The organism is Bradyrhizobium sp. LTSPM299 (assembly GCF_000938235.1).
Classification (GTDB): Bacteria; Pseudomonadota; Alphaproteobacteria; order Rhizobiales; family Xanthobacteraceae; genus Bradyrhizobium.
On sequence record NZ_JYMU01000023.1, the window covers coordinates 108122 to 222745 of the forward strand.

Here is a 114624-nt window from a genome sequence, read left to right on the forward strand (position 1 = left end):
TACGTCAATCTGATCGCGGTTCGCACCGCCGACAAGGATAAGCCGTGGGTCAAGATCCTGGTCGACAGCTATCACAGTCCGGAGATCAAGGACTTCGTCCTGACCAAGTTCAAGGGCGCCGTGCTGCCGAGCTGGTAGTTGCGGGCGGAACCAAGCATCTACAGACGTTGGAGACATTTGTGCGTATCTTGACTGCTATTGCCCTTGCCGTGCTGCTGGCCGGCGGCACCAGGGCCGAGACGATCCGGGTCGGGGTCACGGGTGGGCCGCACGCCGAGATTCTTGACGTCGTGAAGAAAGTGGCGGCCGGCCGCGGGCTCGACATCAAGGTCGTGGAATTCACCGATTACGTGGTTCCGAACCAGGCGCTCGCGTTGAGGGACCTCGAGGCCAATTCGTTCCAGCACGAGCCTTACCTGAAGAACCAGATCTCCAAGTCCGGTTGGAAGATCGTCAAGGTCGCCACGACGATTGCCTCGCCGCAAGGCGTCTATTCGTTGAAATACAAGACACTCGCCGACCTGCCTGAGGGGGCACGGGTGGCGATCGCCAACGATCCGTCGAACGGTGCACGCGGTCTGATGATCCTCGCGCTGCATGGCTTGATCAAGCTGAAGGACCCCAGCAACGTCGCCTCGACGATCGCCGATATCACCGACAATCCGAAGAAGCTCCGCTTCATCGAACTCGATGCCGCACAACTGCCGCGCTCGCTGCAGGATGTCGACCTGGTCTCGATCAACAACAACTATGCGGTGCAGGCCGGGCTCAATCCCGCCGTTGACGCCATCGCCCACGAGTCCGCCGATGGACCCTGGGTCAACATCCTTGCCGTACGCGAGGAGGACAAGGACAAGCCCTGGGTCAAGCAACTGATCGACGCCTATCACTCCGACGAGGTCAAGGCGTTCCTCGACCGACGCTTCAAGGGGACTTACATCCCGACCTGGTGAGCATCGAAAGAAACGATCACAGGCGGGGCGCAGTAGCGCGGATCGCGGCGGCCAGCGTCTTCAGCGAATGCCTGGCCTCGCGATCCCTGCGCGACAGATGAAGCACGACGGCGCGCGAAGGCAGTGCCGGGAGATCGAGCCGGCCGCCGACATCGATCGTTCCCGCCGGGGCAACCCGGCGGCCCAGGGCAGCAACGGCGAGGCCAGCCGAGACGGCGGCTCCGATCGTTGCAACGCCCCCGCCGACGAACACTTCGGTCCACGTGATGCCGGCACCATCCAGCGCTTCGATCGCCATGCTGCGGACGCTGCAGGGATCGGCCTGGGTCGCCAGACGCAGCGGCTCGCCGCGGTGATGTTCGAAATCGGATGACGCCATCCAGCCGAAGGCCTCCTGGATGATGACCTCTCCGCTGCGCCGACGGCTGTCTTGGCGCAGAACGATCGCCGCGTCGATGACGCCCCGATCGAACTGATCGAGGACATCGCGTGACGCTGCAACGCGGATCTCCAGCACAAGTCCCGGCTCGGCGTCGCGCATCCGTCGCAGCAAACGCGGCAGCTCGGAGCCGACGATATGATGGCTGACACCGACGATGAGCCGGCGCGGCGGAACGCCGAAGCAGCCGAGCGCGCTGTGATGTGCGGCGATGAAGGCACGCGCCGGCTGCAGGAACGCGTTGCCGTCAACCGAAAGCCGGACCAGCCGCGGCGTGCGCTCCAATAATCTGCGGCCCAGCGCGTCCTCGAGCCGCTTGATCTTCAGACTGACCGCGGACTGCGAGCTGTCCATCGCCTCGGCTGCGCGGGTGAAACTCTTCAGGTCGGCGGTGAGAACAAATGCCTGCACGGCTTCCGGATCAAGCACCTTCATGGTTCAATCATCTCATATTGAAATCATTGAAACACTATTTCATGCGGTTTTCGAATGATCAATACCGGCTTAGTTTCTGCGTAGTCACTCTACGCAAAGGGAATAGCCCGATGATCACCGCAAACTACGCTCACCGTCTGCCTGCAGATTACGACATTGCGCTTATTCGCGAGCGCGCGAAGAGGCGCGGAGTGATTTGGGATGCGGTGCCCGATCTCTTCTTCAAGGCCTTCCTGCTGCGCGAGCGCGGCCGTTACGGCGCCATCGCCAGCAGTTATTCCTCGCTCTATCTGTGGCGGCACGACGAGGCGTTCCGCGACTTCCTTGTCAGTGGCCGGTACAAGGTCGTGACCGACGGCTTCGGTCGCGCGGAGATTCAGACCGGCTTTGCCCTGGATGCCCGCAGAGGCCGCGGACAGGTCGCCCGCTTTGCCTACAAGGATGAACGAAAGATCGCGCCGGATGCCGACCTGACGGCGACCTTTGCCGCCGAGATCGAGCGCAATCACAAGGAATCCGAAAAGGCCGGCGCGGTCGCCGCCATCATCGCCATCGACGCGAAGAACTGGACCCTGACACGGCTTCTGTTGTCCGAACACGAGCCTGACGGCGAGCAGCGCGGCGAAGCCTACGAAATTCTGCATCTGGCCAGGCCGCTGCTCGACACGCTGCCGCGTGCAGACCAGTGACCGCGCCCGCATCGGTGCCGCTGTGCTACTCAGCGGCGTCGGAGCGGACCGTGCCGGAGCCGGGCGAGGGCGCCCGGCGGAAGCCCGCACCCGGATGCGTGGCGTGGAGCAGCGGTCCGCGTCCGGGGAACAGCTTTTCGCGTAACGTGCCTTCGCGATAGGCCGTCTTGTAGACACCGCGCGACTGCAATTCCAGCACCACGAGGTCGACAAATGCGGTGAGCGATTCGGGTGCAACGAGCCGGAACAGGTTGAAGCCGTCGACGTCGGTTTCATCGGCCCAGGCGATCAACTCGTCCGCCACATCCTGCGGCGAGCCGACCACAAAGGGCGATCGCGCGCCGACGCGGCTGAGCGTCGCGAGATCGCCGACCTTGACTGGGCGATCGCTGCGCAGCGTAAAGTTCTCGACCATCGACTGGATGGCGTTGCTCTCGACATATTGCACCGCCTGGTCGGGGCGGTAGGTCGAGAAATCGATGCCGGTCCAGCCCGAGAGCAAAGCGAGCTGGCCGGTCTGATCGACATGCGCGGCGTAGTCCTCGAGCAGATCGTTGGCTTCCGCGCGGGTTGGTGCGACGATCACGGTCGCCCCGGCAAACAGGCGGATATCATAGGGATCGCGGCCGAACTCCTTTGCGGCGTCCCTGATATCGCGAACGATGCGTGCGAGAATCGGTTTGGTCTGGCCATTGAGGAAGATCGCTTCGGCATGCCTTGCCGCGAAGGCGCGGCCGCGGTTCGAGGTTCCGGCTTGATACAACAGCGGCGTTCGCTGCGGCGAGGGCTCGGCGAGGTGGATGCCATCGACCTTGTAATGACGTCCCTCGTGACGAACCGGATGGATCTTGGCCGGATCGGTGAAGATGCTGGACGCACGGTCGCGGCGGACCGCGCCATCCTCCCAACTGCCTTCCCACAATTTGTAGGTCGCGGCGAGGAACTCCTCGGCCGCCTCGTAACGCTCGTCATGCGCACGATTGGCATCAAGCCCCATCCCGCGTGCGCCGCTGTCGAGATAGCCGGTGACGATGTTCCAGCCGATCCGTCCGTTGGTGAGGTGGTCGAGCGTCGAGAAACGGCGGGCGAATTGGTAGGGGTGCTCGTAGGTGAGGTTGGACGTAATGCCGAAGCCGAGATGTTTTGTGACCAGCGCCATGGCAGAAACGAGCAGCGTCGGCTCGGCATTCGGCAACTGCACGGCGTGGGTCAGCGCGGTCTCCGAACTGCTGCCATAGACGTCATAGGTGCCGAACACGTCGGCCAGGAAGATGCCGTCGAGCAGCCCGCGCTCGGCCGTCCTGGCATAGTCGACCCAATAGTCCAGCGAATTGTAGTTGAGCGAGGTGTCGCGCGGGTGCGACCACAGGCCGGCCCAATTGTGGCTCGGCGCCATCATGTTGAACGCGTTGAAACGAAGTTCTCTGGATTGGGCCATCGATTTGTTCCGGCAATATGGGTGCTGGGAAGGTTTATCATTTCACCGGGGTGGCTTTGTTTTCTATTCGGCTGGCCGGCATCAAAATCGTGCTCCGCTTCAATTCCTGCTCAGCAGAGTTTCGCTCTTTCTCTTCTGCGTCACGGATCGAGGCGGGAAATGCTGCAGCACAATTCGCTCCCATTTGCAGAATTGCGCTGCGGGAGTTCGTCGTGTCGCGCGTCAGTCGCGGCGCGGATGCGGCGAAATAAAAGCTACGCGATCGGTGCATCGCCTGAAAGATTCTCGGCGCAATGCCGTGAGGAGCCGGCACGCTCATCGCTATTTTCCTAGACGTCTCGACAGAGGCAAAGGCGCCGCGCATCATTTCAGAACGCGTGGCGCTTGGTTCACGGATCTCAGGAGATTTCGAAATGCCGGTCGAAACAAAGAATGCCGAAACTCTCGCCTTGCATGGGGGGTCCTATCGGGCCGATCCAGCGACCGGAGCGGTCGCCGTTCCAATCTACCAGACGACCTCGTTTCAGTTCGAGAACACCGATCGTGCCTCGAGGCTGTTCGCGCTGGAAGCGATCGGGCAAATCTACACCCGGATCAAGAACCCGACCACCGATGCCTTCGAGGAGCGATTGGCGGCGCTGGAGGGAGGTGTCGGCGCGCTGGCCGTGGCGTCGGGCCAGTCGGCGACGGCCTACGCGATCTTCAACATCGCCCAGGCCGGCGACAATATCGTTTCATCGACCGATCTCTATGGTGGCACCTGGACGCTGCTGTCGCAGACGTTGAAGCAATTTGGCATCGAGGTCCGCTTCGTCGATCCGGCAGACCCCGAGAATTTTCGCCGGGTTACCGACGCGAAGACCCGCGCTTACTTCGCTGAAACCCTTCCGAACCCGAAGCTCAATGTGTTCCCGATCCGGGAAGTCGCGGATACCGGACGTTCGCTGGGCGTGCCGCTCATTCTCGACAACACGGCCGTGCCGCTCATTGCGCGCCCCTTCGACCACGGCGCCGCGATCGTGGTCTACTCGACGACGAAATATATCGGTGGCCACGGCACGTCGATCGGCGGCGCGATCATCGATGGCGGCAATTTCGACTGGGCGGCGCATGCCGAGCGTTTCCCGTTGCTGAATCAGCCGGACGACGCCTATCACGGCGCGATCTGGACCGAGGCGGCCAAGCCGTTCGGCCCGATCGCGTACATCCTGCGTGCGCGCGTCAAGGTGCTGCGCGATCTCGGCGCCGCGCTTGCGCCGCAGAACGCCTTTCAGTTCATCCAGGGGCTCGAGACGCTGCCGCTGCGGCTGCGTCAGCATAACGAGAATGCAGTCAAGGTCGCCAACTTCCTCGCAAGGCAGCCCACAGTCTCGCATGTGATCTTCCCCGGCCTGCAGAGCGGGGAGAACCGGCGCCGCGCTGACACTTATCTCAAGGGCGGCTTTGGTGGATTGGTCGGATTCGAATTGAAGGGCGGTATCGAAGCCGGCCGCCGTTTCATCGATGCGCTGAAGTTGTTCTATCACGTCGCCAATATCGGCGATGCCCGCTCGCTGGCGATCCATCCCGCCTCGACCACCCACCAGCAACTTACCGGGGCGGAGCAGCTCTCGGCCGGCGTGACGCCTGGCTATGTGCGCCTTTCGGTCGGGATCGAGCATCCTGACGATATCCTCGCCGATCTCACCCAGGCCCTCGCTCAAGCCGAAATTGGCGACAGCGCCCGCAAGGCGGCCTGATCGACAACCCAACAAGAAACGGATCTGAGACAATGAAGAAACTCTTGCGCCTGGCGCAGGCCGTTGGCCTGTCGCTTGCTTTGACCGGCGCCGCCTTGGCTGACGAACCTCTGAAGATTGCCACCAGTGCCGGCCCGGTCGGCCAATTGGCTGCCTTTGCCGCCAAGCTCGCCAAGGAGAAGGGCCAGGATGTCAAGATCGTCGAGCTGTCGGATTGGGTCGCGCTGAACGAGGTCGTCAACAGCGGCGACGTCGACGCCAATCTGTTTCAGCACGGCACCTATCTCGCGATCCAGAACAAGCAGCGCGGCTTCAATCTGGTTCAGGTCGACAAGGTCGGCGTGATCGCGCCCGTTGGGCTGTTCTCGAAGAAGATCAAGTCGCTCGACGAGATCAAGCCCGGCGACAGCGTTGCAATCCCGAATGAACCGCTCAACGGCGCACGCGGACTGATCCTGCTCGAGCGCGCCGGACTGATCAAGCTGGCGCCGGGCAAGGGCTTTTCCGTCAGCCGGTTCGACATCATCGAGAACCTGAAGAACCTGAAGATTGTCGAGCTCGATCCGGCGCAGACCTATCGTTCGCTCGATGACGTGACGCTCGCGCTCGTCAACATTACCTACCTGATACCGGCCGGCGGCGACCCGAAATCGGCGCTGCTGATCGATCGCACGGTTGACGATGGTCTGGTGCTGCGCTTCACGGCACGGCCGGACAGGAAGGACGATCCGCGCCTGAAGGCGTTCATCCAGATCTTTAATTCGCCCGAGGTCAGGCAGTTCATCGAACAGAAGCTGCCGGCCTTCATTCCGGCCGGCTTCAGCAGCTAAGCGCCGGCGCTCGCGGCTTGCGTTCGAGCTGTGGCTCGAGCGCCGAGCGGGACAGCAGGGTTGCGAGCCCGCTGCATTGGTTGCGGATGTCTGGGATTGCGATGATCTCCCAGAACGCCGCACGGGTCAGCGGACCGACCGCGAACAGGCGCCGCGACGGAATGCCGTCACGGTCGACGACCGCGCAATTACCATCGGTCTCGATGCCGATCGAGAGCGGATCGACGCGCGCCAGACCCTGGTCGAATAGGCTGCGCACCGCCGGGTTGGCGGTGGCGCGCGGATCCTTGACGATACCGGTACAATCGACGACTGCGCCCACTTGCATGCTGTGAACCCTTGTGTCGCCGCGCCGGCGGTAGGTGATCTCGGCACCAGCGTCGTTCGGCTCGATCCTGGTCGCCTTTGCCGCCATCATGGTAACCTTTCCGGCATAGAGCGCTTCGATGATGCGCGCCTCGACTTCCGGCGCCATCCGATGCCGATGCACGTCCCACCAGGCACGCGCATGCTCGAGGAAACGGCGTTTTGACCGAGGGGGGAGCTCGCGCCACAGCCTCTGTGTATAGGGACGAAGACCGTCGATGACGCTGCGCCAGTCACCGCCGTGGGCGACATGCGTATCAATGCGACCGCGAAGCCAGTGCAGCAGTCTGACGACACTGGCGCCGAAGGGAATTTCGGCTTCCTCGATCTTCACCGCATCGACCCGGCGATGGGGCTTGGCGAGAAGACCGCGGCGCGACATCGCGACGATTGGCCCCCGATGCCCGTCACGCAGGAGCGACAGCACGTAGTCGATCATCGTGAGCCCGGTGCCGAGGATCAGCACGGCTGCATCCGCATCAATAGGAACGGCGGACGGCGGCGCCCAGGGATCGGCATGGCCGCGGTGCGGAGCTCTCGTGTCGTGTCCGGTCGCGAGAACCACGAAGTCACCGTTAAGGCGACGACCGTCGCTCAGCATGACCGCCACCTCAGCCGGTCCCTCGCTGATTTCGATGCACGTGCCGTGCACGATCGACAGAGCCTGCGCATCGGTTGTTCGTTGTTCGAGCAGGCTCGCGATATAGTCGCCATAAATGCGCCGCGGCACGAAACAATAGGGATCGGGACACAGCGGCACATCGACCTCACGCGAGACCAGCCAGCGCCAGAAGTGATCCGGCTGGTCCGGCAGCGCGCTCATGTTCGCAACCCGTACATTGAGCAGATGGTCGGGATTGCCGGTGTGATAGGCGATGCCGCGGCCGATATCGGGGCGCTGCTCGATAAGCGTGACACGAAGCCTACAGCTTGGCTGATGTAACAGCTGGTAGGCAAGCAGGACGCCACTGGCGCCACCACCGACGATGATCACGTGCCGCGCACCATAGCCCGTCATGCTGCCTCTGCCGATCAGCCGGCCGTACTGTATGTACGGCGCGAGGGAATCAACTGCTAGAAAGCAACGCGATCAATTACGCCAGCGACGGCTCCAGCCGCTGATGTGTCGAGGCAGTCAAGACGTCTGCTTTGGACCCTCGGGACGGAAGCGAGGGGAACTAGCCGTGCGGTCCAAACAGGAAGATCTCGTGGAAGTTATCTGTTCCGTTCGCGTTCGCTGAGCGCGCAAGCCGTCGACGCCATCTTTTAAGCCGTCGGGCTGTGCGGCCAAGAACGTAAAGCCAAGAAGATGCCTGCAAGATAGAAGCTCCTTCGCATTCCACGTCGCACGAAAGCTAACACGCCTTTGTTCTGGCCGCTCGTGGAAGTCGAGCGCGCGATTGATTTTGAAATCGAACGCATGCGCGGATGGGCTTTGCGAGAAGAGTTATTCCGTCGTCTGGAGTGAAGCGGAAAAATCATTCCGGCGACATCTCGGTGAAAGCCTGCTGGGGCTCGCTTTGCTCCGGTTCCCGTTTGCCGGTGCAGTTGTTTGCGCACGCCGGAATCAGTATTGGCCAGGAGATCGCCGTCTCTGCAATAGGCACCGCATATGACTGTGCTCATTTCTCCGCCTGCCGCGAACGAGGTCTCGCGCCGATCCCGCAACTTTGGATACCCATTTCATTGACCATCGTGCTGTTCCGCTCGATATTCGTGGTTAGCAGGTTGTGCTGCTCAGGGTCGCCGCAATGAGAACGAGAGACGAAAGCTTGATGCGCGACATGCAAAGCCGCATGGCCCATCGCTGCGTCTCGGCGGCGACCGGCGTCTGTTGTTGTTGTTGTTGATCGCTTCGACACATTCAAAGCCAACAACAATCCGGCAGGAGCGCCGATATCAGGCGATTGAGCACGCATGTCCCAAGCCCACGTCTCTCAAGCCCACGTCTCTCAAGCCTATGTCATCGAGGTATCAAACCGAACCGCGGGTATCGTTGTCAGCGATAACAGTGGCTTCTGCTTCTTCTCCTCCGAACACGCCTTTGACAGCCTCGACGGTGGTTATTTCAGTTCCGCGCGTGCCGCGGAACGCGCGGCGAGGGCGCTGGTCGAGCGGCGCCGGCAAGCCCGGAATCAACCGGCATCCCCCTCTGCCATCTGATCGATATCTGAAAGGACAGACATGACCACGAGACGTAGTATTCTTGCGGCCGCCCTGGTGCTCTCAGCACTTGCAATCGCGCCAGCACGGGCGGAGGACAAACCAACCGAAATCCGCATCGGGACGCAGAAGGGCGGCCTGTTTCCTGCCGTCCGCCAGCGCCACACTGTGGAGGACGCATTCAAGCCGCTCGGCATCGAGGTCAGGTGGATCGACTTCCAGTTCGGACCGCCGCTGCTCGAAGCCATCAATGTCGGCAGTGTCGATTTCGGCTTCGTTGGCGATGCGCCGCCGATCTTCGCACAGGCCGGTGCCGCAAAGATTCGTTATGTGGCTACGGTGACGTCGGACGGCAACAACCAGGCGATCATCGTGCCGGCGGGCTCCCCGATCAAGACGCTGGCCGACCTCAAGGGCAAGCGAATTGCATTCGGCAGGGGGTCCAGCGCCCACAATCTGCTTGTCGCGGCGCTCGAGAAAGCGGGACTTTCCTGGAGCGACATCACGCCAGCGCCGCTGGCGCCGGCGGACGCAACCGTTGCTTTCTCCAGTGGTGTCGTCGACGCCTGGTCGATCTGGGATCCTTATCTTGCGCTGGCGGAGCTCAAGGACAAGGTGCGCGTCATCGCCTTCGACAAGGACGTTCACAAGCCGAACGCGTTCTACATCGCCGGATCCGACTTTGTTGATAAGTTCCCATCCGTTGTTGCAAAGCTCAACACCATCTTCGCGGCTGAAGGGGCATGGGCCGCTGGCCACCGCGAGGAGGTGGCTCGTGCCCAGGCCGATGCCACCGGCGCGGACATCGAGGCGATCAGGCGTTTCGTCGACCGGTCGAACTATCAGGTGGTGCCTGTCGATGCTGATATCATCAAAAGCCAGCAGGCCGTTGCTGACCGCTTCGCCCGGATCGGGCTCATTCCGAAGCCGATCAATGTTTCGGATATCGTGTGGAACTGGACGCCGGGGTCGTGACCCGCTGCCAAAACATCGAAAACAACCCCATGCAAAGTAGCTGACGGCTGCCTGCATTCGACAAGCGACTTGACATGTCGGGCAACTCAGCGGCACACTTCCATTATTCCGAAATGGCGCAGACGCTTCTCGTCCCGCCCAGGCACGTCGGGGGAGCGGATTACATCGGTTTAACTTGGACTGATACCATCGGCTGCTATCGTGTCGTGGACGCTTGTTCACCCGGAGGTCCGCGATGAAATCCGCGCCGCTCGCAGTCAGCACGCTACTGGCCTTGCTTGCCGTACAACCGGCCGAGGCGCAGACCGCCGCCTCGCCACCAGAGGCGACGGTACCACCCGCAGCCACGCCGCCAGCGGCCGAACCACCACCAGCCGCACCACCACCAGTGACTGCGACGCCGGCAGCAGCCGCGGTGCCGCCGGCTCCCGCGGCAACTTCTCCGGCAACCCCACCAACGACGACGCCATCAGCGAGCTCCGGGCGACCTTCGACCGTCTACACCACCGTCAACCTTCGGGAAGGACCGGGAACGACGTATGGCGTTATTACCAAAATCCCCGCCGGCAGCCGCATCAACGTCGGCAATTGCAGCGGACAATTCTGCCAGGCGTCCTGGCAGGGGAAGGATGGCTACGTCATTGCGACGAGTCTTGCGCGGCGCCGTCCAAACTACGGACCGCCGGGCCCGCCGCCCGGCTACGTTGAACCGCCCGTATATGCCGGGCCGCCGATCTACTATCGCCCGCGTCCCTACACCTACGGCTATTACGGGCCCGGCCCCTATTGGGGCTACCGCCGTTGGCGATATTGGTAGAACGGAAAAGGCTTGTATCTGGATCGGCCGACATCCGATGAGCGCTGGTGGCCAGCGGGCCGGATTACGGTGATAGCACACTTAGTTGGTCGCTTGTTTGTGACCGCCTCTCGGCGGCGTGTCTATTGAGTGCACTGTCACCGGTCAAACTCGACCTTCAGTAGAGCTGCCTCATAGGCCAACGCCGCCGCGATCCCCGCAATAAAAGCCGCCAGCAACGTCTGGAACCTTTGCACGAAGTTGGCGACTTGCGCGGAAGCTGCACTCGCGGCGAGCAGCACCCCTCCGATGGACAAAGCAATGCAAATACCGCGCTTTCATTGGCTGCTCCTGGTGTGACAAAATCATTTTGCTGGAGGCTTGCCGCCAGCCGCCAGTTTCGCGTTCAGTGCAGCCTTCTTCGCCGCCGCTAAAGCTGGTCCAACATAAAAAAGATCAAATAACTCCTCGATGACCTCGAGGCACCACTCGGCTTCGTGCGGGTCAACATCGATAACTTGCAAGGTCGTCTTGTCATCAATCGGATGGGCGGAAAAATTGCCAAAGTTGCGGATTGCGTCGATCGTTTCTCGGAGCCGCTGCGTGAGCGCTTTCTTAGGGTCCGGTTCGGCCAAAAGCATATCTATTTCCCGAGCTAAATCTTTGTTCTTGTAGCCAGCTGCCCGGAGCATATTTTGCAAGCACCGCCGCGAGAGCGCTGCCGACGCCTTGGGACTGATCGGAAGTACGTTGCAAGCTTCGACGTAGTCATTCGCGATGGGCTCTGGGACTTGAGCAGGTACCGGACCGCGATTTGCGCCGATCGGAAAAATCTGACGCCAGTCGTTGAGTGCTTCCTTGTGGCCATTGGAGATCGCGACTTCAATCGTCGCCATTTTGCAGCCTGGACAAATAGAGTTTCGATAGATCTAGTGGCCTTTGATCGCCTCTGAGCCGCCCTCGGGCGTTACGTAACCCGACAGGGTAGCGCTGCCTCTTCGGATATAATCGCCATCCCAATTGTCGTGATTGTGGATGCTGCAGTGCGGGCATTTCATAGATTCTGTCGCCTCTAGCTAAAAGCCGAGCTTGGCGCGGATGTAATCGGCGACGATGCCGAAGATCCCGACCTTCTTGCCGATGCGCAGCAGCGCAGGCCACACCGCGCTCAGGACCTGGCGCCAGTACTTCCACCTCGCGGCGCGTTCGCCGTGCAATTCGATGTCCTTGCTGAACATCTCCTGCAGGTCGCCGAGCTGCCGTCGACGGTGGCTTCAGATGCCAAAAACAAGAATGCTGTTTCGGCCAAGGCCGGCGGACGTGCCCGCGATCGCTCCTGAAGCTTCGCCGCATTAAGCAGCAAGCGGGCGGTGCGGCTCGTTAGGGTATCGATGCTTTCGCGTAGGCTTGCTTCTGCTTCTGCCTTTGCAGTGACCTTTTGCAGGTGAATGGCGAAATACTCGCTGAGGAGATTTCGCTTCTGCTCAGACGTCAGGTGTTCCGGCATAGCAAACACGTGAGGTTCTTTCTCGCCCTCGATTTTGATCAGCATCACACTGTTATTTTCGCGGATGATCTCGATCTTGATCTCTTTCTCGTTCACGCCATCGCTCCTGCGACTTTAATGCCCCGCAGGCGGTCGAGAGCGTTGAGTGAGGCATTCAAGGCCGCCTGACCTTTGCCGGTGATATTGAAGTACATCTTGGCGCGGCCGCCGCGTTCTGCGGTCGTTTCGCCTTGCCGAGATTTCACGAAGCCCTTGGTCTGGAGCTTCTCCAGTGTCGCGTAGATCGTCGCCATCGGCACCTCGCTGCCGAGGCGCTTCGCCAGTTCCTCGTGGATGGAGACGCCATACGCGTTGGGCTGCTTTCGCATGATTGCGAGCATTACGACTTGCTCCGCCTGCTTGAGGTTCGTGTCCATGAGCCATGTATCCTTGGAGATCTGATTTTGATTTGCTGATTGTCAGTTTCGAGTCGGGGTCATGCTGGGTAGTATTTTCCATAATATAGAACAAATGAGAGAGCGCCAATATTCCAGAATTTGGAAGATATCATGCGCCTAGCGAAGGGGCGCACGATGCGGCTCGACCGCGCCTACAAGCGCGAGCGCTCCGATCATTGGATCAAGTCAAAAAATCGCGATCATCCTGTGTTCCGTCGGGTCAACGATCGCTTCTAATCGGCTTGTCCCTGCAGGTTCATAGCCGCGTAGGCCTCGGCCAGGCGTTCTGGCGAGTGCTTCGCCTTGAAGGCCGAGCAGGCCGTTTTGAATTCCGCCTTAGCTATCTCGATATCCGGCGAGCTGCCGACCAGCAGGTCGCCAGGAATGTGGACCTGGGCGTGCCACAGCCAGATTCGGGGCGTGCGCTCTTTCGCGTCGCGGATGCGGCCGACGCGCTGGAAATTACGGTGCGGTGCACTTAATCGATGCTTGCGAGGAGCGATTAATCAGGCCCGACCTTTCGCGACCCTGGCGATCCCGGCAGGATTCGAACCTGCAACCCTCAGAGTAGAAATCTGATGCTCTATCCAGTTGAGCTACGGGACCGTTGGCCGTCTTCTAGCACTGCCAATATGAAAAATCCGCTGTCGCGCCAAGCCTGTCCCGGCCGATTTTTCGTGATTGTGGATGAGAGAGGCCCGGGGGCACTCGCCGGGTGCGGCATTTTCGCAGCCCATGGGCATCTGTGAACGAACCCACAGCTCGCGCTTGGCGTGCGTGGTATTTCTGAACATGTCCAGCGTGTGATGGCCTCCGCTGGCTGAAGTGACGCGAGACTGCCGGCAAGCTGCGGTTCAAAACCCCATCAATGGAGATCGAACATGTCCTACCTTACGCGTACAGCATTACCCCTGCTGTGCTTCGCCCTGACGGCTTCGGCCACCCAGGCGTTCGCACAACAGGCTCCGTCCATCCAGGTCGGATCGGATACAAGAGCGAAATCGGAAGCTGAGTGCTTGAAGGATGCGAAGTTCGCGATCACCGAGACCGGCTTCGGTGTTACCTTTACGTCCGGTCCTCATATCGGCGGCGCCGGGGCCCTGAACGGGGTGGGTGCTGCCGTTATCGTCACCTGCCTGTCGCAGGGCGCAAGGACCTTCATCGAAGTGGTCGGCACCAGCCTCGACGGCGGCGTGGCCGGCGAAGCCCGCAACCGGGTTCGGACCATTACGATGGGGCCGCCGAGCTGAGATTGTCCCGCCGAGAACAGCCTGGCGTTCGCCAGGTGGTGCGCCGAGCTTGTGCTGGGCTCCAAAGCCCAGCGCAACGGTCACTCGACCGCGGCATTGCGGTGAGGGTGGCGAATGTCGCAATTGCAGGCTGGAACGAACGAGCGCGCTAGAGCTTCGGTTCTGATTGAATCAGAACCGAAGCTCTAGATTCTTGTTTTGACGCGTTTTCTTCACGCGAACCGGTATCCACGGAGCCTGTCATCGGGCGCGCATTCGCGCGACCCGTTGGCTCGAAAACGCTCTAACGGACGCGGTCATTGCTTTGCGCCGGTGGCAGCTTGATCGGGACGTGCGGCGAGGTGTTGACGACTCTGACGCTGCCGTCGTGGGCGTGGCTTCGAATCGTTTCCAGAATCAGAAAGAACTTTTCCGCGAGCATGGCGAACCTCCGCTGGCGGGTGAATCTGACGCGCATGTTACGGCCGAGTTCGCCTCGGGAACTATGACACATCTCACATTTGGCCGCCTTCAGCGCCGATGACGGCGGCGGTCCGTATCCAAGGTAAATAATCCACTTCCAGCCAGGCTTGCTCCGAACCGATCGTGGGCGCTGCGCGACAAAGGCTGGCGGTGGCTCGCGCGCTGTGGGTCCGCCGTCACCGCCGCGCCGGTATTCGCCGCCAGCCGCCGGTTAGGGATTCGTCCGACCATGCTGTATGCGACTTTTGATCCTGTTCATGTCAGCGCCATGAGTCCGTCACCTTTTCGCGCACTTTTGATTTCCACGCGGCTGTCGTCCGCGGGGCCTTTGGGAGCTCCACCATGATCGGTTTGGTTCGTGCCGCTGCAATCTGTGCCGCGCTGCTGCTTGGTTTTGGCCTTGGCGTGGCCGGCGCCGCCGACAAGGCCTTCAAGCGCGACGACCTCGCCGATTCCGCGATCAAGCTGGAGGCCCAGATCAAGAGCGAGGCGGGGGCCGTCAACAAGGGCGCCGCAACGCTCAAGACCGACGCCGATGCCGCATTCAGGCGCAACGATTTCCGCTCCGGCCTGCAGATCCTCGGCCAGATCGCCGCTGCTACGCCGGAGGACGGCGCCAACTGGCTGCGGCTGGCAAAGACCATCTTCCAGATCCGCTCGGCCAGCTCCAGCGAACAGACTTTCCTGATGGAGCGCGCCTCGACGGCCGCCTACATCGCCTATCAGCGCGCCGGCAATCCGGGCGAGGAGGCCGATGCGCTGGCCGTGCTCGGCAAGGCATTGTCGGAGCGCAAGCTGTGGCGCCCGGCGCTGGATGCGCTGCGGCTGTCGCTCGACCAGCGCGAGGTCGCGGACGTCCGCGGCCAGTATGAGAAGATGCGTGACGAGCACGGCTTCCGGCTGCTGGATTACAGCGTCGATTCCGATTCGGTTTCGCCGCGCGCCTGCTTCCAGTTCTCGGAAGATCTCGCCAAGCGCGTCGACTTCGCGCCATTCCTCGCGCTGGCCGGCACCGACAAGCCGGCGCTGTCGGCCGAGGACAAGCAGCTCTGCGTCGACGGGCTGAAGCACGGCGAGCGCTACAACATCAATCTGCGCGCCGGACTGCCGTCGACGGTCAAAGAGGGGCTGCCGAAATCGGCCGAGTTCAACATCTATGTCCGCGACCGCAAGCCCTTCGTGCGGTTTACCGGGCGGGCCTATGTGCTGCCGCGGACCGGCCAGCGCGGTATTCCGGTGGTCAGCGTCAACACGCCGGCGGTCAAGATCGACGTGTTCCGGATCGGTGATCGCAATCTGATCAACACGGTGATCGATAGTGACTTCCAGAGCGCGCTGAGCCGCTACCAGCTCTCCGATCTCGGCGACCAGCGTGGCGTCAAGGTCTGGTCCGGCGAGCTTGCGACGGCCACGACGCTGAACCAGGACGTCGTCACCGCGTTCCCGGTCGACCAGGCGCTCGGCGATCTGCAGCCGGGCGTCTATGTCATGACCGCCGCACCCAAGAGCCCGGGCAACGACGAAGACAGCTCGCTGGCGACACAATGGTTCATCGTCTCCGACATGGGCCTGTCGGCATTTTCAGGCAATGACGGGATCCACGTCTTCGTCAACTCGCTGCTCTCGACCGAGCCGGTCGCGAACGCCGAGGTGAAGCTGGTCGCCCGCAACAACGAGATTCTGGCAACCCGGAAGTCCGACGCGGCCGGCCACGTGCTGTTCGAGTCCGGGCTGGCGCGGGGCGAGGGTGGGCTGTCGCCGGCGCTGCTGACGGTCACGAGCGACAAGGCCGACTACGCCTTCCTCAGCCTGAAGACCACCGCCTTCGACCTCAGCGACCGTGGCGTCGCCGGCCGTGCCATTCCGGCCGGCGCCGACGCCTTCGTCTATGCGGAGCGCGGCGTCTACCGCTCCAACGAGACCGTCTATCTGACCGCGCTGCTGCGCGACGGGCAGGGCAATGCCCTGACCGGGACGCCGCTGACCATGGTGATCGAGCGGCCTGACGGCGTCGAGTTCCGCCGCGCCGTGCTGCCGGACCAGGGCGCCGGCGGTCGGAGCCTGTCGGTGGCGCTGAACTCGGCGGTGCCGTCAGGCACCTGGCGGGCTCGTGTGTTCACCGATCCCAAGGGCAATTCGGTCGGCGAAACCACCTTCATGGTCGAGGATTACATCCCCGAGCGGATCGAATTCGACCTATCGGCCAAGGACAAGCTGATCAAGGCTGAAGTTCCGGTTGAACTCGGGGTCAGCGGGCATTTCCTTTACGGCGCGCCGGCTTCTGGCCTGCAGCTCGAAGGCGATATGCTGGTGGCGCCAGCGGCCAATGGCCGGCCTGGCTATCCCGGCTACCAGTTCGGCGTCGACGACGAGAAGACCGCGAGCAACGAGCGGACCCCGATCGAGAACCTGCCGGAGGCCGACGCCAATGGCGCAGCGACCTTCCCGGTGAAGCTGGAGAAGGCACCCGGCTCGACCCGACCGCAGGAGGCCCAGATATTCATCCGCATGGCGGAGACCGGCGGCCGCTCGGTCGAACGCAAGATCGTGCTGCCGGTAGCGCCGGCAACCTCCCTGATCGGCGTCAAACCTGCCTTCGGCGACAAGAGCGTCGCCGAGGGCGACAAGGCCGATTTCGACGTCGTGTTCGTCGCCCCCGACGGCAAGCAACTGCCGCGGGACGGGCTGCGCTATGAGCTGTTGAAGATGGAGTCGCGTTACCAATGGTACCGGCAGAACTCGTCCTGGGATTACGAGCCGGTCAAGTCGACCAAGCGCGTCGCTGATGGCGACGTGAACCTTGCGGCGGACAAGCCGACGCGGCTGACGTTCCAGCCGCAGCCCGGCCGCTACCGGCTCGACGTCAAATCGACCGATGCCGACGGGCCGCTGACCTCGGTGCAGTTCGACGTCGGCTGGTATTCGGACGGCAGCGCCGACACGCCCGATTTGCTGGAGACCTCGATCGACCGGCCGGAATATGCCTCCGGCGACACTATGACGGTGTCAGTGAACGCGCGCACCGCCGGCAAGCTCTCGGTCTATGTGCTCGGTGACCGCCTGCTGACGACCCAAAGCGTCGACGTCAAGGAAGGCACCCAGCAGGTCAAGCTTCCGGTCGGCAAGGATTGGGGCACCGGCGCCTATGTGATGACGACGCTGCGCCGGCCGCTCGATGCCGCCGCCGGCCGCATGCCGGGCCGCGCGATTGGGCTGAAATGGTTCGGCATCGACAAGAAGACCCGCACGCTTGCGGTCGAACTGTCGCCACCTGCTTTGGTGCGGCCGGGCTCGACACAGAAGATCCCCGTAAAACTCGGCGGGCTCAATCCCGGCGAGGACGCCAAGGTGGTGCTGGCCGCGGTCGACGTCGGCATCCTCAATTTGACCAACTACAAGCCGCCGGCGCCTGACGATTACTATCTCGGTCAGCGCCGCCTCACCGCCGAGATCCGCGACCTCTATGGGCAATTGATCGACGGCATGCAGGGCACGCGGGGCCAGATCAGGACCGGCGGCGACGCGGGTGGCGCCGAGCTGCAGGGCTCGCCGCCGACGCAAAAGCCGCTGGCGCTGTATTCCGGCATCGTCACCGTCGGCCCTGACGGCACCGCCGAAGTGAGCTTCGAGATCCCCGAATTTGCCGGCACCGCGCGGGTGATGGCGGTGGCGTGGAGTGCGACCAAGCTCGGCCGCGCAACTGTTGATGTGACGGTGCGCGATCCCGTGGTGCTGACCGCGACATTGCCGCGCTTCCTGCTCACGGGTGACAAGGGCACCATGAGTATGGACATCGACAATGTCGAAGGTGCAGCCGGCGACTACGCCGTCAGTGTCAAGACGAGCGGTCCGGTCAAGGTCTCGGGCAATCCGACCACGACGGTGAAGCTTGCCGCCAAGCAGCGCTCTTCGCTGGCGCTCGGCCTCGAGGCCGCTGGCTCCGGACGCGCCGAGTTCGATGTCGACATATCAGGACCGAACGGGCTGACCCTGGCGCGGCACTATGCGCTCGACGTCAAGCCGGCAACCCAGGTGCTGGCGCGCCGCTCGGTTCGCACATTGGCGAAGGGCGAGAGCCTGACGCTGACCTCGGACATGTTCTCCGACCTCGTCCCGGGCACCGGCAGCGTGTCGATCTCGGCGAGCCTCTCGACCGCGCTCGATGCCGCGAGCATCCTGAAAGCGCTCGACCGCTATCCCTATGGCTGCTCCGAGCAGATCACCAGCCGCGCGCTGCCGCTGCTCTATGTCAACGATCTCGCGGCCGGCGCGCATCTGGCGATGGATACCGCGGTCGACCAGCGCATCCGCGATGCGATTGATCGGCTGCTGGCACGGCAGGGGTCCAACGGCTCGTTCGGCCTGTGGTCGGCGGGCGGCGAGGATGCCTGGCTCGATGCTTACGTGACCGACTTCCTGACCCGCGCCCGCGAAAAGGGTTTTGCGGTGCCGGACGTGCTGTTCAAGACCGCACTCGACCGCGTCAGGAACTCGGTGGTCAACGCCAACGAGCCGGAGAAGGACGGCGGCCGCGATCTGGCCTACGGGCTTTACGTGCTCGCGAGAAATGGCGCAGCGCCGATTGGCGACCTGCGCTATCTCGCGGATACAAAACTGAACAATCTGGCGACGCCGATTTCCAAGGCGCAGCTCGCCGCGGCGTTGGCGTTGGTCGGCGACAAAGCGAGGGCCGAGCGGGTCTATGCCAACGCGCTCGACGCGCTGAACCCGAAACCGGTGCTCGAGTTCGGCCGGGTCGATTACGGCTCGGCGCTGCGCGATGCGGCCGCGTTGGTCTCGCTCGCCGGCGAAGGCAACGCGCCACGCGCGACGCTGACGCAGGCCGTGCTGCGGGTCGAAGCGGCGCGCGGGCTGTCGCCCTATACCTCGACGCAGGAGAATGCGTGGATGGTGCTGGCGGCGCGCGCGCTCGCCAAGGAGACGCTGGCGCTCGACATCAACGGCCAGAGCGTCAAGACCGCGGTCTATCGCAGCTACAAGGCCGAGGAGATGGCGAGCCAGCCGCTCAAGCTCACCAACACCGGCGATGCACCGGTGCAGACGGTGATCTCGGTGTCGGGCTCGCCGGTGACCCCGGAGCCCGCGGTCGCCAACGGCTTCAAGATCGAGCGCGCGTACTACACGCTCGACGGCAAGCCGGCTGACGTGTCGAAGGCGAAGCAGAACGATCGCTTCGCGGTCGTCCTGAAGGTCACCGAGGCGAAGCCGGAATTCGGGCACATCATGGTGGCCGACTATCTGCCGGCCGGGCTCGAGATCGACAACCCGCGTCTGGTGTCATCAGGGGATTCCGGCACGCTGGACTGGATCGAGGACGGCGTCGAACCCAAGGACACCCAGTTCCGCGATGACCGCTTCACCGCGGCGATCGACCGTGCCGCCAACGACAAGTCGGTGTTCACGGTCGCCTACGTCGTGCGCGCGGTGTCGCCGGGCAAATACGTGCTGCCGCAGGCCTATGTCGAGGACATGTACAATCCCTCGCGCTACGGCCGCAGCGGCACCGGTGCGGTCGAGGTGCAGAAGGCGAAATGAGCGAGGTGACCCACCAGCAACAGTCGTCATGCCCGGGCTTGTCCCGGGCATCCACGTCTGTTTCTGCCACCAAGGAAGACGTGGATGGCCGGGACAAGCCCGGCCATGACGGGCGGATGAAGCGGCGCATCCTGCGCATCACCGCGTGTGCGGCTGTCCTGCTGATACTCGTGACCGGCGCCTTCGCGAGTTGGGTCGCCTTGCTTGGACCGCTGCCACTGGCCGAGGCAGAGCAGGTCTCGACCACGGTCGTCGACCGCAACGGCAAACTGTTGCGTGCTTATGCGATGGCGGACGGGCGCTGGCGGTTGCCGGTCGATGCGAAGGCCGCAGTCGATCCGACCTATCTGAAGCTGCTGTTCGCCTATGAGGACAAGCGCTTCTACGAGCATCACGGCATCGATCCGCTGGCGCTGTCGCGTGCCGCGTTCCAGCTGCTCACAAGTGGCCACATTGTCTCCGGCGGCTCGACCATCACGATGCAGCTGGCACGGCTGATGGAGCCGCGGCAGCAGCGCTCGGTTTACGCAAAACTGCGGCAGATGGTGCGTGCGGTCGAGCTGGAGCGGCAGCTCTCGAAGGACCAGATCCTCGATCTCTACCTCGCGCTGGCGCCGTTCGGCGGCAATCTCGAAGGCGTGCGTGCCGCTTCGATCGCCTATTTCGGCAAGGAGCCGAAGCGGCTGTCGCTCGCGGAGGCCGCGCTGCTGGTGGCGCTGCCGCAATCGCCCGAGCGGCGGCGGCTCGACCGCTATCCGCAAACTGCCCACATCGCGCGCGACCGCGTGCTCGACCGCATGGTCGAGGAGGGCACGGTATCGACGGACGACGCGGCGCAAGCCAGGGCCGTGCCGGTGCCGAAGATGCGCAACCAGATTCCGATCCTGGCGCCGCATTCCGCCGATCAGGCGGTCGCGACGATCAAGAATCAACCCGTCATCAAGTTGACGCTCGACGCCACGCTGCAGAAGAACCTCGAGGCGCTGGCGCGCGACCGCGCGATCGCGCAGGGACCGGACGTCTCGGTTGCGATCATCGCGGTCGACAATGCGACCGGCGACGTGCTCGCCCGCGTCGGCTCGGCCGATTACTTCGACGAAGGGCGGGCCGGCCAGGTCGACATGACCCGCGCGGTGCGCTCGCCGGGCTCGACGTTGAAACCGTTCATCTATGGCCTCGCCTTCGAGGATGGTTTTGTCCATCCCGACAGCCTGATCGAGGATCGTCCGATCCGCTTCGGCACCTATGCGCCGGAAAATTTCGACATGACGTTCCAGGGCACGGTGCCCGTGCGCAAGGCGTTGCAATTTTCCCTGAACGTGCCGGCGATCGAACTGCTCGACCGCGTCGGTGCGAGCCGGCTGTCGTCGCGACTGAAGCAAGCCGGTGCTAACCTCGTGCTCCCCAAGGATGAAGTGCCAGGCTTGGCGATGGGTCTCGGCGGCGTCGGTGTGACGCTGCAGGATCTCGCGCAGCTCTATGCCGGACTGGCACGGCTCGGCGCCACCACGCCGCTGCGCGAGATCGTGCGGGCCAATGACATCAGAGAAACCATGCGGCTGATGGATCAGGCGGCGGCCTGGCAGGTCGGCAATGTGCTGCTCGGCACACCGCCGCCGGAGAACGGCGTACACGGCCGGATCGCATTCAAGACCGGCACCAGCTACGGCTATCGCGACGCCTGGTCGATCGGTTTCGATGGCCGCATCACGATTGGCGTCTGGGTTGGCCGTCCGGACGGCGCGCCGGTGCCGGGCCTGGTCGGCCGCTCCGCCGCGGCACCGATCCTGTTCGATGCCTTCGCGCGCACCGGCAAGGTGCCGGCGGCGCTACCCAAGCCGCCGCGCGGCGTGCTGGTCGCAAGCAATGCGAAGTTACCCCTGCCGCTTCGGCGCTTCCGCCCGCTCGGCGAACTGGTCCGCACCGGCAATGACCAGGCGCCGCACATCCAGTTCCCGCTGAACGGCTCGCGCATCGACGTCGATCATTCCGATGATGGCCGCCTTGCGGCGATGCCGGTCAAGGTCGCCGGCGGCGTGCTGCCGCTGACGGTGCTGGTCAATGGTGTCTCAGCCGGAGACATCGACAGCCGGCGGCAGCGCCTGATTGATCCGCCGGGGCCGGGCTTCGCCCGTGTCACCGTGATCGACGCGACGGGTGCGGCCGATACCGTCGTGATCCGGGTGCAGTGACAATCCGGCTACCGGATGAACGACCAGTTCTTGTAGAACACGGTCTTGAATGAGGCCGCGATCACGGCCGCGCCGGCGATCGCCGCGTCGAAGACCGGCTGCAAATGGTTCGGGCGGACGATGTCCATGAACAGGCAGTAGCGCGCCTGGTCGACATCGTTGACCGACTGGTGGAACAGCGTGTCATCGAACATGAACAGCGGCTGGTTCTTCCAGTAATGGGTCTTGTCGTCGACATTGATGAAGACGCCGTCGCTGTCGATCGGATCGAGATTGTAGAGCACGCGGAAGGTCAGGCGCAGCGGACCGAAATGCCATGACGTCTTTTCGCGCTGGTTGAACACCGATACCGCGATGGTCTTGATGTAGCGGTAATCCTGTTCGAAGGCAGGAATCCGCACGGTGATATCCTGCTTCCGTGCGAACCATTTGAACGTCAGCATGCCGCGCTTGCGGTCGCCCAGCACCTCGGCGACGCGCGCCTTGATCAGGTCGCCATTCTCGACGAACGCCTTGACGCAGGCTTCGACCTCGGCGCGATGTGCAGCCGGGAGATCTTCGAGCCGGTAAGTGCCGAGGTTTCGGGCCGACAACAGGTCCGCCAGCAGGTTGATTGGCGACAGCAGCCAGGTCGGGATGCCGTTGCCGAGGAAATACTTCTCGGCCATGTCGGGCGTGACCTTGAAGTGCCGTTTGATGTCGAGGGCGCCGCAGACCAGGAAAAACAAAACGAGATAGGGCACCAGATAGAGCAGGGGGACCAGCACAAGCAGCGCCACTGCGTAGCGCCGGACCCGCTTCCGGGTATTTCGGTCGATTGCCATGCTCAATATCTGCTTAACGGGTCGAAAAACGTGGTGAACTGAACGGTTATACCCTTTATGCCGTCCCCGGCACCGCGGCAAGGCGGGAGACGGGGAAAGACGGAATGCGGTGTTGTTTGCAGTGCGGTTTCATCGTATGCGAAAAACATGGTTGAAACCCTCCAGCCCCGCCGCTTCGGAGCAGGCCAACAGTCTGTAAAGCCTGCGCATTCCAGCCGCAGGCTGTTTATGGCGTTCGAGTTCGCGACGGCGAGCCACCCGCGCGCGGTTCTGTTCCTGCTGTTGTGCTGTTTGGTGCTGTTTCTGCCCGGCTTCTTCACCATCCCGCCGATCGATCGCGACGAGGTGCGCTTTGCCCAGGCGACCAAGCAAATGGTCGAAAGCGGCGATTACGTCGACATCCGCTTCCAGGACGATGTCCGCTACAAGAAGCCGGTCGGCATCTACTGGCTGCAGGCGGCGTCACTGAAGACCGTTGCAGCGCTCGGCCTGCCACGGGCGCAGGTGCGGATCTGGGTTTACCGCATGCCATCGCTGATCGGTGCCATCGGCGCGGTACTCCTGACCTACTGGACGGCGCTTGCCTTCGTGACGCGGCAAGGCGCGGCCTTGGCCGCGTTGATGCTCGCGAGTTGCGTGCTGCTGGGCGGCGAGGCGCGGCTCGCCAAGACCGACGCGATGCTGCTGTTCACCGTGACAGCGGCGATGGGTGCGATGGCACGGGTCTATTTGTCATGGCAACGCGGTGAGGACCCTGCGCATCCGCCATGGGGACCACCTGCGATCTTCTGGACAGCGCTGGCGGCCGGTATCCTGATCAAGGGACCGCTGATCCTGATGTTCGTCGGCCTCGCGATGGTGGCGCTTGCCGTCCTCGACAGGTCGGCGGCCTGGTTTTTGCGCATGCGCCCGGTTTGGGGCCTGATGTGGATGCTGGTGCTGGTGCTGCCGTGGTTCGTGCTGATCTTCCTGCGCGCCGGCGATACCTTCTTTGCAGATTCCGTCGGCGGCGACATGCTGAGCAAGCTCGGGGCGCAGGAATCCCATGGCGCTCCACCCGGGCTCTATCTGCTGCTGTTCTGGGTCACGTTCTGGCCCGCTGCGCCGCTTGCCGGCATGGCCGCGCCGGCGGTCTGGCGGGCACGGCGGGAGCCCGGCGCGCAGTTTCTGCTGGCCTGGCTGATCCCGTCCTGGATCGTGTTCGAGGCGGTTCTGACCAAGCTGCCGCATTACGTGCTGCCGCTCTATCCGGCGATCGCGATCCTGACCGCGGGCGCTCTGGAGCGGCGCGTGCTGTCGCGCTCCTGGCTGCTGCGGGGCGCGGCGTGGTGGTTTGCGATCCCCGCGCTTGGCGCGGTGCTGGTGACGGCAGGCGCGATCAAGCTGATCCATCAGCCGGTGTTTCCGGCCTGGCCATTATTCGCGGTCGCGATGGTGTTCGGCCTGGTCGCCTGGTGGCTGTTCGAGGAGAGCCGCGCCGAGCGCTCGCTGCTCAACGCCGTGATCGCCGCGGCGTTGCTGGCAGGCGGCACCTATGGCGTGGTGGTGCCGCGGCTCACGACGATGTTTCCGAGCCAGGAAGTGGCGCGCGCGCTGCGCAACGTGACCTGCGTCGGTCCGAAAGCCGCCGCGGCCGGGTACCTGGAGCCGAGCCTCGTGTTCATGACCGACACCTCGACGCTGCTCACGGACGGATCGGGTGCAGCCGATTTCCTGGGGCAGGGCTCCTGCCGCTTCGCGCTGGTCGAACAGCGCTCGGAGCGCGCCTTCGTGCAGCGCGCCGAGGCGATCGGGCTGCGCTATGAAGCACCGGTGCGCGTCGAGGGTTACAACATCTCGCAAGGCAAGGCGGTCTCGATCGCGATCTTCCGCTCCGAAGGAACGGAATGACATGCCGACGGCGCCCGCAACGGCGGAATCCGCGAATTATGTCGGCCGATTGCTGACGCTGGTCTGGCTGTCTTTCGCCCAACTGGTGCGCGCGCCATCGCATTCGCGCCGCGCCGAAGCCGCGCGGCGTTCGGCACGCCACGTGCTGCTGCTCGTCGTCATCGTCGGTGCGGTGATCCTCACGCTGATGTACGCCGTCGACGTCGAGGAGATCAGCTTGATGCCGCCACGCGGCACGCCAAGCCTGTGGTGGGCGCGCATCCTGACTGATTTCGGCAAGGACACGCACGTGATGTGGACGCTCGGTGTCTTGCTGATCGTGGTCGCATTGGCGGCGCCCGCGTTGCGCGGCGTGTCGCGCGCGACGTTGCTCGGCCTCGGAACGCGGCTGCAATATCTGTTTCTGTCGGTGGTGTTCTCGGTGGCCGTGGGCGAATTGATCAAGTGGATCGTCGGCCGTGGCCGGCCGTTTGTTGGCGGCAAGGCCAATGCCTTCAACTTCCAGCATTTCGCGGGCACCGAGGCCTATGCGAGCTTTCCGTCGGGACATGCGATCACGGCGTTCGCGCTGGCATTTGCCGTATCCGCCGTGTGGCCACGGACGCGTATCGTCATGCTCGTCTATGCGCTCGTGATCGTTGCGACCCGGCTGGTGCTGCTGGCGCATCATCCGAGCGATGTGGTGGCCGGCGCACTGGTCGGCGTAACAGGCGCAATGGCCGTTCGCTACTGGTTCGCCGCCCGCCGCCTTGGGTTCGCCATCGATCGCGACGGCACGATTGTGGCGTTGTCCGGACCGTCGGAAGGGCGCCTCAAAAGGGTTGCGGGGAGCGTCTTCGCCCCATAAAAGCGGTCGCCCGACGGGATCGGGCCGGTTCCAGCCGCTGATAACACCAACCACGAGTGCCGAATTGCCTGCTCCCGACCAGACGCCGGTCGCCGTGTCCATCGTCGTGCCCGTGCGCAACGAGGCGGACAATATCGCGCCGCTGATCGCCGAGATCGCAGCGGCGCTCGACGACCGCTGGGTCTACGAGATCGTCTACGTCAATGACGGCTCGACCGACGCGACAGGCGAGCGGCTGGCCGCGATCATGGCGCAGCGGCCCAATCTCAGGCAGCTCCGCCATGCCGTGTCATCAGGCCAATCCGCGGCGGTGCGCAGCGGGGTGCGGGCCGCGCGCGGCGCGATCGTGGCGACGCTCGACGGTGACGGACAAAACAATCCGGCGTTCCTGGCTGATCTGATCGCTGCGGTCGAGAGCGGAGGCGGGCGCGTCGGCCTCGCCGCAGGCCAGCGCGTGGGGCGCAAGGACACCGGCTTCAAGAAAATCCAGTCGCGCATCGCCAACGCCGTGCGCGGCGCGATCCTGCGCGACGGCACCCGCGACACCGGCTGCGGATTGAAGGCGTTCCCACGCGAGGTATTCCTGTCGATGCCCTATTTCGACGGGCTGCACCGCTTCCTGCCGGCGCTGGTCCGGCGCGAAGGGTTTGCGATCGCCTATGTCGACGTCGTCGACCGGCCGCGCCATGCCGGCGTCTCGAACTACGGGTTCTTCGACCGGCTCTGGATCGGGATCATGGATCTGATCGGTGTGTGGTGGCTGATCCGCCGCAAGAAGCCGACGCCTGTCGTCACCGAGGTGACGGGCGTCACTGAAGTGCCTGCCGTAACCGAGGTGAAGTGATGCTAATTCAATTCGGCCAGGCGCTGAGTGCCTATTTTTACGACGTCTTCATCGCCAAGTTCGATTTCTGGCTGGCGTTCGGCCTCGTTGCGCAATTGCTGTTCACCGCGCGCTTCCTGGTGCAGTGGATCTCCAGCGAACGCGCCGGCCAGAGCGTGGTGCCGATGGCGTTCTGGTTCTTCTCGATGGGCGGCGGGTTGATGACGTTGGTCTACGGCCTCGCCAAGCGCGAGCCCGTCATCATCATCGGCCAAGGCCTCGCCACTCTAATCTATATCCGCAACATCATGCTGATCGTGAAGAGCCGCGGCAAGGCATCGAAGGCGCTCGATCGCTGATCTCTGCGGAATCCGGAGCGCACAGCGTCAATTACGACCAAATCCAAGCGAAGGTCAAAGAATCGCCTCAGAGCATGTCATTCATCATGCCGGTTCGGCGCCGATGATCGGCTGCCGCGGGGCGTGAGAAGTGAGCGTGCATTCGCGGAAGAGGGGTGAGGTCCGATCGAGTAACGAGCCACCGCTGAACAGCGAGAGCGAATTACCGGACCGGCGAAAAATCAGCTTCCGTTGGATGGCTGCGACCGTTCTCATGGGAGGCGCCGCCCTAGCCTTGCTTGGTGGTGCGCTGCGCGGTGCACTGGGCAACCGCGCTCAATTCGCTGTATCGCCCGTCACGTCCTTTCCAAGTCTGGCGGAGCAGGTCGTTGACGAGGCCCATCGTGGTGACCGCCTGGATCGGACGTCCGGCGCACCGGGCAGTCCGTCTGCGATCAGGATCGAACAGCTGAGCGATGCAGGCTCGGTCCGCCCGTTTACGCGTGTGTCAGCCCGGCTCGCGCAGCTTGATCCCGAACCGCAAAGTGTCAATCATCGCGAGCCGGCAGGAGAAGGCGACAACGATAAGCCAGCTGGCGAGCAACAGACCGGAACGGCCTTCTTCCTCCGACAGCCATCGACATGTTGTGATTGCCAGAAGTGGTGACACGCTTTCGGGCGTTCTGCGCGCGGTGGCGGCGGGAAAGGAGGACGAGCAGGGCATCCTCGCGGCTGTTCCGCGGCCTGATGGCGGAGCGGCGTTGTCCGGTGGCGAGAAAATCACAATCATCGAACAGAACAGAGATGCCGTCCTGCCCGACCGGCACATCTTGAAAGTGTCGATCAAACGGACAGATTCAACCGTCATCGCTATCGGTCGTACCGACACGGGCCGTTACCAGGCAATCGTGCCGGAGCAGCCGGGCGTGGCTTCTCGCAACGATGACTTGCTGCGTGATTCAACCCACATGCGTTCTGTCCCAGGCGAGACGTTGCATGACGGGCTTCAGGCGCTTGCACGCTCCAATCACGTCGACGAAGCGATCGTTGCTGAATTCATGCGGCTCTGCAGCCGCGATTTCGATCTCGACGGGCCGCTAGGTGAAGCCGATATGGCCAATATCATTTATGCCCCCAACGAGCTTGGCCAACCCGAGCTGGTGTTCGTCGACTTGACGGCCGGTGGGCAGACGCACCGCTATTATCGCTTCGCGGCGCCGGACGATGGCAGTTCGGATTTCTATGATGATGCCGGACATTCCGTCACCAAGTTTCTATTGCGCAAGCCGGTCGTCAGCGGTCGCCTCGGCGACGGCTTTGGCTGGCGTATTCATCCGATCCTGGGGGACCGCCGCTTCCACGAGGGCGCCGATTTTGCGGCACCCTATGGTTCGCCAATTGCGGCAGCGGGCGCGGGCGTCGTCGAGACCGAGGGATACGAACGCGGTTACGGGAAATATATCCGGGTCCTCCACGATCGCGGTTATGAGACGACCTATGCGCACATCGCTGATGTCCCGCCCGGGCTGAAGGTTGGCGACCGTGTTCGCCAGGGAGAGACGATCGCCTACGTCGGATCGACGGGGCTCTCGACAGGACCGCATCTCTATTATGAAGTCCGGATCAACGGCCGCAACGTCGATCCGCTTCGGATGAAATTGTCGGGCGGCCGGGACCTGCAAGGCGAGCTCCGTGGCGCTTTCGATCGCCAGCGCGAAAGTATCGATCAACTCGCGACCGCCTCCACGTCTCCGCACAGATAGTTCGGCTCCGAGCACTGACCCCCTTGGGGTTTTTCAGGTCAGCAGTTTGGCGAGGAGCGTGCCCAGCATGTCCCGCTCTTTTTCGTCCAGAGATGCGAACGACAGGACAAGCACCTTCATGACCCGCTTGCGGCCCTCGCGGAGAAGCTCGGTCCCTCGCGGTGTCAACCGATGGTGGGTTACGCGCCCAGGGCCTTGAAACCTTTCGATCAGTCCAACGCGCAGCAGGCGGGCCGTCAGCGTCCCGAATGCCTGATCGGAATTGAAGCTCAGTTCGGCCAGCCGATGCATGGAGGCACCGGGATTCCGCTCGATCTCGCGAAGAGCGCTCCACTGGACGAGGCTGATGCCCGTGGCGGCGAGACTGGCGTCGAGGCCACGATGATGGCGGTACTGGGTCGTCTTGATGAGCAGGCCAACATCCTCGCTTGTGTATCTCATATCAATATGTTTATATCAATATATTGATATGTCAAGCGGAGCAAAGACATGGCTATTGCGCGTCACACCGTCGACCTGTTCGCAGACACGCTGCACCTGTCCTTTGCCGAGGCCGGCGCGGGACGCTGCTTTCTGCTGCTGCATGGGGGAGCGGGCCCGGCCTCGATGTATGGGCTGGCCGAATCCCTTTCGGCGAACGCGCGTGCGGTCGTGCCGATCCATCCCGGTTTCAATGGCACGCCACGGCCGGAGCGCTTCGGCCGCATCGATGATCTGGTCCTGGCTTATCTGTCGTTGATCGAGCGATTGGACCTGCGGGACGTCGTGCTGGTTGGCAACTCGGTAGGCGGCTGGATCGCGGCCGAGATGGCGCTACGCCTGTCGCCAAGGCTCGCAGGTGCGGTCTTGATCAATTCGGTGGGGATCGACGCCGGGACCACGCCGGAGTTGTCGATCGTCGATCCCACCGCTGTGCCGCCGGCGGAACGTGCCCCTCTTGCATTCCACAATCCCGAAAAATTCGCCTTCGCAGCGTCAACGCCGGAGGCGGCTGCCGCGATGCTGGACAATCAGAAGGCCCTGCGGGCCTATGCCGGTGAGCCCTTCATGCACGAGCCGACGCTGCTTTCGCGCCTGGCGAAAATGCCGATCCCGACGCTGGTCATCTGGGGCGAAAGCGACCGCATCGTCCGCCCCGATTATGGCCGGCTCCTCGCTTCCAGCATTCCCCACTCACGTTATGCGCCGGTGGCCGCGGCCGGACATTTTCCGCAGATCGAGCAGTTGGAGGAAGTCGAGCGCCTGATCAGCGACTTTGTCGGCCGACTTTGAAGGCGAGGCGAGAAGGGCGCTCCAATTGCGTCTGACGCAGTGCTCGCTCTGGCCCTGCGCACGGGTTCCCTCGTAGCGGGGTTGACGAAACCGAGCACGCCTGTATCCTGTCGACAATCGATCCTCGACAGGATGACTGGACGCAAGATGGACCTGAAACCCCCGGCGCGCATGGCGTTAGGCGACTCAGTGGCCAACATCCTTCGAAACGCGATTCTTGATGGGTCCTTGCGGCCGGGGGATCCGCTCCACGAGAACGTACTGACGCAACAATTGTCGGTCAGTCGCTCGCCGATCCGCGAGGCGTTGCTTCAGCTCGAGCAAGAACGGCTGGTGGACAGTCGGCCCAACAGATCCGCAGTCGTCCGGAAGCCGTCCCCTGAGGAAATCCGTCAGGTTTATACGATCCGATCTGCGCTGGAGGGGATTGCGGCGCGCTGGGCTGCCGAGAAGGCAACGCCGGCTCTGGTGGCAGGACTGCGACGAAGGGCTGATGACTTGAACGACGCGACGATCGCCTCCGAAGCAGGAGACGATCCGGCAGTCCTCGGTAAAGCGATCGATTTTCATGCGGCCGTTGCTGAAGCCGCGGGCTCTGCGGAGCTCCACCGCTTGCTCGAGAGTCTTCGCAATCAGATCAAGCATGTGATGGTGGTAGGTCTTGCCACCTTAACCAGCCGTCGCGCGGGCGAGATTCACGCAGAGCATCTCGCGCTCATCGATGCCATCGCTGAGCGGGATGGTGATCGAGCCGAGCGCCTTGCATCTGCACACGTGCGCGGCGCGCGTGACCGACTTGTCGCTGAAGCTGACGGGACTGATTGAACGAAGCCAAGTCAAGATCAAATGGCGGAAAATGGACCACGGCTACCGACAATTGCTTGGGCATGCGCTCGAATCTCTCTGCGCGGGCGCTGATGCAATTTGCAAGGAGATGCCGCCAAGTGGCGGGGTCCCCCGCCTGAATTCCATGACCGGCGGCTATGCGTGGGACCGAGAGTATGTCTGGGATAGCTGGTCGAACTTTCAATGGGCCGGCTTCCTGGCCGGCCGACTGTGGCTCCTGCAAGAGCTGACGCGAAACCAGCGTTATGGCGACGCGGCCATGCAGATTTGTGATCGTATCGGCCCCGTTCTCGCGAAGCATCCGACGGTGTTTTCCTCGACCGGCCTCGACGTGTATTACGCTCTCACGCTGGGCTATCAGATCTCGAAGCGCGAAGAGCTCCGGCGATGGGCGTTTTCCGGCGGAGAGAATTTCGCCAACATCTTCGACCGGAAGGCTGGCGCGTTTCTCCAGATCGCCGGCGCGAACCGTATCGTCATCGATACCGGCCTCAACCTTCCATCGATGCTGTGGGCTTCACAGTGGGAGCCGGACCGCGCCGCCCTGGCGTATCGCCATCTCGTTACCGTGCTTGAAATAGGGCTGCTTCGTGCTGACGGCTCGACCTGTCACGCAGCGGCGCTCGATTCGGAGACCCGCGCTGTGACGGGCCTCTTCAGCCTGCAAGGGTGGAGCGACGATAGTGTCTGGGCGCGCGGGCAGGCCTGGGGAATGCTGGGCTTTGCTCATGCCTATGAGTCGGGTCGGCAATCGCAGTATCTTGAGGCGGCGCTGCGGGCGGCCGATTGGTATGTGGACAATGCACCTCAGGGCTGGGTGCCGCGCTACGATTATCACGATCCGAACCGTGAGAATCTACCATACGACTCTTGTGCCGCTTGTATCGCGACCGCTGTCCTGCTGCGGCTCGCGCGGTGGCTTCCAGATAGAGCCGACCGATATCGAACCGTCGCCCGAGAAACCCTTAAGGCACTGCTTTCCAATTTCCTCACCGCCGGCGGCGTCGTGCTGCACGGAACGTGGGGACGGATGCGGCACGTCGAGGCAGGCAAGCCGCGGCTCGGGCGATTCCCGCAGGAGGACGTCATGCCTTATGGCAATTATTGGATCGCCGAATGCCTGTTCCGCGAGTTGTCGAACGACTGGTCTATCCTTGCACTCGACGCCTCCGGCAGCCGTTGAACAGAGGAAAGCAACATCATGAAATTCACGCCGAGGGGAATCTACACGGCCATCGTCACCCCGTTTACGGAGTTGGATGAATTCGACGAGCCGACATTTCGCAGGCTGATCGACTTTCAGGTCGACGCCGGCGTGGCTGGCCTGCTCGTCATCGGCGGAAGCGGTGAGTTTGTTAGCCTCACACCTGCTGAGCGGGAACGCGTGATTGAGGTCGCCATAGATCAGGTAGCGGAGCGTGTACCGGTCATCATCGGTGCTTTGGCTCCGGGGACGCGCGAGGTTCAGGAGACGGTGCGCCGCGCCGCCAAAGCCGGTGCCAGTGCTGCGCTTGTCTTGCCCTGTTACTACATCAAGCCGAGCGCCACCGGCATCCATGAACACTTTGTGCGTGTGGCGGACGTCGCGGACATTCCAATCGTTGCCTACAACAACCAATCCCGAACCGGAATCTCGCTCGACGTAGCCGCGTTGGAGAAGCTGACGACGATTTCGTCCATCGTCGCGCTGAAGGAATGAGAACGCGATCTCGCCGTCGTCGCCACAAAGATCAGGGCCGTCGGGGATCGCATCGCGATCATGTCAGGAGACGACGATCTCGGCTTTCCGACATTTCTCCTGGGAAGTCCCGGCGGCATCTTCACGACGGCAAACTTGATTCCCGCATTTCACCAAAAGGTGTTCGAAGCCACGGTCAATTCCAATATAGCCATTGCGCGTGCCGCGCATTACGCACTCCTGCCGCTGGTGGAGGCCCTTTACACGGCTGATCATCCAGGGCCACTCAAGGACGCAATGGCACTGATCGGATATCAGGTAGGTCGGGCTCGCGCTCCCCTGCAACGCGCAACGGCGGCGAACCTGGAGCGGGCGAAGATCGCCCTGCAAAGGTTGGATGCTATCTCGTTCGAACAGCCCTAAGTCGGCACAGGCGATGCCAAGCACGCCGCCCTTCCGCGAATGCGCCTTGAAACGCTGTGGTCAGGATCGGCCGGGTGCCGGCGCCGGAAGGTCTGCGGCCACCGCCGCGCTGGCGCGATCGGCCGCGGTCTCGCCGGTGGCGTCGAGCACGGGATAGGCGACCGAGCAGATGTGCGAATGGATGCGGCGGAGGTCGCGCAGCACGTCGAGATGCAGCGACGTGGTCTCGATGGTTTCGGGCCGGCCTTCACGCAACCGATCGAGGTGCCGTTCGGTGGCGGCCAGTTCGGCCGTGCGCAACGCGGCCTTCTCGGCGAGCAGCTTGCGCGCCTCGGTGACATCGCCGGACATGAACACGCCGAATCCGACCCGCAGCGAGTCGATCGTCCGCTTGTGGAATGCGGACAATTCCTCGGCGCCTTCGCTGGAGAATTGCAGGCGGCGCTTGATCTTCTTGGTCGCGAGCTCGCTCAGATTCTTGTCGATGATGTCGCCGATATGCTCCAGGTTGATCGCAAAGGCGACAATCTCCATGGCGCGCTGGCCCTCGCGCTCGTCGAGGCTGCCGCGGGTGAGCTTTGTCACGTAGAGCTTGATCGCCTCGTTCAGGCTGTCGACGTTGTTGTCCATCCGCGACACCTGGTCGACCAGGGCGCGGTCGTTGGTCATCATCGCCGCCATCACCTTGCGCAGCATGATTTCGACATGGTCACCCATGTGCAGCACCTCGCGCGAGGCGTCGGCCAAGGCAAGCGAGGGCGTCTCCAGCGCGCTCTCGTCAAGATAGCGCGGCCGTGACGGATCGGTCTCCTGTATGCGCTTCGGCAACAGCCGCTTCAGTAGCCGCGCCATGCTGTCGAGGAATCCGATGAAGAGGATCGCGGTCGCGACGTTGAAGACGACGTGGAATTGCGCGGTTGCCTTGGCCAGATCCGGCTGCCAGGCATGAATGTGCTCGGTGATCGGACGCAGGAACGGCGCCACCAGCAGGATGCCGACGACGCGGTTGACGAGATTGCCGAGGGGCAGGCGATAGCTCGCCGGATTGTCGCGGCGCGCGCCCTCCATCAGCGGATTGATCGCGCTGCCGAGATTGGCACCGAGCACCAGCGCAAACGCCGCATAGGGCGAAATGAACTGGGAATAGGCCAGCGACATCACCAGCAGCACGCTGGCGACGCTGGAATGCACCAGCCACGTGACAACGGCGCCGATCAGGATGCAGAGCACGGGGTCGCCGGTGATCGCACTCAGGAAGACCCGCACGCCGGGCGCGTTCTCGGCCGGCGCCATGGTGTCGAGCAGGATGTGCAACGCCAACAGCATCAGGCCGAGCCCGATCGCGACGCGGCCGATGTCCTTGATCCGGGAACGCGGCCCGCTGCGGAACGCGACCAGGCCGAGGATGAACAGCACCGGCGCGACGGCCGCGACATTGAACGACAGGACCTGCACGATCAGGGTGGTGCCGACATTGGCGCCCAGCATGATCGCAAGCGCCGGCACCAGGCTGACCAGCCCTTCCGCGGTGAAGGAACTCGTGATCAGGGCGGTCGCGGTCGAGCTCTGGAGCAGGGCGGTCAGGCCGAGGCCAGCGGCAAAGGCGGTGAACCGGTTGTTCAGCGCCTTGGCCAGCAGCAGCCGCAGGTCAGGGCCGAAGGCGCGCAAAATCCCGCTGTGGACCATGTGAAGGCCCCACAGCAGCAGCGCGACGCCCCCCATCAGATCGAGCAGAACAAGGCTTCCCATGCGTGTTGGCATCCCCTGGAAAATCGAGTCGAAGGGGTCACGCTACCGCCAAATGACCGGGGATCAACCCCTTTTTGTTCTCTTCGGAACCCGCCTGGGGCAGGCTCTGCGGCGCGTGCGGTAAATGAACCCGGAAGACAACTGCTCAATTGCGAGATGTTCCACTAGGCAGTTCCCAATCTTTCCCCGCTATCACTGAGGGAACGAAGATTGTCCAACAAAGGCTTGGGGATCAGAATGTTTGCAAATCGCCGCCAGAGCGAACGCCGTGCGTGCCGAAATGTCGCCAAAATCCAGATGGGGACGGGCTCGCTGCCGCGTGACTGCATGATTACCGATATCTCGTCCGGCGGCGTCAAGGTGATCGCCGAATATCTAGAGATTCCAGAGGAATTCACCATTATCCTGTCGTCCGGCGGCCCGCGCCAATGCCGTCTGGCCTGGCGGATCGGGCACGAATTCGGCGCCCAGTTCGTCGACTGATCGCGCGATTGACAGAAGAGGCCGCAAAAGCGGCGGCCTCGCTGCGACCGGCGTCGCCTCCCGGCGATTTCGGCGGTGCTGACATGACGGCGCCATGATACCAAACTTAACCGGAACTTAGGGTTAAGCTGTGAGCATCGCGGAACCTTTGGTGTTCCGAGTCCCTGTTGATGCTCCCGAAATCACCCCGACAAATAAGCTGCGCGAGCCGTCTCGCTTGTGTGGCCTCGGCCGCGATCCTGTTGATCGGGTTGTCCGCTTGCCAGACCTCGGGGCCGTCTGACATCACCGGGTCATTGGGCGACAAGGCGGAGCCCAGCCAGGCTTCTGCCGATCCCCGCGGCGATATCGAGACCTATCGCGATCGGGTCCGCGCCAACCCCAAGGATGCCGACGCCACGCTGAAATACGCCAAGGCGTTGCGCGCCACCGGCCAGCGGGCGCAGGCGGTCGCGATACTCGAGCAGGCGGTGATGGCCCAGCCCGGCAACAAGGCGCTGCTCGCGGGCTATGGACGCGCGCTCGCCGACAACGGCAATTTCCAGCAGGCGTTCGACGTGCTCGGGCGGGCCCACACCCCGGAAGATCCGGACTGGCGAATCCTCTCCGCGCAGGGCGCCGCGCTCGATCAGCTCGATCGCCATGACGAGGCGCGGCAGTATTACACCAGCGCGCTGAAGATCAGGCCGGACGAGCCTTCGGTGCTCTCCAATCTCGGCCTGTCCTACCTGCTCTCCAAGGACCTGCCGAAGGCCGAGGAGACGTTGCGCCGTGCCCGGGAGCACGCACCCGGCGACATGCGCGTGCGAACCAATCTGGCCGTCGTGGTCGGCCTGCAGGGCCGTCAGTCCGAGGCCGAAACCATCATGAAGGCCGATTTGGCACCGGAGGAGGGGGCGGCCAATGTCGCCGCGCTGAAGCGGCTGCTGTCGCGGAAGGACGCGAGCCGGACCGATACGGACAAGATTCCGATCGCCAGCCACCGCAACGATTAGGCGCACCAGCCAGTAACGGCGGCGATCATCCTGCGGCCCTGCGTCCGTCGTCGCGACGCCCCTGCAGCTTCTTGAGGATTGGCGACAGGAAGGACTCGCGCGCTTCAGCGAGGTCCGGACGGCCGGTCAGGCGCTGCGCGATCTGCAGGAAGGTCTTCGTGGTGCGGTGACGCGCGGAGACTTCCGCGATCATCTGGCCGTTGTTGGCGGCCTCACCGAACAGCCGGCAATCGAACGGAATCGTCGCGATCGGCTGGCTTTCGATCGTCTTGGCGAAGTCCTTGACCTCAATTTCCGGGCGCTTCGGCATGCCGACCTGGTTCAGGCAGTAAAGCGGCGGCCGGTCGTTGGGGCGGGACGCCTTCAGCAGGTTCATCATGTTCTTGGCGTTGCGCATGTTGGCGAGATCAGGCTCGGCGACGATCAGGATGTCGTCGGCGCCGACCAGCACGCGCTTGGTCCAGGCGGTCCATTGATGCGGGACGTCGAGCACGATGCATGACGTGGTCATGCGCATCGTATCGAAGATCGCATCGAACGCGTCTGCGCCGAAATCGTAGACCTGGTCGAGGGTGGCCGGGGCCGCCAGCAGGCTGAGATGGTCGCCGCATTTGGAGAGCAGGCGCTCCATATAGGCGGTATCGGGCCGCTCGGGCGAGAACACCGCGTTGGCGATGCCCAGCGTTGGATCCTGGTTGTAATCGAGGCCGGCGGTGCCGAAGGCGAGGTCGAGATCGACGACGACGGAGTCGAGGCCGATGTCGCGCGCGATGGTCCAGGCGACGTTGTGCGCAACGGTCGATGCGCCGACGCCGCCCTTGGCGCCGGCGACCGCGATCAGGCGGCCGACGGAGACGGCTTCAGACGCCGAGAACAGGCTGCAGATCGAGCGCACGATGTCGAGCACCTGCACCGGCCCGATGACGTAGTCGTTGACGCCGCGGCGCACCAGCTCGCGATACGGCGCGACATCGCTGGCATTGCCGAGCACGACGACGCGGGTGCCGGGATCGCAGACCCCGGCGAGATCGTCGAGGCCGGCGAGGAAATCCTTGTCCGGCTCGGTTTCCAGCACGATGACGTTGGGCGTCGGAGCCTTGTGATAGGTATCCACCGCCGCGGCGATGCCGCCCATATGGACGGTGAGGTGAGCCTTGGCGAGCCGGCGGTCCTCGGCGGCGGCGCGTGCGGTCGTTGCCGTGGCAACGCTGGCGCAGAAGGCCTGCACCGAGATGCGTGGCGCCGGCGCGATGTAATCGTTGGCGTGCGGTTGCTCGTCGTGGGGTTGGGCGGTCATTTGCCTGCGTCGCTCAGCTTGGCCTTGTCGGTGTCGGGATAGGCGGTCGCGGTCGCGGTGCCCTTGCGATATTTCTCGAACGCGATCGCGCGGCGCGGCGCATAGGGCGCGGTCTCGCTGCGCGGCTGTTCGAGGTCGGATGGATTGTCGACCATCGCCGCCATGTTGCGCTGGGTGGCGCAGCCGAAATTGTAATATTCCTTGTTCTCATTGTAGGCAGGGTCGTACAGGTTGGGGCCGAGATCGGCCGGCCACAGCCCGCAGGGGCCGGCGACTGCGGCCATCTTGGGATAGCTCAGGCGGACGGTGGCAAGCGCGCGCGGATCGTCCGTGTGGTAGGTCCGCTTGGTGATGGCGTGGGCGGGCACGCCCATCGACGCAAGCAGTCCCCGGATCTCCTGATAAACCGACTGTGCGGCGCGCGAGTTCGGCGTATCCACCGGCACGTCGACGGCGATCGATCCGGTTCCCTCGCGGCGCCAGGTGCGGGCCAGTCCCATGACGTCGTCGCGCTGTGTCTCGGTCAGGTTGCCGCGGGCATGGCCGACGAACACGACGATGGATTGTTCGCCTTCGGTGACAGCGATCGGATGGCGCTGCCGGTAATCGTCCGGGACGGTCCCGGTCACGACATCGGTGGTTGTGGTGTTGCAGCCGCCAAGCGTGATCGCCGTGATCACGAGGGCGCCGAACAGCGGCAGCGTTCCGATGCGGCCGGCTTGTGTGTTGCGTGTCATCGTTCGATCCCCCAACCCAAACCCTGCATCAGTCGATGATGAAGCCGAAATTGACCGGCGTGGCGCCGATCGGCTCGGCACGAGCGGCAACGCCATAGATGCGGTTGACGCGCGCCAGCAGCGCCGACTGCGAGTCGGAGGCGGGCGCGAACCCGTCATCCGGACGGGACAGCTCCTTCTGCGCGACGGCACGCACCACATAGGGCGTCACGATGACCATGAGCTCGGTCTCGTCGTTGACGAAGTCCTGGCTCCTGAAGAGCTGCCCAAAGATCGGGATCTGGTCCACACCGGGCATTCCGTTGACGGCCTGCTTGGTCTGTTTCTGGATCAATCCCGCCATCGCGATCGAGCCGCCGGACGGGACTTCCAGAGTGGTGTCCGCGCGGCGGGTCTTGATCGAGGGGATGGTCGTTCCGCCGGCGCCGCCGGTCAACGCGTTGTCCATCGAGACTTCGGAGACTTCGGTCATCACCTTCAGGCTGATCCGCCCTTCCGACAGAACGACCGGCGTGAAGTTGAGCGAGATACCGAACTTCTTGAAGCTGACCGTCTGGACGCAGTTTCCAATCGTGCCCGTCGCCGATGTTTGGCAAGTGACGCCGGTCGGAATCGGAAACTCGCCGCCTGAAACGAAAGTTGCGGACTCGCCCGAGATGGCCGTCAGATTGGGCTCTGCCAGCGTCCGAACCACGCCCGCGCTCTCCATCGCGCGCAATGTCGCGGTGACCGAAGGCAGACCCGCCTTGGTCAGGGCCGACGTACTGATTCCGTTGCCGGAAACGAGCGGCCCGTTGTTCGCGGTGAAGGGGTTGCTATTGTTGAAGACAACCGCCGCGGTGCCGTAGTTCATGCTGGCGCTGAGATCGACGCCCAATTGCTTGACGACATCGCGTCGCACTTCGGCGACGGTCACCTTCAGCATCACCTGGTCGCGGTCGCGCACCGCGATCGAGTTGACGACCTTGTCGGCGCTGCCGACCAGTTTTGCCGCGACGTCGCCGGCCTGCTGGGCCTCGACCGGGCTCGACACCGTGCCGGTCAGCACAACGCTGTCGCCAACACCTTCGATATTGACGCCCGGCAGCATCTGTTTCAGCGCGGCGCGCATGCCGTTGAGGTCGCGCTTGATGGCGATGTCGTAGGAGGCGACCTGGTTTCCGTCGGCGTCGAAGAACACCACGTTGGTCTGGCCGACGGCGGCACCGATGATGTAGGCGCGCTGCGCCGAGCGGATCACCGCGTTGGCGATCTTCGGGTCGGCGACCAGAACGTCCTTGGCCTCGCGCGGCAGGTCGACCACCACCGACTTGCCGACGCCGAGTGAAACGAAGTGCATCTTCACCGGAATGCTGTTGGTCACCGCGACGTCCGCGGTCTTGTCCGAATCTGCTGCGTTAGCCGCAGGCAGGGTCGGGACGAGCGTCAGCGCGGCGACCGCCGAAAACGACAGCAAGCGAACCAGCCCGGTCCGTACCGTCAATTGTTTTGCACCCCAAATCATATCGAAGTCCCCCACATCACTTCTGTGTCGCCTGAGAGCTGAGGATGCCGAAGCGAACCACACTGATGCTCTCGCCCCGCTTCGGGGCCTGTTCGTTGGTCGAGACCTCGACCGAATTGTCTTTGCCGTCGGCGATGCTGCGCAGCGCGAGCGACAGGGTGCCGCTTTGCCGGGCGCGGGCGAGCGTCTCGGCCTGTTCGGGCTTGAGCTCGAGCGTCACGGTCTTGCCGACGAGGGAGTTGCTGCCATCCTTCTCCTTCGGCGCCTGGTCGATCGCGAGCACGCGGACATTGGTCAGCAGGGTTTCGGTGGCAACGACGTCGGAAGCGCCGCGATCGGGATTCTTCTCCCGGCGCGACAGGATGACGTCGACGCGGTCGTTGGGCAGGATGAAGCCGCCGGCGCCGGTCTCCGGCGTGATTTCCGTGGAGATCGCGCGCATGCCGGAAGGCAGGATCGCAGCCATGAAACCGCTGCCGTTGGCCTTGACCAGCTTCTGCTCACGGATCGGTTCGCCGACGATGAAGGGGGCGCGCGCAATCGCGCCGATGACGTCCTTCATGGCGTCGGCATTGGTGTCCTGGCGCATGAAGCCGTTGCTTGCGGCTTCAGCGGGCCAACGCTGCCATTGCACGTCTTCGGGCTTGACCGTCTGACCGAGGCCGATGTCGGACCTCGCCACCAGCACCTCGACAGTCGGAAGCTGGACGACCTGCGCGACAGGAGCCGGCTTGTTGTTGTCGGTTCTGCTCGCGAGATACGTGGCCGCGAGGCCTGCTACGCCGGCGATGGCCAGGACCACGATGCGTGCGGTCTTCATGCGATTGTCTGAATGCCCCTTGACAGCGGGCAGTCGCGACCTTGCGGCGGACAGCCCTTCCCGGGAGCATGACTACGGCAGCAAAGGTGTAAGGGAACTTGCCAGAGCGGCCGGCCGGTTAAGGGATTGGTGGGGATGGTGAACGGCTGGTTATCGGCGCCATCGCGACTCCGCAAAATCGCGGAGGCGGCGCGTGACCGACGCGCAAGACATCGATCGCGATGCGAAGCCGCGCAGCGCCACCATGGTTAATATCGTCTAACGCGCGCCCAGCGTGTGCGGATCAGAGCGCGGCCTTCAGCGCCGCAAATCCGCGATCGAGGTCGGCCTTGAGGTCGTCGACACTCTCGAGCCCGATGTGCAGCCGCAGCGTCGGTCCGCCCGGCGACCATTTGGTGGCGGTGCGATAGTCGTTGCAGTCGAACGGCACGATCAGGCTCTCGAAGCCACCCCAGGAAAAGCCCATGCCGAACAGCGTGACCGTATCGAGCAGGGCGTCGACCGCCTTTTGCGGCACCGGCTTCAGGACGATGCTGAACAGGCCGGAGGCGCCGGTGAAGTCACGCTTCCAGATCGCGTGCCCAGGATCGGTTTCGAGGGCGGGGTGCAGGACGCGGTCGACCTCGGGCCGAGCTGCGAGCCAGTGCGCCATGTCAAGCCCGGAGCGGTGGTGCTGCGCGAGCCGCACCGACAGCGTGCGGACGCCGCGCAGCGCGAGATACACATCGTCGGGCCCGGCATAGACGCCGAGCAGGCGGATGCCCTCCGAGATCAGCGGCCAGGCCTTTGCGTTCGCCGAGATGGTGCCGAACATGATGTCGGAGTGACCGCCGATATATTTGGTCGCGGCCTGCATGCTGATGTCGACGCCCTGCTCGAGCGAGCGGTGATAGAGCGGGGTCGCCCAGGTGTTGTCGTCGATCATGAGCGCGCCGCCGGCATGCGCGACGGCAGATATCGCAGCGACGTCGGGCATCTCGAAGGATTGCGAGCCTGGCGCTTCGATCAGCACCGCACGGGTGTTCGGCTTGAACAGCGCAGCGATGCCGGCGCCGATCAGGGGATCGAAATAGCTGGTCTCGATGCCATAGCGCGCCAGCATGCCGCTGCAGAAGTTGCGCGTGGGCCGGTAGACATTGTCGCAGACCAGCAAATGGTCGCCCGCCTTCAGCACCGCGAGCAGCGTGGTGGTGACGGCGGCCAGCCCTGACGGCGCGAGGCCGACGCCGGCACATCGCGGGCCTTCCAGCGCCATCAGCACGTCCTGCAGCGCCCGCGTCGTCGGGTTGCCGTGGCGGCCATAGCTGAATTCGGCGCGATGGGCGTGGAGGTCCTCGGCGCTCGGATAGAGCACGGTCGAACCATGGAACACCGGGGGATTGACGAAGCCTTTTTGGCCCTTGGTGTCACGGCCGGCCGTGACCAGCCGGGTTGCGGGATGTTGCTGATGGGAGGGCGTGGAGGCGTCTGAGGAGGTCATGGGTCGCAGCCGTTAGACTTTTTGCCGCGGCCGCCACGCGTCGGGAGGACGGGGTCGCGCCGGGGGTTATTACTAACAAGACGCAGAAGACGCGCGTCAACCCCTTGACCCGGCCCCTCAGTCGCTATGTGATGCACTGCAACTACCAGTCGCCGCACGTTGAGGGGCCTGCCGCGACCGTCGATCCCTTGCCTGACCGTTTTGCACGTAAAACTGCCGGTCAGACCAGCATTTCTTGCTGCAGGGGATCATCGGGTTGGCCCGTGAGCGCCAGGCGAACAAAAGCATCGTCCACGGTCGACCCTGAAAGGCCCCGCCCATGAAACGCGTTTCCCTTGCTCTCACCCTTGCCGCCGCCGCCGCCGCCGCTGCCCTGTCGGTTCAGGCCGCTTCGGCGCAAACCCTCAAGACCATCAAGGACCGGGGCATGCTGTCCTGTGGCGTCAGCCAGGGCCTGCCGGGCTTTTCGTCGCCCGATGACAAGGGAAACTGGACCGGGATCGACGTCGACGTCTGTCGCGCGCTCGCGGCGGCGGTTTTCAACGATCCGACCAAGGTCAAGTTCGTGCCGCTCTCGGCCAAGGACCGCTTCACGGCGCTGCAATCCGGCGAAATCGACGTGCTGTCACGCAACACCACCTGGACGGTGTCGCGCGATACCTCGCTCGGCGCCAATTTCACCGGCGTGACCTATTACGACGGGCAGGGCTTCATGGTGAAGAAGTCGCTCAAGGTCAATTCTGCGCTCGAGCTGAACAGCGCCTCGGTCTGCGTGCAGACCGGCACCACGACCGAGCAGAATCTCGCCGACTTCTTCAAGGGCAACAACATGAAGTACGAGGTGATCGCTTTCGGCACCGTTGACGAAACCGTCAAGGCTTACGAATCCGGACGCTGCGATGTCTTCACCGACGATGCGTCCGGGCTCTATGCCAGCCGCCTGAAGCTCGCGAACCCCGCCGATCACGTCGTGCTTCCGGAAATCATTTCCAAGGAACCGCTGGGGCCGATGGTGCGTCACGGCGACGACCAGTGGTTCGACATCGTGAAGTGGACGCTGTTCGCAATGATCAATGCCGAGGAGCTCGGCGTGACCCAGAAAAACGTCGATGAGATGCTGAAATCTGACAAGCCGGAACTGAAGCGGGTGCTGGGCACCGACGGCAATCTGGGCGAACAGCTCGGCCTCACCAAGGACTGGGTGGTGCGCATCGTGAAGGCGGTCGGCAATTACGGTGAGACCTTCGAGCGCAATGTCGGCACCGGATCGCCGCTCGGCATCGCCCGTGGCGTCAACAATCTCTGGAACAAGGGCGGTATCCAGTACGCGCCGCCGATCCGCTGATCGGTCCTGGCCCGCGGCTGCGGCGATGAGCATCGAGCCCCGAAATCCACCGCTTCAGTTTGTGCTCAGGCTGAAGCGTGCACTTGGCGGCAAGGCCGGCTGGAACGGGCTCGCCGTCCAGATTGCCTTCGCCGCGATCCTGGCCTGGATCGCCTATGAGATCGTGGCGAACGCCCGCGCAAACCTGCAGACCCAGCACATTGCGTCGGGCTTCGGTTTCCTCAACTACAATGCGGGCTTTGACGTCAGTCAGAGCCTGATCGCCTACACAAATTCCGACACCTATTGGCGCGTGTTTTTCGTTGGCCTGTTGAACACGCTCCTGGTCTCGGTGATCGGCATCTTCTTCGCCACCGTGATCGGTTTCATCGTGGCCCTGTGCCGGCTGTCGCCGAACTGGCTGGTGTCGCGGATCGGAGGTATCTACGTCGAAACCATCCGAAACCTACCCCTGCTGTTCCAGATCCTGTTCTGGTACCTCGCGGTGCTGGCGGCGCTGCCGGGACCGCGGCAGAGCATCTCGATATTGGGCACGTTCTTTCTCAACAATCGCGGCCTGATCGTACCGCGGGCGGTCGGCGAACCGGGGCTCGATCCGTTCCTGGCCGTGCTCGTGGTCGGCATCATCGCGGCGCTGGGCGTGCGGTACTACGCGCGGCGCGCGCTATTCCAGCGGGGACAGATGATCCGGATCTGGCCCTATGTGCTGGGTCTCATCGTTGGCCTGCCGCTGGTCGCGACGTTGATCTTCGGGTGGCCTTTCATCTTCGAGCTGCCGCAACTGAAGGGCTTCAACTTCGCCGGTGGGGCGCGGGTCATCCCCGAATTCGTTGCCCTGACGGTCGCGCTGTCGACCTATACGGCGTCGTTCATCGCGGAGATCGTGCGCGCCGGCATCATGTCGGTCCACAAGGGACAGATGGAGGCGGGCGCGTCGCTCGGCCTGAGCCGCGGCACAGCGCTGCGGCTGATCGTGGTGCCGCAGGCGATGCGGGTCATCGTGCCGCCGCTGACCAACCAGTACCTCAATCTCACCAAGAACTCGTCGCTTGCGGTCGCCATCGGTTATCCGGATCTGGTGTCCGTCTTTGCCGGCACGGCGGTAAGCCAGACCGGGCAGGCCATTGAGATCATCGCCATGACGATGGGCGTCTATCTGTTGCTCTCGCTGACAACGAGCGCCGTCATGAGCATCTATGGCTGGCGCATCAACCGGAGCCTGGCGGCATGACGGATATCGCGGCATCGACCTTTGTCAGGCAGGACCTGGTCGCCGAACGCCCGGCGCCGATGAAGACCACCGGCTTCTTCGGCGTGCTGCGCTCGCGCCTGTTGAATTCACCGACCAACATCCTGCTCACGATCCTCTGCCTGTTGCTGGTCTGGTACGTCGTCGTTCCTGCGCTCAGGTTCCTGCTGGTCGACGCGGTCTGGACCGGCAAGGATCGCACGGCCTGCCTGTCCGAGACGGCGGGATACAGCGTCGGCGCCTGCTGGCCCTATGTCTGGGCGAAGCTGAACCAGCTCATCTATGGCTTCTATCCGGAAGCTGAGCGCTGGCGCGTCAATCTGACCTTCCTGCTCGGTGTCGCGCTACTCCTGCCGCTGCTGATTCCGCGCCTGCCTGCAAAAGGCTTGAACTCGGGCCTGTTCTTCTTTGCTTTTCCGGTGGTGGCATTCTTCCTGCTGCATGGCGGCGGCATCGCCGGCTTCGGCGTGAGCTGGACCGCCGGCCTGCTGCAGCTGTTCGAGCAGAGCATCAGTGGAGTTGGCGAACTCCTGGTCAATCTCAGCCAGAATTCGGCGATCGGCCCGCTGCTCTGGGGCCTCGGCAAGGTCATCGTCCTGGTCGGTCTCCTGATCCACTGGCTGATCTTTCCGCTGACCTGGCTGCACGATCAGCTGCAATCATCCCAACCGGTGTGGGGCGATTTTCTCGTCACGGCCGTGATCGTCTCGGCCATCCTGTTTGGTCTTGGCGGCGGCATCCGAACCGGCCGCGGGGTGCTGATCCGCAGCCTGCTGACGTTTGCCGGAATGGCTGTCGCGATCAAGCTGATGGGACTCGACCACGGCGGCTTTCCGATCGTCGATACACGGCTGTGGGGCGGCCTTCTGGTGACGCTGGTCATCGCCATCACCGGCATCGTCGCCTCGATGCCGATCGGGATTGCGCTGGCGCTCGGCCGCCGCTCGACCATTCCGCTGATCCGGATCTTCGCGATCACCTTCATTGAATTCTGGCGTGGCGTGCCGTTGATCACGGTCCTGTTCTTTGCGACCTACATGCTGCCGCTGTTCGTGCCGGGTAATTTCACGATCGACGGCTTGATGCGCGCCCTGATCGGGGTGGCGCTGTTTACCGGTGCCTATCTTGCCGAGGTCATCAGGGGCGGTCTCGCCGCCGTGGCGCGCGGGCAGGCGGAGGCTGCTTCCGCACTCGGCCTGTCGTGGTGGAAGACGACGTCACTGATCGTGCTGCCGCAGGCGCTGCGCTACGTCATCCCCGGCATCGTCAATAGCTTCATCGGGCTGTTCAAGGATACCTCGCTGGTCTCGATCGTCGCGCTGTTCGATCTGCTCGGCTCATTGCGGGCGTCGTTCGCCGATCCAAACTGGACAACGCCGACCACCGCGTTCACCGGTTTCGCCGTCGCCGGGATGATCTATTTCGTGTTCTGCTTTGGAATGTCGCGCTACTCGCTCTTCGTCGAAAACCGTCTCAACGCCCATCGCCGCAACTGAACAGGGTCACCATGTCCACCGATCCGATCGTCAACATTTCCAGCCTCAACAAGTGGTATGGCGATTTCCACGTGCTGCGCGACATCAAACTCGAGGTCGGAAAGGGCGAGCGCATCGTGATCTGCGGCCCGTCGGGGTCCGGCAAGTCGACCCTGATTCGCTGCATCAATGCGCTGGAGGAATTCCAGGAGGGCGAGATCGTCGTCGACGGCATCGAGTTGGGTCCGAACCTGCGCCGCGTCGACGAGGTGCGTCGCGAGGTCGGCATGGTGTTCCAGAGCTTCAATCTGTTCCCGCATCTGACTGTCCTCGACAATTGCACGCTGGCGCCGATCTGGGTGCGCAACATCCCGAAGAAGGATGCCGAGGCGGCCGCGATGAAGTTCCTCGAGCGCGTCAAGATCCCGCATCAGGCTAACAAGTTTCCGGGCCAGATGTCGGGCGGCCAGCAGCAGCGCGTCGCGATCGCGCGCGCGCTGACCATGAATCCCAAGGTGATGCTGTTCGACGAGCCGACCTCGGCGCTAGATCCGGAAATGGTCAAGGAAGTGCTCGACACCATGGTCGACCTCGCCAAAGAAGGCATGACCATGCTCGTCGTAACCCACGAAATGGGCTTTGCCCGCGAGGTCGCCAACCGCGTCGTGTTCATGGACGCCGGCCAGATCATCGAGTCGAACACGCCGCAGGAATTCTTCGCCAACCCGCAGCACGCGCGGTCGAAGCTGTTCTTAAGTCAGATCTTGAGATGATCGCGTAGGGTGGGCAAAGGCGCCTCTTTGCGCCGTGCCCACCATCCAGAGGCACGCGAGAAATGGTGGGCACGCTTCGCTTTGCCACCCTACAAGGCCGCTTTTCGCCTCACACGAACGGCAGCTCGATCTTGCTGCGCTTCTCGAGCCATTCCGGCACCGGCAGATTCTTCGAACGCATGAAGTCCGGATTGAACAGCTTTGACTGGTAGCGGCCGCCGGAGTCGCAGAGGATCGTGACGATGGTCTTGCCGGGACCGAGCTTCCTGGCCAGGCGAATGGCGCCTGCGACGTTGATGCCGGTCGAGCCGCCAAGGCACAGTCCCTCGTGCTCGAGCATTTCGTAGATCACCAGCACCGCTTCTTCGTCGGGGATCAGGAACGCGTCGTCGACCTTTGCGGTTTCGATGATCGGGGTGATGCGTCCAAGCCCGATGCCCTCGGTGATCGAGCTGCCCGGCGTCACCTTGGGCTCGCCATGCTTGAACAGCTCATACATCGCAGCACCGCGCGGATCGGCGCAGGCGGTCGTGATACCGGGATTCTTCTCCTTCAGATAACGGCTGATGCCGGCAAGCGTGCCACCGCTGCCGACGGAGCAGATGAAACCGTCGAGCTTGCCGCCGGTCTGCTCCCAGATCTCGGGTCCGGTGGACTCGTAGTGCGCCTTGGCGTTGTCGAGGTTGTTCCACTGGTCCGCGAACAGGACGCCGTTCGGCTCGCTCTTGCGGAGCTGATCGGCAAGCCGCTTGCCGAGGTGCGCGTAGTTGTTCGGATTGGAGAAGGGCAGTGCCGGGGCCTCGACGAGCTCGGCGCCGCACAGCCGCAGGAAGTCCTTCTTTTCCTGGCTCTGGGTCTCCGGAATGACGATCAAGGTCCGGTAGCCGCGCGCGCTCGCGACGACCGCCAGCCCAATGCCGGTGTTTCCCGCAGTCGACTCGACCACGAGCCCACCCGGCTTGAGCTCACCGCGCTTCTCGGCTTCCAGGATCATCCATTTGCCGGCGCGGTCCTTGACGGACTGGCCGGGATTCATGAACTCGGCCTTGCCGAGAATGGTGCAGCCGGTCAGCTCGGACGCGCGCTGCAGCTTGATTAGTGGCGTATTGCCGATCGCTTCGATGACGTCTCTGTTGAATGTCATGTCAGGGGGTATTCTCTTGCCGGTCAGTGTTTTGCTTCTGCCGGAAACTAGTGTGCCCATCGCAAAAGGGGAAGGCTTTTGCACTGCGGCGAAATTGATTGGACAGTCTGCGTTAACCAGTCGGTGGCGCAGGCCAGGGCATCGCATGGAAAATTGTTTTGAGCGAGCGCTGCGATCTGGCCAAATCTTGCTGCAAATCGCCGTTCCGCATCAAATCGGCGATCGCTCCGGATGCAATCAATTCAAGACGGTCGCTCGACCTTGTACAGCCCCACATTGAGGGCGCCGATCTCAAAGCCGAGCCTGCAATACGCCAAATAGTACTCCCACATCCGCTTGAATCGGAGATCGAAGCCCAATGCTTCGATCGACGGCCAGGTGTCCATGAACCGGTCGTGCCATTCTGCAAGAGTGCGCGCGTAGCTGTCGGCGAAGAACTCCGACGAGACAAGCCGCAGTCCGGCGTTCCTCACCTGCTGTTCAACGATGTCAGCGGTCGGCAGCATTCCGCCAGGGAAAATGTAGCGCTGGATGAACTCCGGCCGCCTGCGATAGCTTTCGAAGCGGCTTTCGTCGATCGTGATGACCTGCACCACCGCGACACCGCCGAGTGTGAGCCGTTGCCGCAGATTGTCGAAGAACAGCGGCCAGTAGGCTTCGCCGACTGCTTCCAGCATCTCGATCGAGACAACACGATCATAGCTGCCTCTGGTCTCGCGATAGTCCTCGATCCGCAGGTCGGACCGGTCGGCGAGACCGCGCCGTGCCAATTGCTCGCGCGCGTAGCCAAGCTGTTCGGTCGACAGGGTCAGGCCGGTGACATGGCAGTCGGCTCGCGCGATGATCTGCTGCGCCAGCGCGCCCCAGCCGCAACCGATCTCCAGCACGCTCTCGCCACCGCTGAGATCGAGCAACTCGGTCACGCGATCCAGCTTGTTCTGTTGCGCCTGCTCGAGCGTTTCATGAGGTGAAGCGTAGATCGCCGACGAATAGGTCATGCTCGGATCGAGCCAAAGGTGGTAGAAGTCGTTGCCGAGATCGTAGTGAGCGCGAATGTTGCGCCGGCTGCCGCGCCTGGTGTTACGGTTGAGCAGGGCATGGCGGAGCCAAATGAGGGGCTGCGGCGGCCTCAGCCGCTCGAACGAGGCGGCCCCGGTCGATCGCGGCGCGGCCGCGCTCAGGAAGGCGTGGAGGTTTGGCGTCGACCACTCGCCGGCGAGAAACCCCTCGGCAAAACCGAGATCGCCACCGACCAGCAGCCGCAGCATGCATTTCCAGCTGTGGATCTTGATATGCGCCTGGTCTCCACCGCGCATGCCTGAGATCACGATGCCGCGCTCGCCGGGCACCTGGATTAGAATTTCGCCGCAGTCGAGCCTGCCGAGCATCCGCCGCAACACTGCTCCGATCGTCGCGCGCAGCACGGTGGGCCATCGAACAGGGAGCAAGCCCGGGACGGTTTGCTGATGATCAGAGTGCATGCGAATCGATCCGTTGCTTGGGCGATATGGCGGCGAGCGTGATGGTGTCAGTGGATGTTTGCGGGCGGTCGCGCAGCCGCATGCCCTTCAGCGAAAGCCGCAGCGCTTCCCAATGAATCGCGAGCATGACCTTGGCCGTAACCAGGGGGATCGTCAGGAAATTACGCAGCAGCGCTCCATCGCTGATTGTCTCGCGCGATGCCGTAAGGCAGGCGCTGAGCACGGCTTGGCCGCCTTTGCTTGCCCCGATACCGAGCGCAAACTGCTGACCTGGCTCGTTCAGCCGGAAGCGATAGGCCATACCCATGTCCATGAAGGGCGAGACGTAGAACGCCTTGCGGCAGTCATGGCGGATATTTCCGGCGTCGACTTCGACCGGCGCCACGTAAGCGTGGCGCTCACCGAACGTGTTGTGGACCTGATAGATGATCGCGCCGAGCTGCCCGCAGCTCCGGTAGCAGAAATAGATGCTGAGCGGATTGAAGCTGTAGCCTAGCGTCCGCGGCATGCAGAACAGCCGGATCGCTCCGCCTTTGATGTCGATCCCGGCTCGCGCCAGATTGCTTTCGGCCTGGACGCGCAGCGACGTTGCGCTGCCGTCGCCGTGATCGGAATCATGCAGCGCGAACAGGTTGAAGCGGTTGCGGGAGAACAGCCGCAACCGTGACGCAAGCGCCGGGACCTCGTCGAGATCGAGCAGCATCCAGAAGGCGCGGTAGCGGAAACGATGCACTTTGGGCCGCAGCCGTCGATGCATCACGCTGCCGCGATAGAGGCTGGAGTGCAGCGTCATGATAGCAACTCCGGCTCGGGCGCGGAGGGAGCGGTGCTGTCGAGCACGATGCGTCCGGATTCGTCTGATACGGTCCAGGGCCTGCGCACGCCGCCGAGTTGTTCGGCGACCGCAAGGCCGGATTGCAGCCCGTCTTCGTGGAAGCCAGCGCCGAAATGCGCGCCGCAGAACCAGACATTGCCCTTGCCTTGCAGCGACCAGAGCCGGCGCTGTGCTGAAATCGCGGCGGCATCGAACACCGGATGCTCGTAGAGTTCGGTGTCGTACAGCGTATCGGCATGCGGCGGGTGGGACGGGTTGAGGGTGACGAACAACTGCAGGCGCCCTTCAATGCCCTGCAGGCGGTTCATCCAATAGGTCACGCCGGCCGGTGCATCGGATTGCTCGCGCCAGCCGACGTAATTCCAGCTCGACCACGCCGCGCGGCGCCGTGGCATGAAGCTCGGATCCGAGTGCAGCACGGCAAGATTGCGGCTATAGCGGAAAGCGCCGAGCAGGTCGATCTCGTCCCGTGTTGGCGCGTCGATGACGGCGAGCGCCTGATTGGCATGCGTCGCAAGCACGACGTGATCGTAGGAGCGGGTTTCCCCGCTGATGTCGGTGACCGCGACGCGGTTGGCGGTGCGTCGGACGCTGACCACGCCGCATTCCAGCCTGATCCGGTCGGCGAACGATCGGATCAGCTGTTGCACATAGACCTGGCTGCCGCCGGTCACGGTTTCCCAACGCGGCCGGCTCGTCAGTTGCAACAGACCGTGATTGTGATGGAAGCGGATGAAGGTCGCGGCCGGGAAGGCGAGGATCTCATCCGGCGGAGCCGACCAGATCGCGCTGGCCATCGGCAGCAAATGGTCGTCGCGGAAGGCTAAGCCGTAACCGCCTTGCTTGAGATAGTCGCCGAGGCTGATCGTCTCGTTGCCCAGGAGCGTGGCATCGCGTGTGGCGTGATCGTAGAACCTGACGACGTCGCGCAGCATCGACCAAAAGCGCGGACGCAGGAGATTCCCGGGCTGCGCCAGCAGCCCCCGAAGGCCGGTTCCGGAATATTCAAGTTCGCCCTCGTTGAGGGAAACCGACAGCGACATTTCCGACGGCTGCGTGGGCACGCGCAGATGCTGAAACAGCGCAGCCAAATTGGGATAGGTCCTGCGGTTGAACACGATGAAGCCGGTATCGACGGCGATTTTTTTGCCGTTGATCGACGCCGTCACGGTGTTCGAGTGGCCGCCGATCCGATCGGACTTTTCATAGATGGTCACGTCGTGCCGCTGGCGGAGCAGCCACGCGGCCGACAGGCCGGAAATCCCGGTCCCGATCACGGCAATCTTCAACCTGATGTCGCTCCTCAAGGTTCAACCCTCTGCGGCACAGCCAATGCACCGGCCGGTTCCGCGGACGGCTCTATGGAATGAAACGATGGGCTTTGCGGGTTGGATCACCGGCTGTGATCCAACCGTGGCCGGGCGACGTTCCCGTAATATGCATGCGGTCGTACGACATTGTTTCGGGGGCATCGCTCTGGTCAGGCCGGGCGCGATCCGGTACTCACGTCGCAGAGGTGTCGGCGACAGGGAGTGCCCGCGCGGCATGCAGAGTGAAATTCCCGGCGATGCGACGTCGGATGCCGCCAGATGGGCCCGGCTGATCGAAGCCATTGCGGTCCGCCGGGATCGCGAGGCGTTCGCGGCGCTGTTCCGGTATTTTGCGCCGCGCATAAAGACCTTCATGCAACGCTCCGGGGCGAGCGAGCAGAGCGCCGACGAACTGGCGCAGGAAGCGCTGCTCGTGGTCTGGTCGAAGGCCGCCCTGTTCGATCCCGCAAGCGTTGGCGCCGCAGCCTGGATATTCACGATCGCGCGCAACCTGCGCATTGACGCCCTCCGCCGTCAGAAACGAACCCCGACACATGATACGTCCGAAGTCGAACTTGAGTTTCGCCTCGACGAGGGGCCGCGGCCCGACGCCGGTGTCCGTGCATCGCAGATCGAGGGGCGGGTCCGGGATGCGCTGTCCGTGCTGCCGGACGAACAGTTGCGGGTGATCGAGCTGTCCTTCTTTCAGGAAAGGGCCCATGCGGAGATCGCGCGGACGCTCGACATTCCGCTCGGGACGGTCAAATCACGCTTGCGGCTGGCCATGGCCCGGCTGCGTGGCTTGCTGGATGACTTCTCATGACGGTCCATCATCATCCCCCGGACGAGTTCTTGGCGGCGTTTGCGGCCGGTGTACTCGACCTTGGCCAGCATATTGCCGTTGCCACGCATCTGGTCGGCTGCGCGAGGTGCCGCGCCGCCGTGCGCGCGATCGAGCATGTTGGCGGCGCGGTGCTGGCCGGACTGCCGCCGAGCGCGATGTCGGACGGGTCGCTTGAGGCTTTGCAGCGAAGATTGGACGAGCCTGTCCGCGTTGCCGACGCACCGGCGCGGCCAAGGGCCCGCGGATTTACCGATGTCCCAGGCCTGCCGTCGCTTCTTGACGGCTATCCCGGCAGCTCCTGGAAATGGATTGCGCCGAAGGTGCATTTGCGGCCGATCCGATTGGCTGAGCCGAGCGCAACGCGGGTCTTTCTTCTGAAGTCCGGCCCGGGAACGAAGATGATCGACCACACCCACACCGGCTTTGAGATGACCTGCGTGCTGTCAGGCAGCTTCGTTCATGCCGGGGGCCATTTCGGGCCCGGCGATTTCGATTTCGGCGACGGATCTGTCGATCACGACGTGACGATCGATTCGGCAGAGGATTGCATCTGTCTGGTCGCGATGCAGGGAGACCTGAAGCTGAACGGACTGATCGGCCGCCTGCTGCAGCCCCTGATCCGGATGTAGCCGGTGGCGGGCGACGCCTCATGAGTCTGCTCCACGCGGTGTCCCACCTCGCCATCATGGCGTTCGCGCTGTCTGCAGTCATGACGACGGCTTGGCTGATCCAGCGGCGTAGCGGGCACACCGGATGGATCGATGTGTGCTGGACATTCGGGATTGGCGCAGTCGCCGGCGTCGCCAGCCTTGTCCCGTTTCCGGAAGGCGGGGGACCGACTGCGCGGCAGATGATGGTCGCACTGCTGGTTGCGATCTGGTCACTCCGGCTTGGCGGTCATCTCCTGTCGCGGACCTGGAGGGTCGGCGATGATCCGCGCTACCGCGACCTGATCGATCAATGGGGTGCTACGGCCGACATGCGGATGTTCCTGCAGGTGCAGGCTCAGGCCGCCGTTGCGCTCATCCTCGCGGTCTCGGTCGCGCTCGCGGCGCACAATCCGCGACCGCAACTGGGCCTCAGCGATGGCCTCGGCGCAGCGCTGCTGCTGGCCGGCTTGGTCGGCGAGGCCTTGTCGGATTGGCAACTCCGCAAATTCCGGTCAGACCCGGCCAATCACGGCCGGATCTGCGAGATCGGTCTGTGGACATGGTCGCGCCATCCGAACTATTTCTTCGAATGGCTGTGCTGGCTGGCCTATCCGGTGATCGCGATCGATGTGGCCTATGCCGCGGGCTGGATCACGCTGCTGGCGCCGGCTTGCATGTACTGGGCTCTGGTTTACGTCTCCGGCATCCCGCCGCTCGAGCAACACATGCTGCGTTCCCGCGGCCAGCAATTCCGCGACGTCCAGGCGCGGACGCGGCCGTTCTTCCCGTTCCCAAAACTGGGCTCAGGCGGTTAGCTTGCCCGTGATCCAGCAGGCGGCCACTGCTGCGATCCCGCCGAGCAGCGTTCCCCAGGCGATATCGATCAGCGTCAGCTGGAGCGTCCAGTTGCGCAAGGTCGCCTGATTGGTCAGGTCGTAGGTCAGGTAGCTGAAGAAGCCGAACAGCGCGCCGCTGAGTGCGGCCTGGGTGAGGCTTTCGGATTTCAACCCGGGAAGCACGGCGAAGATGACGAGCCCGGCCGGGTAGATCAGGTAGAAGGCCACAGCCGGTGGCAGGTTGACGTCAGCCAGCAGGATGTCGCCGAGCGTCGGACGGTACAATCGGCTCGCCATGGTCCCAAGCCAGGCCATATCGCAAAGCAGGAAGACCAGAAGGGTCGACAGGTAGGCGTAGGGATAGATCATGTCGGAGCCCGAATATTGAATGCTGCTGTCGACCGCGGGACTGCGGCCTCCAACTGATAACGATCGGCCGCGGCATCTGGATCATGGCACCAACAGCGGCTCGGCTGCTGCAGGCTGCGGATTCGATGCAACAGCGCGGAGAAATCCCCATGAATTCCTTGTAAGAATCGCGGCGCTGACGCATCTGCGCGGACGGTGCGAAAGGCTATAAAAATAGAGGGAAGTGCGACGTTCGGGCGGCCTGAAATCGCCTGCGGCTGCGACCTTGAGGGGTCTTGAGAGGGCTGTCCGCCGCATCTTCTGATGGGGTAGTATAACGGCCCGGTTCCATTGGAAGCATCACCCCGTGAACGTCCCCCAGACCACCACCAAATGCGCCTTGCGCGCGCCAGGGGTGGAATCTGTGTTGCTCGGAGAGCGGGTGTGACCCAACCCGCTTCCGTCATGGCACCTGGAGGCCGGTTGGGCCTCATTGTGCGGTTGCGCCGGGTCGCTGGCCGGTCGCTTATTGCGCTAGGGCTTGTCGCAAGCTCCGCCGGCTGCATCCTGACCCATGACATCCCCGATCCGGCGCTCGACGTGCCCCAAGGCTACAAGGCCCAAGGCTACAAGGACGCCCGGCTTGGCCGCCCCGGCGACGCGCTTCCGACGCTCGACTGGTGGCGGGCGTTCCGGTCGGCCGAACTGACCCAGCTGATGGAGGAGGCCCAGATCGTCAACCTGGACATCGCCGCGGCGGTCGCGCGGTTTCGTCAGGCCGATGCGCTGGCGCGGCAGGCCGGCGCGGCGCTTTTGCCGAGCCTGTCCGCCGGCGGATCCGAAGCCTATTCGCGGACCTCGGGCTCCAGTGCCAGCGGCCTGTCGATCGGCGGGCGCGAAGTGGTCAACTACAACGCTTCGCTGAGCGCGAGCTATCAGCTCGACTTCTGGGGCCAGAACCGCGACGCGGCCCAGGCCGCCGAGGAGACCTCGGTCGCCAACCGGTTTGATCGCGAGGTGACGGCGCTGACGACACTCACGACGGTTGCGACCGCCTACTTCACGGTGCTCGGGACCCAGGACCGCCTGCGCACCGCCCAGCGCAATATTGCCAGTGCCGAGCGCGTGCTGAACGCCATTAACGACCGCTTCAAGGCCGGCACCGGCACCGATCTCGACGTCGCCCAGCAGGAGAGCGTGCTCGCCAACCAGCGCGCGCAGGTGCCGCCGCTGCGGCAGACGCTCGACCAGAACATCAACGCGCTCGCGGTGCTAGTGTCGCGGCCGCCGGAAAGCGTGCGCATCTCGGGCGGCACGCTCAACGCCGTCGCGATTCCCCGGGTCACGCCGGGTCTGCCGTCGGAATTGCTGACCCAGCGCCCCGATATCCGCAGGCAGGAGGCCCAGCTTGCCTCGGCGACCGCCAATGTTGGCAGCGCGCGGGCGCAGTTCTATCCCAGCATCCAGCTGACCGGACAGGGCGGCTACCAGAGTTCGGCGCTGGTGTCGCTGTTCCAGCCGCACGCAGCGTTCTTCAACCTGGTCGGCAGCGCGACACAACCGATCTTCGACGGCGGCAAGATTCTCGGCAATTTCGAATACACCCAGGCCAAGCAGGACGAACTGCTGCAGACCTACCGCAAGACGGTGGTGCAGGCCTTCACCGACGTCGACAATGCGTTGGTCGCGATTCGCGAGACCACGCGGAAGCTGCAGCTGCAGCGCGACGTGCTGACGGCATCGCGGCGGGCGTTCCAGTTGGCCGAGCAGCAGCTTCGGGCCGGGACCGCCGACATCGTAACTGTGCTAAACACGCAGCTGACTCTCTTCCAGGCTGAAGATGCCTACTCCCAGGCTCAACTTGCCCGGCTGCTGGCGATGGTGAGCCTGTATCAGGCGCTGGGGGGCGGCTGGGAGCCGAAGATGGAGAGACCGGTCGATGCTCTTTAAGCCCGACACCAAGGACGACGAGAGAAGCAAGCCGGGCCTGGTCTCGCGCCTGCTCAAGCGCATGGTGTCGCTGATCGTCACACTCGTGATCCTCGGCGGTCTCGGTTATCTCGGCTGGCTCGCATTCCAACAAAAGCAGGGCGGCGGCGGCCGTGGCGCGGGGGCGCGGCCTGATCTTCCGGTGCCGGTACTTGCGGCCACGCCGCGCGTGCAGGACGTGCCGGTCTATCTCGACGGCGTCGGCTCGGTGAAGGCGTTGAACACGGTCACCGTGCGCTCGCAGGTCGACGGCAAGCTGATCTCGGTCAAATTCGTCGAGGGTGAGGACGTCCAGAAGGGCGACGTGCTCGGTGAGATCGATCCCGTGATCTACCAGGCGCAATACGACCAGGCGGTCGCCAAGAAGGCGCAGGACGAGGCGCTGCTCGGCAACCAGAGGCTCGATCTCATCCGCTATCAGCAGCTCGCCGCCACCAATGCCGGCTCGAAGCAGCAGGCCGATACGCAGAAGTCCGTGGTTGCGCAGCAGGAGGCGCTGGTCAAAGCCGACCAGGCCGCGGTCGACAATGCGGCGGCGACGCTGGGCTACACCAAGATCGTCGCGCCGATTTCGGGGCGCGCCGGCCTGCGGCAGGTCGACCAGGGCAACATCGTCCACGCCGCCGACACGACCGGGCTCGTGATCCTGACCCAGCTGCAACCGATTGCGGTGTGGTTCAGCCTGCCGCAGCAGCAGATCGTGCGGGTCAATGCGGCAGCGGCAAAAGGCACGCTGGCGGTCGACGTGTTCGGCAATGACGGCGTCACCGTGATCGACACCGGCAAGCTGACCGGCATCGACAACCAGGTCGATCCGACCACCGGCACACTGAAGCTGAAGGCCGAATTCCCCAACGCCAGCTACCAGCTCTGGCCCGGCCAATTCGTCAATGTTCGCCTCAACGTCGAGACGCTGCCGCAGGCGATCGTGGTGCCGACCTCGGCGGTGCAGCGCGGGCCCGCCGGCACCTTCAGCTATGTGATCGGCGACAACGACATCGTCACCGCCAAGGCGGTGACCGTCACGCAACAGGACGAGCATGACGCGGTCATCGCGAGCGGCCTCACCACGTCGGACCGGGTGGTGACGACGGGCTTTGCCAATCTCGCCGAAGGCTCCACGGTCGTCATTGGCAAGGATGATCAGGCCCCGACGGCCGATCTCGCGCCGCGCAAGCGCGGCCGCAATCGAGACGGCAAGGGGGACGCAAAGGGCGGCGGGCAGGGTCAAGGTCAAGGCAACGAGGCCAAGAAGGATTGGCAAGGCAAGACCGGTGACAAGAACGGTGACAAGACCGGCGAGCATCGCGGCCGGCGCGAGCACAATGAGGGCGACCAAAAGGGGCAGACCGGACCGGCGCCGGCGCCCGCGGCAGGGGGCGAACAGTCAGGCGGCGCAGCGAAGGCGCAGCCATGATCGAGATACCGACCTCGTAATGTCCGACTTGATAGCGAGCACGCAGCCATGAGCGTCTCCGAACCGTTCATCCGCCGGCCGATCGCGACCTCGCTACTCGGCATCGCGCTGTTGATCGGCGGCGCGCTCGGATACTGGGCGCTGCCGGTCTCGGCGCTGCCGCAGGTCGACTTCCCGACCGTGCAGGTGACGACGCAATTGCCCGGCGCCAGCCCGGACGTGATCGCCTCGCTGATCACGGCGCCGCTGGAGCGGCAGCTCGGCCAGATCCCGTCGCTGTCGTCGATGAATTCGACGAGCTCGTTCGGCGTCAGCCAGATATCGCTGCAGTTCGACCTCAACCGCGATATCGACGGTGCCACCCAGGACGTCCAGGCCGCGATCAATGCCGCGGCCGGCATCCTGCCGAAAACGCTGCCGTACCCGCCGGTTTACGCCAAGGTGAACCCGGCGGACGCGCCGGTCATGACGCTGGCGCTCACCTCCGACACAATTTCGCTGCGGGCGATGAGCGATCTCGCCGACACCATACTCGGACAGCGCTTGAGCCAGATTTCCGGCGTCGGCCGGGTCTCGATCCTCGGCGGCCTGAAACCGGCGGTCCGCGTGCAGGCCGATCTGGCGCGGCTTGCGGCCTACGGCATCGCCATGGAGGATTTGCGCAACGCGATCGCCGGCGCCAACGTGTCGGGGCCGAAGGGATCGCTCGACGGCGCCCAGCAGTCCTACACTATCGCCGCCAACGACCAGATCGCAGCGGCCGACGCCTACAGGCCCATCATCATCGCCTACCGCAACGGGTCTCCCGTGACGATCGGCGATGTCGCTGTGATCGTCGACGGGCTGGAGAACGACCGCACCGGCGGTTGGTACCAGGGCTCGCCTGCCGTCATCATCGATATCCAGCGCCAGCCCGGCGCCAACGTCATCGACGTGGTCCGCCAGATCCGCGCCGAGATCCCGCGGATGCAGCGGACGATCCCGGCCGGCGTCAATTTGACCATCGTCGCCGACCGCACGGTCACGATCCGCGCCTCGGTGCATGACGTGCAGTTCACGCTGATCCTGAGCGTGGTGCTGGTGACGCTGGTGGTGCTGTTGTTCCTGCGGTCGCTGCGGGCAACCCTGATCGCGGGCGTGGCACTGCCGCTGTCGCTGATCACGAGCTTCGGCATCATGTATTTCGCCGGTTTCAGCCTCGACAATCTGTCGCTGATGGCGCTGACGATCGGAACCGGCTTCGTCGTCGACGACGCCATCGTGATGATCGAGAACATCGTCCGCCATATGGAGGAGGGCGAAACGGTGATGGAGGCGTCGCTGAAGGGCGCCAGCGAAATCGGCTTCACCGTGATCTCGCTGACGGTGTCACTGATCGCCGTCTTCATCCCGCTGCTGTTCATGTCCGGCCTGGTCGGCCGCATGTTCCGCGAGTTCGCGCTGACGCTGACGATTGCGGTGGTGACCTCGGCGGTGGTCTCGCTGACGCTGACGCCGATGATGTGCTCGCGGCTGCTCAAGAACATCCATGAGGAGGTCGCGGTTCCGGGCCTGGCTGCGGTCAGCCGCTTCATCGACCGGATGGTGGAGTTCTATCACCGGACATTGCTCCGGGTGCTGCGGCATCAGCGCGCCACGCTGCTGGTAACGTTCGCGACCATTGCGCTGACGCTGGTCATGTATGTGATCGCGCCGAAAGGCTTCTTGCCGCTGCAGGATACCTCGTCGATCACAGCGGTGACTGAGGCGGGGCCCGACGTCTCGTTCGCGGAAATGAAGCAGCGGCAGACCGCGGCTTCCGACATCATCAAGGCCGATCCTGATGTGACCGGCGTCGTGTCGGTGATCGGCGCCGGATCGGTCAATCCGACCACCAATGTCGGCCGCCTGGTGATGACGCTGAAGCCGCGCGACCAGCGCCGCGACGACGTCGCGCAGGTCATCATGCGTCTCAAGCAGAGGGTGGCGTCGATCCCCGGCATGACCGTCTACTTCCAGCCGGTGCAGGACGTGCAGATCTCGACGCAATCGAGCCGCTCGCAGTACCAGTACACGCTGACCGGAACCGACGCGGCCGACGTATTGCAATGGTCGCGAAAGCTCGTCGCGGAGATGCGGCGCGACCCGATTTTCCGCGACGTTTCGTCGGAGGCGCAGGAGGGCGGTCTGCGCGCGGCGCTGGACATCAATCGTCAGCGCGCCGGCCAGCTCGGCGTCAGCCTGCAGGGCGTAACCGACACGCTTAACGACGCCTTTGCGCAGCGGCAGATCTCGACCATCTACGGCCAGGCCAACCAGTATCGCGTGGTGCTCGAGGCCTTGCCGATGTACCAGCGCGATCCGTCGATCCTCGACAAGCTCTATCTGCCCGGCGCGAACGGCGCTCAGGTGCCGCTGTCGGCGCTCGCGACACTGAGGCGGACGACGGCGCCGCTGGCGATCTCGCACCAGGCGCAATTCCCGTCAGTCTCGCTCAGCTTCAACCTCGCAGCCGGCGAGGCGCTCGGTGATGCGGTCGAGGCCGTGAAGACGATCGAGACCCGCATCGGAATGCCCGGTAGCATCGTCGGCATCTATTCCGGCGATGCCGCCGAATTCGCAAGGTCACTGGCCGGACAGCCCTGGCTGATCCTGGCCGCGATCATCACGATCTATATCGTGCTCGGTGTGCTCTATGAGAGTTACATCCACCCCATCACCATCCTGTCGACGCTGCCCTCGGCCGGTGTCGGCGCGATCCTCGCGCTGATGCTGTGCGGCCAGGATCTTTCAGTGATCGGCCTGATCGGCATCATCCTCTTGATGGGCATCGTCAAGAAGAACGCGATCATGATGATCGACTTCGCGCTCGAGGCCGAGCGTCACAAGGGCATGTCGCCCTATGACGCTATCGTGCAGGCCTGCCTGCTGCGGTTCCGTCCGATCATGATGACGACCCTGGCCGCGCTGTTCGGCGCGCTGCCGCTCGCGATCGAGAGCGGCACCGGGTCCGAGCTGCGCTTCCCGCTCGGCATCTCGATCATCGGCGGCCTTCTGCTCAGCCAGTTGCTGACGCTCTACACCACGCCCGTGATCTATCTGGCGCTCGACCGCCTCAACCGCCGGATCGAGACGGCGGTGCCGGAGCCTGGCCCGCAGGGACCGCCGGTCGCGGGCGCGACCGAGGGGATGCAATGATCTCGATCTCGGAGCCGTTCATTCGCAGGCCGGTGGGCACCACGCTGCTTGCGATCGGGCTGTTCCTGATCGGGATCGTCGCCTACGAGTTCCTGCCGGTCTCCTCGGTGCCCAATGTCGATTTCCCGATGATCCGGGTGTCGGCGTCCCGGCCCGGTGCTGATCCGTCGGTGATGGCCGCAACCGTCGCCGCACCGCTCGAGCGCAAGCTCGGCGAGATCGCCGGCATCGACCAGATCACCTCGACGAGCTCGCTCGGCTCGACCAGCATCCAGGTGCAATTCTCGATCGGCCGCGACATCGATCACGCCGCGCGCGACGTGCAGGCTGCGATCAACGCCTCACTGGCCGACCTGCCGAGCGACCTGCCGTCGCTGCCGAGATTCCACAAGTCCAATCCGGCCGCAGCACCGGTTTTCGTGCTGGCGCTGACCTCCAAGACGATCTCGACCAGCGCGATGTACGACGTCGCCGACACCGTACTGGCGCAGCGGATCTCGCAGGTACCGGGGGTGGGCGAGGTGACCGTCAGCGGCGCCGACCAGCCGGCGGTGCGCATCGCGCTCAACCCGGTCGCACTGGCGAACGCCGGGATCGCGACCGACGACGTCCGGACCGCGATCGTCAACGCCAATCCACTCGGTCCGGTCGGCATTTTCAATGGCGTCCGCCAGAGCGAGACGCTGTCGATCAACAAGCAGATGCGGACCGCGGCCGAGTTCCGCGACATCGTGATCAAGAGCTTGAACGGCAATTTCGTGCGCTTGTCCGATGTCGCCGAAGTCGAGGACTCCGTCCGCAACGCGCGCTCCATTGCCTGGTTCAACAAACAGCCCGCGGTGTTGATCCAGATCACAAAGCAGGGCGACGCCAACGTCATCGATACGGTTGACCGCGTCCGCGCGATGCTGCCCGAGTTGAAGCAATGGATTCCGGCCGGCGTCGAGATTTCCACGCTGGTGGACCGCACCAGCACGATCCGCGCCAGCGTCCAGGACATGCAGCTCACGCTGCTTGCGACCGTGGTGCTGGTGATGGTCGTGGTGTTCGTGTTCCTGCGCCGCCTGGTGCCGACAATTGCTGCCGGCGTCTCGGTCCCGCTGGCGCTGGCCGGTACCTGCGCCGGGATGTGGCTTGCCGGGTTCTCGATCGACAATCTGTCGCTGATGGCGCTGGCGATTTCCGTCGGCTTCGTGGTCGACGACGCCATCGTGATGATCGAGAACATGTATCGCAATCTCGAGCAGGGCATGGCACCGTTTCCGGCGGCGCTCGAAGGCGCCAAGCAGATCGGCTTCACCGTGCTGTCGATCTCGTTGTCGCTGATCGCGGCGTTTACGCCGCTGGTCTTCATGGACGGGATCGTCGGCCGGCTGTTGCGCGAATTCTCGCTGACGCTGACCTTTGCAATCGTGGTCTCGACGGTGGTGTCGCTGACCATCACGCCGATGATCTGCGCGCATTACATCAAGGAAGCGACGTCGGACCACGCGACCTGGTACGACCGCGTCATCGAAGGCACGCTGTCGCGGACCGTGGCATTCTACGCCTCGACACTGCGGGTCGTGCTCGGCTACCCCTTCCTGACGCTGCTGGTGTTCTTCGCCACCATCGCGCTGACGGTGACGCTCTACATCAAGACGCCGAAGGGATATTTCCCGACCGACGACAGCGGCTTCGTGATCGGCTCGACCCGCGCATCCGCCGACATCTCGTTCCAGGCGATGCTTGGGCTGCAGCAGCGGCTTGCCGACATCGTGATGGCCGATCCCGCGGTCGCCGGCATCGGCTCCTCGGTCGGCGGCGGCACGACCAACCGCGGCACAATGTTTATCAGCCTCAAGCCGCCGGAGGAGCGGGCAGGTCTGTCGACCGCACTGGTGATCGATCGGCTGCGGCGCAACCTTTCCATGGTGCCGGGCATCCGCCTGTTCATGTTCGCAGCGCAAGACATCCGGACCGGCGGCCGGCAGAGCGATTCCGACTACCAGTACACGCTGTCCTCGACGGATCTCGACCTGTTGCAGAAATGGGCGCCGCTCGTGTCCAAGCGCATGGAGACGGTGGAGGGTATCACCGATGTGTCGTCGGACCGCGATCCGGGCGGCCTGCAGCTCAATCTCGTGATCGACCGCAAGACCGCATCGAGCCTCGGCGTCCGGGTGCAGGACATCGACAATGCGCTCAACAATGCATTCTCGCAGCGGCAGATCTCGATCATCTACACCCAGCGCAACCAGTACATGGTGGTGCTGGAGATCGATCCGAGATTCCAGAGCGATCCGTCGAACCTGGAGCGCATCTTCGTCGCCGGCGCCAACGACGTGCAGGTGCCGCTGTCGGCCGTGGTGCACGCCCAGCGGGGGCTATCGGCGCTGGCGGTCTATCACTCCGGTGGATTTCCCTCGACCACGGTGTCGTTCAACCTGCTGCCGGACGTGCCGCTGGAGATCGCGACCACCAACATCCAGCAGGCGGTCAACGAGCTGCACATGCCGGAGGGCATTCGCGGCAGCTTCGACGGCAATGCCGGCGACTTCAACAAGACCAGCGGACGGCAGCCGCTGCTGATCCTCGGCGCGCTGATCGCGATGTATATCGTGCTCGGCGTGCTCTACGAGAGCCTGGCGCATCCGATCACGATCATCTCGACGCTGCCGTCGGCCGGCCTCGGCGCGCTGCTGGCGTTGCAGCTGACAAACACGCCGCTGACGGTCATCGCTTTCATCGGAATCATCCTGCTGATCGGCATCGTCAAGAAGAACGGCATCATGATGGTCGATTTCGCGCTGGAAGCCGAGCGCCATCAGGGCCTGTCGTCGCGGGAGGCGATCTTCGAGGCCTGCCAGGCGCGCTTCCGGCCGATCCTGATGACGACGATGGCCGCGCTGTTTGCCGGCATCCCGCTGGTGATCGCCACCGGGCCGGGCACCGAACTGCGTCGTCCGCTCGGCATCACCATCATCGGCGGCCTGTTCGTCTCGCAGATACTGACGCTCTACACGACGCCGGTGATCTATCTGCTGATCGACCGGTTTAAGGACTTACCGGCGCGACAGCGGCTGAGCTGGCTCAGCGCCGCAGTCGGACTGATCGGGCTGGTGTCCGGCATTGTCAGGCTGGTCCTGCATTGATGTTGCGGGCGAGGCCATCCACGGCGTATAGCCGTTGAATGTCAGAGCTTGTTAACGAGACGGACCTGTTGCCGGAGTGCCCGCATTGCGGCAAGCCGCTGCCGCTGTGCATCTGCGACAGCGTCACGCCGATCGAGAGCCGCATCTCGCTCCTGATCCTGCAGCATCCGCAGGAGCAGGACAGGGCGCTCGGCACCGCTCGGCTGGCGGCGCGGCATTTCAAGACCGCCGTGGTCAAGATCGGCCTGTCGTGGCCGAGCTTGGCAAAGGCGCTCGGTCGGCCAGTGGCCGATCCATCGCGCTGGGCGGTGCTCTACCTGGGTTCTGCCAAGGTCGAGGACCTCGATACCGATGCGGAGATCGTCGCCATCAACCGCAAAGGGGAGGCCGAACCCGGGCAGCGTGCCATCCTCTCCGACATCAAGGGCATCGTGCTGCTCGATGGCACCTGGAGCCAGGCCAAGGCGCTGTGGTGGCGCAACGCCTGGATGCTGAAGTGTCAGCGGGTGATTCTCGGGCCGAAACGGCCCTCGCGCTACGGCAATCTGCGCAAGGAACCGCGGCGCGACGGTCTGTCCACGATCGAGTCGGCGGCAATGCTGCTGGCCGGAATCGAGAAGCGGCCGGATATCGCCGAGACGCTGATCGGCAGTTTTGAGCGGATGTTGGCCAGATTTCGCGAGGTGCAGGCGAAGATGCCGGAATTGGCGCCGAAACCGAAGAAGAAGGATTACCGCCGACGCCGAAAGGGTTAACGCCCCGGCTTGGTTGCCTATCGGAGAGAGGCCGTATATGAGTGCGGCCCGTGGGGCCACGTGGCGGAGTGGTTACGCAACGGTCTGCAAAACCGTGTACACCGGTTCAATTCCGGTCGTGGCCTCCACTTGTCTCATCAACGGCTTGCAGCGAATAGATGAGAAGCTGCCTTAGAGCGTTTTCGAGCGAAGTGGACACCGGTACGCGTGAAGAAAACGCGTCAAAACAAGAATCTAGAGCTTCGGTTCTGATTCAATCAGAACCGAAAATGCTCTAGCAGGCGGCGTACCAGCCTTCAGGAAACGGGACCAGCGGCCAGGGTGCGCGGTTGTCGTTCGCAGCACGCGGCGGCGGCTGGATGCGGGGCAAAGGCTTGGCCAAAAAAACCTCCTCGGAAACGGGCGCGACCGCCGTTCGCACGACGTCCAACAACAGATCAAATTCGACTTCGCTCATCGCGCTCTCCGGGGTTCGAGAGCGCCACCTTTGCAAAACTGTCTTGTGTCTGGATTGAGCCGATCGTTCGAATTTTAGCTAAAGAACGCCGATGCCCGGCCCCGGTTAATAAATTGCTACTGACCCCATCTGGAATTTAAGTCCGACTGCCCGGACCTCGTGTGAGCAAAATCACATTCTACAAAAAACGGTTCGCATAATTCCCTGACATGCCGCGCGCGGCAAGCATCGGAGTGATTTTAGGGAGACGCGATCATGAACGCAAGCTTCGTAGAAATGTCGGTGATCAAGCGCCGTGCCCGTCGCGCGTCAGCTCTCGGTCTTGTCCTCACATTGTTCGCGAGCGAGGCGGCCCTGGCTGAGCCCGGCACTCCCGAACAGCGCAAGGCCTGCACGCCCGACGTCTATCGTCTCTGTGCCGGCGAAATCCCCAATGCCCGCGCCATCACCGCCTGCCTCCGCCGCCAGAAGGCGAGTTTGAGCCCGGCCTGTGCAGCGGTGTTCGAGCAATGACGGCTTGCCCAGAGAATGGTCTGGGTCACGAATGAATCTTGAGCAGGCCTGCCCAATTCGCAGGCCTTGCTGATCCAATTTTTTGTACGTCCCAGGACAAGCTTTCCCAGCTCGGTTCCCCGTAGCCTTTCCCTCGGGTTTTGGAACATGGCCCTCGCCATGACAAATTCGAAGGAACTGGCAACATGCAAAAATGGCTTTGTACGGAAGCACGGCGCGCGTCAGGTTCATTGCGTCTGACGGTGCTGGGCGCAATCGTCGCCGCTGGATTCCTGGCACCGGTCGGCGCGCAGGCTGCGCCTGCCGCATGCGCTGCCTTGCAGGAGAAGTACCCGGACTGGAAAGGCAAGACGCTGGTCAACGCCATCAACCCGCACACACCGGGTTATGAAGCGATCGATCCGAAGGATCCCAGCAAATATGTCGGCTTCGACATCGATCTCGGCGAAGAGATCGGCGAGTGTCTCGGTTTCAAGCTGACCTACAAGGCAGTGACCTTCGCAGCACTGCTCACCACGCTGGCGAGCGGGCAGGCCGACATTGTCATCTCCGACATTTATGCGACCGAAGAGCGGGCCAAGGCCGGCGACTTCATCACCTATTCGAAGGTGTTCGACGGGGTGCTGGTTGCCAAGGGCAATCCGAAGAAGATTACTGGCATCAACACCTCGCTATGCGGCGCGGCTGCGGCCGAAAATACCGGCTATGTCGAAGTGCCGTTGGTGCAGGCGCTGATCCCGGAGTGCAAGGCTGCCGGTAAACCAGAGCCGACGCTGCAGCTCTATGACAACAACGCCAATTGCATCCAGGCGATCTTGGCCGGACGTGCCGACACCTACGTCAACGACGTCAACACGGTCGATAACGCCGTAAAGGCCTATCCGGACATGCTGGAGAAGGCGATCGCGGTGACGATTCCCTATTCGGTCGGCATCGCCGTGCCGAAGGACAAGCCGAAATTCCGCGAAGCCGTGCTGGCCGTGATGATGGAGATCTACAAGTCCGGCGATCAGGCGGCGCTGCTCAAGAAGTGGGAGCTCGACCCGAACAACCTCAAGGAACCGGGTCTTCTGACGGTTAATTGATGTCGCTGTTCGCGCACTATCTCAGCCTGCCGTATCTGCTCGAGGGCATCGAGGTCACGCTTCAGGTGACCATCCTCGGGCTGTTCGGCGGGCTGATCCTCGGGTTGATCCTTGCGTGGATGCAGCTCGGCCGCTTCTGGTGGCTTTCGGCATTCGCGCGGGGCTACACCGTGATCTTCCGCGGCACGCCGTTGATCCTGCAGATGGTGTTTGCCTACGACGCGCTGCCGCACATCGGTATCAAACTGCCGGCGATCCTCGCGGCCGGTCTCGCGCTTGCCTGCAATGAGGCGCCGTTTATCGCCGAAATGCTGCGCTCCGGCGTGCTCGGCGTCGATCGCGGACAGGTGTCGGCCGGTCAAGCCCTTGGCATGACGCCGGCGGTGCTGATGCGGCGGGTGATTGCGCCACAGGCGATCCGCACAATGATCCCGGCGTTCGGCAACGAGACCGTCAGCGCATTGAAGAACTCTTCGCTCGCGTCCGTGATCGCGGTGCAGGAATTGACGTTGCGCAGCACGCAGCTTGCGTCGTCAACCTTTGATTTCTTCTCGATCTTCTTCGCTTCAGGCCTGCTGTATCTCGTGCTGACCGGCGCCGTCAGCGTGATCCAGCTGGCGCTGGAATGGACGCTCGATCTCGACCGCACCTCGCGCCAGCGCAAGCTTGCCGGCTATCTGCCTTTCTATTTACCTTGGCGTCGCGTTGACCTCGCCACCAAGCTCGCCCTGGCCGGCAACGCCGCGCCTGCCGTCGACGTCGCAGCCGCGATGCAGCCGGATATTCCGCTGCCGCCGGCGCGAGCCCTGACGCGCGAGGATCGCGCGAAGCGGGCCGCGACCATTGTGCGCAACAACATTGCAGTCGAGGTCAAGGATTTGCGCAAGTCCTACGGCACGCAGGCCGTGCTCGGTGGTCTCGATATGACCGTGCGCGTCGGCGAGGTCGTGGCGCTGCTCGGGCCGAGTGGCTCCGGAAAGAGCACGCTGCTTCGCTGCATCAACCATCTGGAGGATTGGGACGCCGGCACGGTGCGTGTCGGTGGCCGCCGTCTCGGCTTCTCCGACAACGGCAAGGCGCTGACGCCGCGCGAGGTTGCGAATGAGCGCGCCAGCGTCGGCGTCGGGATGGTGTTCCAGCAGTTCAACCTGTTCAGCCATTTGACGGCGAAGGAGAACGTTGCGGGACCGCTGCGCTGGGTGCACGGCATGACCCGGATCGATGCCGACCGTCGGGCGCGCGAGCTGCTCGATCGTGTCGGCCTGAGCCATCGCGCGGATGCGTTGCCGCGCCATCTGTCCGGCGGCCAGCAGCAGCGGGTCGCGATCGCCCGTGCACTGGCGCCAAACCCCAGCGTGCTGCTGCTGGACGAACCGACGTCGGCGCTCGACCCCGAACTCGTCAATGAGGTGCTCGAAGTGATCCGGCGGCTCGCCGTCGGCGATGGGCTCACCATGATCATCTCGACCCACCAGATCCGTTTCGCCGACGAGGTCGCCGATCGCGTCGCCTTCCTCAGTGGCGGCGCGATCCTGGAGGAGGGCCCGGCGCACGAGGTGCTCTCCAACCCGCGCAACCCCGTCACGGCGCGTTTCCTCAGCGTGATGGACGCCGAGAAGACGCCGGAGACGGTGCGATGAATTCGACAGGCCACGACCAGACCTTCCGACCGCTCGAAGAGGCACTTGCATGAAGCACTTCAACCTGCCGGTTTCGCCGGCGACCGTTCACTGGGGCTATTTCAGCAAGAAAGTGCAGCCTGCGGTGACGCTGCGCTCGGGCGACCGCGCCACGATCGAAACGCTGACCCATCACGCCAACGACGATTACGAGCGCATGATTGCCAATGATCCGGGCGCCGAAAGCGTGTTTCACTGGACGCGCGAGCACAAGGCCGTCGCGCGCCGCGGCTCCGGCCCGACCGAAGGGCCGTTCATTCGCGGTTCCGGCGAAGGCATCGGCGTTCACCTGCTGACCGGTCCGGTCGCGATCGAAAACGCCGAGCCGGGCGACGTGCTCGAAGTGCGTATCCTCGACATCAGGCCACGGCCGAGTTGCAGCGCCTGCCACGCCGGCCGCTGCTTCGGCTCCAATGCCGCCGCGAACTGGGGCTTTCACTATCACGACCTGATCGAGGAGCCGAAGCCGCGCGAGGTCATCACCATCTTCGAGCTCGACACCTCGGGCGAACCGTTCGCCAGGGCTGTCTACAACTATGTCTGGATGCCGCAGACCGACCCTGATGGCATCGTGCATGCGACCATCGATTATCCCGGCGTCCGGGTCGATCACGGCACGATTAAGAAGCGCGAGAACATCCTGACCGGCGTCAAGGTCCCGGCGCGGCTGCATTTCGGCACCATGGGACTGGCGCCGTCGGAAGCTGATTTCGTCAGCTCGATCCCGCCGAGCTATACCGGCGGCAATATCGACGACTGGCGGATCGGGAAGGGCGCGCGGATGTATTATCCGGTCGCCGTGCCGGGCGCGTTCTTCTCGGTCGGCGACCCGCACGCCGCCCAAGGCGACAGCGAGCTCGGCGGCACCGCGATCGAGACTTCGCTGACCGGCGATTTTGAATTCATCCTGCACAAGAAGAACGACCTCGGCGGCACCAGCCTCGAAGGGCTGACCCACCCGATGCTCGAAACCGAGCAGGCCTGGTCGGTGTACGGATTCACCTATCCGAACTATCTCGCGGAGCTTGGCGCGAACGCACAGACCGAGATCGCCAGCCATTCGAGCCTCGACCGCGCCATGCGCGACGCGTTCCGCAAGTTGCGCCGGTTCCTTATGACGGTGCATCGCCTGAGCGAAGACGAGGCGATCTCGTTGATGTCGGTGGGCGCCGATTTCGGCGTCACCCAGGTCGTGGATGCCAATTGGGGCGTTCACGGCACGATTCGGAAGAACGTCTTCAGATGCGACTAAGACATTGAACGTTTTGGCGTCGATTTGACGCCGCCATTTCGGCGGAGGAACAGGCTTGTCTGGCACGCGGGTTGCTTCGATCAGTCCCGATTGAGGCGATGCGATGAACTTCCGTCCGTTTACGAGTGAATCCTATACGCAAGACGACCGCCCGGAGGCGTGGCGGGACGTGCTGGGCACGGTCGGCCTGCAGCCGGCCTCTGCCGGCACCTCCTATGACGGTCATGCCACCGCCTTTCACCGCAGCGCGCCCGGGATTGCGCTGACCCGGATCGCGGCGGGGTCGCAGACCGTCGCTCCCTTGCCGCAAGGCGCCGAAGGCCTGCCGATCGCGGTGCTGCCGATCGACGACGGCGTCATCCTGCGGCACGGCGGCAGCCACCGCATCGTGCCGGTCGGGCATCTCCTGCTGTTGCCGAGATGCGGCGATTGCAGCGTCGTGTTCCAGCGCGACATGCGGGCCATCGTGCTGTCGGTGACGCCGGACGCGCTGCACGGCCGGATTCCCGGCAAGCTGCGGTTTGGCGAGGCGCGTGTGGTCGCGCCAGGCGGGCTGGCGGACATCTTTTCGCGGATGCTAGATGCGACGGCGCGCACATTGGAGATGCTCGGCGACGTCGAATGGGCGACGGTGGCGCAGGCGATGGCTGACCTGTTGCTGACCATCGCGCATCAACTCGCGGACACTGCTCTCGACGGCCGCCATACCGCGTCGCAGGCCGCGATCCTGCACCGGATCTGCCAGGTCATCGAACGCCGGCTCGAGGATCCTGACCTTGCACCGGCCAGTGTCGCGCAGGCTGAAGGCATTTCCGAGCGCTATCTGCAAAAGCTGTTCGAGGGTGTCGGCGACAATTTCACCCATTATGTGCGCGAGCGCCGATTGCAGCGCGCCTGGGCCGACCTGTCCAATCCGGCAGAAGCGCACCGGTCGATCTCTGAGATCGCCTATCGCTACGGCTTTGCCGATTCCGCGCATTTCAGCCGCACGTTTCGTCATCGCTTCGGCCTGCCGCCCCGCGACTTCCGGCAGCAGGAGGCCGAGCGCGCCGCGCCGGCGTCGATGCCGGCCGGACAACGCGGCTGGCCGCAGGATGCGCTGGCGCAGCTGCGCGTGCATCAGCCGGCGGCCACGGCGAAGAGAGCAGCGCTGGTTTCCAGGACCGATGCTGCTGACGATGCCGATCACGTCGCGCCAACGCACCACCATATCGCGGTCGAAGCGTCGCGGGTGCATTGGGGCTATTTCAGCCGGACGCTGTCGCCGCAGGCCGAGATCGGTTCGGGCGACACGATCACCATCGAGACGCTGACGCAGCATGCCTCCGACGATCCGGACCGCATGATCTCGGGCGATCCCGGTGCGGAAAGCGTGTTCGGCTGGACCGGTGCGCGGAAGAATGTCGATCGGCGTGGCGCAGGGCCGATGGATGCGTCGGTGTTCGGGCGTGGCGCGGGTGAGGGGTTCGGCGTGCATATTTGCACAGGCCCGGTCGCGGTCAGGGATGCGCAGCCCGGCGACGTCCTCGAGGTGCGCATCCTCGACATCGTGCCGCGGCCAAGCCGCAATCCGCAGTTCGAGGGCCGCGTGTTCGGCTCCAGCGTCGCGGCCTGGTGGGGCTATCACTACAGCGAATTTCTCTCCGGTCCGAAGCCGCGCGAAGTTGTGACGATCTACGAAATCTTCGCAAGCACCGATCGCGATCAGGACGCCGCGCCACATGCCCGCGCGCTCTATTCCTATCGCTGGGAGCCGCAGACCGATCCGTTCGGCGTGGTGCATGCCACCTATGATTATCCCGGCGTTCCCGTCGCGCCCGGCAGTGTCAAGCGCCGCCATGCGGTGCTTGATGGCATCCGTATTCCGCTGCGCCCGCATTTCGGCGTGATTGCGGTGGCGCCGCGCGAGGTTGATTTGGTCGACTCGGTCCCGCCGTCCTATTTCGGCGGCAATCTCGACAATTGGCGGCTCGGCAAGGGCTCGACCGTCTATCTGCCCGTCTCCGTGCCGGGCGCGCTGCTTTCGGTCGGCGATCCGCATGCAGTGCAGGGTGACGGCGAACTCTCAGGCACCGCGATCGAGTGCTCGATGACGGGGACGTTCCAGGTGATCCTGCACAAGAAGGGCAGCCATACCGGACAGCCCTATGCCGATCTCAGCTATCCCCTGATCGAGACCGAGACCGACTGGGTGCTGACCGGCTTCAGCCATCCGAACTATCTCGCCGAGTTCGGTGCGCAGGGCCAGAGCGAGGTCTATGCGACGTCCTCGCTCGATCTGGCGATGAAGGATGCGTTCCGGAAGATGCGCCGCTTCCTGATGAGCGTCAAAGGCCTGAGCGAGGACGAGGCGATCGCGTTGATGTCCGCAGCGGTTGACTTCGGCGTTACCCAGGTGGTCGATGGCAATTGGGGCGTGCACGCCATTCTGAGCAAACGGCTGTTCGACTACAGCTGATCGCGCAAAGCGGAGATAGACAGTGAAATTCCACATGATCGCGGGCGGACCGAAGCCGGTCGCGCCCTTCAGCCATGCCGTGGAGACGGACGGTTTCGTGTTCGTCACCGGTCAAATGCCGGATACGCCGTCGGCGCCCGGCGTGCTGCCGGAGGGGATCGTCGCGCAGACCAGGGCCGTGATGGAGAATTTGCGGGTCGTGCTCGGGGGCCTGGATCTCGGCCTGGAGCATATCGTGATGTCGCGGATTTATCTGACGCGCTTCAAAGAAGACTATGCCGCGATGAACGAGACCTACCGGAGCTTCTTTCCGCCGGATCGCCTGCCGGCGCGAACTTGCGTCGGCGTCACCGGGCTCGCCTATGACGCGCTGATCGAAATCGATCTGGTGTGCCGGAGGCCGTGACGGCGCCTGTCGGGGAATCGCGGCGTGGCAGGATCGCCATGCCGCTTGCATCTCAAGGCTCTCCCCAGTCCGCGGCGTGGCGTCCGGTCGGAGGCATCGATTCCCCTCATCGGCCGACAAGCCATTGCACCGTAGCGCCTTTCCGACCCCTGTTAAAGTTAGGCCTCAGGAGCCATTTGGTTCTTTGCAAGGCCGGAAGGCTTTGTTATACGCTGCCCGCGCGAACAAATGTTTCGCCTATTCCTCGGTAGCTCAGCGGTAGAGCATTCGACTGTTAATCGAATGGTCGCTGGTTCGAATCCAGCCCGGGGAGCCAGTTCTGGCCCCATCGACAGCCCATCGCCGATCACAAGCCCGTGGCCTGCGGCAGATAGGTAGAATTAGTCGCCAAATCGACGTAATCGCCTTTGACGCTACGCCTCGCCGGGTTTTGAGAGGTGGTTTTGCATGTCCGTGAGCCTGATCGACCTGTCGATGTCACAGCCGACCCTCGTTCCCAGCGATATTCCCGTCATCAGCGACGACGAGTGCGTGCGCCGGCTGGCGAAAGCTGTCGAGGAGCACGATTCCGAGCATCTCGATGAAGTGGCCCGGCTGATCGGCCGGCTCGCCGTCACCATCGAATAGTGACTTGCGGCACGCCCGTCCGAGATAACGGCGTGTTGCGTTTTGGCGGAGCCTGTTCCAAAAGATGACCCTGTTCTAGCTTCTACAGCGGCAACGCCGCGCGACTTGCAGGGTCCCGCCAATGTCCGGTTTTTCGACCGCGCGCCAGTTTATGGTCGATGGTCAGGTGCGTCCGAGCGACGTCACCGACGAGCGAATCCTTGATGCCATGCTGACCGTGCCGCGCGAGGCTTTCGTGCCCGACGGCAAGCAGGCACTTGCCTATCTGGACCTCGACCTCGACGTCGCCGCGAGCGGCGCGCCCAGGCGCTGCCTGATCCAGCCGGCAGTCCTCGCCAAGATGCTGCAGGCGGCCGAGATCGCGAAAACCGATCGCGTGCTGGTGGTGGGCTGCGCGAGCGGGTATGCCGCAGCGGTCGTCGCGCGCTTCGCCGGGCAGGTGAGTGCGATCGAAAGCGATCCGGCCCTTGCCGCCAAGGCCGCCGCCGTGCTCACCGAGGTCGGCATCCACAATGTCGGCGTGAAAACCGCAGCTTCCGCCGATGGCGATGCTGCGGGAGCGCCGTTTGACGTGATCGTCCTCAACGGTGCCACCGAGGTCGTCCCGACCGGGCTCTACGGCCAGCTCAAGGACGGCGGCCGGTTGGTCGGCGTCTTCGCCCTCGAGCAGCCGCCGCGCGCCAGCCTCGTGACGCATTCCCACGGCGATTTCGGGCACCGCGAACTGTTCGACGCGACCGCCCCGATTTTGCCCGGATTGGAACGGCTCCCCAGCTTCGTCTTCTGACCGCTAGTGTGCTGCGGCGGCTGATAAAATCCCGTTCTGAATCAGAAGTGTGGCCCGTTTGCCCCACGTGAAGAGTTTCGACCGCGTCCTGTTGCGGGGTAGTTCCGTTGCCCTTAGCTGCGGACTAAGGTGAGGCGGGACTCACTTGGTCTGAAGCGGCGCTTGGCTTGCGTGCATGGTCGGCGACTACAATGAATGGATAATTGGGGATGCGTGGGGTGAAGGTTGTCACCGCGGCTGCGATTGCGGTCCTTCTCTTGGCTGAGATGGGCCCGGCGCCCGCTCTCGCCGATACTATCGAGGCCGCGCTGGTGCGGTCCTACCAGAACAATCCCCAGCTCAACGCCCAGCGTGCGCTGGTGCGGTCCACAGACGAAAACGTTCCGCAGGCGCTGTCGGGCTACCGTCCGAAGGCCTCGCTGACCCTGAGTGGTGGGGGGCAGTACACTGACGAGGTTGTGCCTGGGACCGGCAAGCTCACCGGCGCGCAGATCCCGCGCAGCGCGGGCCTGACTGTAAACCAGTCGCTCTACAACGCGCAGACCCCGCAACGGGTGCGCGCCGCCGAGAGCCAGGTGTCGTCAGCGCGCGAGGGGTTGCGTGTGCTTGAGCAGACCGTGATCTTGACCGCGGCCACGATCTATATGGACTATCTTCGCGACGCCGCCATCGTCGAAGTCCAGCGCAGCAACACCCGCGTGCTTGAGCAGACGCTGAAGCAGACCCAGGATCGCTTCAATGTCGGCGAAGTGACGCGCACCGACGTGGCGCAATCCGAGGCGCAGCTTGCGGCAGGCCGCACTCAGCAGCTGACCGCGGAGTCCAACCTCACGACGACGCGGTCGAACTTCCGCCGCATCATCGGCAACGAGCCGGAGAACCTCGCACCGGGCTCGCCGGTCGATCGCTTCCTGCCGGCATCGCTTGCCGGCGCCGTCGAGCTCAGCCTGACCCAGAATCCGAACGTCACCGCCGCGATGTTCGGTGTCGACGTCAACTTCCTGCAGATCAAGGTCGCCGAGGGCGCGTTGCTGCCGACGGTCGGTCTGCAGGCGACGGTGACCCAAGGCTACGAACAGCAGTTGTCGGTGAACCGCATCTTCAATGCGGCCGCCAACGTTCAGGTGACGGTGCCGCTCTACCAGGGCGGATCGGAATACTCGCTGATCCGGCAGTCCAAGGAATCGCTGGCGCAGCAGCGTCTCGTGCTGGAACAGACGCGCGATCAGGCGCGCGCCAACGTCGTCACCGCATGGGGCCAGCTGGTTGCCGGCAAGGCGCAGGTGACGTCGGCGCAATCGCAGGTCACCGCATCCGAGATCGCGCTGAACGGCGTGCGCGAAGAAGCCAAGGCCGGCCAGCGCACCACGCTAGACGTGCTGAACGCGCAGCAGGCGCTGGTCAACGCGCGCAACGCGCTGGTGACCGCGCAGCACGACCGCGTCGTGGCGTCCTACAATGTGCTGAACGCGATCGGCCGGCTGTCGCCGCAGGTGCTCGGCCTGAAGACCAACGTCTACGATCCCACCGTGCACTACCAACAGGTTCGCGACAGCTGGTCCGGCGTGCGCACGCCCGACGGTCGCTAACCGCCACATCAACGTCGCTTGCCGGGCCTAGTCTGCGGTTCTGAGTCAATCAGGACCACAGACTAGGCCCGTTTGCTTGCAATCGATATTTGCCCTGACATACCGTTTTGTCGGGCAGCAAAGCGATTCGCGACGAGGCCTGTGGCGTGCTGGTGCGGCGCCAGATGTGCGGGTAACGCGAACCCGCAAAGCGTTGGGTGGGCTTGATCTGGGGACAAGTCGGGCGCGAGCGACGAAAATCTCGGCCCGCATTATCGGAACCAGCGAATCCTCTGGGGCTTGGTGTAAAATGGTTTCGATGTGGAGTCGGCGATGACGCAACCTGCGAAGGTCCAAGAGCCCTCGATGGAGGAGATTCTGGCGTCGATCCGTCGCATCATTGCCGACGACGAGGCCAAGCCGGCCGCTGCCGAAAAGCCTGCGGTGGTTGCCGCGCCGCCGCCCAAGGTCGAGCCGCCGCCACCACCGCCAGCCAAGGCCGCGGTGAAGAGTTCGCCGCCGGCGCCACCACCAGCCGCGAAGGCTGCTGCGGCGCCGCCTCCGAAACCGGCGGCACCGGCACCGGCCGCAAGCAATGGCCAGGACGACATCGATGCGCTGTTGGCCAGCCTCGAAGAGGCGACCCCGGCGGCGGAGGTCAGGCCGCCGCAGCCGGATGGCGACGTGTTCGAGCTCACCGACGACATGGCGTTGCCGGACCCGGCTCCCGCGCCGTCGTTCCAGAAGGTCGAGCCGCAGGACGATGTCGAGTTCACGGAATCGGCCGCTGCCAGGTCGCTGAACCGGCAACCGTCTTATGAGCCGCCGGCGATCGAAAGCGCGCCTGCGCCGCCGATCATCTCGGGCACGACAATGCGGGCGGTCGAATCCGCCTTCAACTCGCTGGCCAACACCGTGCTGAGCAACAACGCGCGGACGCTCGAAGACTTGGTCAAGGAGATGCTGCGACCGATGCTGAAATCCTGGCTCGACGACAATTTGCCGGGGCTGGTCGAGCGCATCGTCAAGGCCGAGATCGAGCGGGTTTCTCGCGGGCGGTAGGTTCAAGGGGCCTCCAAGGAGAGGCCCTGCGGCCCTCATTCAGCCACCCAGAACAGCCACAATTCGTCCTTTCGGCGCGCCGGTCGGTTGACTCGGTGCGTTCGGGCGGCTTTCTAGCCGTTTCCATGGTCCACAGCGCATTGTCATGATCGAGAAAAACTACCAGCCCGCCGATATCGAAAGCCGGATGTCCCGCATCTGGGAGGAGAGCGGTGCGTTCAAGGCCGGACGGCCCGAGCGCAAGGACGCAGTACCCTTCACCATTGTGATCCCGCCGCCGAACGTGACCGGCTCGCTGCACATGGGCCACGCCCTCAACAACACGTTGCAGGACATCCTGTGCCGCTTCGAGCGGATGCGCGGCCGCGACGTGCTCTGGCAGCCCGGGACCGACCATGCCGGCATCGCGACGCAGATGGTGGTCGAGCGGCAGTTGATGGAACGCCAGGAACCGGGCAGGCGCGACATGGGCCGGGCCAAGTTCCTCGAACGGGTCTGGCAATGGAAGGCGGAGAGCGGCGGCACCATCGTCAACCAGTTGAAGCGCCTCGGCGCGTCCTGCGACTGGTCGCGCGAGCGCTTCACCATGGACGAGGGCCTGTCGCGCGCCGTCGTCAAGGTGTTCGTCGAGCTGCACCGCGAGGGGCTGATCTACAAGGACAAGCGTCTGGTCAATTGGGACCCGAAGCTGCTCACCGCGATCTCCGATCTCGAAGTGCAGCAGGTCGAGGTCAAGGGCAGCCTCTGGTATTTGCGCTATCCGATCGAGGGCAAAACTTTCAATCCCGACGATCCGGCGAGCTTCGTCGTGGTCGCGACCACGCGTCCCGAAACCATGCTGGGCGATACCGCGGTCGCGGTGCATCCGGACAATGAACGGCTCGGCCATTTGATCGGCCAGCACGTCATCCTGCCACTGGTCGGCCGCCGCATTCCCATCATCGGCGACGATTATGCCGATCCCGAAAAGGGGTCGGGCGCGGTCAAGATCACACCGGCGCATGACTTCAACGATTTCGAGGTCGGCAAGCGCCACGGCCTGCCGCAGATCAGCGTGCTCGACCAGGAGGGCTGCCTCACCCTGGTCGACAACGAGGACTATCTGCGCGGCCTCCCCGAAGGCGCTTCGCAGCTCGCCGAGGAGTTTCACCAGATCGAGCGCTTCGCCGGGCGCAAGAAGATCGTGGCGCGCCTGGAGGATTTCGGCTTCCTCGAACGGATCGAACCAAACGCCCACACGGTGCCGCATGGCGACCGCTCCGGCGTCGTGATCGAGCCCTATCTGACCGACCAGTGGTATGTCGATGCCAAGACGCTTGCGCAGCCTGCGATGGCGGCGGTGCGCTCGGGCCAAACGACGTTCGTGCCGGAGAACTGGGGCAAGACCTATTTCGAGTGGATGGAGAACATCCAGCCCTGGTGCATCTCGCGCCAACTCTGGTGGGGCCATCAGATTCCCGCCTGGTACGGTCCCGACGGCAAGGTGTTCGTCGCCGAGACCGAAGAAGAGGCAGTCGGCAATGCGCTCGGCTATTACGTCGAGCAGGAGGTCATCACGCCGGAGCAGGGCCATGAGATGGCCACTGACCCTGCCCAGCGCGAGGGATTCATCACGCGTGATGAAGACGTGCTCGACACCTGGTTCTCGTCCGCGCTGTGGCCGTTCTCGACGCTCGGCTGGCCCGACGAAACGCCGGAATTGAAGCGCTACTACCCGACCAACACGCTGGTCACGGGCTTTGACATCATCTTCTTCTGGGTCGCCCGGATGATGATGATGGGCCTTCACTTCACGAAGCAGGCACCGTTCTCGACAGTGTACATCCACCGCCTCGTCCTCGACGAGAAGGGCGCGAAGATGTCGAAGTCGAAGGGCAACGTCATCGACCCGCTCGGCGTGATCGACGATTACGGCGCCGACGCGTTGCGCTTTGCGCTGACGCGCGAGGCGGCGCAGGGCCATAACATCCGCCTGTCGCCGCACCTGGTCGAGACCAATCGCAACTTCGCGACCAAGTTCTGGAACGCCTGCCGCTTCGCCGAGATGAACGAATGCGTCAAGCCGGACGGTTTCTATCCGAGAGCCGCCAAGGAAACCTTGAGCCGCTGGATCGCGCACGAGACTTCGCGAGCCACCCGTGAGGTGACTGAGGCGATCGAGGGTCATCGCTTCAACGACGCTGCCGGGGCGATCTACCGCTTCGTGTGGAACGTGTTCTGCGACTGGTATCTCGAGCTCGCAAAACCGGTGCTGATGGGCGAGGAGGGCGCGGCCAAGGCTGAGATAAAGGCCGAAACCCGCGCCATGGTCGCGTGGACGCGCGACGAGATCCTGAAGCTGTTGCATCCGTTCATGCCCTTCATCTCCGAGGAGCTGTGGGCGGTGACCGCCAAGCGCGACGGCCTGTTGGTGCTCGCGTCCTGGCCGCGCAAAGCGACGGCCCTGACCGGCGAGCAACTGGCGTCGATGGTGATGGCCGGGCCGAATGGCGAGATCATTCCGTCTGTCCTCGTCCCAATCGATGAGGATGATTTCACCGATCCCGCAGCCGAGGCCGAGATCGGCTGGGTGGTCGACCTCGTTACTGCCATGCGCTCGGTGAAGGCGGAAATGAACATCCCGCCGTCGACGCTGACGCCGCTGGTGATAGCTGACGCGTCCGACGAGACCAGGGATCGCGCGCAGCGCTGGAACGACACCATCAAGCGTCTGGCGCGGCTTTCGGACATTTCGTTTGTAGATCGCCCGCCGGAAGGCGCCGTGCAGCTTCTCGTGCGTGGCGAAGTCGTCGCACTGCCGCTGAAGGGCGTGATCGATCTCGCCGCCGAGCGGGCGCGGCTGGAAAAGGAAGCGGCCAAGGCCGACGCCGACATCAAGCGCGTCGATGCAAAGCTCTCGAACGAGAAATTCGTGGCCAATGCGCCCGAAGAGATCGTCGAAGAAGAGAAGGAAAAGCGCGAGGCGGCCGTTGCGCGCAAGGCCAAAATCGTCGAGGCGCTGGAGCGCCTGAAGAAGGCCATCTAGAGCGTTTTCGAGCGAAGCGGACACCAGTTCGCGTCAAGAAAACGCGTCAAAACGAGAATCTAGAGCGGGACGCGCAGCCGTCGGCAAATCGGCGGCTGTTGTCGTCACACTGATGTCACACCGATCCCGGCCACGGGTCGCCACATCGCACACGCCATGGCTGTATCACAATAATGTTTCCAGCATCGTGCAGCGGTCGCGGATACGAAGCGAACTCGTTGTTGCGGCGGCGACATTTCGCGCCTGCGTTCGGTCTAAACGCAGAGGTAGCAAATATTGACGCATGCATCTCCGCGTGAGATGTTGCTGACGATTTCTATCGGCGCGACTTCGAACCGTGTGCGAAGTGATGGCCGTGATTTTTGAACGACCATCGATTTTATTTCAAATGTGCCCGTCATCGGCGCGACACCAGCTCGAAACGAACAAGCACGCTTCTAGCCGCCCATAGCGATCGGGATGCTCCGTCTCAGCTCCGCCGTTCCGGCTGAATGGGACGTGGCGATTTTTACCTGGAGGTTTTTGTCCATGGCCGATTTCGTCGACAAGATTGTCAAAGATCCAAAGAATCCGCCGGCAACCGTGATTTTGTCGGGCTATCTCGGGGCCTCATCAGAGGCCGATCACACGCGGCTTTATTTTGATCCGAGCCTGAGCAGTTACGTCGACATTCCGAACGCCGACATCCTGCACCAGCAGTACGCAAAATCCGATGACGGGCTGCAGGCGAGCCACGTCTGGATCGCGCGCAGCGCCCAGCTCATCCACGGCGCCCCGGCTCCGGATAAGCCCAAGGGAACGTTCCTCGATGGAGCGATCATGCGGGATCACATCGCTGCGGCCGCCGGTGGCGGGGCTGGTGGTGGTCAGGCTGCGTGGCCGCTGACGATGGACCCGTTCCAGTGTCCGCACACATTCGTCGTGTGTCACCACACCCAGTTCAGCCCAACGGCAACGGCAATACCAACGCACGTGATCTGCGACCTGCGAACGCTCACGCCGGCCTGTCACCATACGCTGGGGATCGTCTGTCTGCCGCGCACCGTCGCCGATCCCGGCTGCCTTGCCTCGGCCAACATCGCTTGCCCGAGCATTGGCGCCTGTCCGTCGATCGCGTGTGGCGATCCGGGACAGCAGGCCGGCACGCCACAGGTTGCCGCCGCGGCGTTCCCGCCGATCCAGACGCCGACGCTAACGCCCGGAGGCTTCGTTTGCCCGTCCTTCAACTGCGGCGGTGGGCACACACTGAAGGAGCAGGCGGCGATCCCGACGGTATTGGTGGGTGGGCTCTGCCCGTCCTTTGGCTGCCATCCCCCCGGTCACCATACGATGATGGCGCAGATGGCGATCCCGACGGTGTTGGTCGGGGGGATCTGCCCGTCCTTCGGCTGCCATCCCCCCGTTCACCACACAATGATGCAGCAGATGGCGATCCCGACGCTGTTGGCGGGAGGGCTCTGTCCGACCTTTGCCGTGCATTGCGGTGGCGGCGGTGGCCAGCACACGATGATGCAGTTCATGCCGAACAATCCCGGCTACAGCACCTGGTACATGTGCCCACCGCGATAGGGCAGCCACGTTCCACTGACGACAACGATGTCCGCCGGCGCCTGCTGCGCCGACGGACGTCGCCATGAGGCCTCAATAGTCCTGCTCAGGCGCGCACGGCCCCCGCATGATCCTGTCGCGAAGCAACGTCGTTCACTATCTGCTCGATCAGGGCCTGCTCAGCTATGGCACGGTGGTCAATGACGACCTCACGGTTGCCGACAGCACGCGGCGCAATCGAAACTTCAAGGTGCTGCGGGGAGCCGAGCAGGGCTTCTTCATCAAGCAGATCCAAATCTTCGACCCACCGACCATCGCAACGCTCGCGGCCGAGGCGGGCTGTTACCAGCTCGCGCGCGAGGTGCCGGAATTGTCCGCGCTCGCGGCGATCGTGCCGCGTGATCTGCTCTACGACCGGCAACGCCATATCCTGGTGACCGGACTGCTTCCGAGCGCCGAGTCGCTGATGGAACATCACCGACGGCTCAACGCCTTTCCAGTGGATGTGGCGCGATTGTTCGGCGGACAGCTCGGCCGGCTGCATCGCGAGCCATTGCCGCCGCTGGAGGGACGCCCTGAAGCCTCGGTGTTTCGTCGCCAGCCGCCATGGGCGCTGTCCAGCCACCAACTGGGCACGTTCGGCGCGCTCAACCGCGCCAGCAGCAAGCTGTTGCAGATCCTGCAGGACTATCCGGATTTCCAGCGCACGCTCGACGAGATGCGCGGCGACTGGCGATGCGAACGGCTGGTGCATGGCGATCTGAAATGGGAGAACTGCGTGGTCTATCCGTGTCGTTCCAACGACGGCAAGCTGGACGGACGGATCGTCGACTGGGAGCTTGCCGATATCGGCGATCCCGCCTGGGATGTCGGCGGAATGCTGCAGGCCTATATCTGTTTCTGGATCCTGACGATGCAGTTCCATGCCGATGTGCCGCTGGCCACCGTCGAGCAGAGCGCGCCGCATCCGATCGTGGGCATGCAGCCGTCGATCCGCGCGTTCTGGGCGGCGTATGTCGCTGAGCTGAGGCTCGAATCCGCGGCAGCCGACACCATGCTGATGCGCAGCGTCAAGTACGGCGCCGCGCGCATGATTCAGACCGCCTATGAAGCAATGCAGTATTCGGCGCAGATCTCACCCAGCGCGCTGGCGCTGCTTCAGGTCAGCCTCAACATCCTGAAGGAGCCGAAGCGCGCTGCCACGCAGCTTCTGGGATTGTGAATGCAGCAGGCATTGGAAGTTGAGTTGACGGCAATCGTGCAGGCGGTGGCGTTCCCGGCGCCAGGCCTCGTTACGTTCGCCGGGCGCACGGCACCGCACGCCGCTGCGGGAGCGGCGCCAACGGGTGTGCCGGACGGCACACCTCTGGTCGCTCAGTTGCAGTCCCTGTTTTACGAGTATTGCTACTGCCGCCGCTTCAATGGCGCCGCGCCGGATCGTCTCGCGGTGCCGTTGGCCAGCGATGACCTGGCGCCGGCGCTCTCGGTCGCGAATGGCAGCCGCGATCGCTGGGACGCCGGGTGGCAATTGAAACAAACCTTGCCGACTGGCCAGGTCGTCGCGGTCAAGGGCGCGATGACGCGCATGGCGTGGCCAGGTGAGTTTCATGCGCATGGTGCGCCCGGCGTGCCGCCGCAGCCTGGCGGCGAGATCAGCCTGTTCGCCCCTCGCGAGTCGCTGCTGTCGCAACCGGGCTTCTATTTCGCGTTCGGCGAGACACTGGCCGATCAGCAGGAAGATTTTGGCGTGGTGCGGTTCTACTGGAACACCACCGTGCAAGGCGCTCCGCGGCTGGTCGGCGCGATCGCTGCGGCGCTGAACCGCTACGCGGTTCCGTTCCGCTTCAAATGCCTGCGGGTGCCAGCGCAGTATGACCGCACCGATGCGGCTGTTCTTTACGTGGCGCGGCGGCACCATCGTATCGTCACGCTGCTCGCGCCGAAGATTCATGCCGCCGTGCGTCAGGAGCTGAAGCCGGCAACGCCGCTGTTCTCAAAGCCGCTCGCCGACGGCCTCGGCTTTGCCGAGGATCCGCGCACCGGCGAAAGCTTTGGCATGCACCGCTGCCGGTTGATGGCGGAGGCGGTCTGTCGCGCACATCAGCGCGGGCACGAGGCCGCCGACGTACGCCTCCGCGAGATCGCCGAAGCGTTTGCAGCCGCGGGGTTGTCGCTCGAACGCCCATATCTCAACATCGGCTCGGCCGACCCATATGATTTCGAGGAGCTGCGGGCAGCATGACGACGCCGCGCGACGAAGCCTTTCTCGAGGTTGCGGCGCATCTCGGCCGCCGTCTGTGCCGCGACGCGCTATGGGCCGGCGGGCGCTGCAACTGGCTCGGCGACTCCATGGAGTTCATCGACGGGGGCTGGAACGTAGCTCATCGCTCGCTCGGCGCCGATCTCTATGGCGGCACCAGCGGCATCGCGCTGTTCCTGGCGAGGCTGTACAGCCTGACACCCGATCCCGCGTTGCGCGCCACCGCGCTCGGAGCCCTCGCACATGCTCATACGCATGCACAGAAGATCCCGAAAGCGCTGCGTCTCGGGCTCTATACCGGATCGACCGGCATCGCCTATGCGACGGCGATCGCCGGCGAAACCTTCGAAGACCAGGCCCTGATCGACAGGGCCTGCGACATGCTTGTCGAAGCGACGGCCGGCGAGGATGACGATGTCACTCTGGATGTGCTCGCAGGTGCGGCCGGCGCCATTGTCGCGCTGATCGATCTGCGGCACCTGACAAGGCACGACCTCATGACGATCGCGCGCCGGCTCGGCGAACGGCTCGTGGCGCGCGCCAAACGAGGCGAGGGCGGCTGGTCATGGGGCAGCCCTGCTGGGCACGCCGAGCGCAATCTGACAGGCTTCTCGCACGGCGCCGCGGGCATCGCCTGGGCGTTGCTGGAATTGTCCGCGGTGACCGGCGAGGCGCGCTTTCGCGACGCGGCCGAGCGCGGCTTTGCCTATGAGCGGCAGTGGTTCAGCAAGACCCATCAGAACTGGCCCGACTTTCGCGCCGACATCCCGACGCCGGCCGGTCAGCCGGGCTTTATGATGGCCTGGTGCCATGGCGCGCCAGGCATTGGCCTGTCGCGGCTGCGCGCCTATCAATTGACCGGTGATCCGACGATGCGCGGCGAGGCCGAGGCCGCGATGCGCGCGACGATGCTGACGCTGGCCGACCCGAATGTCGGTTCGCAATTCGATTTCACGCTGTGCCATGGCCGCGCCGGCAATGCCGAGTTGTTCGTCACCGCCGCGCAATTGCTCGATGATCCGACCGCACGCGCCGTTGCTGAAGGCGTCGGGCGCTACGGCATCGAAACCTATCGCCGCAAGGACCTGCCCTGGCCGTGCGGCGTGCCGGGCGGCGGCGAGACGCCGAACCTCCTGCTCGGGCTAGCCGGTATCGGTCATTTCTACCTGCGGCTCTACGACCCCGAGAGCGTTTCGTCGGTGCTGATCCCGCGGCCAAGGCACGTCGCGGAATTGCGCAAGCTGGCCGTGGCACTCATGACCCCGCCTTCAAGCGCACCGCCGCTCCGCCATCAGCTCTAGATGTTTTGACGCGTTTTCTTCACGCGAACCGGCATCCACGTCGCTTGAAACCGCTCTAGGTGGACGCAAACTTCTTGCTGAGAAACGTCGACCCCTTCACGCCGTAGCGCCAGGGCAGGTCGACGGCTTTGGTGAGGCCGATCCGCACCCCCGTGGCGATCTCGGGCGTCTCGGTGCGCGCGTAGAGCGCATACGGCCGTCGGTCGAGCGGCAATTCGCTGTGGGCAATCGTGATGCCGAGCGCCTCGCAGAGCTTGCCGGGGCCGGAGCACAACGCGTGCTCGTCGCCGAGCCCGCGCCGCCGGCGCATCGCGGCCAGGCCGTGGGTCGGTTCCAGCGCGCGGATCAACACGGCGCTGGCGGAGCCGGCCTTCTCGCAGACGAAGTTGACGCACCAGTGGATGCCATAGGAGCGGTAGACATAGGAAAAGCCCGGCGGGCCGAACATCACCTGGTTGCGCGGCGTCGGTCCGCGGTACGAATGGGCGGCCGGCTCGCTGTGATGATAGGCCTCGACCTCGACGATGAGGCCGCCGACGCCGTCGACCAGCAGCGTCGTGCCGATCAGGTCGGGCGCGACCTCGTGGACGCTGCGGTCGAAGAATGACCGTTTCAGCGGCTTGCCGAGGCGTGGCTCGGTCGATTTGGGTTCTTGAGCCATTTTGAGGTGGGAATCGAAATGGAACGGGTACGAAGGTGCCAATAATGTGCACACTCTGATAGAGTTTGACAGCCGGGTTGCGGGCCGCGCCAACACGGATTAGCTAAGCTCTCTCGCCACTTGCAGGCACCTATGGTCACCATCGTCGATACCGTTTCCACGACCCAGTTGCGCCCGCGGCACCCCGAAAAGGTGAACCGGCCCGACGCTGTCTCGCCGCCGAAGCCGGACTGGATCCGGGTCCGCGCGCCGAACACGCGCGGCTATGCCGACACGCGCAAAATCGTCAAGGAGAACGGCCTCGTCACGGTCTGCGAAGAGGCGGGCTGCCCGAATATCGGCGAATGCTGGGACAAGAAGCACGCCACCTTCATGATCATGGGGGACACCTGCACGCGGGCCTGCGCGTTCTGCAACGTCAAGACCGGCATGCCCGGCGCGCTCGACCTTGCCGAGCCGGAGCATGTCGCCGAGGCGACCTTCAAGCTGGGGCTCGCCCACATCGTCATCACCTCGGTCGACCGCGACGATCTCGCTGACGGTGGTGCCGAGCATTTTGCGCAAACCATCCGTGCCATCCGCGCGCGCTGCCCGACCACCACGATCGAGATCCTGACGCCGGACTTCCTGCGCAAGGACGGCGCGCTGGAGCGCGTGGTCGCGGCCAAGCCCGACGTGTTCAACCATAATCTGGAGACCGTGCCGTCGCGCTATCTGACGGTTCGTCCCGGCGCGCGCTATTTCCACTCGATCCGGCTGTTGCAGCGGGTCAAGGAGATCGATCCGACCATCTTTACCAAATCAGGCATCATGGTCGGCCTCGGCGAGGAGCGGCACGAGGTGTTGCAGGTGATGGACGATCTGCGCTCGGCCGATGTCGATTTCCTCACCATCGGCCAGTATCTGCAGCCAACCCGCAAGCACCATGCCGTGATGAGTTATGTGACGCCGGACGAATTCGCAGGCTATGAGCGCGTCGCCTACGCCAAGGGCTTTCTGATGGTGTCGGCGAGCCCGTTGACCCGCTCGTCTCATCATGCCGGCGAGGATTTCGCCAAGCTGCAGGCGGCGCGCGTGGCCCGCGGCCGCTAGATCCCCGGGTTACATCGATGCAACGCGTTCTGGTGATGGGATCGTCAGGGTCCGGCAAGTCGACGTTTGCGCGGGGGCTTTCCGATATCACCGGCATTCCGACCGTGTCGATCGATGCGCTGTTCTGGAAGCCCGGCTGGGTCGAATCCGAGCGGGAGGAATTCCAGCGCCGCATGACCGAAGCGGTGCAGCAGCCGCGCTGGATCATGGACGGAAACTTCACGACGCACGGCGCAGGCGAATTGCGCCGGCAGCTCGCGGATACGATCATCTGGTTCGACCTGCCGCGGTCGACCTGCATGTTCGGAATTCTCCGGCGGATCGCGGGGAGCTATGGCCAGGTCCGCCCGGAGATGGCGGAAGGCTGTCCCGAGAAGATCGACCTCGAATTCTTCCGCTACGTCTGGACCTATCGACAACAGCAGAGACCCAAGCTTTTGGACTATTTTCAAGGCCTGCGCGCCGATCAATCGCTGGTGTGTTTTACCGATCGAGCCCAGGCGGACGCTTACCTGAAGGACCTCGCGCGCCAGCAGAATCGTGCGAGTATCCACTGATGCCGCGATTCCAAAGCAAGCGGCGGGTTCACCACACCGCGCCGCAAATGTTCGATCTGGTCGCCGACGTCGAGCGCTATCCGGAATTCGTGCCGCTGTGCCAGTCGCTGAAGATCCGCCAGCGCACGCCGAGAGACGACGGCACTGAAACCGTGGTCGCCGATATGACCGTGTCGTTCAAGTTGGTGCGGGAAACCTTCACCAGCAAGGTGACGCTCGACCGGCCCAATCTGAAGATCCTGGTCGAGTATCTGAGCGGCCCCTTCAGCAATCTCGAGAACCGCTGGACCTTCGAGCCGAAGTCGGAGACCGATTGCGATGTCGGCTTCTACCTCGCCTATGAATTCAAGAGCCGGATGCTGGCGATCCTGATGGGCTCGATGTTCGACGCCGCATTTTCGCGCTTTGCCACGGCGTTCGAGAAGCGGGCGGATCAGGTCTACGGGAAGCCAGCCGTCACATAGTGCGACTCATCCCCGCGGCGTGCGCCGGCGTTTCACGGCGTGGCTTCGCGGCGAACGGGCAACCCGCGGCCGCAACCGGCTGACAGCTTCGCGGCGAGGCTTGGTGGCCTGCGGAGGGCGAGCCAGCTCGATCAGCATGCGCAGGGCCTCGACCACCGAGCGCTGGCGTACGGTGCTGCGGCCGATCGCGCCAAAACGCTGCTCGCGGTGGATGATGCGGCCGTCGCGCGATGCGACGGCGAAGTGGACCAATCCCACCGGTTTGCCCGGCGTGGCGCCGCCCGGGCCCGCGATACCGGTAATTGAGACTGCAAGGTCGACGCCGGCTTTTTCCAGCGCGCCGACCGCCATCGCGGTCGCGGTTTCCTTGCTGACCGCGCCGAAGGTCTCGAGCGTTGCCGCCTTGACGCCGAGCATCGCCCGTTTGGCCTCGTTCGAATACGTGACAAAACCCCGGTCGATCACGTCGGACGAGCCGGGAATATCGGTCAGTGCGCCCGCGACGAGGCCGCCGGTGCAGGATTCGGCAGTCGCGATGGTCAGCTTGCGCATCCGGCACAGGTCGAGCAGCGAGCGGGAGAGGGCACGCGCGTCGCTGCCGCCCATGTTATGCGCTCCAGCCTTTATCGTCCCAACCTTTATCGTCCCAAGGAAGACGGATGGTCGCGCTCGCGGTCGCCGCGATGCCTTCCTCGCGGCCGGTGAAGCCGAGCCGCTCGCTGGTGGTCGCCTTGACCGCCACGCGCGAGATGTGGACGCCGGAGATATCGGTGATCCTGGCCCGCATGGTGTCGCGCAGCGGGCCGATCTTGGGCCGCTCGCAGATCAGCGTCACTTCGAGATTGGCGATGCGCCCGCCGCGCGCAGTGACGCGCTCAACGGCGTATTTAAGGAACTGGTCGGAGGAGGCGCCCTTCCATTTGGCGTCGCTCGGCGGAAAGTGCGAACCGATATCGCCGTCGGCCAGCGCGCCGAGGATGGCGTCGACCAGCGCATGCAGTCCGACATCGCCGTCGGAGTGGGCCAGGAAGCCCCTCGTGTGCGGTACGCGCACGCCGCAGATCATGACATGGTCGCCGTCGCCGAAGGCGTGCACGTCGTAGCCGGTGCCGGTCCTGATGTCGCCGAGCTCGCTGGCCAGCCGCGCTTCCTCGCGCACGAAGTCTTCAGGTGTGGTGAGTTTCATGTTGGCAGAATCACCTTCAAATGTCGCAACCGTCAATCCCGCCCATTCCGCCAGGGCCGCATCGTCGGTGAAATCGCTGCGGCCCTCGCGCGCCGCGCGGCGATGCGCCTCCAGGATCACGTCAAAGCGAAAGGCCTGCGGCGTCTGCGCGATCCGCAGGCGGGCACGGTCCGGGGTCGCCTCGACGTCGCCGGTCGCGCCTGCGACCTTGATCGTGTCGGTGACGGGGATCACGGGGATCGCGGCACCGGTGCGACCGGCGGCTGATATCGCGCGCGAGATCACCGCAGGAGTGACGAAGGGGCGGGCGGCGTCGTGGATCAGCACGATGTCCGGCTTCGCGGTCGCGAGTGCCTCAAGCCCGGCATGTACTGAAGCCTGGCGGGTCGCGCCACCTGGGGTGGGCGGCCGATGCCGGAGGCCGGCAACGGCGTCCTGGAACAGCGCGGTGTCATCCGGATTGACCACGGGCTGCACGGCAAACACGTCCGGATGCCCGGAGAAAGCCTCCATGGCACGGTAGATCACCGTCTGTCCGCCGATCGTCCGGTATTGCTTCGGCCCACCCGCGCCGGCGCGCAGTCCGCGCCCGGCGGCGACAAGAATGGCTGCGGTACGCTCAGGCTTCGGCATTTTGAACCAGTGTTAGACGAATCGGGGATGAGGAAGGGGCTGCGAGGGCTGCCGCGCACAGCCACTTACCATGACCGCTGTGCAAGAACAGAGCATTTCCAGACGACTGTGGGAAAAGCAGATTTTGTTGCACTGCACTTGCACAAATGGTAGAACTGTCTAAACTGTAGGCATGACGCTTGACTGCACAAGATTTGTGCGTAAGAAGTACGGCATCGGCTGCAATAGCGTAGTCGACAGAACGACGAGACGTCCGTGACCGGCGTGCAAAGTGTTTCCCATAACCCGTTGAAGATAGGCGATATTGCTGTCGCCAATCGGGTTCTCCTCGCGCCCATGTCCGGCGTGACGGATGCGCCTTTCCGGCGACTCGCAGCGATGCTCGGCGCGGGTCTGGTCGTGTCGGAGATGACCGCCAGCGACGATCTTGTGAACGGCAGGCCGATGTCGAAGCTGCGCTGCGAAGCGGCAGGGATCGGGCCGCATGTGGTCCAGCTCGCGGGCTGCGAGACCCGCTGGATGGCCGAGGGCGCACGGATCGCCGAAGGCGCGGGCGCCGACATCATCGACATCAACATGGGCTGCCCGGCACGCCACGTGACCGGAGGCCAGTCGGGCTCCGCGCTGATGCGCGACCTCGACCATGCCGTGACGCTGATCGAGGCAACGATGTCGGCAGTGAAGGTGCCGGTGACGCTGAAGATGCGGCTCGGCTGGGACGAACGATTGCTGAATGCACCGGACTTGGCCCGCCGAGCGGAGGCCGCCGGCGTGCAGATGATCACCGTGCATGGCCGTACCCGCTGCCAGTTCTACAAGGGTGAGGCGGACTGGACTGCGGTGCGCGCCGTGAAGGACGCCGTTTCGATCCCCGTGGTCGTCAACGGCGACATCACCTCATTCGACAAGGCCGTTGCTGCGCTCGATAAATCGGGCGCCGATGCCGTCATGATCGGCCGTGGCGCGCAGGGACAGCCCTGGCTGCCGGGCCAGATCGGCCGCCGCCTGGAGACGGGCGTCGTCGAAGCTTCGCCTGATCTCGCCGTGCAGCTCAACCATATCCGCGTGCTCTATGACGAGGTCTGCAGCCACTATGGCATCCGGGTCGGACTCAGGCATGCGCGCAAGCATCTCGGCTGGGCGCTCGAGAGCGCTGCCGCCTATAGCTGCGCGCCGGCAGCGACGTTGAAGGGCTGGCGGCAGAAGATCCTGACATCAGACGAACCCTCCAGCGTGCATCGGTCGCTCGAACATGCCTACGACGATTTTGCCTGGAGTGCTGCCGCATGACGCTAGCCGCTGAACATCGCCGGCCCGTGCCCACCGACGGCGAGGCGATCCTCAATGCATTGCCCAATCCGGTGCTGCTGGTGGCGCCCGACGGACGGATCGTCGATGCCAACATCGCCGCCGAATCCTTCTTCGAGATCTCGACCCAGTTCCTGCGCCGGCAGTCGCTGAAAGAGCTGGTGCCGTTCGGCAGCCCGCTGCTGGCGCTGATCGAACAGGTGCGGAGCTCGGGATCGCCGGTCAACGAATACAAGGTCGATCTGGGCACGCCGCGCATCGGCGGCGACCGCCAGGTCGACCTCCACGTCGCGCCCTTGACCGAACGGCCCGGCCATATCGTGGTGATGCTGCAGGAGCGCACCATCGCCGACAAGATGGACCGCCAGCTGACCCATCGCAGCGCGGCGCGCTCGGTGATCGCGCTGGCCGCGATGCTCGCGCACGAAATCAAGAATCCGCTGTCGGGCATCCGCGGCGCAGCCCAACTCCTGGAGCAGCAGGCCTCCTCCGAAGACCGGCTGTTGACGCGGCTGATCTGCGACGAGGCGGATCGCATCGTCACGCTGGTCGACCGCATGGAAGTGTTCGGCGACGACCGGCCGGTGGCGCGTGGACCGGTCAACATTCATTCGGTGCTCGACCACGTCAAACGCCTGGCGCAGTCGGGGTTCGCGCGCAACGTGCGCTTCATCGAGGATTACGATCCGTCGCTGCCGCCGGTGCTGGCCAACCAGGATCAGTTGATCCAGGTGTTCCTCAATCTGGTGAAGAACGCGGCCGAAGCCGTCGCCGATCTCGGAAGCGATGCGGAGATCCAGCTGACCACGGCGTTTCGTCCGGGCGTGAGGCTGTCGGTGCCCGGCAAGAAGTCGCGGGTCTCGCTGCCGCTGGAGTTCTGCGTCAAGGACAACGGCTCCGGCGTGCCGGAGGATCTGCTGCCCAATTTGTTCGATCCGTTCGTCACCACCAAGCAGACCGGCAGCGGCCTCGGCCTTGCGCTGGTCGCCAAGATCGTCGGCGATCACGGTGGCATCATCGAATGCGAGTCACAGCCGCGCAAGACCACATTCCGCGTGCTGATGCCGATGTACAGCGCCGCCAAACCACACGACCAAAGCAGCCGCGATGACGTTCCGGGTACGCCGTCGCCTGCCTCTCAGGGTGCACGATGAGGAACACCAATGCCTGCAGGTAGTATACTTGTCGCTGACGACGACACCGCCATCCGGACCGTCCTGAACCAGGCGCTCTCGCGCGCCGGTTACGAGGTGCGCCTGACCGGCAATGCAGCCACGCTGTGGCGCTGGGTCAGCCAGGGCGAGGGCGATCTCGTCATCACCGACGTGGTGATGCCCGACGAGAACGCATTCGACCTGTTGCCGCGGATCAAGAAGATGCGGCCGAACCTGCCGGTCATCGTCATGAGCGCGCAGAACACCTTCATGACCGCGATCCGCGCTTCGGAGCGCGGCGCCTATGAGTATCTGCCGAAGCCGTTCGACCTGAAGGAGCTGATCACCATCGTCGGCCGGGCGCTGGCCGAGCCGAAGGAGCGGGTGGCTCATGCCGCCGACGACGGCGAATTCGATTCGATCCCGCTGGTCGGCCGCTCGCCGGCGATGCAGGAGATCTATCGCGTGCTGGCGCGGCTGATGCAAACCGATCTGACCGTGATGATCTCGGGTGAGTCAGGCACCGGCAAGGAGCTGGTCGCCCGCGCGCTGCACGATTACGGCAAACGCCGCAACGGTCCGTTCGTCGCGGTCAACATGGCGGCGATCCCGCGCGACCTCATCGAATCCGAACTGTTCGGTCATGAACGCGGCGCGTTCACCGGCGCGAACACCCGTGCCTCGGGCCGCTTCGAGCAGGCCGAAGGCGGCACGCTGTTCCTCGACGAGATCGGCGACATGCCGATGGAGGCGCAGACCCGTCTGCTGCGCGTGCTGCAGCAGGGCGAATACACCACGGTCGGCGGTCGCACCCCGATCAAGACCGACGTCCGCATCGTCGCAGCCTCCAACAAGGATTTGCGGATCCTGATCCAGCAGGGGCTTTTCCGTGAAGATTTGTTCTTCCGCCTCAACGTGGTGCCGCTGCGCTTGCCGCCGTTGCGCGAGCGCATCGAGGATCTGCCCGATCTGATCAGGCACTTCTTTTCGCTCGCCGAGAAGGATGGCCTGCCGCCGAAGAAGCTCGACACCCAGGCGCTGGAGCGGCTCAAGCAGCACCGCTGGCCGGGCAACGTCCGCGAGCTGGAAAACCTCGCGCGCCGTCTGGCCGCACTCTATCCACAGGACGTCATTACCGCCTCGGTGATCGACGGTGAATTGGCGCCGCCCGCGGTCGCCTCCGGCGGCAACGCCACGGTCGGCGTCGACAATCTCGGCGGCGCGGTCGAGGCATACCTGTCGTCGCACTTCTCCGGCTTCCCGAACGGCGTGCCGCCGCCGGGCCTCTATCACCGCATTCTCAAGGAGATCGAGGTCCCGCTCTTGACCGCAGCGCTGGCAGCCACCCGTGGCAACCAGATCCGGGCCGCCGATCTGCTCGGCCTGAACCGCAACACCCTGCGCAAGAAGATCCGCGACCTGGATATTCAGGTCTACCGGAGCGGGGGTTAGGTCGGCGGACACGGTTACCATCGTAATTGGTGCTGGGAACATTGTCCTCGCGCCGCGGAAATGTCGCAATTCGGCAACAATGTGATATGATTGCATCAGTCCGCTAATCCAGCGGGACGAAAGCTCTCAGATTCATCGCCGGAATGACCAGCGCAGAGACCACGGTTTCAACGTTAGACACGTCGCCGGCCGCACCGCGGGGCTTTCCCCTGCGGAGGTGGCTGGCGCCGTTTGCGGCGGTCACGGCGCTGCTGTCGGCGTTCCTCACCTTCGTGGTGCTGAGCGGCCTGACCCCGGTCGAGCCGACAAAGCACGTCGTCTACTCGCTGCTGCTGATCAACGCAGCCATCATCCTGCTCCTGGTCGGGATCATCATCCCCGAGGTCTGGAAAGTGTTCCAGGCCCGGCGGCGGGGCAGGGCCGCAGCCCGGCTGCATGTGCAGATCGTCAGCTTGTTCTCCGTCGTCGCGGTGCTGCCGGCGGTGCTGGTCGCCATCATCGCCAATGTGACCCTCGACCGTGGTCTCGACCGGCTGTTTTCGGGGCCGACGCGGGAAGCGATCCAGAATTCGTTGAGCGTCGCCCGCGCCTATACCTACGAGCACGCGCAACTGATCAATGGCGACATCCTCTCGGTAGCCAACGACCTCTCCAATGCGCGGGTGATCTACGACCAGGATCGGCGGACATTTCAGGAATTGCTGACGGCGGGTGCTGCGGCCCGCAACCTGACCGGAGCGATGCTGCTCGACAAGGACAGCAACATTCTGCAGAACGCCGACAACGGAATGACGCAGTACTTCGTGACTCCGCCGAAGGAATTGCTCGACAACGTCGCCGAAAACAAACCCGAAATATCGGTCTTCCCGGAAGAGAATTATGTCGCGGCGGTGGTTCGGCTGCGGGGTTTCACCGACACCTTCCTCTATGTCGCGCGCGTCCTCGATCCGCGTGTCATAGGCCAGCTGAAACAGACCCAGGCGAGTGTCGCCGAATATGCCCTGACCGAATCGCGCCGGCTTGGCATCCAGGTCACGTTCGCGCTGATGTTCGCGGTGATCGCGCTGACCATCCTGATGGCCTCGGTGCTGATCGGGCTCAATTTCGCCAACCGGCTGGTCGAGCCGATCCGCAATATCATGAGTGCGGCCAACCAGGTCTCGACCGGGGACCTGCATGTGCAGGTCCCCGTCGACAGATCCGAGGGCGATCTCGCCCAGCTCGGACAGACCTTCAACAACATGACCCAGGAGCTGCGCACCCAGCGCGACGAGCTTGTCAACGCCAGCGACCTGATCGATAGCCGCCGCCGCTTCATCGAGGCGGTATTGTCGTCGGCGAGTGCGGGCATTATCGGCGTCGATGCGTCCGGCAGCGTCGGCATCCTCAACCGCTCGGCCGAAAAGCTGATCGGGCACGCCGAATCCGAGACGCTGGACCACCCGTTGTCGGACGTGCTGCCCGAGCTCGACGAGATGATGAAGACCGCGCGCGACGGCACCCAGCGGCTGGTGCAGGGCCAGATCACCATCAACCGCGACGGCCATGAGCGGAACCTGTCGGTGCGGATCTCGGCCGAGCAGACCAACCCGGCGCGCGACAGCTACATCATCACGCTCGATGACATCACCGATCTGGTGTCGGCGCAGCGCACCTCGGCCTGGGGCGACGTCGCCCGCCGTATCGCCCACGAGATCAAGAATCCGCTGACCCCGATCCAGCTCTCCGCCGAGCGCATCCGCCGCAAGTTCGGCAAGACCATCACCGACGCAAAGGACAAGTCGATCTTCGAGCAGTGCACCGACACCATCGTGCGTCAGGTCGACGACATCAGGCGGATGGTCGACGAATTCTCGCGCTTTGCACGGATGCCCAAGCCGGTGATGGAAGGCGAGGACGTCGCCGACGTGGTGAAGCAGGCGGTGTTCCTGATGAAGGTCGGCCATCCCGATCTCGACATCGAAGCCGATATCAAGCAAGACCCGCTGCGCGCGCAGTTCGACCGCAGGCTGATCTCGCAGGCGCTGACCAACATCATCAAGAACGCGACGGAAGCGATCGAGCAGGTTCCAGCCGACGAGCTCGGCAAGGGCCGGATCGACGTCGTTGCCCAGCAGGAGAACGACGACATCGTCATCGACGTCGTCGACAACGGCATTGGGCTACCCAAGGTCGCCCGCGCGCGCCTGCTCGAGCCCTATGTCACGACGCGGGCCAAGGGCACCGGACTCGGGCTCGCGATCGTCGGCCGCGTCCTGGAAGACCATGGCGGCCGCATCGAACTCAAGGATGCGTCCGACTTCCGCGAAGGCCAGCGCGGCGCCTGGATGCGGCTGCGCTTTGCCGTGACGGGGGAGGCGGCCAAACCTGGTGACAACAAGCCCGGTGACAACAAGCTTGGCGACAACGGGCTCGGACCGGACGCGAAACCGGAAGCGACCGAACCGGGTACTGAAAATAATCCGCCGGGGGAGCCGACCGGCGACCCGGCACAAGCGACCAACAATGAACCAAGAATCAAAGCCGCAACGGGCGATTGACAAGGCAGGCGTAACCCCATGGCAAGTGACATTCTGATTGTCGACGACGAGGCTGACATTCGCGACCTCGTTGCGGGGATCCTGGACGATGAGGGTTTTGGCACCCGCACCGCGCGCGACAGCGATTCAGCGCTGGCCGAGATCGCCAACCGCCGCCCGCAGCTGGTCTTCCTCGACATCTGGCTGCAAGGCTCCAAGCTCGACGGCTTGCAGCTGCTCGAGCAGATCAAGAAGGACCATGCGGATCTGCCTGTGGTGATGATCTCCGGGCACGGCAACATTGAAACCGCGGTCGCCGCGATCAAGCGCGGCGCCTATGACTTCATCGAAAAGCCCTTCAAGTCGGATCGGCTGATCTTGGTCGCGAACCGGGCGCTGGAGACCTCACGGCTCAAGCGGGAGGTGAAGGAACTCAAGCAACTCGCTCCATCGGCAAGCGTTCTCACCGGTCGTTCGGCCTGCATGAACCAGCTTCGCCAGACCATCGACCGCGCCGCCAAGGCCAACAGCCGCATCCTGATCGTCGGGCCGTCGGGCTCCGGCAAGGAGCTCGCCGCGCGTACCCTCCACCATGCCTCGGGCCGCTCCGAAGGGCCGTTCGTGGTCATCAACGCCGCCGCGATCACGCCGGAGAGGATGGAGGTCGAGCTGTTCGGCATCGAGGGATCGAACGGCGAGCAGCAGCGCAAGCCGGGGGCGCTCGAGGAGGCCCATGGCGGCACGCTGTTCATCGACGAGATCGCCGACATGCCGCGAGAGACCCAGAACAAGATCCTGCGCGTGCTGGTCGACCAGACCTTCCAGCGCCAGGGCGGCACCGCCAAGGTGCATGTCGATGTCCGCATCATATCGTCGACCGCGCGCAATCTCGAGGAGGAGATCGCGGCCGGCCATTTCCGCGAAGACCTCTACCACCGCCTTTCGGTGGTCCCGATCCGGGTGCCGCCGCTGTCGGAGCGGCGCGAGGACATCCCCGAACTGATCGACTACTTCATGGACCAGATCTCAGCCACGACCGGCCTGCCGAAACGCCAGATCGGGCAAGACGCGATGGCAGTGCTGCAATCGCATGTCTGGCCCGGCAACGTCCGCCAGCTCCGCAACAATGTCGAGCGGGTGATGATCCTGGCCGGCGGCGGACCGGAGGCGATCATCACCGCCGACATGCTGCCGCAGGACGTCGGCTCGATGGTGCCGGCGATGCCGACCTCCAACAATGGCGAGCACATCATGGGCCTGCCATTGCGCGAGGCGCGCGAGGTGTTCGAGCGTGATTATCTGATCGCCCAGATCAGCCGGTTCTCCGGCAACATCTCGCGCACCGCGGAGTTCGTCGGCATGGAGCGCTCGGCACTGCATCGCAAGCTGAAGGCGCTGGGGGTCGGTTGACCCCCGAAGGTGAGCTGCGTCGAAGAGGGGCTAAAGGTCGCCATCGGTATCGACGCGCGTTCGCGCGAACGCCTCGCGCAGCCGCTGTGAGATAACTCTCACAGGGGCCGCGCGCTTCAAATCGGTGTGCACGACGAGCCATACGTCTCGGGAGACCAGCTGTGCGTTCGGGAGAACCGGGACCAGCTTCGGATCTGACGTTGCCATGAAGTCCGGTAACGCGGCGATGCCGGCACCGGCCCGTGCTGCTGCCTGCTGTATTTCGAGGCTGCTGGCATAGAATGAAAAGGCTCGCCCTTTTGCAAAATCCTCGATTGCCGCCTGCTGTGGGGCGCGAGTCGGTGGCCCGTCATAGCCTATGAAACGCCAATTCTCTTGCCCGGTCGCGGCGAGGTATTCGGGGTTCGCGTAAAGTCGAAAATTCATCTCTCCCAGCTTGTTGATCGTGAGATCTCCGTCTTCCGGGCGGCTCAGTCGAATGGCGATATCCGCCTCACCTCGCTCAAGAGAAGCGGTGCGCGCTTCGCCAATGATTCTGATCGTCAGTCGCGGGTGACGATTTTGCAGATCGACCAGTGGTGCGGTCAGAATCGCGACGGCAAGGGCCGGCGGCGCACTGATGGTTATCACTCCAGATAATTCGGAGCGCACGCCATCAACAAGTCTGCGGACAGCCCGGGTATCAGCCTCCATCTTGTCCGCGATGGTGGCGACGCGCTCGCCCTCGGCCGTCAGGGTCCAGCGCCGGCCCCGCCGGTCGACGAGCGGAATACCGAGGTCGTCTTCCAGCGATGCGATGCGGCGGGCGACGGTTGCGTGCTCGACATCAAGCATCCGTGCCGCGGCGGACAGAGAGCCTGTCGACGCCAAGGCGGAGAAGTGGCGGAGATCATCCCAGTTCATCGGTTAAATTATTCACGGTTGATGCCAAAGTATAGGTAATTTTCTATCGGATGGCTAGATGCCACTACTCCGTTCCCAAACGGAGATTAAGCATGGACAAGAAGGTAGAACTGATCGCCGCGGGCGGTATCGAGAAGCTCAGGATTACGGACTGTGCATCTTTGCAGCCTGGTCCGAACGAGCTCCGCATCCGCCACGAAGGTGTCGGCGTAAACTTCATCGACATATACCAACGGATCGGCCTCTATCCCTTGCCGCTTCCTGCGGTTCTCGGTGTGGAAGGAGCTGGTGTCGTCGAAGCCGTCGGTGCCGATGTCGATGACATCAGAACAGGCGATCGCATTGCCTATGCCGGCATCGGCGGCGCCTACGCGGCGACACGTCTTCTGCCAGCCTGGCGCGCGGTCAAATTGCCGGACGACATCAGCACGAAGATGGCTGCCGGCTCGTTCTTGCGCGGGCTGACCGCGCACATGCTTCTGACCCGCATTTTTCCGGTCGGAAACGGAACGACTTTGCTCATTCACGCCGCTGCGGGCGGCTTGGGCACCACGCTGACCCGATGGGCGAAACACCTTGGCGGCGTTGTCATCGGGACAGCCGGATCATCGGAAAAGGCAGAGATTGCGCGGGCGAATGGCGCAGATCACGTCATTGTCGGTCGCAACGCGGACCTCGCGTCGGAGGTCGGCCGGGTGACGAATGCCAAGGGCGTCGATTTTGCGATCGACGGCATCGGCGGCGACATGCTGCGCAAGTCTCTCGGCTGTGTCAGGCGGTTTGGGGTGGTCGCATCGATCGGACAAGCAGCTGGGCCGATCCCGCCAGTTTCTGTCGAAGAACTCGGACCAATTCGTTCGCTGTCGCTCGCGCGTGCCAGCGTCATGGCCTATGCGGCGGAACAGCAAACCTATCGATGCGCCACGCAGGCCGTTATCGCCGCGATCCGTCAACGCATCATTCCAAATGCCCGCACCGAATATGCCCTGACGGAAGTCGCCCAAGCCCAAAGCGATCTTGAATCCGGAAAAACCACCGGCACCCTGCTGCTGATCCCCTAGGGAGGGGTCATCACTGTCTGGGCAAGCACAAACGTCCGCGCCGTAGCACGCGATTCCGAGGCGTGCCGGCGGGTGGCCACTTATCCACCAACTTGAGAATATTCGTCTATTTCCCCGCATTTTCTTAGAATCGCCACCGTGTTCCTGCGGACTGGCGCCTGAACCGGCTTGCCTAAAAAGCGCGCGTGGCCTCTAATCGAACCGCTATGCCTGCCAGAGGGGGATCTCAGGGCAGGTGGGCAGCCGGGGGGAGGCTCCGTAGAGGGCCACAACCGGTTCAATAAAAAAGAAGCACAAGCTTGCGGGACAAAAACAATGGCGGCAGACCGCGCACAAAATCTACAAGACACCTTCCTGAATCACGTTCGTAAAACCAAAACACCGCTGACGATCTTTCTGGTCAACGGAGTGAAGCTGCAGGGGATTGTCACCTGGTTCGACAATTTCTGCTTGCTGCTGAGGCGCGACGGTCATTCGCAGCTGGTCTACAAGCACGCGATCTCGACCATCATGCCTGGCGCTCCGATCCAGTTGTTCGAAGGCGGTGAGGATGCACCGGCTTGAGAGTGAACTGATTGGAACCCTTCAACCGTGAAGGGGGCGCCGACCGGCCCAAGTCCAGGCCCGGGTCGGCGGGGGACAGCAGTAGCGGGCGGGTGATCGTCATCGGCCCCTATCTGCGCACGCGCCGCGGCGACGGCGATGCGCAAACGGATTCGTCTATCCGCGACTACGAGGCGCGGATCGACGAAGCTGCAGGCCTCGCGCGCGCCATCGACCTTACCGTGGTGGAGCAGGTCGTCGCGGCGATCAGCCAGCTCCGCCCGGCCACCTTTCTCGGCAAGGGCAAGGTCGAGGAGATCAACGGCCTCATCGCCGGCAACAATATCGAGCTCGTGGTGATGGATTGCGCGCTGTCGCCGATCCAGCAGCGCAACCTCGAGAAGGCCTGGAGCACCAAGGTGCTCGATCGCACCGGCCTGATCCTGGAAATCTTCGGCCGCCGCGCCAAGACCAAGGAAGGCGCGCTGCAGGTCGAGCTCGCCCATCTCAATTACCAGCGCAGCCGCCTGGTGCGATCCTGGACCCATCTCGAGCGCCAGCGCGGCGGCTTCGGCTTCATGGGCGGTCCCGGCGAAACCCAGATCGAGGCCGACCGCCGCCTGATCGGCGACCGCATCACGCGGCTCGAGAACGAGCTGAAGAAGGTGCAGGCGACACGGCGGCTGCATCGCGCCGGACGCCAGCGCGTGCCGTACCGCGTGGTGGCGCTGGTCGGCTACACCAATGCCGGCAAGTCGACCCTGTTCAACCGCCTGACGCGCGCGGACGTACAGGCCGCCGACATGCTGTTTGCGACGCTCGATCCGACCTTGCGCTCGCTCAACCTGCCACATGGCGGCAAGGCGATGTTGTCAGACACCGTCGGCTTCATCTCCAATTTGCCGACCCAGCTCGTGGCCGCGTTCCGCGCCACGCTGGAGGAGGTGCTGGAGGCCCACATCATCCTGCATGTCCGCGACATCTCGCACGAGGATGCGGAGGCGCAGGAGCGCGACGTCGAGGCGGTGCTGCACCAGCTCGGCATCGATCCCGAAGCCGACGGCGGCCAGCGTGTCATCGAGGTCTGGAACAAGATCGACCGCTTCGATTCCGAGGAGCGCGACAATTTGCGAAACATCGCGGCGCGGCGCCCGCCGGAGCGGCCTTGCTTCCTGGTCTCGGCGGCCTCGGGCGAGGGGATCGAGGAACTGCTCGCTGCGATCGAAGATCGGCTCGCAGCCACGCGCACGACGCTGAATCTCTCGATCGACGCCGCCGACGGCGCCGGCATCAGCTGGCTGCACCGCAATGCCGAGGTGCTCACCAAGGAGCTGCACGGCGAGCGCTTCGACATGACGGTGCGCGTCGACGAGACCAAGCGTGACATCGTGATGTCGCGGTTCGCCGCCGTGCCACGCGTCGCGTAGGCTTGGCGACGCATAGGCTTGGCTCGTCAGGTTCTGGCTCGTCAGGTTCAGCCGGACTGCAATTGCTGGAATACGACGCTTCCATGACACGGCCGGCCTGCGACCCGCCGCCGCACTTTCCGTTTGAAATTCCCGTCGCCTTGGTTCATTGCGCTGCTGGACGCAAAGGCGAGGGCGATCGATGCAGAATTCGGGCGAAGTCGTAACCAGCGGGACGCACGCGGGCCCGAACGGAGATCTTGCCCATGAGCGGGCACCCGATATCGTCGAGGCCCTCAACGCGCAGGAGCCAGTGGTCGCAGCCTCGATGCTGCAGGCGCTGCCGGCCGAGCGGGCGATCGAGGTCCTGGATTTGCCCGGGCTCGACAACACCTGCGAAATCATTGCCGAGCTGCCCACTGACACCGCGGTTTCGTTGCTGTCCGGCGTGTCCGACGACCGCGCCGCCGACATCTTCAAGGAGCTGATCGAACCGCTCAAGACCACGCTGCTCAACCGGCTCAATCCGGACACCAGGGCTACCATCTCGACGCTGCTGGCCTATCCGGAACGCAGCGCCGGCAGCATCATGACCACCGAATTCGTCAGTGTGCCGTCGACCTGGACTATTGCCGAGGTCCTGCATCACATCCGCATGGTCGAGCGCACCCGGGAGACCGTCTACTCGATCTTCGTGACCGATCCGGTCAAGAAGACGCTGATCCAGGCGGTGCCATTGCGCCGGCTGATTTCGGGCGATCCGCATGCCAGCGTGCTGACCGCTGCGCCGGCGCGCAAGCCGCTGATGATCTCGCCCGAGGCCGACCGCATGGAAGCGGCGCGGCTGATCTCCCGATACGACCTGCTGGCGGTCGCCGTCGTCGATGGTCCCGGCCATATCCTCGGCATTGTCACGGTCGACGACGTGATCGACACCATCGTCGAGGAATCGACCGAGGACGCCCAGAAATTCGGCGGTATGGAAGCGCTCGACGAGCCTTATCTGCGGATCAGCTTCCTTGAGATGATCAAGAAGCGTGGCGGCTGGCTGTGTGCGCTGTTCCTCTCGGAAATGCTGACCGCGAGCGCCATGCAGACCTTCCAGAGCGAGCTGGAGAAGGCGATCGTGCTGACCCTGTTCATTCCGCTGATCATGAGCTCGGGCGGCAATTCCGGCTCGCAGGCCACCTCGCTGCTGATCCGGGCGCTGGCCCTGCATGAGTTGCGGTTGCGCGACTGGTGGCGGGTTGCCTTGCGCGAACTGCCGACCGGCCTGGCGCTCGGCGCCATCCTCGGCGTCATCGGCATGGTCAGAATCACGCTCTGGCAGACGCTCGGCATCTTCGATTACGGTCCGCATTGGGGCCTGGTGGCGGCAACGGTCGGATCTGCGCTGGTCGGCATCGTGACCTTCGGATCGCTCTCGGGATCGATGCTGCCGTTCATCCTCAAGCGGATCGGGTTCGACCCCGCGAGCGCATCCGCGCCGTTCGTGGCGACGCTGGTCGACGTCACCGGCCTCGTGATCTATTTCGGCGTCGCGGCGGTGATCCTGCGCGGCACGCTGTTGTAAGCGGGTGGGGTGGGGCTGCTGAACGTGTTTCAGTGCCGCATCCACACATTCAGTGTCGTCCCGGCCTAGTGCGCAATTGCGCACGGGGGCCGGGACCCATAACCACCGGCCATCATCGTAGCCGAAGGTTGCAGTTCCGTATTCCTTGAAGAGCGTCCGTTATGCGCGCGGTACTGGCAGCGTCGGCCGATCGATAGATCACGCGGTATGGGTCCCGGGCTTCGCCGGGACGACAGCAGTGTTTGCGGATTTCGCTTCGTTCCACAGCGCATCCATCTCCTGCAACGTGGCGTCCTGCAGCGAGCGGCCGTTCGCGGCAAGGGTCCTTTCGATATACGCAAACCGCCGCTCGAACTTCGCATTCGTTCCACGCAGCGCCGTCTCGGGATCGGCGCCGACGTGGCGGGCGAGGTTGACCAGCGCGAACATCAGGTCGCCGGTTTCTTCCGCAATCTCCTGCCTGTCATTGCGGTCGAGCGCGGCTTCGATCTCGTCGGCCTCCTCGCGGATTTTGGCCAGCACCGCGCGCGGGTCGTTCCAGTCGAAGCCGACGGTGGAGGCCTTGCGCTGCAGCTCCATGGCGCGCGCCAGCGGCGGAAGGCCGGCCTTGACGCTTGCGAGCAGGGAGGTGTGCGCGGTGTCCTCCGGCGGCCGGCGCGCGGCGCGTTCGGCCTTCTCCTCGGCCTTGATTCGCTCCCAGGCACTCTTGACGCCGGCGGGCTGGATGTTGCCGTCCTTGTCGGCAAAGACGTGCGGATGGCGGCGGATCATCTTGGTTGTAACAGCCTCGACGACGTCGCCGAACGCAAAGGCCTTCTGCTCCTCTGCCATGCGGGCGTGATAGACCACCTGCAGCAGGAGATCGCCGAGCTCGTCGCGAAGATCCTCGAAATCGCCGCGCGTGATCGCGTCCGCGACCTCATAGGCCTCCTCGATCGTGTAGGGCGCGATGGTCGCGAAATCCTGCTCGAGGTCCCACGGGCAGCCGGTCACCGGCGTGCGCAGCGCGGCCATGATCTCGATCAGACGGGAAATGTCGCGGGAAGGGGTCATCGGGCACCGGAACATGAGAGGCAGGGATGTTATGCCAAATCGGCCCTGCCGATCCCAGCGGAACGCGCCGACATCGAGACGCTGTCCACCGATTGGCCGGGGCGTCAGAGGGTGCTAAATCGCCTCTCATGAGCGATCAGACCAATTCCGATACCGCGCTGGTGCTGTTTTCCGGCGGCCAGGATTCCACCACCTGCCTGGCCTGGGCGCTACAGCGCTTTGACCGCGTCGAGATGCTGGGCTTTGCCTATGGCCAGCGCCACGCGATCGAGCTCGAATGCCGCGACCGCCTGTTATCCGGCATCAGATCGCTGCAGCCGGACTGGGCTGCGAAACTCGGCGACAGCCATACGCTCGCGATCCCGACCTTGGCCGAGGTCTCCGATACCGCGCTGACCCGCGACGTCGCGATCGCAATGGGCGCGGACGGGTTGCCGAACACCTTCGTGCCCGGCCGCAATCTCGTATTTCTCACCTTCGCGGCGGCGCTCGCCTATCGTCGCGGCATCCGCCACATCATCGGCGGCATGTGCGAGACCGACTATTCCGGCTATCCCGATTGTCGCGATGAAACCATCAAGGCGCTGCAGTCGGCGCTCAATCTCGGCATGGCCAGAAACTTCGAGCTGCACACACCGCTGATGTGGCTCGACAAGGCTGCGACATGGCGGCTGGCGGATGAACTCGGCGGGGCAGGGCTGGTCGATCTGATCCGCGAGCACTCCCACACCTGCTATCTCGGCGACCGCGGCGCTCAGCACGATTGGGGTTACGGCTGCGGCGAATGCCCGGCCTGCGCGCTGCGGGCGAAGGGCTGGCGGGAATATGCAGCCGGGCTGTGAGGTTTTTAGGCCGTAGGTACTGCCGGTCCGGCCGCAGGCTCGGAGAGGGCGTTCGCGGCCCCTGCGGCCAGCCGAATTGACGGCGCGTCCACGGCCTTCTCCATGGCCATGGCGGCAACCAGAAACGAAGGCACGTAAGCGACAAAACTGATCAGAACGGACGTGCCATAAGAAAGCCCGGCGGCTTGAGCGGCCAGGAAGACGGGGCACGCAACCGAGAGCAGCACAGGGATGTGCGCCAGATAGAGCGGAAACGAGATGCGGCCGAGGTATTGGCCGATTGGCCTCGCGAGCAGTCGCTGTGCCGCCGGCCAGCCGGTGATTAACGCCACCAGCATCACCGCTGAGATTGCGTGCCAGATCGACGCGTCGGCCTGAACCGTCAAACCGGGGGCGATAATCGGAGGGAACGGAACAAGCGCCGTGATCGCGAGCAGCGCATCCCAGATCGGCCAGCGCTCAATGCTGAGCGGGACCGTGCCCAGCGCGAGAACCAATATCAAAATAGCCGGGCGCCAGCGCAGGCGTGCGGTGAAACGCGGAGCGTCCAGAAGATACAGCGCCGCGCCGAACAGGACCACCGAGATGTAGCTGCGCGCGAGCATGATGCCCAGCGCAAGCATGATGATTGCAGCCCACCGCGGCCGGTTGGCCGGCAAACGCGTGGCGAAAATCCCGATCAGCAGAAGCGAGCCGAGAAATTCGACCGGCATCGTCCAGAGAACAGAATTATAAGAGTTCGCGCGCGTCGGGATGCCCAACAGGCTGTTCCAGGCCTGAAAAAGTGCATCAGTGAGACTTGGCTGCTGCGTGAACTGGCCCGACAGCCAGGTCGAGCGCGTGATCGCGGCAGCCTCGTGATTGAACGCAAGTCCTGACGCCAGGACGAACCAGCCGAACAGGCTGGCCGCGAGCACCGGAAGTCCGAGCCGGAGTGTCCGCTTCACGACGAGCGCAACCGCGGACATATCGCTGGTATGGAACGATTTGGCGAGAACGAACCCTGACAGCGCAAGGAAGATGCAGACAGCGTAATTGCCGCCTGCCGCGATGAACAGAAACGGGTAGGCCGAAAGCGCGACTTCCCAGGACCCCTGCGCGTGCTCGGGGCGCCCGGTGTAGACGGCGAAATCGAAGGCCATGACGAAATGCGACAGAGCGACGTTGAGCGCCGCGATGCCACGAAGGCCGTCGAGATAGGACATGCGGGAGGAAGGCATGGGAACGGCTCGATGACCCCGGTTACGAAAGGCAGCGAGTGTGTGGCAAGTTAGCTAACAAAGCCTTGCCTCCGCAGTCTACCGATGGGCTCCGGCCGCCGTCAGATAAGGAGCGCAAATCACTGAGTTGCCCGACATGGCAAGCCCCCTTGCGAAATGCAAAGCTCGGACAAATCATGTCGCGAGAATGCGAAGCTGCGTCCCCATTCACAGACGTTATCGCCCGGCCTGTGCGCAATTGCGCACATGGACCGGGCGACCCAGTACGCCGCGGCCTATCGGCTCAAGCACAACTGTCTCTGGAATACTGGATCACCCGCATGCGCGGGTGACGACACCGAGAGCTTGGCTGTTTGAAATGTGAATCAGCACCGCTATCGCTCCTCGCAATGACGGCGGAGCGGCGAGCGTGCCGCTACTCGAAATCCGCCGGCATCAACTCGATTGGCTTGCCGTGCGGCGTGCGATCGGCGGCGTGATCCCAGGCGTCGCGGTAACGGTGCAGCGTCTCCGGCGTCGTCACGCCCTTTGCGGCGACGAGGTGCTCGAGCGTCGCCAGCCAGTGCTGGTAGTAGGTCTCGCCGGTGTCGGGATCGCCCGCGGCCTGCGCACGCTTGATCTGCTCGGCAAGCGCGGCCGCCCATTCGCTCCAGGTGAACAGGCCACGCTCATGCAGCGACAACGCCATCGCAAACGCCTGGGCTTCCCATGGCGCGCGAAACACCGGACCTTCATCATCGCGGGGAACGCCCGGCACAGACTTGACGGCGCGGCCGGCTGCGACTGTGTCCATCACACGTGCTCCAGATAAGGCTCGAACGCGTCGATGGATACCTTGACGGTCGGGTCGGCGTCCGGCCCCCAGAGTTCGCGCCCGTCAAACACCACGGTGTAGAGCCATTGCGGATTCTCACCCGCGTCGTTCGCTGCCGTGTCCGGAAAGACGTGGCAGCCATGGTCGCGTTCGACGATTCCGACATGGCCGCGCACGTAGCGCGGCAGCCGCGTATGGGTGGCAGGATGGATGTTCCTGGCGCGCACCTTGTCGCCGGCCTTGAACTTTGCAGGCGCCGGCGCCGCGCGGCCGAACTTGCCGCGCACCATCGTGCGTTCGACGTCGCTGACGGAAAGCTTGCCGGGTGCGAGCGGCTTGGCCGGCTTCACCGCATGTCCGGCAGCAACGTCCTCTTTCGCGAGATAGCCCTTGTCGAGCAGCAAGTCCTCAAGCCCGAGCAGCCATTTCTTGTAATAGGAACTCGACAGATAGACATGCGGGGGCAGGGCCTCGCGATAGAATCGCGAGGCGTCGATGTTGAAGGCGCCGGCGGCGCCCATCGCGCGCACCATGGCCAGCACCCGTGATTCCCATACTTGATGGAACATCGGCTCGTTCGGTTCGGGCTCGACCTTGCCAAACCCGTCCATGCCGCCCATGTCGTGCACGCCGTTCACGATGGTGCTCCCGGCTTCTTCGGAAATCCGGTGCCGATCATCGAGTCACGCGTCACCAGCTCGGCGAGTTGCTGCTCGCTCCAGCCTTCGGTGCCTTCGGGCCGCATCGGCAGCACCAGAAAGCGCGTCTCGGCGGTCGAATCCCACACCCGGATTTCGGTCTCGTCAGGCACGCTCACCCCGAAATCGGCGAGCACGCCGCGTGGGTCCTTCACCGCGCGCGAGCGATAGGGCGACGCCTTGTACCAGACCGGCGGCAGCCCCAGCATTTCCCAGGGGTAACAGGAGCAGAGGGTGCATACGACCATGTTGTGACGGCTTGGTGTGTTCTCGACCGCCACGAGATGGTCGCCGACCCGGCTGACATGGCCGAGCGTGCCGACCGCCTTGGTGGCGTCTTCGAGCAGCGCTGTCTTGAAGGCTGGATCGCTCCAGGCCCTGGCAACGACCTGCGCGCCGTTATGCGGACCGATCTTCGTCTCATAGGCCTGCACGATCGCGTCGAGTGCGGCCGGCTCGATATAGCCCTTCTCGGTCAGGATCGATTCCAGTGCGCGCACGCGCAGCTCGGTCTCCGACAGATCCGAATGGTCGTGATCGTGGTGATGATGGTCGTGATGGTCGTGATCATGTTCGCTCATGCGGGCAGGATAGGCGAAGAGGCCGTGTTATGTCGAGGCACGCGCACGACAGCGCGAGCAGGGGAGGTATTCAGTGGCCGACTATGTGACGATCGAGAAGGACGCTGACGTTCCACCATCAGGCGCTCAGCAACCGTGGCAGATCGACCCCTTCACCCGTTTGTCGACCGCAGCGTCCTCACGGGCGACCGCCGGGCTGTTGTCGAGGTTCGCGCCTTTCATTTGGCTGCTCACACCCGACGAGGACAGGGCGGTCCCCGACGAGTTGGTGCCCGGCGCCCCCGGAGACGTCCCGGACGCTCCGCCTGTCGAGGAGTGGTGCATGCCCCCGCCGCCACCGCCCTTGCCGAAGCTTGTCGTGGTCGGGATGGCGATCGCAGCCGCGATACAAAGAATGGAGACGATTCTGAGTATGAAATCCCTCCGGTCCATGAGTCAGGTTCGATGGTACTCCGGGATAGTTCCCGGGGCTACGCACAAACGCATGAACGCGACGGGAGCGAAGACGTTCCCATGGGCTTTGGTCCATATTGTCCTATGGTTGCCGTTCTGGTGTGATACAACCGCGCTAAAGCGGACTGAATGGCAGGGGCGTACCATGCTGAAAACTGTCGTCGCGTTCGGATGGCTTGTCGTCGTCGCCCTCAATCCGACGGCCGCGTCGGCCTGGGGCTATCAGGGTCATCGCGTGGTGGGGGCGATCGCGGACCAGTTGCTCAAGCCTGCCGCAAAGGCGCAGGTCCAGCAGATCCTCAACGAGGTCGACGAACGCGGCATCGACCTGCGCAAGGCCGCGCCATGGCCGGACTGCGTCAAGAGCGTCGTCCGCCATGATGACGGCCGGTTTCACTATGAGGTCGATCCCGATCATCTCGAATTCGAGGTGCCCTGCACGCCGTTCAACTCAGCGCGGGAGAGGGCGCGGATGGTGGACTACGCGGCCCGCAACTGGTCGACCTGCTCCTACACGCCCGACGGCTTTGAGCGCGGTTGCCACAACACCTTCCATTTCGTCGATATCGCGCTCCAGCGCAGCTATTTCGATCGCAACTTCCAGGGCACCAATCCGCACGATCTGGTCGCGACGATCACGGCCGCCATCGCGGTGCTCCAGGGCAGGCCGATCCCGCCGCCGTTCCCTTTCTCGATCAAGGACAAGAAGGAGGCGCTGTTGCTGCTGGCGCACCTGATCGGCGACCTGCACCAGCCGCTGCATGTCGGCGCGGTCTATCTCGATGCCAATGGGAAGCTTGTCGATCCCGACACGGCCCACAAGGTCGACCCGGACACCGACGCGATCGGCGGCAATGCGATCCAGGACGGCGTCGCGATCCCGTTCCAGGCCATCAACCTGCACCATGAATGGGACGACATTCCACCCGATCTCGGCGATGCCGCCACCGGCGAATTGATGGATGCCGCGAAGTCGGTCCGAGCGAGCGAAGGCGCGCCGGAGGGCTGGCCGGCGGCCTGGGCCACCGACACGCTGCTGGTGGCGCATGACGCCTTCAAGAGCCTGAGCTTCAAGCCGACACAGCCGCCGGCACAAGCGAAATGGATCGTCACGTACGACAATCACACGGACTATTTGCAGGCCGCCGATGCCATCAAACGTAAGCAGCTGGCCAAGGGCGGAGCGCGGCTGGCTGAGCTGCTCAACGCGATCTGGCCGTGAGGGATCGGTCGTGGCTGAACCTTGGACCCCATATCCGTTGTCGCCGCCGTTTAGGGAAGTCACGATTTGGGCCATTTAGAAATGTCACCCGGTCGGGAGCAGGATAGCCGCCTTTCTGTGGGTTGGGTTGATACCAGCTTCTCGAGAGGGCGGCGCGTGAAGCTTCCAGATCGCGCAACGCGACGCCCGGGCGTCCCATCTATCCGACCTTGAACATATGGTTCTTCTGGCCGCGCCGGCGCGGCGCTTTGGCGGAACGGGACATGTCGAGCTGCTTTTGCTGCTCGGCGATATAGGCCAGGATCGGACCGAGGCGCTTGTTCTCGACAATGGCTGCCTGATTCACCTGCGGCCGCTTGTCGAAGGTGCGATAGGGTAGATTGACCCCATTGTACCGGATCGCGAGCCGCCCGTCGGGGTAGTCAACCACCGTGACCCGCTTGCGCGCCAGCGATCGTGCGATCCCGGTCGGCTCCAGGATAAACAGTACCTGGTCGTATTGCAGCGTCAGATTCACAGAGACCGTGCGTTCTTCCTTCCAGGTAAAGGCGTCGTCGAGATCGTCATGCCCGACGACCATAGCGCGGTGGACATCGCGATCATCGAAAGGGGCCTTGGCAAAGCGGGCGTTGTACTTCTCCATGAACGCCGGCAGGAAGGCATTGCCGGCCGCAATCGTATCGATGCCGGATAGCCGCATCTCCTTCACCAGCCGGTCCTGCAGCGTTCCATTGGCGCGCTCGACCCGGCCCTTGGCCTGAGATGAGTTGGCGCAAATGATGTCGATGTTCAGCGCATGCAGAGCTCGGCCGAACTGGGTCATGCCGTCGCCGCCGATCGCATCCTTCCTGTTGACCCGAAACACGCCGTGCTTGTCGGAATAGAACGCCACCGGCTTGCCGTGACGCTCCAGATAGGCGCGGGTCGCCGCAAAATAGTCGAAGGTGCTCTCGCTCTCGACAAACTGCAGAGCATCAGCCGGCTGGTGGCATCGTCGATGTAGACGAGCAGGGTGCAGCGCGGCCCGCGACCCTCAAACCACCAATGCTCTGACCCGTCGATCTGAATCAACTCGCCCAAACAATCGCGGCGGTGCCGCGGTTGGTGAACAGCCTTCAACCGGGCGCGGCGATCCTTCCATAGTCCAGCCGTGATCATCCATTGCCGAACCGTCTCGCGGGCAAGGTGAATGTCGTGCAGCTCCGCAAGCTTCTCTGCCGCCAGGGTCGGGCCAAAGTCCGGGTAGCGCTCCCGGATGATACCAATGGCCACAGCGCGTAAATCGGCGGGGTAGGCGCGATTGCTCGACCGGCCGCGCTTCCGGGAAACCAACGCCTCTGCGCCTCGCCGCGCGTAGGCCTTGGCCAGTCGAAACACCTGGCGCCGACCAAGACCCATCAGCGTCGCGGCTTGCGCCACCTTGATCCTGCTCGCGGCCAGATCCTGCAAAACGCTCATCCGGTCGATCTCCGTCCCGCTCATCGTAATCACCGTCATCGGCCCAAACTCCCCAACCAAATCCGTGGAGAGTGACATCTCTATCTGGGCCAAAGGTGACTTCTCAATCTGGCGTCTACATCCGTAATTCGCATAAGGTATATTATGGAATATTTATATCTACAATTAGATCAGATGTTTAGTGGGAAATCTTCGCACGGTCCTCGATCTTGGCCGTCATTTGGCGCGACCGACTTGCTACAGCAGATGCCGCCGACCATCGCGCTCAAAGCGTGTCGCGCCACGCCCGATCGTCTCGTCTGAAAGCCCATATTGCCGCGGCGTACGGACGCTGCAATAAGCGCTGACATCAACAGAGATCGCTGGTGACCCCGCGGCGTCAGGTCCGTATAGGATTGGCATCTCAAAAGAACAACAAGCCTCGAGGGAGAAACCAATGAGCTTTTCACGACGCACGCTGCTGAAGGCCTCCGCCGCATCGGCCGTGCTGGGCGGCGTTGGCGCGCCGTTCGTTGCGCGCGCCCAGACCGCCGAGTTCAGCTACAAGTTCGCCAATAATTTGCCGGAGTCGCATCCATTCGTGGCGCGCGCCCGGGAGATGGCCGCGGCGATCAAGACCGAGACCAACGGCCGGTTCGATCTGCAGGTGTTCCCGAACAGCCAGCTCGGCTCCGATACCGACATGCTGAGCCAGGTGCGGTCCGGCGGCGTCGAGTTCTTCACGCTATCAGGCCTGATCCTGGCGACCCTGGTGCCGGCGGCCTCGATCAATGGCATCGGCTTCGCATTTCCTGATTACCCCACGGTCTGGAAGGCCATGGATGGCGACCTCGGCGCCTATGTGCGCGGCGAGATCAACAGGTCCGGCCTCGAGGTCATGGACAAGATCTGGGACAACGGCTTCCGCCAGACCACGTCGTCGAGCAAGCCGATCACCGGGCCTGACGACTTCAAGGGCTTCAAGATTCGCGTGCCGGTGTCGCCGTTGTGGACCTCGATGTTCAAGGCGTTCGACGCCTCGCCGGCCTCGATCAATTTCAGCGAGGTCTATTCGGCGCTGCAGACCAAGATCGTCGAAGGCCAGGAGAACCCGCTGGCGTTGATCTCGGCGGCGAAGCTCTACGAGGTCCAGAAGTACTGCTCGCTGACCAACCACATGTGGGACGGCTTCTGGTTCCTGATGAACCGCCGCGCCTGGCAGGCGCTGCCGGAGGACATTCGCACCATCGTCGCCAAGAACGTCAACGCGGCGGCGGTCAAGGAGCGCGAAGACACCGAGAAGCTCAATGCCACCGTCAAGCAGGAACTCTCGAGCAAAGGTCTGGTCTTCAATCAGCCCGAGGTGGCGCCGTTCCGCGACAAACTCCGCGCTGCCGGATTTTACGCCGAGTGGAAGGGCAAGTACGGCGACAAGGCGTGGGAGCTGCTCGAGAAGTCCGTCGGTAAGCTGTCGTAAGTCGGTCACGGGAGCCTTGTCATGGCCCATGTGAAGGCTCAGGTCGAGGTGACGCCGGCCGTGGCCGGCGAGGCGGCGTCGCAGCCCCCTCGCCGCCGCTCCGTTCTCGGGTCCATCGAAGCGGCGCTCGGGCTGCTGGTGGAAATCCCGGCGGCGATCCTGGTCGTCGCCGAAGTCGTGATCCTGTTCGCCGGCGTGATCTCGCGCTACGTGCTGCATTCGCCGCTGATCTGGTCCGACGAATTGGCCTCGATCCTGTTCCTGTGGCTCGCGATGCTGGGCTCGGCGGTTGCGTTCCGGCGCGGCGAGCATATGCGCATGACGGCGCTGGTCGCGAGCGCCGGACCGAGGCTTTGGGGCTATCTCGACATCGTCGCGACCTGCGCCGCGCTGGCGTTCCTGATCCTGATCCTGCGGCCGGCCTATGAATATGCCTATGAGGAAAGCTTCATCACGACGCCGGCGCTGCAGATCTCCAATACCTGGCGCGCGGCGGCGCTGCCGGTCGGCACCTGCCTGATGGCGCTGTTTGCGCTGCTGCGCCTGGCGCGGGCCGGCGACGTCAAGACCTTGCTGATGGCCGCGGTCACGGTTGCAGCCTTGATCGGGTTGTTCTGGCTCGCACAGCCCTGGCTGCGGCCGCTCGGCAATCTCAACCTGGTCATCTTCTTCGTCGGCGTGGTCGCCTTCTGCGTCTTCGCCGGCGTGCCGATCGGCTTTGCCTTCGGCATGGCGATCTTCGGCTATCTCGCGCTGACCACGCGGACGCCGCTGATGGTGCTGGTCGGCCGGATGGACGAGGGCATGAGCCATCTGATCCTGCTCTCGGTGCCGCTGTTCGTGTTCCTCGGTCTGTTGATCGAGATGACCGGCATGGCACGGGCCATGGTCGCGTTCCTGGCGAGCCTGCTGGGGCATGTCCGCGGCGGCCTGCATTATGTGCTGGTCGGCGCCATGTATCTGGTCTCGGGCATTTCTGGATCGAAGGCGGCCGACATGGCGGCAGTGGCACCGGTGCTGTTTCCGGAAATGAAGCAGCGCGGTGCGAAAGCCGGCGACCTCGTCGCCCTGCTCGCGGCGACCGGCGCGCAGACCGAAACCATTCCGCCGAGCCTGGTGCTGATCACCATCGGGTCGGTAACCGGCGTCTCGATCTCGGCACTGTTCACGGGCGGCCTGCTGCCGGGCGTCGTGCTGGCGATCACGCTGTCGGCGCTGGTGTGGTGGCGCTACCGCGGCGAGGATTTGAGCCATGTCCAGCGCGCTGGCGCGAGCGAGATCGGCAAGGCGTTCGTGGTCGCCCTGCCCGCATTGGCGCTGCCGTTCGTGATCCGCTACGCGGTGATCGAAGGCATCGCCACCGCGACCGAGGTGTCCACCATCGGCATCGTCTACGCCTTGGTCATCGGGCTCGTGATCTACCGCCAGTTCAAATGGCGGCGGCTGTTGCCAATGCTGATCGAAACGGCGTGCCTGTCGGGCGCGATCCTGTTCATCATCGGAACCGCAACAGGAATGGCCTGGGGCCTGACCCAGTCCGGCTTCTCGCGCGCGCTGGCGGCGTCGATGACCGGCCTGCCGGGCGGTTCGGCGAGCTTCATTGCGGTCTCGATCCTGGCCTTCGTGATTCTCGGCAGCGTGCTCGAGGGCATTCCCGCGATTGTGCTGTTCGGGCCGCTGCTGTTTCCGATCGCACGGCAGGTCGGGGTCCACGAGGTGCACTACGCCATGATCATCATCCTGGCGATGGGCATCGGATTGTTCGCGCCGCCGTTCGGCGTCGGCTATTATGCCGCCTGCGCCATCGGGCGCGTCGATCCGGCCGAGGGTATCCGGCCGATCTGGGGTTACATGCTGGCGCTGCTGATCGGCCTGATCATCGTCGCCATCTTCCCCTGGATATCGATCGGGTTCCTCTAGGTACCTCGCAGATCGGATAGAGCCATGAGTGCAGCTCAAAACCAGTACTCGATCGGGCTCGAGAAGACGCCCGCCAATTACGTGCCACTGACGCCACTCAGCTTCCTCGCGCGCTCGGCCGCGGTGTATCCGGACCACATCAGCGCGGTCTATGAAGGCCGCAGCTTCACCTGGAAGCAGACCTACGACCGCTGCAAGC

At 63.9% G+C, this 114624-nt stretch carries 100 protein-coding genes, 3 tRNA genes and 4 pseudogenes (2 of these 107 only partly in view); 70 read left to right on the forward strand and 37 right to left on the reverse strand.

From position 1 onward, the window contains the following. Positions 1 to 138, forward strand: partial view of a MetQ/NlpA family ABC transporter substrate-binding protein gene (locus UP10_RS14800; RefSeq protein WP_044588059.1) — the 3' portion only. 657 nt of this gene lie to the left of the window's left edge; only the last 138 of its 795 coding nucleotides appear in the window; its start codon lies beyond the left edge, outside the window; the stop codon is at positions 136 to 138. 41 nt (positions 139 to 179) lie between these two features. After that, entirely contained in the window at positions 180 to 953 is a 774-nt protein-coding gene (locus UP10_RS14805; RefSeq protein WP_044588265.1) for a MetQ/NlpA family ABC transporter substrate-binding protein, read from the forward strand. A 16-nt stretch (positions 954 to 969) separates the two neighbouring features. Here UP10_RS14805 and UP10_RS14810 read toward each other — a convergent pair whose 3' ends face one another. Then, the gene (locus UP10_RS14810; protein WP_044588060.1) at positions 970 to 1827 is read right to left on the reverse strand and encodes a LysR family transcriptional regulator; all 858 of its coding nucleotides are present in this window, start codon (positions 1825 to 1827) and stop codon (positions 970 to 972) included. Between UP10_RS14810 and UP10_RS14815 the strand changes: the two genes are divergently transcribed. Beyond that, entirely contained in the window at positions 1794 to 2516 is a 723-nt protein-coding gene (locus UP10_RS14815; protein WP_197086812.1) for a DUF4865 family protein, read from the forward strand. The genes UP10_RS14810 and UP10_RS14815 overlap by 34 nt on opposite strands. Before the next feature lie 25 nt (positions 2517 to 2541). Here UP10_RS14815 and UP10_RS14820 read toward each other — a convergent pair whose 3' ends face one another. Both UP10_RS14820 and UP10_RS44215 read right to left on the reverse strand, forming a co-directional pair. After that, the gene (locus UP10_RS14820; protein ID WP_044588062.1) at positions 2542 to 3954 is read right to left on the reverse strand and encodes an LLM class flavin-dependent oxidoreductase; all 1413 of its coding nucleotides are present in this window, start codon (positions 3952 to 3954) and stop codon (positions 2542 to 2544) included. Positions 3955 to 3991: 37 nt separating this feature from the next. Continuing rightward, positions 3992 to 4273, reverse strand: coding sequence for a hypothetical protein (locus UP10_RS44215; RefSeq protein WP_156179960.1), 282 nt, complete (start codon positions 4271 to 4273; stop codon positions 3992 to 3994). A 94-nt stretch (positions 4274 to 4367) separates the two neighbouring features. Here UP10_RS44215 and UP10_RS14825 point away from each other — a divergent pair, with 94 nt between their 5' ends. Together UP10_RS14825 and UP10_RS14830 are read left to right on the forward strand one after the other, a co-directional pair. Further along, on the forward strand, positions 4368 to 5693 hold the full coding sequence (locus UP10_RS14825) for an O-acetylhomoserine aminocarboxypropyltransferase/cysteine synthase family protein (protein WP_044588063.1): 1326 nt from the start codon (positions 4368 to 4370) through the stop codon (positions 5691 to 5693). 32 nt (positions 5694 to 5725) lie between these two features. Then, positions 5726 to 6523: a MetQ/NlpA family ABC transporter substrate-binding protein gene (locus UP10_RS14830; protein ID WP_044588064.1), complete on the forward strand. Its 798-nt coding sequence runs from the start codon at positions 5726 to 5728 to the stop codon at positions 6521 to 6523. On the opposite strand, the gene UP10_RS14835 is transcribed toward UP10_RS14830, so the two are convergent. Both UP10_RS14835 and UP10_RS44220 read right to left on the reverse strand, forming a co-directional pair. Beyond that, positions 6513 to 7907: an FAD/NAD(P)-binding protein gene (locus UP10_RS14835; RefSeq protein WP_044588065.1), complete on the reverse strand. Its 1395-nt coding sequence runs from the start codon at positions 7905 to 7907 to the stop codon at positions 6513 to 6515. The genes UP10_RS14830 and UP10_RS14835 overlap by 11 nt on opposite strands. A 604-nt stretch (positions 7908 to 8511) precedes the next feature. Next, positions 8512 to 8808 carry a hypothetical protein gene (locus UP10_RS44220; RefSeq protein ID WP_156179963.1) on the reverse strand — a complete coding sequence of 99 codons (297 nt, stop codon included), beginning with the start codon at positions 8806 to 8808 and terminating at the stop codon, positions 8512 to 8514. On the opposite strand from UP10_RS44220, the gene UP10_RS14840 reads away from it, so the two are divergent. From UP10_RS14840 to UP10_RS45235, 3 genes are all read left to right on the forward strand, one after another. Next, positions 8807 to 9052, forward strand: coding sequence for a hypothetical protein (locus UP10_RS14840; protein ID WP_044588066.1), 246 nt, complete (start codon positions 8807 to 8809; stop codon positions 9050 to 9052). The genes UP10_RS44220 and UP10_RS14840 overlap by 2 nt on opposite strands. A 21-nt stretch (positions 9053 to 9073) precedes the next feature. Then, entirely contained in the window at positions 9074 to 10027 is a 954-nt protein-coding gene (locus tag UP10_RS14845; protein WP_044588067.1) for an aliphatic sulfonate ABC transporter substrate-binding protein, read from the forward strand. A gap of 235 nt (positions 10028 to 10262) precedes the next feature. Further along, positions 10263 to 10844 carry an SH3 domain-containing protein gene (locus tag UP10_RS45235; protein WP_197086813.1) on the forward strand — a complete coding sequence of 194 codons (582 nt, stop codon included), beginning with the start codon at positions 10263 to 10265 and terminating at the stop codon, positions 10842 to 10844. A gap of 137 nt (positions 10845 to 10981) precedes the next feature. Here the strand turns inward: UP10_RS45235 and UP10_RS45630 are convergent, their stop codons facing one another. From UP10_RS45630 to UP10_RS14855, 5 genes are all read right to left on the reverse strand, one after another. Further along, the gene (locus tag UP10_RS45630; protein ID WP_210167966.1) at positions 10982 to 11125 is read right to left on the reverse strand and encodes a hypothetical protein; all 144 of its coding nucleotides are present in this window, start codon (positions 11123 to 11125) and stop codon (positions 10982 to 10984) included. 63 nt (positions 11126 to 11188) lie between these two features. After that, a complete protein-coding gene (locus UP10_RS14850) occupies positions 11189 to 11719 on the reverse strand; it encodes a DUF4145 domain-containing protein (protein WP_082077120.1) in 531 nt (176 codons plus the stop codon). A 180-nt stretch (positions 11720 to 11899) separates the two neighbouring features. After that, entirely contained in the window at positions 11900 to 12061 is a 162-nt protein-coding gene (locus UP10_RS44230) for a hypothetical protein (RefSeq protein WP_502692195.1), read from the reverse strand. Continuing rightward, positions 11992 to 12426 (reverse strand): hypothetical protein, encoded by a 435-nt coding sequence (locus UP10_RS44235; RefSeq protein WP_156179969.1) that lies wholly within the window; start codon positions 12424 to 12426, stop codon positions 11992 to 11994. The genes UP10_RS44230 and UP10_RS44235 overlap by 70 nt, the downstream gene beginning before the upstream one ends. Then, positions 12423 to 12746 carry a PadR family transcriptional regulator gene (locus tag UP10_RS14855; RefSeq protein WP_044588068.1) on the reverse strand — a complete coding sequence of 108 codons (324 nt, stop codon included), beginning with the start codon at positions 12744 to 12746 and terminating at the stop codon, positions 12423 to 12425. The genes UP10_RS44235 and UP10_RS14855 overlap by 4 nt, the downstream gene beginning before the upstream one ends. A 132-nt stretch (positions 12747 to 12878) precedes the next feature. On the opposite strand from UP10_RS14855, the gene UP10_RS46345 reads away from it, so the two are divergent. Further along, the gene (locus UP10_RS46345; protein ID WP_283807652.1) at positions 12879 to 13004 is read left to right on the forward strand and encodes a hypothetical protein; all 126 of its coding nucleotides are present in this window, start codon (positions 12879 to 12881) and stop codon (positions 13002 to 13004) included. 292 nt (positions 13005 to 13296) lie between these two features. Here UP10_RS46345 and UP10_RS14865 read toward each other — a convergent pair. Next, positions 13297 to 13373: transfer RNA gene (locus UP10_RS14865), tRNA-Arg, on the reverse strand. A gap of 275 nt (positions 13374 to 13648) precedes the next feature. Here UP10_RS14865 and UP10_RS14870 point away from each other — a divergent pair. After that, positions 13649 to 14017 (forward strand): hypothetical protein, encoded by a 369-nt coding sequence (locus UP10_RS14870; RefSeq protein ID WP_044588070.1) that lies wholly within the window; start codon positions 13649 to 13651, stop codon positions 14015 to 14017. A gap of 283 nt (positions 14018 to 14300) precedes the next feature. Here UP10_RS14870 and UP10_RS45240 read toward each other — a convergent pair whose 3' ends face one another. Further along, positions 14301 to 14438, reverse strand: coding sequence for a hypothetical protein (locus tag UP10_RS45240; protein WP_197086814.1), 138 nt, complete (start codon positions 14436 to 14438; stop codon positions 14301 to 14303). A gap of 383 nt (positions 14439 to 14821) precedes the next feature. Here UP10_RS45240 and UP10_RS14875 point away from each other — a divergent pair, with 383 nt between their 5' ends. Both UP10_RS14875 and pbpC read left to right on the forward strand, forming a co-directional pair. Further along, a complete protein-coding gene (locus UP10_RS14875; RefSeq protein WP_044588071.1) occupies positions 14822 to 20035 on the forward strand; it encodes an alpha-2-macroglobulin family protein in 5214 nt (1737 codons plus the stop codon). A gap of 80 nt (positions 20036 to 20115) precedes the next feature. Then, positions 20116 to 22227, forward strand: coding sequence for a penicillin-binding protein 1C (gene pbpC, locus UP10_RS14880; RefSeq protein ID WP_044588072.1), 2112 nt, complete (start codon positions 20116 to 20118; stop codon positions 22225 to 22227). 8 nt (positions 22228 to 22235) lie between these two features. Here the strand turns inward: pbpC and UP10_RS14885 are convergent, their stop codons facing one another. Next, a complete protein-coding gene (locus UP10_RS14885; RefSeq protein ID WP_050043687.1) occupies positions 22236 to 23051 on the reverse strand; it encodes an aspartyl/asparaginyl beta-hydroxylase domain-containing protein in 816 nt (271 codons plus the stop codon). Positions 23052 to 23198: 147 nt separating this feature from the next. Here UP10_RS14885 and UP10_RS14890 point away from each other — a divergent pair, with 147 nt between their 5' ends. The 5 genes from UP10_RS14890 to UP10_RS14910 all read left to right on the forward strand — a co-directional run bounded on the left by UP10_RS14890 (position 23199) and on the right by UP10_RS14910 (position 28712). Beyond that, positions 23199 to 24941, forward strand: coding sequence for an ArnT family glycosyltransferase (locus tag UP10_RS14890; protein ID WP_044588073.1), 1743 nt, complete (start codon positions 23199 to 23201; stop codon positions 24939 to 24941). Between the two features lies 1 nt (position 24942). After that, on the forward strand, positions 24943 to 25788 hold the full coding sequence (locus tag UP10_RS14895) for a phosphatase PAP2 family protein (protein ID WP_044588074.1): 846 nt from the start codon (positions 24943 to 24945) through the stop codon (positions 25786 to 25788). 64 nt (positions 25789 to 25852) lie between these two features. Next, positions 25853 to 26632 (forward strand): glycosyltransferase family 2 protein, encoded by a 780-nt coding sequence (locus UP10_RS14900; protein WP_502692187.1) that lies wholly within the window; start codon positions 25853 to 25855, stop codon positions 26630 to 26632. Continuing rightward, positions 26632 to 26970: a lipid-A-disaccharide synthase N-terminal domain-containing protein gene (locus UP10_RS14905; RefSeq protein WP_044542045.1), complete on the forward strand. Its 339-nt coding sequence runs from the start codon at positions 26632 to 26634 to the stop codon at positions 26968 to 26970. Before UP10_RS14900 ends, UP10_RS14905 begins: the two co-directional genes overlap by 1 nt. A 524-nt stretch (positions 26971 to 27494) precedes the next feature. After that, entirely contained in the window at positions 27495 to 28712 is a 1218-nt protein-coding gene (locus tag UP10_RS14910; protein ID WP_197086815.1) for a M23 family metallopeptidase, read from the forward strand. Positions 28713 to 28745: 33 nt separating this feature from the next. Here the strand turns inward: UP10_RS14910 and UP10_RS14915 are convergent, their stop codons facing one another. Further along, positions 28746 to 29153 (reverse strand): MarR family winged helix-turn-helix transcriptional regulator, encoded by a 408-nt coding sequence (locus UP10_RS14915; RefSeq protein ID WP_044588075.1) that lies wholly within the window; start codon positions 29151 to 29153, stop codon positions 28746 to 28748. 48 nt (positions 29154 to 29201) lie between these two features. On the opposite strand from UP10_RS14915, the gene UP10_RS14920 reads away from it, so the two are divergent. The 4 genes and pseudogenes from UP10_RS14920 (at position 29202) to dapA (ending at position 32931) form a co-directional block, all read left to right on the forward strand. Next, on the forward strand, positions 29202 to 29984 hold the full coding sequence (locus UP10_RS14920) for an alpha/beta fold hydrolase (protein WP_082077123.1): 783 nt from the start codon (positions 29202 to 29204) through the stop codon (positions 29982 to 29984). A gap of 147 nt (positions 29985 to 30131) precedes the next feature. Beyond that, complete coding sequence (locus UP10_RS14925; protein ID WP_044588270.1) at positions 30132 to 30809, forward strand: GntR family transcriptional regulator; 678 nt, start codon at positions 30132 to 30134, stop codon at positions 30807 to 30809. Next, positions 30727 to 32013: a glycoside hydrolase family protein gene (locus UP10_RS14930; RefSeq protein WP_197086816.1), complete on the forward strand. Its 1287-nt coding sequence runs from the start codon at positions 30727 to 30729 to the stop codon at positions 32011 to 32013. Before UP10_RS14925 ends, UP10_RS14930 begins: the two co-directional genes overlap by 83 nt. A gap of 18 nt (positions 32014 to 32031) precedes the next feature. Continuing rightward, positions 32032 to 32931, forward strand: a pseudogene (gene dapA, locus UP10_RS45815) (4-hydroxy-tetrahydrodipicolinate synthase). Positions 32932 to 32991: 60 nt separating this feature from the next. Here the strand turns inward: dapA and UP10_RS14945 are convergent. Beyond that, complete coding sequence (locus UP10_RS14945; RefSeq protein WP_044588079.1) at positions 32992 to 34680, reverse strand: Na/Pi cotransporter family protein; 1689 nt, start codon at positions 34678 to 34680, stop codon at positions 32992 to 32994. A 237-nt stretch (positions 34681 to 34917) separates the two neighbouring features. Between UP10_RS14945 and UP10_RS14950 the strand changes: the two genes are divergently transcribed. Together UP10_RS14950 and UP10_RS14955 are read left to right on the forward strand one after the other, a co-directional pair. Beyond that, entirely contained in the window at positions 34918 to 35163 is a 246-nt protein-coding gene (locus UP10_RS14950; RefSeq protein WP_044542050.1) for a PilZ domain-containing protein, read from the forward strand. Between the two features lie 170 nt (positions 35164 to 35333). Further along, entirely contained in the window at positions 35334 to 36158 is an 825-nt protein-coding gene (locus UP10_RS14955) for a tetratricopeptide repeat protein (RefSeq protein WP_044588080.1), read from the forward strand. A gap of 25 nt (positions 36159 to 36183) precedes the next feature. Here the strand turns inward: UP10_RS14955 and UP10_RS14960 are convergent, their stop codons facing one another. From UP10_RS14960 to metC, 5 genes are all read right to left on the reverse strand, one after another. Continuing rightward, positions 36184 to 37455, reverse strand: coding sequence for a CpaE/TadZ family protein (locus UP10_RS14960; RefSeq protein ID WP_044588081.1), 1272 nt, complete (start codon positions 37453 to 37455; stop codon positions 36184 to 36186). Next, the gene (locus UP10_RS14965) at positions 37452 to 38192 is read right to left on the reverse strand and encodes a CpaD family pilus assembly protein (RefSeq protein ID WP_044588082.1); all 741 of its coding nucleotides are present in this window, start codon (positions 38190 to 38192) and stop codon (positions 37452 to 37454) included. Before UP10_RS14965 ends, UP10_RS14960 begins: the two co-directional genes overlap by 4 nt. A 28-nt stretch (positions 38193 to 38220) precedes the next feature. Next, positions 38221 to 39696: a type II and III secretion system protein family protein gene (locus UP10_RS14970; RefSeq protein ID WP_082077124.1), complete on the reverse strand. Its 1476-nt coding sequence runs from the start codon at positions 39694 to 39696 to the stop codon at positions 38221 to 38223. A gap of 16 nt (positions 39697 to 39712) precedes the next feature. Beyond that, positions 39713 to 40516: a Flp pilus assembly protein CpaB gene (cpaB, locus tag UP10_RS14975; RefSeq protein ID WP_044542055.1), complete on the reverse strand. Its 804-nt coding sequence runs from the start codon at positions 40514 to 40516 to the stop codon at positions 39713 to 39715. 283 nt (positions 40517 to 40799) lie between these two features. Then, the gene (gene metC / locus UP10_RS14980; protein ID WP_044588084.1) at positions 40800 to 41996 is read right to left on the reverse strand and encodes a cystathionine beta-lyase; all 1197 of its coding nucleotides are present in this window, start codon (positions 41994 to 41996) and stop codon (positions 40800 to 40802) included. 319 nt (positions 41997 to 42315) lie between these two features. On the opposite strand from metC, the gene UP10_RS14985 reads away from it, so the two are divergent. From UP10_RS14985 to UP10_RS15000, 4 genes are read left to right on the forward strand one after another with little or no spacing between them, the layout of a single operon-like run. Then, on the forward strand, positions 42316 to 43341 hold the full coding sequence (locus UP10_RS14985; protein ID WP_044588085.1) for an amino acid ABC transporter substrate-binding protein: 1026 nt from the start codon (positions 42316 to 42318) through the stop codon (positions 43339 to 43341). A gap of 25 nt (positions 43342 to 43366) precedes the next feature. Further along, complete coding sequence (locus UP10_RS14990; RefSeq protein WP_044588086.1) at positions 43367 to 44572, forward strand: amino acid ABC transporter permease; 1206 nt, start codon at positions 43367 to 43369, stop codon at positions 44570 to 44572. After that, complete coding sequence (locus UP10_RS14995) at positions 44569 to 46086, forward strand: amino acid ABC transporter permease (RefSeq protein ID WP_044588087.1); 1518 nt, start codon at positions 44569 to 44571, stop codon at positions 46084 to 46086. Before UP10_RS14990 ends, UP10_RS14995 begins: the two co-directional genes overlap by 4 nt. 11 nt (positions 46087 to 46097) lie before the next feature. Next, positions 46098 to 46838: an amino acid ABC transporter ATP-binding protein gene (locus UP10_RS15000; RefSeq protein ID WP_044588088.1), complete on the forward strand. Its 741-nt coding sequence runs from the start codon at positions 46098 to 46100 to the stop codon at positions 46836 to 46838. Between the two features lie 109 nt (positions 46839 to 46947). On the opposite strand, the gene UP10_RS15005 is transcribed toward UP10_RS15000, so the two are convergent. The 4 genes from UP10_RS15005 to UP10_RS15020 form a co-directional block, all read right to left on the reverse strand. After that, positions 46948 to 47982 carry a cysteine synthase A gene (locus UP10_RS15005; RefSeq protein ID WP_044588089.1) on the reverse strand — a complete coding sequence of 345 codons (1035 nt, stop codon included), beginning with the start codon at positions 47980 to 47982 and terminating at the stop codon, positions 46948 to 46950. Between the two features lie 242 nt (positions 47983 to 48224). Next, entirely contained in the window at positions 48225 to 49463 is a 1239-nt protein-coding gene (locus UP10_RS15010) for an SAM-dependent methyltransferase (protein WP_197086817.1), read from the reverse strand. Further along, positions 49453 to 50256, reverse strand: coding sequence for a DUF1365 domain-containing protein (locus tag UP10_RS15015; RefSeq protein ID WP_044588090.1), 804 nt, complete (start codon positions 50254 to 50256; stop codon positions 49453 to 49455). Before UP10_RS15015 ends, UP10_RS15010 begins: the two co-directional genes overlap by 11 nt. Continuing rightward, a complete protein-coding gene (locus UP10_RS15020) occupies positions 50253 to 51587 on the reverse strand; it encodes an NAD(P)/FAD-dependent oxidoreductase (protein ID WP_245321745.1) in 1335 nt (444 codons plus the stop codon). Before UP10_RS15020 ends, UP10_RS15015 begins: the two co-directional genes overlap by 4 nt. Positions 51588 to 51672: 85 nt before the next feature. On the opposite strand from UP10_RS15020, the gene UP10_RS15025 reads away from it, so the two are divergent. Genes UP10_RS15025 through UP10_RS15035 form a run of 3 tightly spaced genes read left to right on the forward strand, consistent with a single transcriptional unit; the run spans position 51673 to position 53917 of the window. Next, the gene (locus tag UP10_RS15025; protein WP_245321746.1) at positions 51673 to 52431 is read left to right on the forward strand and encodes a sigma-70 family RNA polymerase sigma factor; all 759 of its coding nucleotides are present in this window, start codon (positions 51673 to 51675) and stop codon (positions 52429 to 52431) included. Further along, positions 52428 to 53081: a ChrR family anti-sigma-E factor gene (locus UP10_RS15030; protein ID WP_044588093.1), complete on the forward strand. Its 654-nt coding sequence runs from the start codon at positions 52428 to 52430 to the stop codon at positions 53079 to 53081. The genes UP10_RS15025 and UP10_RS15030 overlap by 4 nt, the downstream gene beginning before the upstream one ends. 20 nt (positions 53082 to 53101) lie before the next feature. After that, positions 53102 to 53917, forward strand: a complete 816-nt coding sequence (locus tag UP10_RS15035) for a DUF1295 domain-containing protein (RefSeq protein WP_044588094.1) — start codon at positions 53102 to 53104, stop codon at positions 53915 to 53917. On the opposite strand, the gene UP10_RS15040 is transcribed toward UP10_RS15035, so the two are convergent. Beyond that, positions 53906 to 54307: a DUF2177 family protein gene (locus UP10_RS15040; protein ID WP_044588095.1), complete on the reverse strand. Its 402-nt coding sequence runs from the start codon at positions 54305 to 54307 to the stop codon at positions 53906 to 53908. The two genes, UP10_RS15035 and UP10_RS15040, sit on opposite strands and share 12 nt — an antisense overlap. A 444-nt stretch (positions 54308 to 54751) precedes the next feature. Between UP10_RS15040 and UP10_RS15045 the strand changes: the two genes are divergently transcribed. The 6 genes from UP10_RS15045 to UP10_RS15070 all read left to right on the forward strand — a co-directional run bounded on the left by UP10_RS15045 (position 54752) and on the right by UP10_RS15070 (position 64886). Continuing rightward, positions 54752 to 56236 carry an efflux transporter outer membrane subunit gene (locus UP10_RS15045; protein ID WP_156180045.1) on the forward strand — a complete coding sequence of 495 codons (1485 nt, stop codon included), beginning with the start codon at positions 54752 to 54754 and terminating at the stop codon, positions 56234 to 56236. Beyond that, positions 56226 to 57692 carry an efflux RND transporter periplasmic adaptor subunit gene (locus UP10_RS15050; RefSeq protein ID WP_044588096.1) on the forward strand — a complete coding sequence of 489 codons (1467 nt, stop codon included), beginning with the start codon at positions 56226 to 56228 and terminating at the stop codon, positions 57690 to 57692. Before UP10_RS15045 ends, UP10_RS15050 begins: the two co-directional genes overlap by 11 nt. 48 nt (positions 57693 to 57740) lie before the next feature. Continuing rightward, positions 57741 to 60869, forward strand: a complete 3129-nt coding sequence (locus tag UP10_RS15055; protein ID WP_044588097.1) for an efflux RND transporter permease subunit — start codon at positions 57741 to 57743, stop codon at positions 60867 to 60869. Continuing rightward, positions 60866 to 64003 carry an efflux RND transporter permease subunit gene (locus tag UP10_RS15060; protein WP_044588098.1) on the forward strand — a complete coding sequence of 1046 codons (3138 nt, stop codon included), beginning with the start codon at positions 60866 to 60868 and terminating at the stop codon, positions 64001 to 64003. Before UP10_RS15055 ends, UP10_RS15060 begins: the two co-directional genes overlap by 4 nt. A gap of 38 nt (positions 64004 to 64041) precedes the next feature. Beyond that, a complete protein-coding gene (locus tag UP10_RS15065) occupies positions 64042 to 64758 on the forward strand; it encodes a tRNA-uridine aminocarboxypropyltransferase (RefSeq protein ID WP_044588099.1) in 717 nt (238 codons plus the stop codon). A 54-nt stretch (positions 64759 to 64812) separates the two neighbouring features. Next, positions 64813 to 64886, forward strand: a tRNA-Cys gene (locus UP10_RS15070). A gap of 146 nt (positions 64887 to 65032) precedes the next feature. On the opposite strand, the gene UP10_RS15075 is transcribed toward UP10_RS15070, so the two are convergent. Further along, entirely contained in the window at positions 65033 to 65215 is a 183-nt protein-coding gene (locus UP10_RS15075) for a hypothetical protein (RefSeq protein WP_044588100.1), read from the reverse strand. Between the two features lie 255 nt (positions 65216 to 65470). Between UP10_RS15075 and UP10_RS15080 the strand changes: the two genes are divergently transcribed. From UP10_RS15080 to UP10_RS15155, 17 genes and pseudogenes are all read left to right on the forward strand, one after another. Then, the gene (locus UP10_RS15080) at positions 65471 to 65728 is read left to right on the forward strand and encodes a hypothetical protein (RefSeq protein WP_044588101.1); all 258 of its coding nucleotides are present in this window, start codon (positions 65471 to 65473) and stop codon (positions 65726 to 65728) included. A 185-nt stretch (positions 65729 to 65913) separates the two neighbouring features. Continuing rightward, the gene (locus UP10_RS15085; protein WP_044588102.1) at positions 65914 to 66813 is read left to right on the forward strand and encodes an ABC transporter substrate-binding protein; all 900 of its coding nucleotides are present in this window, start codon (positions 65914 to 65916) and stop codon (positions 66811 to 66813) included. Next, positions 66813 to 68453, forward strand: a complete 1641-nt coding sequence (locus UP10_RS15090) for an amino acid ABC transporter permease/ATP-binding protein (RefSeq protein WP_044588103.1) — start codon at positions 66813 to 66815, stop codon at positions 68451 to 68453. The genes UP10_RS15085 and UP10_RS15090 overlap by 1 nt, the downstream gene beginning before the upstream one ends. 49 nt (positions 68454 to 68502) lie before the next feature. Further along, the gene (locus UP10_RS15095) at positions 68503 to 69744 is read left to right on the forward strand and encodes an acetamidase/formamidase family protein (RefSeq protein ID WP_044588104.1); all 1242 of its coding nucleotides are present in this window, start codon (positions 68503 to 68505) and stop codon (positions 69742 to 69744) included. Positions 69745 to 69847: 103 nt separating this feature from the next. After that, a pseudogene (locus tag UP10_RS46640) lies at positions 69848 to 70874 on the forward strand (helix-turn-helix domain-containing protein); the annotation flags it as partial. Positions 70875 to 70942: 68 nt separating this feature from the next. Beyond that, a pseudogene (locus tag UP10_RS46645) lies at positions 70943 to 72202 on the forward strand (acetamidase/formamidase family protein); the annotation flags it as partial. A 22-nt stretch (positions 72203 to 72224) separates the two neighbouring features. Next, on the forward strand, positions 72225 to 72608 hold the full coding sequence (locus UP10_RS15105) for a RidA family protein (protein WP_044588106.1): 384 nt from the start codon (positions 72225 to 72227) through the stop codon (positions 72606 to 72608). 241 nt (positions 72609 to 72849) lie between these two features. Continuing rightward, a tRNA-Asn gene (locus UP10_RS15110) sits at positions 72850 to 72924 on the forward strand. A gap of 131 nt (positions 72925 to 73055) precedes the next feature. After that, positions 73056 to 73235, forward strand: coding sequence for a hypothetical protein (locus tag UP10_RS15115; protein WP_044542081.1), 180 nt, complete (start codon positions 73056 to 73058; stop codon positions 73233 to 73235). A 121-nt stretch (positions 73236 to 73356) separates the two neighbouring features. Continuing rightward, on the forward strand, positions 73357 to 74022 hold the full coding sequence (locus UP10_RS15120; protein ID WP_044588107.1) for a protein-L-isoaspartate O-methyltransferase family protein: 666 nt from the start codon (positions 73357 to 73359) through the stop codon (positions 74020 to 74022). 209 nt (positions 74023 to 74231) lie between these two features. Then, positions 74232 to 75611 (forward strand): TolC family outer membrane protein, encoded by a 1380-nt coding sequence (locus tag UP10_RS15125; protein ID WP_044588108.1) that lies wholly within the window; start codon positions 74232 to 74234, stop codon positions 75609 to 75611. Positions 75612 to 75923: 312 nt separating this feature from the next. Continuing rightward, complete coding sequence (locus tag UP10_RS15130; protein ID WP_044588109.1) at positions 75924 to 76652, forward strand: PopZ family protein; 729 nt, start codon at positions 75924 to 75926, stop codon at positions 76650 to 76652. A gap of 145 nt (positions 76653 to 76797) precedes the next feature. After that, the gene (locus tag UP10_RS15135) at positions 76798 to 79677 is read left to right on the forward strand and encodes a valine--tRNA ligase (protein WP_044588110.1); all 2880 of its coding nucleotides are present in this window, start codon (positions 76798 to 76800) and stop codon (positions 79675 to 79677) included. A 528-nt stretch (positions 79678 to 80205) separates the two neighbouring features. Then, entirely contained in the window at positions 80206 to 81246 is a 1041-nt protein-coding gene (locus UP10_RS15140; protein WP_044588111.1) for a hypothetical protein, read from the forward strand. Between the two features lie 106 nt (positions 81247 to 81352). Next, positions 81353 to 82447, forward strand: coding sequence for a phosphotransferase (locus UP10_RS15145; RefSeq protein ID WP_044588112.1), 1095 nt, complete (start codon positions 81353 to 81355; stop codon positions 82445 to 82447). Continuing rightward, positions 82448 to 83467, forward strand: coding sequence for a T3SS effector HopA1 family protein (locus UP10_RS15150; RefSeq protein WP_044588113.1), 1020 nt, complete (start codon positions 82448 to 82450; stop codon positions 83465 to 83467). It abuts the gene before it with no gap. Further along, positions 83464 to 84786, forward strand: a complete 1323-nt coding sequence (locus tag UP10_RS15155; RefSeq protein ID WP_044588114.1) for a lanthionine synthetase LanC family protein — start codon at positions 83464 to 83466, stop codon at positions 84784 to 84786. Before UP10_RS15150 ends, UP10_RS15155 begins: the two co-directional genes overlap by 4 nt. A 55-nt stretch (positions 84787 to 84841) precedes the next feature. Here the strand turns inward: UP10_RS15155 and UP10_RS15160 are convergent, their stop codons facing one another. Then, positions 84842 to 85447 carry a DNA-3-methyladenine glycosylase gene (locus UP10_RS15160; protein ID WP_044588115.1) on the reverse strand — a complete coding sequence of 202 codons (606 nt, stop codon included), beginning with the start codon at positions 85445 to 85447 and terminating at the stop codon, positions 84842 to 84844. 132 nt (positions 85448 to 85579) lie between these two features. Here UP10_RS15160 and lipA point away from each other — a divergent pair, with 132 nt between their 5' ends. The 3 genes from lipA to UP10_RS15175 are packed head-to-tail and all read left to right on the forward strand — an operon-like array spanning position 85580 to position 87560. Next, positions 85580 to 86539 carry a lipoyl synthase gene (gene lipA / locus UP10_RS15165; protein ID WP_044588116.1) on the forward strand — a complete coding sequence of 320 codons (960 nt, stop codon included), beginning with the start codon at positions 85580 to 85582 and terminating at the stop codon, positions 86537 to 86539. A gap of 17 nt (positions 86540 to 86556) precedes the next feature. Then, complete coding sequence (locus tag UP10_RS15170; protein WP_044588117.1) at positions 86557 to 87096, forward strand: P-loop NTPase family protein; 540 nt, start codon at positions 86557 to 86559, stop codon at positions 87094 to 87096. Then, complete coding sequence (locus UP10_RS15175) at positions 87096 to 87560, forward strand: type II toxin-antitoxin system RatA family toxin (RefSeq protein WP_044588118.1); 465 nt, start codon at positions 87096 to 87098, stop codon at positions 87558 to 87560. Before UP10_RS15170 ends, UP10_RS15175 begins: the two co-directional genes overlap by 1 nt. 6 nt (positions 87561 to 87566) lie before the next feature. Here UP10_RS15175 and UP10_RS15180 read toward each other — a convergent pair whose 3' ends face one another. Then, positions 87567 to 88166, reverse strand: a complete 600-nt coding sequence (locus tag UP10_RS15180) for a CinA family protein (protein WP_044542093.1) — start codon at positions 88164 to 88166, stop codon at positions 87567 to 87569. 1 nt (position 88167) lies between these two features. Beyond that, the gene (locus UP10_RS15185) at positions 88168 to 89379 is read right to left on the reverse strand and encodes a bifunctional 2-C-methyl-D-erythritol 4-phosphate cytidylyltransferase/2-C-methyl-D-erythritol 2,4-cyclodiphosphate synthase (protein ID WP_044588119.1); all 1212 of its coding nucleotides are present in this window, start codon (positions 89377 to 89379) and stop codon (positions 88168 to 88170) included. 288 nt (positions 89380 to 89667) lie between these two features. Between UP10_RS15185 and dusB the strand changes: the two genes are divergently transcribed. The 5 genes from dusB to ntrX all read left to right on the forward strand — a co-directional run bounded on the left by dusB (position 89668) and on the right by ntrX (position 97222). Next, positions 89668 to 90669: a tRNA dihydrouridine synthase DusB gene (gene dusB / locus UP10_RS15190; protein WP_082077126.1), complete on the forward strand. Its 1002-nt coding sequence runs from the start codon at positions 89668 to 89670 to the stop codon at positions 90667 to 90669. Next, the gene (locus UP10_RS15195; protein ID WP_044588121.1) at positions 90666 to 91841 is read left to right on the forward strand and encodes a two-component system sensor histidine kinase NtrB; all 1176 of its coding nucleotides are present in this window, start codon (positions 90666 to 90668) and stop codon (positions 91839 to 91841) included. The genes dusB and UP10_RS15195 overlap by 4 nt, the downstream gene beginning before the upstream one ends. Positions 91842 to 91850: 9 nt before the next feature. Further along, positions 91851 to 93293 carry a nitrogen regulation protein NR(I) gene (gene ntrC, locus UP10_RS15200; protein ID WP_044588122.1) on the forward strand — a complete coding sequence of 481 codons (1443 nt, stop codon included), beginning with the start codon at positions 91851 to 91853 and terminating at the stop codon, positions 93291 to 93293. Positions 93294 to 93436: 143 nt separating this feature from the next. Next, positions 93437 to 95833 carry a sensor histidine kinase NtrY-like gene (locus UP10_RS15205; protein ID WP_044588123.1) on the forward strand — a complete coding sequence of 799 codons (2397 nt, stop codon included), beginning with the start codon at positions 93437 to 93439 and terminating at the stop codon, positions 95831 to 95833. 18 nt (positions 95834 to 95851) lie between these two features. Then, complete coding sequence (gene ntrX, locus UP10_RS15210; protein ID WP_044542099.1) at positions 95852 to 97222, forward strand: nitrogen assimilation response regulator NtrX; 1371 nt, start codon at positions 95852 to 95854, stop codon at positions 97220 to 97222. A gap of 30 nt (positions 97223 to 97252) precedes the next feature. On the opposite strand, the gene UP10_RS15215 is transcribed toward ntrX, so the two are convergent. After that, a complete protein-coding gene (locus UP10_RS15215; protein WP_044588124.1) occupies positions 97253 to 98125 on the reverse strand; it encodes a LysR family transcriptional regulator in 873 nt (290 codons plus the stop codon). A 92-nt stretch (positions 98126 to 98217) separates the two neighbouring features. Here UP10_RS15215 and UP10_RS46650 point away from each other — a divergent pair, with 92 nt between their 5' ends. The 4 genes from UP10_RS46650 (at position 98218) to mgtE (ending at position 102708) form a co-directional block, all read left to right on the forward strand. Continuing rightward, positions 98218 to 99186 carry a quinone oxidoreductase family protein gene (locus UP10_RS46650; RefSeq protein ID WP_044588125.1) on the forward strand — a complete coding sequence of 323 codons (969 nt, stop codon included), beginning with the start codon at positions 98218 to 98220 and terminating at the stop codon, positions 99184 to 99186. A 315-nt stretch (positions 99187 to 99501) separates the two neighbouring features. Then, the gene (gene hfq, locus UP10_RS15225; RefSeq protein ID WP_006020546.1) at positions 99502 to 99750 is read left to right on the forward strand and encodes an RNA chaperone Hfq; all 249 of its coding nucleotides are present in this window, start codon (positions 99502 to 99504) and stop codon (positions 99748 to 99750) included. A gap of 11 nt (positions 99751 to 99761) precedes the next feature. Further along, entirely contained in the window at positions 99762 to 101156 is a 1395-nt protein-coding gene (gene hflX, locus UP10_RS15230) for a GTPase HflX (protein ID WP_044588126.1), read from the forward strand. Between the two features lie 181 nt (positions 101157 to 101337). Then, positions 101338 to 102708, forward strand: a complete 1371-nt coding sequence (gene mgtE, locus UP10_RS15235) for a magnesium transporter (RefSeq protein WP_044588127.1) — start codon at positions 101338 to 101340, stop codon at positions 102706 to 102708. A gap of 198 nt (positions 102709 to 102906) precedes the next feature. Here the strand turns inward: mgtE and mazG are convergent, their stop codons facing one another. Continuing rightward, positions 102907 to 103761 (reverse strand): nucleoside triphosphate pyrophosphohydrolase, encoded by an 855-nt coding sequence (gene mazG, locus UP10_RS15240; RefSeq protein WP_044588128.1) that lies wholly within the window; start codon positions 103759 to 103761, stop codon positions 102907 to 102909. A gap of 128 nt (positions 103762 to 103889) precedes the next feature. On the opposite strand from mazG, the gene queC reads away from it, so the two are divergent. Further along, entirely contained in the window at positions 103890 to 104603 is a 714-nt protein-coding gene (gene queC / locus UP10_RS15245; RefSeq protein WP_044588129.1) for a 7-cyano-7-deazaguanine synthase QueC, read from the forward strand. Between the two features lie 5 nt (positions 104604 to 104608). Here queC and UP10_RS15250 read toward each other — a convergent pair whose 3' ends face one another. The 5 genes from UP10_RS15250 to UP10_RS44240 all read right to left on the reverse strand — a co-directional run bounded on the left by UP10_RS15250 (position 104609) and on the right by UP10_RS44240 (position 108348). Continuing rightward, positions 104609 to 105808, reverse strand: coding sequence for an acyltransferase family protein (locus tag UP10_RS15250; RefSeq protein ID WP_044588130.1), 1200 nt, complete (start codon positions 105806 to 105808; stop codon positions 104609 to 104611). Between the two features lie 430 nt (positions 105809 to 106238). Then, complete coding sequence (locus tag UP10_RS15255; RefSeq protein ID WP_044588131.1) at positions 106239 to 106616, reverse strand: nitrile hydratase accessory protein; 378 nt, start codon at positions 106614 to 106616, stop codon at positions 106239 to 106241. Beyond that, positions 106616 to 107275 (reverse strand): nitrile hydratase subunit beta, encoded by a 660-nt coding sequence (gene nthB / locus UP10_RS15260; protein ID WP_044588132.1) that lies wholly within the window; start codon positions 107273 to 107275, stop codon positions 106616 to 106618. Before nthB ends, UP10_RS15255 begins: the two co-directional genes overlap by 1 nt. Beyond that, positions 107272 to 107916 carry a nitrile hydratase subunit alpha gene (nthA, locus tag UP10_RS15265; protein ID WP_044588133.1) on the reverse strand — a complete coding sequence of 215 codons (645 nt, stop codon included), beginning with the start codon at positions 107914 to 107916 and terminating at the stop codon, positions 107272 to 107274. Before nthA ends, nthB begins: the two co-directional genes overlap by 4 nt. Before the next feature lie 126 nt (positions 107917 to 108042). Beyond that, positions 108043 to 108348 (reverse strand): hypothetical protein, encoded by a 306-nt coding sequence (locus UP10_RS44240; RefSeq protein WP_050043690.1) that lies wholly within the window; start codon positions 108346 to 108348, stop codon positions 108043 to 108045. A gap of 166 nt (positions 108349 to 108514) precedes the next feature. On the opposite strand from UP10_RS44240, the gene UP10_RS15275 reads away from it, so the two are divergent. Continuing rightward, entirely contained in the window at positions 108515 to 109591 is a 1077-nt protein-coding gene (locus UP10_RS15275; protein ID WP_044588134.1) for a S1/P1 nuclease, read from the forward strand. Between the two features lie 199 nt (positions 109592 to 109790). On the opposite strand, the pseudogene UP10_RS15280 reads toward UP10_RS15275, so the two are convergent. Continuing rightward, positions 109791 to 111073: pseudogene (locus UP10_RS15280) on the reverse strand (ISNCY family transposase). 412 nt (positions 111074 to 111485) lie between these two features. Between UP10_RS15280 and UP10_RS15285 the strand changes: the two are divergent. The 3 genes in view from UP10_RS15285 to UP10_RS15295 are tightly spaced (at most 24 nt apart) and all read left to right on the forward strand, a layout consistent with a single transcriptional unit that may run on beyond the window. Then, positions 111486 to 112505, forward strand: a complete 1020-nt coding sequence (locus tag UP10_RS15285) for a TRAP transporter substrate-binding protein (protein ID WP_044588135.1) — start codon at positions 111486 to 111488, stop codon at positions 112503 to 112505. A 21-nt stretch (positions 112506 to 112526) separates the two neighbouring features. After that, positions 112527 to 114425 carry a TRAP transporter large permease gene (locus UP10_RS15290; RefSeq protein WP_044588136.1) on the forward strand — a complete coding sequence of 633 codons (1899 nt, stop codon included), beginning with the start codon at positions 112527 to 112529 and terminating at the stop codon, positions 114423 to 114425. Positions 114426 to 114449: 24 nt separating this feature from the next. Beyond that, positions 114450 to 114624: the 5' end (the start) of an acyl-CoA synthetase gene (locus UP10_RS15295; protein WP_044588137.1), read on the forward strand. The gene runs 1475 nt beyond the window's last position; 175 of the gene's 1650 nt are visible here — the first part of the coding sequence; it begins with the start codon at positions 114450 to 114452; the stop codon falls past the right edge of the window.

Excerpts from the sequence above, each read along its gene's own strand:
- UP10_RS14815 (WP_197086812.1), top strand. The coding sequence starts at position 1,794 with ATGCCTGCACGGCTTCCGGATCAAGCACCTTCATGGTTCAATCATCTC.
- UP10_RS14810 (WP_044588060.1), bottom strand. The coding sequence starts at position 1,827 with ATGAAGGTGCTTGATCCGGAAGCCGTGCAGGCATTTGTTCTCACCGCC.
- UP10_RS14820 (WP_044588062.1), bottom strand. The coding sequence starts at position 3,954 with ATGGCCCAATCCAGAGAACTTCGTTTCAACGCGTTCAACATGATGGCG.
- UP10_RS44215 (WP_156179960.1), bottom strand. The coding sequence starts at position 4,273 with ATGAGCGTGCCGGCTCCTCACGGCATTGCGCCGAGAATCTTTCAGGCG.
- UP10_RS14825 (WP_044588063.1), top strand. The coding sequence starts at position 4,368 with ATGCCGGTCGAAACAAAGAATGCCGAAACTCTCGCCTTGCATGGGGGG.
- UP10_RS14830 (WP_044588064.1), top strand. The coding sequence starts at position 5,726 with ATGAAGAAACTCTTGCGCCTGGCGCAGGCCGTTGGCCTGTCGCTTGCT.
- UP10_RS14835 (WP_044588065.1), bottom strand. The coding sequence starts at position 7,907 with ATGACGGGCTATGGTGCGCGGCACGTGATCATCGTCGGTGGTGGCGCC.
- UP10_RS14840 (WP_044588066.1), top strand. The coding sequence starts at position 8,807 with ATGTCCCAAGCCCACGTCTCTCAAGCCCACGTCTCTCAAGCCTATGTC.
- UP10_RS44220 (WP_156179963.1), bottom strand. The coding sequence starts at position 8,808 with ATGCGTGCTCAATCGCCTGATATCGGCGCTCCTGCCGGATTGTTGTTG.
- UP10_RS14845 (WP_044588067.1), top strand. The coding sequence starts at position 9,074 with ATGACCACGAGACGTAGTATTCTTGCGGCCGCCCTGGTGCTCTCAGCA.
- UP10_RS45235 (WP_197086813.1), top strand. The coding sequence starts at position 10,263 with ATGAAATCCGCGCCGCTCGCAGTCAGCACGCTACTGGCCTTGCTTGCC.
- UP10_RS14850 (WP_082077120.1), bottom strand. The coding sequence starts at position 11,719 with ATGGCGACGATTGAAGTCGCGATCTCCAATGGCCACAAGGAAGCACTC.
- UP10_RS44230 (WP_502692195.1), bottom strand. The coding sequence starts at position 12,061 with ATGTTCAGCAAGGACATCGAATTGCACGGCGAACGCGCCGCGAGGTGG.
- UP10_RS14855 (WP_044588068.1), bottom strand. The coding sequence starts at position 12,746 with ATGGACACGAACCTCAAGCAGGCGGAGCAAGTCGTAATGCTCGCAATC.
- UP10_RS46345 (WP_283807652.1), top strand. The coding sequence starts at position 12,879 with ATGCGCCTAGCGAAGGGGCGCACGATGCGGCTCGACCGCGCCTACAAG.
- UP10_RS14870 (WP_044588070.1), top strand. The coding sequence starts at position 13,649 with ATGTCCTACCTTACGCGTACAGCATTACCCCTGCTGTGCTTCGCCCTG.
- UP10_RS45240 (WP_197086814.1), bottom strand. The coding sequence starts at position 14,438 with ATGCTCGCGGAAAAGTTCTTTCTGATTCTGGAAACGATTCGAAGCCAC.
- UP10_RS14875 (WP_044588071.1), top strand. The coding sequence starts at position 14,822 with ATGATCGGTTTGGTTCGTGCCGCTGCAATCTGTGCCGCGCTGCTGCTT.
- UP10_RS14885 (WP_050043687.1), bottom strand. The coding sequence starts at position 23,051 with ATGGCAATCGACCGAAATACCCGGAAGCGGGTCCGGCGCTACGCAGTG.
- UP10_RS14890 (WP_044588073.1), top strand. The coding sequence starts at position 23,199 with ATGGTTGAAACCCTCCAGCCCCGCCGCTTCGGAGCAGGCCAACAGTCT.
- UP10_RS14895 (WP_044588074.1), top strand. The coding sequence starts at position 24,943 with ATGCCGACGGCGCCCGCAACGGCGGAATCCGCGAATTATGTCGGCCGA.
- UP10_RS14905 (WP_044542045.1), top strand. The coding sequence starts at position 26,632 with ATGCTAATTCAATTCGGCCAGGCGCTGAGTGCCTATTTTTACGACGTC.
- UP10_RS14915 (WP_044588075.1), bottom strand. The coding sequence starts at position 29,153 with ATGAGATACACAAGCGAGGATGTTGGCCTGCTCATCAAGACGACCCAG.
- UP10_RS14920 (WP_082077123.1), top strand. The coding sequence starts at position 29,202 with ATGGCTATTGCGCGTCACACCGTCGACCTGTTCGCAGACACGCTGCAC.
- UP10_RS14925 (WP_044588270.1), top strand. The coding sequence starts at position 30,132 with ATGGACCTGAAACCCCCGGCGCGCATGGCGTTAGGCGACTCAGTGGCC.
- UP10_RS14945 (WP_044588079.1), bottom strand. The coding sequence starts at position 34,680 with ATGGGAAGCCTTGTTCTGCTCGATCTGATGGGGGGCGTCGCGCTGCTG.
- UP10_RS14950 (WP_044542050.1), top strand. The coding sequence starts at position 34,918 with ATGTTTGCAAATCGCCGCCAGAGCGAACGCCGTGCGTGCCGAAATGTC.
- UP10_RS14955 (WP_044588080.1), top strand. The coding sequence starts at position 35,334 with ATGCTCCCGAAATCACCCCGACAAATAAGCTGCGCGAGCCGTCTCGCT.
- UP10_RS14960 (WP_044588081.1), bottom strand. The coding sequence starts at position 37,455 with ATGACCGCCCAACCCCACGACGAGCAACCGCACGCCAACGATTACATC.
- UP10_RS14965 (WP_044588082.1), bottom strand. The coding sequence starts at position 38,192 with ATGACACGCAACACACAAGCCGGCCGCATCGGAACGCTGCCGCTGTTC.
- UP10_RS14970 (WP_082077124.1), bottom strand. The coding sequence starts at position 39,696 with ATGATTTGGGGTGCAAAACAATTGACGGTACGGACCGGGCTGGTTCGC.
- cpaB (WP_044542055.1), bottom strand. The coding sequence starts at position 40,516 with ATGAAGACCGCACGCATCGTGGTCCTGGCCATCGCCGGCGTAGCAGGC.
- metC (WP_044588084.1), bottom strand. The coding sequence starts at position 41,996 with ATGACCTCCTCAGACGCCTCCACGCCCTCCCATCAGCAACATCCCGCA.
- UP10_RS14985 (WP_044588085.1), top strand. The coding sequence starts at position 42,316 with ATGAAACGCGTTTCCCTTGCTCTCACCCTTGCCGCCGCCGCCGCCGCC.
- UP10_RS14990 (WP_044588086.1), top strand. The coding sequence starts at position 43,367 with ATGAGCATCGAGCCCCGAAATCCACCGCTTCAGTTTGTGCTCAGGCTG.
- UP10_RS14995 (WP_044588087.1), top strand. The coding sequence starts at position 44,569 with ATGACGGATATCGCGGCATCGACCTTTGTCAGGCAGGACCTGGTCGCC.
- UP10_RS15000 (WP_044588088.1), top strand. The coding sequence starts at position 46,098 with ATGTCCACCGATCCGATCGTCAACATTTCCAGCCTCAACAAGTGGTAT.
- UP10_RS15005 (WP_044588089.1), bottom strand. The coding sequence starts at position 47,982 with ATGACATTCAACAGAGACGTCATCGAAGCGATCGGCAATACGCCACTA.
- UP10_RS15010 (WP_197086817.1), bottom strand. The coding sequence starts at position 49,463 with ATGCACTCTGATCATCAGCAAACCGTCCCGGGCTTGCTCCCTGTTCGA.
- UP10_RS15015 (WP_044588090.1), bottom strand. The coding sequence starts at position 50,256 with ATGACGCTGCACTCCAGCCTCTATCGCGGCAGCGTGATGCATCGACGG.
- UP10_RS15025 (WP_245321746.1), top strand. The coding sequence starts at position 51,673 with ATGGGCTTTGCGGGTTGGATCACCGGCTGTGATCCAACCGTGGCCGGG.
- UP10_RS15030 (WP_044588093.1), top strand. The coding sequence starts at position 52,428 with ATGACGGTCCATCATCATCCCCCGGACGAGTTCTTGGCGGCGTTTGCG.
- UP10_RS15035 (WP_044588094.1), top strand. The coding sequence starts at position 53,102 with ATGAGTCTGCTCCACGCGGTGTCCCACCTCGCCATCATGGCGTTCGCG.
- UP10_RS15040 (WP_044588095.1), bottom strand. The coding sequence starts at position 54,307 with ATGATCTATCCCTACGCCTACCTGTCGACCCTTCTGGTCTTCCTGCTT.
- UP10_RS15045 (WP_156180045.1), top strand. The coding sequence starts at position 54,752 with ATGGCACCTGGAGGCCGGTTGGGCCTCATTGTGCGGTTGCGCCGGGTC.
- UP10_RS15050 (WP_044588096.1), top strand. The coding sequence starts at position 56,226 with ATGCTCTTTAAGCCCGACACCAAGGACGACGAGAGAAGCAAGCCGGGC.
- UP10_RS15055 (WP_044588097.1), top strand. The coding sequence starts at position 57,741 with ATGAGCGTCTCCGAACCGTTCATCCGCCGGCCGATCGCGACCTCGCTA.
- UP10_RS15060 (WP_044588098.1), top strand. The coding sequence starts at position 60,866 with ATGATCTCGATCTCGGAGCCGTTCATTCGCAGGCCGGTGGGCACCACG.
- UP10_RS15065 (WP_044588099.1), top strand. The coding sequence starts at position 64,042 with ATGTCAGAGCTTGTTAACGAGACGGACCTGTTGCCGGAGTGCCCGCAT.
- UP10_RS15075 (WP_044588100.1), bottom strand. The coding sequence starts at position 65,215 with ATGAGCGAAGTCGAATTTGATCTGTTGTTGGACGTCGTGCGAACGGCG.
- UP10_RS15080 (WP_044588101.1), top strand. The coding sequence starts at position 65,471 with ATGAACGCAAGCTTCGTAGAAATGTCGGTGATCAAGCGCCGTGCCCGT.
- UP10_RS15085 (WP_044588102.1), top strand. The coding sequence starts at position 65,914 with ATGCAAAAATGGCTTTGTACGGAAGCACGGCGCGCGTCAGGTTCATTG.
- UP10_RS15090 (WP_044588103.1), top strand. The coding sequence starts at position 66,813 with ATGTCGCTGTTCGCGCACTATCTCAGCCTGCCGTATCTGCTCGAGGGC.
- UP10_RS15095 (WP_044588104.1), top strand. The coding sequence starts at position 68,503 with ATGAAGCACTTCAACCTGCCGGTTTCGCCGGCGACCGTTCACTGGGGC.
- UP10_RS15115 (WP_044542081.1), top strand. The coding sequence starts at position 73,056 with ATGTCCGTGAGCCTGATCGACCTGTCGATGTCACAGCCGACCCTCGTT.
- UP10_RS15120 (WP_044588107.1), top strand. The coding sequence starts at position 73,357 with ATGTCCGGTTTTTCGACCGCGCGCCAGTTTATGGTCGATGGTCAGGTG.
- UP10_RS15125 (WP_044588108.1), top strand. The coding sequence starts at position 74,232 with ATGCGTGGGGTGAAGGTTGTCACCGCGGCTGCGATTGCGGTCCTTCTC.
- UP10_RS15130 (WP_044588109.1), top strand. The coding sequence starts at position 75,924 with ATGACGCAACCTGCGAAGGTCCAAGAGCCCTCGATGGAGGAGATTCTG.
- UP10_RS15135 (WP_044588110.1), top strand. The coding sequence starts at position 76,798 with ATGATCGAGAAAAACTACCAGCCCGCCGATATCGAAAGCCGGATGTCC.
- UP10_RS15140 (WP_044588111.1), top strand. The coding sequence starts at position 80,206 with ATGGCCGATTTCGTCGACAAGATTGTCAAAGATCCAAAGAATCCGCCG.
- UP10_RS15145 (WP_044588112.1), top strand. The coding sequence starts at position 81,353 with ATGATCCTGTCGCGAAGCAACGTCGTTCACTATCTGCTCGATCAGGGC.
- UP10_RS15150 (WP_044588113.1), top strand. The coding sequence starts at position 82,448 with ATGCAGCAGGCATTGGAAGTTGAGTTGACGGCAATCGTGCAGGCGGTG.
- UP10_RS15155 (WP_044588114.1), top strand. The coding sequence starts at position 83,464 with ATGACGACGCCGCGCGACGAAGCCTTTCTCGAGGTTGCGGCGCATCTC.
- UP10_RS15160 (WP_044588115.1), bottom strand. The coding sequence starts at position 85,447 with ATGGCTCAAGAACCCAAATCGACCGAGCCACGCCTCGGCAAGCCGCTG.
- lipA (WP_044588116.1), top strand. The coding sequence starts at position 85,580 with ATGGTCACCATCGTCGATACCGTTTCCACGACCCAGTTGCGCCCGCGG.
- UP10_RS15170 (WP_044588117.1), top strand. The coding sequence starts at position 86,557 with ATGCAACGCGTTCTGGTGATGGGATCGTCAGGGTCCGGCAAGTCGACG.
- UP10_RS15175 (WP_044588118.1), top strand. The coding sequence starts at position 87,096 with ATGCCGCGATTCCAAAGCAAGCGGCGGGTTCACCACACCGCGCCGCAA.
- UP10_RS15180 (WP_044542093.1), bottom strand. The coding sequence starts at position 88,166 with ATGGGCGGCAGCGACGCGCGTGCCCTCTCCCGCTCGCTGCTCGACCTG.
- UP10_RS15185 (WP_044588119.1), bottom strand. The coding sequence starts at position 89,379 with ATGCCGAAGCCTGAGCGTACCGCAGCCATTCTTGTCGCCGCCGGGCGC.
- UP10_RS15195 (WP_044588121.1), top strand. The coding sequence starts at position 90,666 with ATGACGCTAGCCGCTGAACATCGCCGGCCCGTGCCCACCGACGGCGAG.
- ntrC (WP_044588122.1), top strand. The coding sequence starts at position 91,851 with ATGCCTGCAGGTAGTATACTTGTCGCTGACGACGACACCGCCATCCGG.
- UP10_RS15205 (WP_044588123.1), top strand. The coding sequence starts at position 93,437 with ATGACCAGCGCAGAGACCACGGTTTCAACGTTAGACACGTCGCCGGCC.
- ntrX (WP_044542099.1), top strand. The coding sequence starts at position 95,852 with ATGGCAAGTGACATTCTGATTGTCGACGACGAGGCTGACATTCGCGAC.
- UP10_RS15215 (WP_044588124.1), bottom strand. The coding sequence starts at position 98,125 with ATGAACTGGGATGATCTCCGCCACTTCTCCGCCTTGGCGTCGACAGGC.
- UP10_RS46650 (WP_044588125.1), top strand. The coding sequence starts at position 98,218 with ATGGACAAGAAGGTAGAACTGATCGCCGCGGGCGGTATCGAGAAGCTC.
- hfq (WP_006020546.1), top strand. The coding sequence starts at position 99,502 with ATGGCGGCAGACCGCGCACAAAATCTACAAGACACCTTCCTGAATCAC.
- mgtE (WP_044588127.1), top strand. The coding sequence starts at position 101,338 with ATGCAGAATTCGGGCGAAGTCGTAACCAGCGGGACGCACGCGGGCCCG.
- mazG (WP_044588128.1), bottom strand. The coding sequence starts at position 103,761 with ATGACCCCTTCCCGCGACATTTCCCGTCTGATCGAGATCATGGCCGCG.
- queC (WP_044588129.1), top strand. The coding sequence starts at position 103,890 with ATGAGCGATCAGACCAATTCCGATACCGCGCTGGTGCTGTTTTCCGGC.
- UP10_RS15250 (WP_044588130.1), bottom strand. The coding sequence starts at position 105,808 with ATGTCCTATCTCGACGGCCTTCGTGGCATCGCGGCGCTCAACGTCGCT.
- UP10_RS15255 (WP_044588131.1), bottom strand. The coding sequence starts at position 106,616 with ATGGACACAGTCGCAGCCGGCCGCGCCGTCAAGTCTGTGCCGGGCGTT.
- nthA (WP_044588133.1), bottom strand. The coding sequence starts at position 107,916 with ATGAGCGAACATGATCACGACCATCACGACCATCATCACCACGATCAC.
- UP10_RS44240 (WP_050043690.1), bottom strand. The coding sequence starts at position 108,348 with ATGGACCGGAGGGATTTCATACTCAGAATCGTCTCCATTCTTTGTATC.
- UP10_RS15275 (WP_044588134.1), top strand. The coding sequence starts at position 108,515 with ATGCTGAAAACTGTCGTCGCGTTCGGATGGCTTGTCGTCGTCGCCCTC.
- UP10_RS15285 (WP_044588135.1), top strand. The coding sequence starts at position 111,486 with ATGAGCTTTTCACGACGCACGCTGCTGAAGGCCTCCGCCGCATCGGCC.
- UP10_RS15290 (WP_044588136.1), top strand. The coding sequence starts at position 112,527 with ATGGCCCATGTGAAGGCTCAGGTCGAGGTGACGCCGGCCGTGGCCGGC.